This window comes from Streptomyces diastatochromogenes (assembly GCF_002242805.1).
In the GTDB taxonomy this organism is placed as follows: Bacteria; Actinomycetota; Actinomycetes; order Streptomycetales; family Streptomycetaceae; genus Streptomyces; species Streptomyces diastatochromogenes.
This window is the reverse complement of sequence record NZ_MCGQ01000023.1, coordinates 1-115,343: the sequence shown is the minus strand read 5'-3', so window position 1 is coordinate 115,343 and position 115,343 is coordinate 1. Positions and strand designations below refer to the sequence as shown.

Here is a 115,343-nt window from a genome sequence, read left to right as displayed (position 1 = left end):
TGACGTGGGTCTTGACCGTGGTCGGGGCGATGGAGAGTCGTGTGGCTATCTCCGTGTTGCTCCAGCCTGAGGCGAGAGCGGTGAGCACTTCGCGTTCCCGCTCGGTGAGGACCGAAAGTCTGCGGGCGTTCCTGGGGGTGTGGGACGGACCCTGTTGACGAAGGGCTTCGATGAGTCTGCGCGTCAGGCGGGGTGGAAGGACCGCGCCTCCTTGGGCGACGATGTGGATGGCTGCCGTCAGCTGGTCCGGGAGAGCGTTCGTGAGGAGGAATCCACCGGCTCCGGCACTCAGGGCGGCGTAGGCGAAGTCGTCGGTGTCGGCGGGGGTCAGTACCAGTACGCGTGGGTGAGCCGTCTTCGCTCGGTGTGCTGCGGGTGGTGCGGTGTGGCCTTCGCGTCTGGCGATGTGGCGTATGGTCCGGATGCCTTCGTCGTCGGGCAGACCCATGTCCATGAGAATGACGTCAGGGTGAAGACGAGCGGCAGTTTGGGAAGCCTGAACTCCAGTGGCGGCTTCACCGACGACGGTGACGCCGGGTTGAGCTTCGAGGAACAGGCGGAGGCCGTGACGCTGCAATGCCTGGTCGTTGAGGATGAGTACCGTGGTCATGGGGGGTCTCTCAGCGGGGCCTTGTCGAGCGCGTATGGCGGGGGCGAATGGTCCGGTGAGGGAGTGTCCTCACGGGCGGAGGTGCGGAGCGGGCGGGCCACTCAAGCGCCGGCCCGGGGCGGGTGGACATGTGGGGGCTGGGGCAGGCGGCTCTGAGGACGGCGAGCGGCATGTGCTCAGTCTTTGAGGGCGTGCAGGACGGCAGTGGCCATGCCCCGCTCTCCGCGTTCATTGGGGTGGACGGCGGCCGCGGGGCTGCTGGGCCTGAGGGGCTCGACCCAGCGTGTGGCCGACGGCGAGCAGGCGTCGTGACCGGTGGAGGGAGCGAAGGTGTCGACGTACGTGGCTTTGGCCGCCTTCGCCCGCTCGGTGAGCATGGCGTTCAGCTGCTGTGTCTTCTGGCGGAGGAATGTCATGTCGCCGGGAGCGAGGGGCAGGTCGTTGCCGCACTCGCCGCCTTTGGCCGGCAGGATCGCCGGGTAGCCGACGATGTAGACACTGGCTTCCGGGGCCCGGCGCCTGATCTCTCCGAGCGTCTGGGCCAGCCGGTCGCCTGTTGCACGGATCTTCTGGGCCACCTGGTCGGCGTCGCCGCTGTTGCTTGAGGAGTACTTCTCCTTGCACGGCGCCTTGTCGGAGATGTCCCTGAAACAGCACACCGGTGGTGACACACTTGGTGATCATCGAGCTGAAACCGATGTCGTTTCCCCCGATGCCGAGGGTGACGAGCCTTGTCGCGGCGGTAACCGCAGTGAGCTGCGCGCGGTTGGTGCCGTTGCCGGTCTGCTGCGGCGTGGTCAGGTCGGTGATGGTGGCGCCACTGCAGCTGACGTCGCGGAAGTCGGCCGGCTTGATACCGAGTTCCTTGGCCACGAGGGCGGGGTAGTTGCGACCGGAGCGGTCGCAGCCGGTGGGCGTACCGGTCTGCGGAGGAATCTTGGGGCCTGAGGTGTATGAGTCACCGAGGGCGACGTACGGGCCCTTGGGCGGTTCCTTGTTGTCGTCGCTGTCAGAGTTCCGGCCGACGGTGACGGCCGTGGCCAGTACCCCGCATGCCAGAGCCACGCCTATTCCGGTGCGTGCCAACGGTCCCATTGCTGTGTCCTGTTCCTGGTCGCGGATGATCGATTGCGGGGACGTGTCGGTGTACGGAGCGGTATCGGTCCCAGCCTCGGGGCGGTCCGGGCGAGCGGGGACGGAGCTGTTCAGACGGGCCGTACGAGTCCTGTGTCGTAGGCGAAGATCACGGCCTGGACCCGGTCACGGGCGCCGATCTTGGTGAGGATGCGGTTGATGTGGGACTTGACGGTGGATTCGGCGAGGTGGAGGCGTTCCGCGATCTCGCTGTTCGTCCAGCCGCTGGCGACTGCGGTGAGGACCTGGCGTTCGCGGTCGGTGAGGTCGGCGAGGCGGCGTTGCTGCTGAGGGGAGTGGCCGGGCAGACGGTCACTGAAGGCGTCGATGAGCTTGCGGGTGAGGCCCGGTGAGATGACGGCGTCGCCGGCGGCCACCGCACGGATGCCCGCGACGACTTCCTCGGGCATGGCGTCCTTGAGGAGGAATCCGCTGGCTCCGGCGCGCAGGGCTTCGTAGGCGTATTCGTCGAGGTTGAAGGTGGTCAGCACGAGGATGCGGGAGCGGCCGCCGGATTCGACGATGCGGCGGGTGGCCTCGATGCCGTCCATGCCGGGCATACGGACGTCCATCAGGACGACGTCGGGCCGCAGCTCCGCGGTCGCGCGGACCGCCTCGGCGCCGTTGGCGGCCTCGCCGACGACCGTCATGTCGGGATGCTGTTCCATGAGCATGCTGAACCCCATGCGGCTCAGGGCCTGGTCGTCGACGATGAGGACGGTGGTCATACGGGCTCTCTCTCGGGGGAGTTGGTGGCGGGCAGACCGGGGAAGAGGAGAGCGCGGACGGTCCAGCCGCCATGGTCGTTCGGTCCGGCGGTGACGCCGCCCTGGTAAAGGGCGGCGCGTTCACGCATGCCGACCAGACCGCGGCCGCCGCCCGCGTGGGCACGACCGGGGTTGGGCGTGCGGGAGGGGCCGGTGTCCTCGACGACGACGCGTACGGTCTCCGGGGCGATGGTGATGGTGATGTTGATCTTCGTGTCGGAGGCCGCGTACTTCACCGTGTTGGTCAGGGCTTCCTGGACGATGCGGTAGACGGAGAGCTGAAGGCCTGGTGCCAGGATGGTGACGTCACCACGGGTGTCCAGGGTGACGGTGGGGCCGGCGCCGCGGATCCGTTCCAGCAGGGCGCCGATGTCGGCAAGGCCGGGCTGGGGGGCGAAGGGGGCGGCCCGCCCTGGGCCAGTGCCGCTGTCGCTGTCGTCGCCGATGACAGTGAGCAGGCGACGCAGCTCGGCCAGGGCGTCGCGGCCGCTCTCGCTGATGATGCGCAGCGTCTGGGCGCCCCGTTCGGGTTTGCTCTCGGTGAGGCCGGCGGCCCCGTTGGCGAGGCCGACGATGACGGCGAGGGTGTGGCCGAGGATGTCGTGCATCTCGCGGGAGACACGGGCACGTTCCTGCGCGGTGGCCAGGGCGGCCTGTTGGTCGCGTTCCCTCTTCAGCACGGAGGTGTAGGCGTAGGTCAGGCGGGCGAGCATGCCGAGGGCGGCGAACGCGCCCATGGCGAACATCGCCAGCAGAGTGATGACCTCCGGGCGCGTGGCGTAGTCGAGTTGGTGACCCCGCCAGAAGAAGTAGGCCCATGCAGCGAGTTGCACGGTGGTGATGCCGATGGCGGCGGCGACCTGGCGCGGGGTGCAGTAGCGGCCGACGTTGAACAGAGCCACGACACGAGCCGATTCCGCGCTGGTCAGCACCCCGAACGGGATGGCTGCCACAGAGGCCGCGGTCGTGAGGGCGAAAACCAGCATGGGACGGCGTTCGCGCCACAGCAGAGGGACAGTGAACAGGAGGATGAGCGGCAGCTTGGCATCGCCGATGTTGTAGGGGTTGAAGTAGGTGTCGAGGCCGGCCACGGTGCACAGGGCCGGGACTCCCCACCGGCGGATGCGGGGGTGGGCGCGGTCGGCTCGTCGCCAGGAGGCCAGCCGTGCGATGACCGAGGCGATCCCTCCCTGCTCGGGATCTCCGGTCAGGGCGTCCAGGAGGCGGCGCTCATCCGGATGGGGCGTGGACGATGGAGACGCGCCCTGCTCAAGCGGTGCCGGATGTTTGGGGGAGGGCGAGCTTGCTTGCCTTGGGGCTCCTTGCGACGCCCGGGTGCCTCCGTGCTGCTGGCCGGCTCGGGGCCCTGACCGGTTGTGTGCCGCTGCTTGATCGAGGACGGACGGACCCTGCCGTGGTGGTGCCGGGGAATCGGCGACGCGACAGGAGCCGTGCCGGCGACATGGGCACCGCTGGAAACGGGCGGGGAGCTGTGGCTGTCCGGGCTCGTGCGGATGCCCGTGCTCACGCCGGCGAGTACCGGTTCGGGCGCGTGGCTCGCCTGCTCGAGGGCCAGCGACTGGCGCAGCTTCTCGCCCTCGACGTCCACGTTCGGCATCACCCGGTCCAACCACTTCGGCAGGGCCCAGGCGCGTCGGCCGAGGAGGGTCATGACCGCGGGGATGATCGTCATACGGACGACGAAGGCGTCGAAGAGCACCGCGGAGGCGAGTCCGAGGCCGATGGACTTGATCAGCGCCGCGTCGTCGAGGAGGAAGCCGGAGAACACGGAGATCATGATGACCGCGGCCGCCGTGACCACCCGGGCGCTGTGCCGGAAGCCCTCCACGATGGCCTTCGTGGGCGACGCTCCATGGACGTACTCCTCACGCATGCGGGTGACGAGGAAGACCTCGTAGTCCATGGCGAGTCCGAAGACGACGCCGATCAGCAGGATGGGCAGCATGCTGACGATGGGGCCGGTCTGGTCGATCCCGAAGACGTCCTTCAGCCAGCCCCACTGGAACACGGCGACCAGCAGGCCGAGGGTGGCGACCACGCTGAGCAGGAAGCCGAGGGCGGCCTTGAGGGGGACCAGGATCGAGCGGAAGACCAGCAGGAGCAGGACCAGGGCCATGCCGACGACGATGGACAGGTAGGGGATGAGGGCCTGGGAGAGCTTGGCGGAGACGTCGATGTTCACGGCGGTGAAGCCGGTGACCATGAGTTCCGCGCCGGTGTCCTTGTGCAGAGTGGCGCTCTGGTCGCGGATGGTGCCGACCAGGTCCTTGGTGGCCTGGCTGCTGGGTGCGCTCTTGGGGATGGCGCCGATGAGGGCCACGTCGCCGGCCTTGTTGAAGGCGGCGTCGCTCATGCCGGCGACGTCGTCCAGCTTGCCCATCAGCGCGGCGGCTTCCTTCGCGGCGGCCTTGGGATCGTCGCTGCCACGGGCGTCGACGACCACGGTCAGGGGGCCGTTGAAGCCCGGCCCGAAGCCCTTGCTGAGGGTCTCGTAGGCGACGCGCTGGGTGCTGCCCGGAGGCTTCATGCTGTCGTCGGGCAGGGCCAGACGGAGAGAGGTTGCAGGCAGGGCCAGCAGGGCGAGACCGGTCACGGAGACCGCGAGCATCTTGAGGGGGTTGCGGGTGACGAAATTCGCCCAGCGCACGCCCATCGCCTCACGGCCGCCCTCGCCTCGCTCCAACGCCTTCATGCGGGGCGTCAGCAGCTTGTTCTTCATGATCCGCATTCCCGCGAAGCCCAGGACGGCGGGCAGCAGGGTCAGCGCGATGATCACGGCGACGGCGACGGCGAAGGCGGAGGCCAGGCCCATGGAGGTGAGGGAGTGGATGCCGATGACGCTCAGGCCGCTGAGCGCGACGATCACGGTCAGGCCGGCGAAGACCACCGCGGAGCCGGCGGTGCCCAGGGCCCGGCCCACGGCCTCCTCCGGTTCGTGTCCCTCGCGGATCTCGTTGCGGTAGCGGGAGACGATGAACAGCGCGTAGTCGATGGCCACGGCCAGGCCCAGCATCAGTGCCAGGGTGGAAGCCTGGGAGGCCAGGTCCCAGAACTGGGTCGCGATGGTGACCGAGAGGACGGCCACGCCGACACCGAGGACGGCGGTGAGCAGGGGCAGTCCGGCAGCTATCAGAGAACCGAAGGCGATGACGAGCACGACTGCGGCGACGGCGAGACCGAGAAGCTCGGCCAGCTTGCTGGAGGCCTTGTCCTCGACGGCGTTTCCGCCCAGGCTCACTGTCAGTCCGGCCTTCTCGCCCTGCGCGACTACCTCGGCCTGTACGTCGTGCGCGGCGGCGCTGACGTCAGCCTGGGCGACCTTGTAGGAGATCTGGGTGTAGACGATGGTGCCGGTCTTGCTGATCTGGCCGTCCGCGAAGGGGTCGGAGACGCTCGAAACCTGCGGCGACTTCTCCAGCTTGGCGATCAGCGACTGGATTTCGGACTTGTTCGCCGCGGACGTCAGCTTCTGCCCGATGGGAGCCTCGAACACGACCCGTGCGGTGGCGCCGTCCGCGGAGGCCTGCGGGAACTCCTTCTGCAGGAGATCGATCGCCTCCTGCGACTGGGTCCCGGGAAGGTTCAAGCCCTCCGACGTGGTGCCGGTGGAGTTCACGGCGCCGACGCCGACTGCCGCCAGCAGGACGATCCACAACATCAACACTAGGCGTCGTCGCCGGAACGCCAGCCGGCCGAGCCGATAGAGGAAGGTGGCCACGGATTACTCCCACCTGGAGAAGAGATCAAGGGATGCGTGGGCCTGTCTGACCCGTGATCTCAAGCTAGGAGCGGATTTCCTCGCCAACTGCCACCTACGGGTCGCAATTCGGCGAGGGGGACTAGAACCGTGGTACGAACGGGTCCTCCACCCCTGGACTCCCTACACCGGGAGTCTGGCCATGTGAACTGCGGCTCTATGGGCGGCAGGCGTCGGCGGGCGAAGGCACCTCGAGAATTGCTGTGCGTCGAGGGAATCCGAAGACGCTGGCTCGGCTTCTGTCTCCGCGCCCAGATCGCGACTCGGTGGGCCACGAACTAGTGGTGCTTCGTCAGGTCTATGCGTCTTCGCTGATCAAGAGCACGTTGGGGATGTGGACACGCATGAAGTGAACGGATTGCGGGCCGCGTTGGGGCTGTTCGTGGAGGATGTGTCGGCACCGGGCAACTGAGGTCCGTCCCGCGGCCGGGCCGATCCAGGTACGAGAAGATGATTCCGCCGGAGAGTAGTCCGGAGATCGCCCATTGGCTGAGGCATACGCCCTCGGCTGGATCGTTCATTACCGCCGGGTCCGGCCTGAGCACCCTGGCAGTGGCGGGGCAGCGCTCACCGGGCCCGGGGCTGCCGGGCCGCGGCGGCCGCGGCGACGATGTCGCGATTTTCCAGGACGTGACGGGGCCAGCCCCGGCGCGTGAGGTGCAGGGCGGCTTGTCCGATCTGCTCTGTGCTGGTCATGAACGCGGGTGCGAATGGCAGCCGGCGCAGTAGCGGGACGATCGGGGCAATGACGATGGAGGCCCACCGATACATCGGTGTCCTGGACCGTTTGCCGTGGGAGGACTGAACGACTCCTGGACGTAGTGCGTAACCGCCGGGGAAGGCTGCGATGACCATGTTCTCGGTACGTCCTTTGACGCGGGCCCAGCGACTGCGGCCCTGCTCGGTGCCGTCGGTGCCGCCGCCGGATACGTAGACGAATGTCATGGCCGGGTTGGCCGTGGCGAGGACGCGGACAGCGGCGACCGTGTAGTCGTAGGTGATGCGTTCGTAGTCCTGCGGGCTCATGCCGACGGCGGAAACTCCGAGGGCCCAGAAGCAGAGGTCGGCACCGGCCAGATCCTCACTGATCGCGGTGAAGTCGAGGAAGTCGCTGTGTACGACCTGGCGCAGCTTCGGGTGCGTCACACTCTGAGGGGACCGGCCGACAGTGACGACTTCGGTGACGTCGGCGGCGTGCAGGCTCTCCTGGATGACGCCGTCGCCGATGAGGCCGCTGCCTCCGAAGACCACTACCTTCACGTTGGTCGCTCCTTGCCTGTTGGTGCCGCCAGCCGGTGACTGACGGCCTGGCTGCATCGGGGTTCGGGATCCGGCGCAAGGCGCCGTCGGCACACCCCGGTGACGGTGCGCCGGTCGTCACGCGCCATGCAATGCCCTGAGCAGTCCATCTCGGCGATCTCATTCCCCGGTGTTCACCGTCGGGTGGTGTACCCGGCAGATGCGCCTCGGCGGGTTTTGCTCGGGTTCATTCCCCGCTGGGCCTGTGCCGGGACCTCGTTCAGGGGCCTGGTCCCGAGCGGTACATCTTCGGCGCGGGCGAGTAGGCCGGAGATGGTTACCTCTATCGACTTGCGTACCAGGTAGACGAAGTCCACCTGCAGGGCGGCCGCACGCAGTGAGGTGCTCTTGTACTCGATGTCGAAGGGGCTGCGGGGCGGGTTCCCGGTCGCAGGGTCGGAGGCTGTCCGGCCCTGCGATTGGGCCCCGGGGGTCGAAACCAGCGGCCGCACCTCTGAAAAACGGTGCTCAGTCGAGGTCAGAGAGATCCAGGACGAACCGGAAGCGGACATCGTTCGCTTCCAGCCGGTCCAGAGCGGTCTTCACCTGCGAAGACGGCACGACCTCGACGTCAGGCGAGATGCCGTGCTTGGCGGCGAAGGCCAGCATCTCGGCGGTAGCTGGAAGACCACCGGCAGCAGACGAGGACAGACTCTTGCGGCCGATCAGCAGCAGCAGGTTGTTGACCGGAGTGGTTGCCGCGAGACCGACGAGGCTGAGCTCGCCGTCCAGGTCGAGCATGAGGATCTCGGCGTCGAGGTTGTGGGGGAACGGGATCGTGTCGACGATGAGGTCGAAACGGTTGTTGTTCTCGGCGTTCTCCTTGCCGATGGACGCGAAATCCTTCGCCTCCAGCGGTGCTGCGCCCTCAGCGTCCTGCGATGCCGTGGTCAGGATGAAGTCCTTCGCGCCAAGAGCGAGCGCGGCCTGCTCCTTGTCAGCGGTGGTGCTGATGACCGTGACCTCGGCTCCGAGCGCGACAGCGAACTTGACCGCGAGGTGTCCGAGGCCGCCGAGGCCAGCGACTGCGACCCGGCTCCCGGGACCGACGTTCGCCTTACGCAGCGGGGCCCAGACCGTGATACCGGCGCACATCAGCGGAGCAGCACTCTCCGGGGCAAGGCCATGGGGCAGCGGGTGAGCGAACCGCGCATTGAGTACGTACTCGCGGCTGTACCCGCCCTGCATGACTGCACCGTCAACGCGGTCGAGGCCACCGTAGGTGGGGGTCCAGTTGTCGAGGCAGTAGATCTCCTCGCCCTTGAGACAGTTGCGGCACGCGCCGCACGAGTCGACGACCGTACCGATCGCCACTCGGTCCCCGACTGCGTGACGGGTCGCAGCGGGGCCGGCCTCGGTGACCGTACCGACGAACTCGTGCCCGGGCACGAGGCCCGGGATGGCCGGGATGGCGTGCAGGTCGGAGTGGCACACGCCGCAGTAGTCGATCTGGACGGCGATGTCGTCGTCACGGAGGTCGCGACGCTCCAGGGGCAGCAGTTCCAGGTCGGTGGTGCCTCGCGTGTTCGTCCATGCAGTGGTGCTGCGCATGGTTTGCTCCTCTTCTTTTGTGGGTGGGTGCCCGTGAGGGCCGCGAAGGGGGTGAGGGCGGGCGGTGCGGAACCACCCCCGGGCCAGGGGGTGCGTAACTCGCAGGCTCACACCGTGATGCTGTGGTCAATGGGTCCGGGCCCCGGGCGGTCAGATGCCGGCCCGGGAGTCCTGCGCCGACCAGGCGTTCGGCCTCGGCTCTCAGCCGGGCGGCGGCTTTCTCGTAGACCGCCTCAGCGGGTCAGGGGCGGATGAAGGCGCCTCCGTCGACGTCGAGGGAGGCGCCGGTGATGTACTTGCCGCCCTCGGTGGCGAGGTAGACGCACAGGCTGCCGACGTTGAGTTCGGCGTCCCCTATGCGTCCCAGCGCGATGCCCTTCATGATCTCGGCGATGACCTCGGGGTGAGCCTTCTCGTAGCGCTCGGACTCCGCGGAGGCGACGTAGGGGTTGATCACGTTGACGGTGATCTTGTCCCTGCCCCACTCCTTGGCCGCGATCCGCGACAGGCCCCGAATGGCTTCCTTGTTGGGGCCGTAGGCGGCGTGGCCGGGAACGGACTGCACGCCCGCGCCGGAGCCCATGTTGATGACGGTGCCCTCGGTGGTCTTCAGATGGGGGAGGGCGGCGGTCATGTACCGCCAGGTCGCGAAGAATCCGGAGTCGAACGTGGCCTGCATGTCGTCCCAGGTGGTGTCCTCGATCGTCTTGCCGGTGCGGAACTCCTGGGCGTTGTTGATCAGGATGTCCAACCGCCCGAACTGGCTGACGGTGTCCGCAACAACCTGCGCGGGCACGTCGTGGTCCTTGTTGTCGGCGACCAGGGTGAGGACTTGCGCGTCGGGCACGAGCTGCTCCAGCTCGGTCTTCGCCGCGTTAAGGGCGTCGGCGTTGCGGCCGGTCAGGACGACGGCGATGCCTTCCTTGATGTAGGCCTTGGCGATGCCGAGGCCGGTGCCCTTGCTGCCGCCGGTGATGATGGCGACCTTGCCGGTGAGAGTTGACATGGTGGTGTTTACCTTTCGGTGCCGGAGCGAAGTTCGGCAAGTGGGAGAGTGCCGGTCGAGCTGCCGCCCCGCCGGCGAGCCTCACGTGGGGGTTCGGCGCGGTTGCGGCCCGACGCGGGGTCTGCGGGCGTGGAGGACGAAGGCGGGGGCGCGTTACGCCAGATGGTCTGGCTGGGCACGACCTCCTCGAAGCGGTCGGTGAGCTGGTCGCGAAACCGTCGGGCGGGCGGCAGCGGCACCGCGTGCAGGTAGGTGAAGGCCGTGAAGGCACCTGATGGGCCCAGTACCGCGGCCGTCGCGTCCATGAGCCGGTCCTGGGTGTCGCTGGGGAACAGGGACCAGGGCAGGGCGCTGATCACGACGTCGGCGCGGTCGATGTCCCGTTCGGCCAGCAGTTGCCGCAGATCTGCGGCGTCGTGCTGGAGCACCTCGGCCGCGGGGTGGCGCCTGCTCAGGTGGTGGGCGAGTTGCGGGTCGATCTCGATGGCCAGGTGGCGGCCGCGGGCCGGCGAGTTGGCGCTGGATCTCCGCGGTGAACGGGCCGGTGCCGGCGCCGAGTTCGACCACGACGGGATCGCCGTGTTCGGGTATGGGGGCACACACCGCCTGGGCCAGGCGCCGAGAGCTGGGGGCGACGGCCTCCATGCGGGCCGGTGCGCGCAGCCACTGCCGCAGGAACAGGGCCCGGTCATTCGGCTCTTTCCGGGTCCTGTAGGAGCGGCTGTGCCGGTCCGGACAGGGTGCGGTGTTGGTGGTCATGTCTGGGTCCCTTGACGGAAGGTGCGGCGAGCAGGCAAGGGCAGAGGGGGGAACCGGGGAGGGGTGAGGCCCGGCCGCGGATCCTGCGACGGAGGGGTCCGGTCGCGGCCGGGCCTCACCGGCACCGGCGCCTGTCCCCACGGGCTGCTGGTGCGCACCGGGGTGTGCTCCGCTCAAGCACACTCCGGGTTCTTGGGGTGCGATGTCTGGGCGGCCGCCAGCCCTACAGCGCGTCGTACGCGGCGTTCAGGAACGCCGCGACCTGCTCGAATCCGGTCAGACCGCCGCCGCCCATCTTGTTCATCGTGTAGCTGAACGTGAGGCGCCGGTCGAGGTCCATAACGACGATGGAGCCGCCCCATCCGCCCCACCAGGCGACCTTCCCGGCTCGCAGGTAGGGCGCCATGTCCACGGGGGTGAGCCCGAAACCCATGCCCCATCGCATCGGGGCACCGTTGACCAGGTCGGGGCCGTCGGTTTGGACGTCGAAGATGCGCTCGATGGTCGCGTCGGAGAGCAGCCTGACGCCGCCTGCGGCGCCGCCGAGGGTGATCGCACGCATCAGGGTGACCAGGCCCCGTGCATTGGTGTGCCCGTTGCCGGCGCCGATCTCTGCGCGTCGCCACGCGGGGGTATTCGCCGCGAGCGCGTCGGGGGCGGGGCCGGTCATGGTCCGAAACGCTGGCGTGGTCGGGTCGAGGGTCGACATGTCGAACTCGACCGGCGGTGGCGGCACGAGGGGGGCGATTCTGTCCCAGTCCTGCTCTCGGGCGCCGATCTGGACGTCGGCGCCCAGGGGCGCGGCGAGTTCCTCGGTGACGAAGTCGGTGAGTGAACGGCCGTCGACGCGGCGGACCAGCTCACCGAGGAGGTGGCCCTGACTGAGTGCGTGGTAGCCGGCAGCGGTGCCCGGGGTCCACCAGGGCTGCTGCGCGGCGAGGCGAGCGGTGGAGGCCGGTAGGTCGTACAGGTCGGTGAGCTGTACGGGCTGCTCCCAGCCGGACACGCCGGAGGTGTGGCCCATCACATGCCGGACAAGGACCTCCTCCTTCCCGTTCGCGGCGAACTCGGGCCAGTAGGCCGCGACGGGCGCGTCCAGGTCGATCAGGCCGCGGTCGGCGAGCACCAGGATCGCCAGTGCCGTGACTGTCTTGGTGCTCGAGAAGACGTTGACGATCGTGTCGCGCGTCCACGGCGTGGTCCGCTCAGGATCGCGGTGACCTCCCCAGAGATCCACCACCAGCTCGCCGTCGATGTCGAGCGCGACGGAGGCACCGAGCTCGTCGGTTGCCAGCGCCTTTTCGAACTCGGAACGGACGGTGCCGAATGCAGTCGTCGCGGTTCCCTGTGCCGCTGTCATGGTTTCCTCCTCGTTGGTTGCCACCCCTGCGGGGTGATCGGCGTTCCGGGGTCGGCGTCGATGGGTACGAAATGCGGCCGCGCCCATCGGCGCCGGCGCGCCGATCACTTCTGGTTGAGCAGCTCCGTCGACAGCTCCCACAGGCGGGTGGCGGCCTCGGGGTCGGCGGCGTGCGGGGCGAGGCCACCGGGGTTGGTCACCGACTTCTCGATGACGTTGGAGTCGGCGAAGTAGCCCCCGGTGACCCCTTCAAGCAGCGGGGAGGCGGCGAGGAGGGTCTGGGTCGCGGCACCCTGCTCAACGGTCTTCCACGGGGTGTTGTCCACGATCTGCTGGAACTCGGGGGTGATCTCTACATGCCGCAGCAGGCCGGTGTCGTAGATCGCGCCGGGCTCGATCGCGTTGACGGTGATGTTGTCGCCGGCCCACCGCTTGGCGGCTTCGACGGCGAACAGGATGTTCGCGGTCTTGGACTGCCCGTAGGCCTGCCACGGGTCGTAGGGACGGCCCTGGTAGTGGATGTCGTCGAACACCACCCCGGACACCTGGTGGGTGCCGGAGCTGACGACGACGACACGGGCGCCGTGGGCGGCGGCGAGGGCGTTGTGCAGGCCGGTGGTCAGGGCGAAGTGGCCGAGATGATTGGTGGCGAAGTGCTGTTCGAAGCCTTCGGGAGTGCGCTTCAGCTCGGGCAGCGCCATGATTCCGGCGTTGTTGACCAGGATGTGCAGCGGGCCGTTCCAGGCGGCTGTGAACGCGTCGATGGAGTCGCGGTCGTCCAGGTCGAGGCGGGCGGCCTGCACGTTCGGGTTGCCGGTCTGGGCAGCGATGTCCTCGGCCACCTTGATGCCGGCCTCAAGGTTGCGCACCGCGAGGGTGACATCGGCGCCGATGGCGGCCAGGGCGCGCGCGGTTTCCGCGCCGAGCCCGGAGGAAGCGCCGGTGACAATGGCGCGCTTGCCGGTCAGGTCCACACCGGCGATCACGTCGGCGGTGGTGCTCTCGCTGGTGAAGGGGATGTTGAGCTGGTCGGTCATGGGGGTGTGTTGCCTTTCATGGGTGGCGTGCGCTCTGGGATCGCAGGGCGCACGGGGCGGCTTGACCGCGGGAGGGGGTGGTGTCAGAGCTGAGCCGGGGCAAAGACGCCGGTGAGGCGTTCGGACTCGGACCACAGGCGTGCGGCGACGTCCCGGTCCAGGCCCTTCTTGTTCGGGCGAGCCGGTCCGGGTGGGCCGACCAGGGACCAGCGGGGGCCGTAGTAACCCCCTTGTACGGCGTCCGGGCTGGTCGCCGCGTACACCATCGGTGCCGCGCCGGCTGCCGCGTCGTGCTGCGGGGTGATCTTCCAGGCGATCCGGAAGAAGAGGCTGGAGTCGCCGCCGAGGTTGGGGCCGGAGGCGGCGATGTTGGTGGCCGCGTTGCCGGGGTGGGCGCCGAGGGACAGCAGCGGCCAGCCGTTCTCGGTGGCGAGCTTGGCCAGGTGCTGGCTCAGCAGCAGATCGGCGAGCTTGGACTGGGCATAGGCGCCGGTCGGGTTGTAGCTGCGCTGCCACTGCAGGTCGTCGAAGTTGATGGTGCCCCGGGCGGCCATGCCGCTGGACATGGTGACCACCCGCGGCGCGGGTGCGGCCAGCAGCAGTGGCAGCAGGCGGGCGGTGAGGGCGAACGGGCCGAGGTAGTTGCTGCCCATCTGCAGCTCGAACCCGTCGACCGTCTCATGCCTGACCGGCGGGAACATCACGCCGGCGTTGTTCAGGAGAAGGTCCAGCGGGCGGCCGTCGGCGATCAGGCCGTCGGCGAACTCCTTGACCGAGGACTGGTCGGCCAGGTCAATGCGGCGGACCTGGATGTCAGCGCCCGGGTGGGCGGCGAGCATCTCCTCGCGCGCCTGCTCACCCTTCGACGGGGTGCGCACCGCGAGGATGACCGTCGCCCCGGCTCCGGCCAGGGCCTTGGCCGCCTCCTTGCCGGTGCCACTGTTCGCCCCGGTCACGACGGCCAGCTTTCCCCCCTGGTCAGGAACCTGGTACATGACGGCCTCCTTTTAAGTACTGCCGGTATCTTGTCTTGCAATCACCATAAAGTACCGGCGGTCACTTCGCAACGGACCGCCGGTCCGTAGGCAACGGACCGCCGGTTTGTAGGATGGGGACGTGGACTTCCAGCGCGCACGCAACGACGAACAGCGCAGCCAGCGGCGGCAGCACATCCTCAAGGTCACGGCCGAGATGCTGACCGAGATGCCGGTGGCGAAGCTGAGCTTGAACGAGCTCAGCCGACGTGTGGGCCTGGCCAAGGCGAACGTGCAGCGCTACTTCGAATCACGCGAGGCGATCTTGCTGCAGCTCCTGGACGCCGAGCTGAAGGAGTGGCTCGACGAACTGGAAGTGCAGCTCGAGCCCGTCGAGGGGACGGTGCGTGAGCGTGGCGACCGGCTGGCGAAGGTCCTGGCCGAGACTCTCGCCCAGCGCCCCGTGCTCTGCGACCTGATCAGCGCCCAGGCCGCGGTACTCGAGCGCAACGTGTCCCCCGAGGTCTCCCGCCGGCACAAGTACGCCACCTTGAGCACCTTCCAGTCCCTGGCGCAGCTGGCCCGCCGCTGCCTGCCCGAACTCGGCGCAGAGGACGCCCTGCGTCTGACGGGCTTCATCGCACTGGTGGCCACCGCGGCCTGGCCGTACATCGAGCCGTCACAAGCAGTCGTGGCGCAGTACCCCGATGACCCGGTCGTGACCGCCATGCACGTCGACTTCGCCGACGTGGTCCGCCAGTCGCTGGAGGTGAGCATCACCGGGCTGCTCACCCGGCACGAAGACGTGCCCCTGGGAATGGCGCCGCTCGCCGCAATGCCGGCGCACCGCACCCCTCACGAATAGGCGGCACGGCGGCACCTGCAATTGCCACCTGGGACGCACGTCGATCAGCCAGGTCCCCACCCTCGTGACGGCGAAGAAGTCCCGCGTGTCCTTGCGCCACTTCGCCGCCGTACGGAAGCGTCCGGCGCCACCTCGATGCCACTTGGTTGGCGTGGATCAACAAGCACCCCGACAACCCAGAAATGGCGGCGTCCTGAGGCGATGTCAAGCTCGTGGGGCGGGAAGCCAGCCGCGCATCACCAGTCGCCGGCCGCAGTCCTCATGGGCGTTGACATCCAGGCGGCGCGACGCAAGTAGACGCTGAGCGCACGGTCTGCATCGCGAAGTCTGTGAACGAGCGGGGCCATCAGCTCTCGCGCTTCGTAGGGATCCGCGGCTCGGAGCAACCGCGTCGCGATATGCAGAACCGCACCCGCGGCCAGGGAGTCGGTCGGCGGCGCGGTGTAGGGCTTGGAGGCCTTCCTCTTCCCTGCGGTGTTGAGCATGGGCTGGGCCTGCGCGGCGCGGGAAGCATGCTCGGTGTCGAGCGCGGCGGCCAGAAACGATGTACCTGCGTACGGGCGGGCTTCTGGCCAGGTCCGGAAGATCATGGCGACCACCGCGCACAGATCGGCGAAGTAGTGGGCAACGGGGACCGGCGTCCCCGCACTCGTCGTGCTCTCGGGACCTCCCGCGGCAAGCAAGCCCGCCGCGCGGTGGGCCCCACCGATTCGGTGAAGAAGCGGTCCGTTGGCCCGCCCGCGTCGACACTAACCCTTCATAAGCATGTCATTCTCTAGTTTCTCTTGATGCCTCTCTGACCATCCTCTACGTCCCATGCGAGCAGACAATGGAACTTGGCCTGTTCAGAGCGTTGCGTTGCTGAAAATGGGGGCTCGACCGCCGGACGGCCTCCGCACCCAGACCTGTTCAGCCACCGGGTCGTGGGGTGCTTCCGATAGTTGCGGCATGGACCAGGAGTTGGAGCGCGCCGCCCTCGTCGCAGCCGAGGGGGCTAGTTGGATTGGATGCCCAAGTGCGGCGGCACCCCTTGTGACCTGCGCTGTACCAAAGTGCCAACTATCTCTCTGATTCCGGGCCTCCGGTTGCTGAAGCTAGTTGGCATCAGCGCAGGTTGCGAACGTTGCCTAGTGTCAACTACCGATCCTGGTCACAGGCGTGTGACGAAGCTTTTTGGTTGGCACAAAAGCGGGATAGTCGGCACCCTGCGTCAGACCTGTCGTCCGACGGTCCGGCGGCAGCGAGCCGTCGCTCGCCTGGTGGCACTGTAGGTTGCCGCGCATACCGCGCATGACATCGAGCGAGGACGAGGACCGCCGCCGGGCGGAGAAGGCCCGGCAGGTCGGTCTGTTCCGCTATTCCCTGATCCAGGACCTGCTGGACAGCACCCTGACCACCCGCGAACGAGGCCGTCTGGCATGCGAGTTGGCAGCGAAGGAACACACGGATCCGTTCGGCCGGCAGGTGAAGGTGTCCTGGGGCACGATCGACCGGTGGACCCGCGCCTACCGCAGTCGCGGATTCGCCGCGCTGGTCCCCGAGCCGCGCAAGGCGGTCCCCAGGACACCGCCGGAAGTGCTGGAACTGGTACGCGCGCCAAGTGACGCTTGGCTGACTGTCGTCGCTACGCGTCGGCCGGCACGACACCTGTCCCTCGCGCCCGGGTGGCCACGATGGGTTCGGCCAGTACCTCGGCTCGGCCGGTCTCGTCCAAGGATCGGCAGATGATGCGCAGCTCGAAGTCGATGGTCCGGCTCCGGGTCCCCTTCGAAGCAAGGCGCGCTTCGACCTCGATGACGTCGCCGCCGCGGACCGAAGCGAGGAACTCGACCGAGGAGTACCCGGCAAACAGACTTTCGTGGCCGTCGACGGTGATCGCCAAGTGTGTTCCGGCATCACCGAACAACTTCAGGCTGAACGCACCGTCGACGAGGTTGCCGGCGTAGTGGGCGTCGGAGTAGGCGACGTACCGCTGGTGGACGACCTTCACGCGATCTCCTCATCGATGCGGCCGATCCCGGGGGCAACAGCCTGTCCGCCGATCCTGACGCCGGGGTAGTCGCGCTTGGCGATCTCGGCGCACATGCGGCGGTACTTGCCGACGCCGCCGACGTAGCCGAGGAAGGTGCTTGGCTTGCCGGTCACGTTGGAGCCGCGGTACCAGGAGTCGGTGGTCGCGTACAGCGTCTGGTTGACCGTGGCCTCGGTGATGCTCACCCAGTCGTCCTGTGCCTCGGTGGCGGGTTCTATGACATCGCAGCCTTCGGCCTTGGCATGGGTGATCAGATCGGTGATCCAGTCGACCGCCTGCTCGATCGTCACGACGACGTTGCTCGCGAGCGCGGGGCTCTGGGGGCCGCCGATCATGAAGAAGTTGGGGAATCCGGCGGTCATGATGCCCAGGTAGGTGCGCACGCCGTCGCTCCATGCATCCCGGAGCGTGCCCGCCTCCGGCGTCGTGACGTTGAGCGCGAACAGTGGTCCGGTGAAGGCGTCGAAACCGATCGCCAGTACCACGGCATCAACGTCGTAGGAGCCGCGCTCGGTGACGATGCTGTCGGAGGTCAGGGTCGCGATCGGCTCATCACGCAGTGAAACGAGCGAGACGTTCGGACGATTGAACGTCTCGTAGAAGTCGGTTCCGAAGCAGCTCCGCTTGGCACCCAGCGGGTGGAACCGGGGCTCGAGCAGGGACGCGGTCCGCGGATCACGGACGATCTGACGGATCTTCTGACGCGCGAACTCTGCCGCGGTCTCGTTGGCCTCCGGATTGGTGAGGAGGTCGGCGAACTCCGCGCCGACGCCGAGGAACCCGCTGCGCTCGTAGGCCCGCTCGTAGCGCTCCTGACGCTCCTCGTCGGAGACATCGAAGGCGCAGTCGGTCACGGGGCGGTCCGGGATTCCGCCGAGGGACTGGCGGCAAACCTCGCGGATGGCGGGGTAGTTGCTCTTGATCTCAGCGACTGTCTGTGCGGGCAGTCGAGCGTTGCGCGCGGGGAAGACGTAGTTGGGGGTCCGCTGGAATACGGTCAGGTGGTCGGCCACCTCGGCGATGAGCGGGATGCACTGCACGCCCGACGATCCCGTGCCTATGACGGCGACCCGCTTGCCGGCGAGGTCGTCGAGCGAAATCGTCCAGCGGCTCGTCGACACCGTCAACCCGGTGAAGTTCTCCAGGCCGGGCACGTCGAAGTCCTTCGGCGTCGACAGTCCGCCCGAGCCGGCCAGGAGGTAGCGACCACGGCGGGTGTCGCCGGAGTCGAGGGTCAGCTCCCAGAGGTGCTCGTCCGGAAGCCAGTTCGCCGCGATTACTTTGGTGTTGAACCGGAAGTGCCGACGAAGGTCGAAGCGGCCGGCGACGTGGTTGATATAGCTCAGAATCTCTGCCTGCGGAGCGAAGCGCTCGCTCCAGGTCCACTCCTGCTGGAGCTCCTCGCTGAACGAGTACGAGTAGTAGACGCTCTCGACGTCACATCGGGCGCCGGGATACGTGTTCCAGAACCAGGTGCCGCCGACGTCGGGGGCGGTCTCGTACCCAGCGAACGTCCAGCCCTGCGCGGCCGCCTTGTAGGCGGCGTACAAACCGGAGAACCCGGCGCCTACGCACAGAACGTCGACGATCGGGGCCGTGGAGGAGGTGTCAGTCATGGTCTCTGCCTTCTCGTCGTCCAGGGGCTGACGGACAGCACGGAGGTAGTCATTTGTCTAGGTCGAATGACTAAGAATGTAGCTACGGACGGTGACCTCGTCAATGCCCGGCGGCCGTCAAGAAGTCGATGCGGCGCGGGCGGCGGTGATGTCGCGCAGATGCCGGGCCACATCGTCAATCGCTGTGTCGGTCTTGGCGAAGACGCCGACCTCGGTGAAGAAGCCGTGGAACACGCCCGAGTGGCGAATGGCGGTAGTGGGTACGCCGTCGTGTCGCAGTCGTTCGGCGTACGCCTCGGCGTCGTCACGCAACGGGTCGACCTCGGCGGTGAGGACTAGGGTCGGCGGCAGCGCACGCAGAGACGCAGCCTTCATGGGGGCGGCGTACTGATCGACGCCGCCCTGGCGGCCGGGGCCGATGTACTGCTTCCAGAGCCAGCGGGCATCGGCTGTGGTCAGCAGGGGCGCGTCGGCGAACTGGGTCCAGGACGGCGTGGAGAACCGGTCGTCAACTGCCGGATAGACGAGGACCTGCGCCACGGGGAGCGGGTGTTCGCGGTCCCGGAGGTGGAGGCAGAGCGCAGCGGCGAGGTTGCCGCCTGCGGAGTCGCCACCGACGGCGATCATGTCCGGATCGATGCCCCAATCCAGGGCTGACTTGCGCAGCCAGGCCAGCGTGTCGAGCGAGTCCTCGAAGGCCGCCGGGTAGGGGTGCTCCGGGGCGAGCCGGTACTCCAGGGAGAGCACCGCCCACCCGGACCGAGCGGCGATGGCGCGGCACACCTCGTCCACTCCGTCGAGGGTTCCGAGCACGAATCCGCCGCCGTGCAGATACAGCAGCGCCGGCCGCGGGTCCTTGGCCGGCGAGCCGGTTGGGTGGTACAGGCGCGCGCGCAGTGGTCCGGAACGGGTCGGGACGGTCACCGCCTCGACCCGGTCGAGGGGCGTCAGCGGACGGTCGGACGGCGTGCTCGCGAGCAGCTCGCGCGCCGCCTGGGCTCCGAGCTCACGGACGGGTGTGGTCAGCGTCTCGGCGATCGCCTGGGCGACGAGCAGCGCGTCGGCGTCGAGGGGCTCCCAGCTCGGTGGGACTGGCTTGGTCATGCGCGGGGGCCTTTCCGGCGAGGTGGCAAGGAAGGTGTTGACACGTTGTGAACCGTGCCCCAACATCCTAGTCACGCGATTGAGTCACATGACTAAGAAATCGCGGATTGCCAGAGACCATGCGCCGCCCATACAGGTCGCGTGGCTCGTGAAGTCGAAAGGACCGAAGGATGGCCGAAACCATGACGGCCCCCACGTCGACCTCTGCGGATGCCGCGGAAGTCGACGTCAGGATCGAGGACGATGCCAGTCCCCTCGTGCGATTGATCGGCCGCACGCTGCGCGACTCCGCCCGGACCGGGCATGCCCTCGACACCCTGAACAGGTCGACCGGCACCGTTGCGATTCGATCCCACGACACGCCTCAGGCCGCGACGATCACCTTCGGTGACAACGGAATCGACGTCTCCAGCGGCGTGCTGGTCGAGCCGGACGCCGCCGTCACCGTCGACCTCAACGCGCGCTTCGCGCCGACGGCGGACCCCTCCGGTGACACCGACCTGGCCGGGGGCGTCCTGCAGGCGCTCACGCCTCCGCTGCCCGGGTGGCGTGATGCCGCTCAGCGGTTCTGGGACGCGACACGTTCGCTGCCGGGCATTCCCGACGTGCTGATCGCGGTCACCGAAGGGCCCGAGGGTCTGGAGCAGGCCGTGCTCGGCGACGGCCCCACGCAGTACCTGGTCGCCGGAGCTCCCGAGACGCTCGCCGGCGTGTTCTCCGGTGCCGACGACCTCGTCGCTGTCCTGTCCTCGGGTGCCCTGGGGATCCAGGGCACCATGTCCCAGCTGTCCGTGATGGCCGGCGCCTCCTGGAAGGTTCGTTACGATGTCTGAACTCGCCACCACGGCCACGAGCGCGCCGCTCCGCGACTCCGGCGCGCGAGCCGTCCGGCTCGAGGCGACGAACCACGATGGATGTTTCCTCGGCAAGAACGTCTCGCCCAAGAAGTTCGCCGCGGGCAAGGACGCGGGTTTCGCCTTCGCGGATCTTCTGTTCGGCCTTGACCTCGGCAACGCTCCCGTCTTCGGTTCCGCCTTCCCCGCCTGGCGTGGCCACCTCGACGACGTCTACCTCCGTCCCGACATGTCGACCCTGGTCGAGTGGAAGCCGGGCCTGGACTCGGTGATCGGCGACTACTGGCTCAAGGACGGGACGCCGGTCCCGATCTGTCCGCGCAACCTCGTGCGGAAGATGGTCGAGCGTCTGGCTGGGCTCGGATTCACCGCGACCGTCGCGGTCGAGATCGAGGCGACCGTCTTCGAGGAGTCGATCCACGAGGCGCGCGCCCGCGGGTACCGTGACCTGAGCCCCTTGGGCGGCAGCGCGGGTACGGCGTACCACCTCGCCAAGTCGCAGGACTGGATCGACTACATGAACGCCGTGGCCGACCGCCTCGACGAGGTCGGCATCGAATGGGAGGCCTGGAACGACGAGGACGCCGCCGGTCAGATCGAGCTCAACATCGCACCGGGCGACCCGATCAAGGTCGGCGACGCCTGGGCGCGGACCCGCCAGATCATGCGCGAGGTCGCGTTCGAGCGCGGGCACAGCGTGACCTTCATGGCCAAGCCCACCGCCGGTTACGGCCAGGCATCCCACATCAACCTCTCCCTGCAGCGCGACGGCGCCAATGCGTTCTACGCCGAGAACGGACCGTCGGACACGATGCTGCACGCCATCGGTGGGCTGCTGGCGACGATTGAGGGCAACACATCGATCGTGCTGCCGCAGATCACGTCGTACCGGCGGCTGGTCGACCTCAGTGGGCCGCCGGTCACGATCAGCTGGGGGATCAGCAACAAGACCGCCGCGGTGCGCGCCGTCTGCGGACACCCCAAGTACTCCCGCCTCGAGTACCGCCTCCCGGGCGCGGACGCGAACCTCTACCTCGCGCTCGCAGGCGTGCTGGCCGGCGTCATCGCCGGTGTCGAGCGGAAGATCGCCCCGCCCGAGCAGGTCACCGACATGGCGTGGTGCCTGCCGCCGGGCCTGGGCATCGACCGGATCCCGGACACCATCACGAAGGCCGCAGCGGCCCTGGACGCCGACCCGATCCTGCGCGAGCTCCTCGGCGACGAGTTCGTCGACTTCTGGATCGCGTCGCGCAAGTGGGAGTGGATGCAGTTCCACACCGCCGGCGGTGACCCGTTCTCCGAGCTCTCGGAGTGGGAGTCGGCTCGCTACTTCGAACTGCCGTGAGCGCGCGTGAGGAGGCCGTGACGGTCCGTCCGGTGATCGGCATCACCGGACGGCGGTACCGGCTGGAACTGATCAAGGGAGCCGACGAGCGGTGCGGCGACCGTTGCGCCGACAGCTACATGTCGGACTTCGCGAGCCGGATCGCGCAGGCAGGTGCGCTTCCGGTGCACCTGTCGTACGACACCGACGCGAAGGAAATCTGTCAGTGGCTGTCCGGTGTGGTGATCACCGGCGGACAGGACGTCCATCCGTCGTACTGGGGCGGCGACACGGCAGTGGTCCGCGACATCGATCCACGGATGAATCCGATGGTCCACGACGCGGCTCGGGACGAGTACGAGATCGAGCTCGTCCGAGCCGCGCTGGAGCGGGGGATTCCCGTGCTGGGTGTGTGCCGCGGCATGCAGGTGCTCAACGTCGCCCTCGGCGGCACGCTCATCGCCGATCTTCCGCCCAGCTCCGTGAGCCACCTGTCGGCAGAGGCTGCGCCGACCGACGGCACTGTTGATCATCTCGTGACCTTCGAGAAGGGATCGATCGCCGCCGACCTGTTCGGCGAAAACGCGCTGACCAACTCCTGGCACCACCAGGCCGTCGACCGCTGCGGCGCCGGGCTGGTGGTGACCGGGCGGACGAGCGACGGCGTGACCGAGTCGGTCGAGCTCCCCGGTGCTCCAGTGCTTGGAGTCCAGTGGCACCCGGAGTGGATGAAGAGCGCAGACCCGACGATGACGTGGATCGTCCAGGCCGCGGCGGAGCTGCTTGCGGCCCACTGCGGTGAACAGATGCACAGGAGCTTGCGATGACTGAGAACGTGGCAGCCGAGCAGGCCGGTCGCACCAACTCGCATCCGCTGCCGGTCGTGAAGCCCGGACAGATCGGTGAGGACCCCGCCATCCCGACCCTGACCGAGCTGCTGGCGCGGCGCGCACAGGATTCACCGGAAGGGGAGTTCCTGCGCTTCGGCGAACAGCCATGGAGCTTTGCCGCCATCGACGAATGGACCTCCCGGCTGGCACACCGGCTGATCGAGCTCGACGGCATACAGCCGGGCGACCGTGTCGCGATCATGCTCCCGAACGTCGTGCACTGGCCGGTCATTTGGCTCGCTGCACTCAAGGCCGGAGCGGTCGCCGTGCCGATCAACTCCTCCTACCAGCGGGGCGACCTCGCCTTCGTCCTCCGGGACTCGGGTGCACGCGTCGCGTTCACCGACTCCGAACGGGCCGGGCTGATCGCCGACGTCATGGCAACCGAGGACGGGCTCGCCGGCCTTCGTGTCGTCGACGTCGCCGACGACGGGTCAGAGCCCTTTCCGCGGAGGGCGCCGGCGGTGCCGGTCGAGGCCGGGACGCTGGCGAACCTGCAGTACACCTCCGGTACGACCGGTTTCCCCAAGGCGTGCATGCTCACCCACGACTACTGGGTCCGGTTGGGCTGGATCTGTGCGGCGGCGACCGGACTCGGCACCGAGGACGTGCTCCTGACGGCGCAGCCGTTCTCCTACATGGACCCGCAGTGGAACACGGCGCTCGCTCTCACGATCGGGGCCCCGCTGGTCGTGCTGTCCCGGTTCTCCGCGTCGACCTTCATGGCGGACGTCCGCCAACACCGCGCGACGTTCTTCTACGTCCTCGGGTCTATGCCCACGCTGTTGTTCAAGCAGCCGCCCACGCCCGAGGACCGCGACAACGCCGTGCGTCAAGTGCTCTGTTCGGGCATTCCCGTCTCCCTGCACGCGCAGCTGGAGGAGCGATGGGGCGCGCCGTGGCGGGAGATCTACGGGATGACCGAGTCCGGTGTCGACCTGTTCAGCCCGTTCGCCGATGCCGGCGCCGTCGGGAGCGGGAGCCTGGGGCGGCCGGTGCCGACCAAGCAGGTCCGTGTCGTCAACCTCGACGGTACCGAGGTGCCGGCCGGCGATCCCGGTGAGCTGGTCATCTCGGGCAAGCCCATGATGAGCGGGTACTGGAACCGCCCGGAGGACACGGCCCGGGTGTTGCGCGACGGCTGGCTCCACACCGGTGACGTCGTCGTCCGCCGGCCCGACCAGGGCATCCAGCTGGTGGGCAGGATCAAGGACATGGTGCGCCGCGGCGGCGAGAACGTCGCGAGCGTCGAGGTCGAGGCCGCCCTCGAGCGCGACGACGTGGTCGTCGCGGCCGCGGTCGTCGCCGAACCCGACGAGACCCTCGGTGAGGAGGTCAAGGCCTTCGTCCAGCTGGCGGCCGACGTGCCGCGGAATCGTGCGACGGCCGAGGAGATCGTCGAGCGCGTCGGCAAGGAGCTCGCTCGCTTCAAGGTGCCGCGCTACGTGGAGTTCGTCGCCGACTTCCCCCGGACGCCGTCCGAACGCATCTCCAAGGCGGCCCTCAAGGCCCGCGCCGTAGACGATCCCGGCGTGACCTACGACCTCGGTGCACGACGGAACAAGACGGTGGCACGTGCCTCAACCGGCGGAGAATTCCTCGACGTCGACCTCATGCGGCGCGTCGCGGTGCTGACGCTCCGGCGTCCGGAGAAGCTCAACGCCATGGACGTCGCCACCCGGCTGCGGCTGGCAACCGTCATCCGCGAGTTCGGGACCGGCGAGAGCGTGCGCGGGATCGTCCTCACCGGCGAGGGGCGGGCCTTCTCCGCGGGTGAGGACCTGCAGAGCGCGCCGACCACGGACGCTGAGGTCCGTGAGGCGTTCGAGAGCTTCCACGACATCACCCGGGCCATCCTGGAGACACAGGTACCCGTGGTCGCGGCTGTCAACGGACTTGCGGTCGGGGGAGCCTCGGAGATCACCCTGTGTTGCGACGCTCGCATCGGAACCCGGGCGACGGAGTACTACCAGCCGGAGAACGGTCGGGGCATCACGATCTCGAACGCGTCCAGCGTGCTGCTCAGGCGTCTCATCGGGAGCCATGCCATGCGCATGGTGCTCGGATCGCCTCGGATCCGCGCCGAGGAGGCGCTGCGGATCGGACTCCTGGACGAGATCGTCGAGCCCGACGCCCTGATCGGCCGGGCCATCGACACCGTCATCGAGTGGACGCCCGAGGGAAACACGACGGCCCTTCACCTGGCTCTCCTGCGCCCTCAGGCAGAGGAGGTCGAAGCGGCCTTCGTCCGTGAGGACCTCGCTGCGAAGAAGGCGTGGGAGAGCGGAGTCCTCAGTGCGGGGATCAAGGGCTTCTGGTCCGCCAGGGGCACCGGCGCGTAAGCCTCGCCCTGAGCTCGCCATCACCTTCAACAGACCAGTGCCAGAGGAATCGACAGAGGGGACGTCGACATGATCGACACCCAGGCCGCGGTACTCACCGCAGTCAACGAGCCGCTCGAGCTGACCGTCATTCGGGTGGACGACCCGGAGCCGCACGAGGTGCGGGTCGCGGTCACGAACGTGGGGCTGTGCCACAGCGACCTGCACTACATGACGGGGACGGTTCCGAGCGGCCTGCCGGTCGTGGTCGGGCACGAGGTGGCGGGCGTGGTCGAGGCGGTCGGGGCGCAGGTGTCCGGCCTGCGTCCCGGGGATCGCGTGGTCGGCGCGCTGACTCCCTCCTGTGGCCGCTGCACCAACTGTGAGGCAGGACGGTCGACCCAGTGCCGACGTGTCGAGGAGGTACGCCGCCGTCCGCGGCCCGCGTTCCAGACCACGGGCGGTCGGCCGATCGAGCGGCTCGGCGACATCGGGGCGTTCTCCCGGCACGTCCTCATGCGTGAGAACGCTCTGGTGCGGCTCCCTGACGACGTACCGCTGCACGTCGGGTGCCTCTTGTCCTGCTGTGTCGTCACCGGCGTCGGCGCCGTCTTCCGCGGCGCCCAGGTAAGACCGGGCAGCACGGTGGCGGTCATCGGCTGTGGCGGCGTCGGATCGGCGATCATCCAGGGGGCCAGGCTCGCCGGAGCGTCGGCGATCGTCGCGATCGACCTGGACGACGAACGGCTCAAGGCCGCGCGCGGCTACGGGGCGACCCACGTCATCAACGGCGCAGGCGGCGACGTTGTCGCGGAACTGCACCGCCAGTTGGGCGACGGAGTGGACTACTCCTTCGAGGCGGTCGGCTCGGCCCGTACCGCGGCGACGGCCGTGGCCCTCCTGCGCCCGACGGGTACCGCGTGCCTGGTCGGGATCGCGCCCGGAGGTACCGAGCTCAGCATCCCGGCGTCGGACTTCTTCTTCGAGGAGAAGCGACTCATCGGCTCCTACATGGGCTCGGGTCAGGCGCGGCAGGACATCCTCCAGCTCGCGCGCCTGTACCAGCAGGGACGCCTGCTGCTCGACGAGATGGTGACGCGGGTCATCCCGTTCGGCGAGATCAACGAGGGCTTCGAGGCGATGAAGTCGGGTGACGTGACCCGCATCGTCGTCGATCTCCAGTCCTGACCGACGAGTGAATGCAGAGGTGAGCTCCATGGCGAGCAACGAGATCACGATCCCCCAGCCGGTGAACTACATCGCCGACGACTGGAGCGAGTGCCCGACGGTCGATGACGTCTGGAACGTCGACCCCAACACACGCGAGCCCATCCACCGCCTCGTCACGACAGCACCCGACGATCTCGACCGGGCGCTGCAGCACGCGGAACGCGCGTACGACATCGGCCGCTGGGACGAGGACGCCCGGCGTGAGCGCGCCGGCATGCTCGAGCGCGTCGCCGAGACCATCGAGACCCGTGCCGAGGACATCGCACGGACGGACTCGCTGACCAGCGGCACACCCATCAGCATCACGCGCAAGGTCGCGGCCTTCCTGCCCGCGAGGATCCGGGCGTCGGCGTCGGACCTGGTGAACATCCCGCGCGTCACCGCGCTGGCGGCCGGCGGCCGCGACGTCCGCCTCTACAAGGTGCCGTGGGGGCCGGCCGCGATCCTCACGCCGTGGAACGGCCCGAGCTTCATTCCCGCGGCCAAGATCGCCAGCGCGATAGCGGCGGGCTGCCCCGTCATCCTCAAGCCCTCGGAGCACGCGCCCGGCAGCGCGCAGATCATCGTCGAGTGCTTCCTCGAGGCGGGCCTGCCCAGCGGAGCGCTGCAGCTGGTGCACGGCGGCGGCAACGTCGGCGCCAGGCTGACTGCCGACTCGCGCATCAAGATCGTCTCGTTCACCGGCGGACCGGGTGCCGGCCGCGCCATCGCGCGGGCCGGCGCGGAGGACTTCAAGGTCTTGCAGCTGGAGCTCGGCGGCAACAATCCGGTGCTCGTGCTGGACGATGCCGACCTCGACGTCACCGCCGACGGCATCCTCGACGGCATGACCAAGCTCAACGGTCAGTGGTGTGAGGGGCCGGGCAAGATCCTCGCTCACCGCAGCCTGGTCGCCCCTCTTCTCGAGGCATTGACCGAGCGGATCTCCAAGCTCGTCGTCGGTCACTCTCTCGACGAGGACGTCGAGATCGGCCCGATCTCCAATGCGCCGCACTTCCAGACCCTCCAGAGCAGGATCGAGGGGCTGCGTGACCTCGGGGCGAGCATCCGCCGGCCCGCCCAGCTGCCCGGGCTCGACGGCTTCTTCATGTCGCCGACGATCGCCGCCGGCGCCGACCCCGCTCAGGCCACCGCCGAGCTGTTCGGTCCGGTCGTCTCTCTGCACGCCGTGGACTCCGACGAACAGGCGTTGCGCTTCGCCAACGCCAATCCCTCGGGCCTCGATGCCTACGTGTTCGGCGCAGACACGGACCGCGCGATCGACGTCGGCTCCCGCATCGTCTCCGGCGAGGTGCGCGTCAACGGCGCCAAGCTCGCCGACCTCGGTGAGGAGTCGGCTCAGAGCTTCTGGGGCCCGGCCGGCATCGGCGGCCACGGACCGGCAGAGTCGGTGCGCGTCTTCTGCGGCGACCGGGTCGTCGGCGTCGACTCGCCCGACCTGCCGTTGTAACAGCACCACACATGACCGGTGGGCGGCCCGACCCGGGCCGCCCACCGTGCACACTCATGACGAGCGGCTGCACCACGAACACCTGCGGCCCAAGAGGCCGTCGACATCCTTGACTTGAGTTCGCCGGGGCGCGCCGCCCGTACCTGGCAACGCCGACTCGCGCGTAAGAGGCAGTAGTTCGAGCGCAGCGGCGTTCATGGGGCAATCACTGTGCCACGGGCGTGGTTCCGAGCCGAGCCGCGAGCCAGCTCTCGAGTACGGAGACGGCGGTTTCCATCTGCTCCGTTGCGGCGGCCCGATCCCCGTAGGTCAACCAGTTCAGGGCGAAACCGTCGGCCAGGGTGGCGATGACATAGGCGATCTGATCGATCGTTTCCGCTTCGAGCGGGTGCTCTGAGGCGGCGCCGCGAAGCGCGGCGCGCACCGTCTCAAGGGCCTGGTCGTACACCGCGATACCGCGCTCTCCGTGCTGACGCCGTGCCCAGTTGATGAGTTCCAGCGCTGCCGCGGTGAAGCTGGGTGACTCGAGGTACCACTCCATGACACCGCGTAGGAGTTGGCGGGCTGTGTCCACCAGGGTGGAGTGCGGATCACTGCTTTTGACCAGATCGCGGTACCTGCCGGCTACGAACTCGTAGACATCGGCGAAGAGGTCCTCCTTGGAGTCGTAGCAGTAGTGCAGCATCGCCAGGTTCGCCTGAGCCTGCTCGGCAATCCGCCGCGTCGTAGCGCCGTCGATGCCGTGGACCGCGATGACTTCCACGGCGGCGTTGATGAAGTCGCTACGCCGTTGCGCGACGGAGATCCGTGCCACGAATTCCTCCTGGTGCAAGGCGCCCACACAGTTGGACGCTTGATTAAGTCAACCCCCAGCCTAGCTGTTTTACCTGCGGCCGGCGGTCGCTGCGGCCGATCGGGAACTTTCTTAGTCATATGTCTTGAACAGCTGACTAACTTGGCTTTAGCGTACGGGGCGCATCACACGGTCGGCTCGCCGCCGCTCCGGCGCGGCCCAGCCTCAGCGAAAGAACGGACCTGTCATGACGAAAAGCGAACTCGCTCGTCTCACCCCCGACGCCACCGCAGACGCCGCGGTCGAGGTGATCATGCGAGACGGCGGCGTGATCATCGAAGGACTCTTCGACGAGGCCACCATCGAAGGCATCAAGAAGGACCTTGACCCCGTGCTGGACGGGGTCGACACGGGCCACGACGAGGTGTTCGCCGGCGCCAGGACCAAGCGTGCATGCGGCTTGTTCGCGCGGACCGAGCACATGGCGACGATCGCGCTGAACCCGTTGTTCCGAGGCGTCGCCGAGCGCATCCTCAGCAAGCCGATCAACGTCCACATGGGTGAGGAGTCGGTACCCTTTCCGGCCGGTATGCACATCGGCGGGACGATGGCCATCAAGATCGGCCCAGGCCAGGGCGCGCAGCCGCTCCACCGCGACGACTCGGTCTGGCTGTGGCGACACCCCACCTATCAGCGCGAAGCGCGGGTGCAGATCATGGTGGCGGTCAGCGACTTCACCGCCGAGAACGGCGGCACCCTCGTGATTCCGGGCTCGCATCTGTGGGACGACGAGCGCGCGCCGCGACTCGAGGAGGCGGTCCCGACGGTGATGAAGGCCGGCTCGGCGCTCGTCTGGATCGGCTCCACCTACCACGGTGGTGGCCAGAACACCACCTCGGACGAGCACCGCTTCGGCCTGTCGACGGGCTACGACCTCGCCTTCCTGCGCCCCGAGGAGAACCACTTCCTCACCTACACGCTCGAGCAGATCCGGTCGTTCCCGGAGGAGATCCAGCGAGCACTCGACTGGTCCTCGGAGCACTACGTCGGCTGGGTCGAGGTCGGTGGGCAGATGTCCGACCCCAAGGACCTGCTCAGCCGCGACGACTACACCGCCATCGGCGCCGGGCTGCCGGGCCACGTCTGAGAAAGCTGGCCAAGAACATGGACATCCAAGGAACACTCGGCCGGAGCGATGCGGAGGCTCCGGCCCGTGTCGCGGCCAACAAGAGGGCATTGATCGCTGTCGCCGCCCTGCTGGCCACCGTGACGAACGCGGTGGCATTCATGGTGCCGCCGCTCCTGCCCGTGATCACCTCCAGTTACGCGCACAACTCGGTGAGTGCCGCGACCTGGATCTTCAGCGCACTCACGCTGGGCGGCGGCGCAGGATCCGTGCTGATCCCACGGTTGACCGACATGCTGAGTGACCGTGCGATGGCGTTGCTCGCCGGCGGTCTTCTCGTCGGAGGTGCACTGATCCCAGCGATCGCCGACAACTACGGCGCCTTGGTGATCGGATCGGCGCTCCTTGGCTTCGGTAGCGCTGCCCAGTTCGTGCCGCTGAGCTTCCTGCGTCGCTACCTGCCCGGCAACGGCGTGTCGACGGCGGTCATGGTCCTCGTCATGGCCACCGGGAGCGGTGTGGTGCTGGGCATGGTGGGCGGCGGGATCTCCGTGCGGATCTGGCCACTGCCTACCCACCTCAACGCGGACGGCTCGCTGCCGAGCCTGTCGATCGCTCCCTTCTACTACATCCTGGCCGCGCTCTTCGTCATCACCACCGTCGCGCTGCTGGCGGTCGTGCCCAACTCTCCGCCGCAGTCCAAGGGCCGCCTGGGCGTCGTGAACACGATGTTGCTGATCGGCTGGGTGGCGCTCATCCTGTTGGCCCTGAGCGCGCCGCCCGACAGCACCATCGGCAAGAACAGCGCGATGATCCTCCTCGTCGGCGTGGTTGCGGCGGTCGCCTGGGTCTTCGCGGAGCGCCGGTCCGCAAAGCCGGTCTTCGACATCTCGGTACTGCGCACGCCATACGTCACCACGGCCTGCCTGTCGGCCGGGTTTTTCGGCTGCACCGATGCCGCGTTCCTGGTGCTGGCCAACTACTACGTCCAGACCCCGAACGGCCTGCCCGTCTCGACCAACGGTGGGCTGACGGGCTGGTCAACGAAGTTCGCGGAGTACGGCCTGGCCTACGATCCGCTGAAGACGAGCCTGATCCTGCTGCCGTTCGCGCTGACGATGTTCATCAGCGGCAAGTATTCCGAGAAGCTCATCGCTCGCGGTCGCCCCGGCGTCATCCTGATCGGCGGCGCTGCGGTCTGCGCGGTCGGCCTGTTGTTGCTGGCCGTTGCTCATGACCGGCCATGGGAGTACGTCGTCGCGTCGGGCATCATCGGCCTGGGGAGCCGGGCCGGCTACAGCGGCGCCTTCGCCATACCGCAGATCGTCGTCCCGGAGGAGAAGGCCGGTATGGCGGCCGCAATGCCCGGTACGGTCATGGCCATCGGCATCGCGATCGGTGCCGCAGTCGTCACGATCCTGCTGAACGCATCGGGATTCGTGTACCACTCGATGGACGTCGCCAGGATGACGGCAGGCAAGCTGACCCCCTCGATGGTGAACCTCAAGGCTTCGGACTACCTCCTCGAAGGTGCCCACGTGCCGAGCGCTCACGCATACACCACGTCCTACTTTGTCTCGCTCATCTTCCCGGCGCTGGTCATCCTCGCGACGGTGCTGTCACGACTGCGGCACAAGGGTGGCTTCAAGGCCGCGCTTGAGCAGCACATGCTCGGCTGACCGCGGATGCGCGTGGAGGGGCCGCGTCCTGAACCAGCCCCTCGCTGCGACGGCATCCACGTCTGAGGCAACCCAGCGACCGCGGCACGGATTGGCTTCCTGCTCAGCACATCGGGCCCAGACACAAAGGAACAAGAACCATGAAGGAACTGGTCTTCATGCTGGCCGATCTCTGGATGATCTTCGCCGGCTTCTTCTATGGATGGAAGTTCATCCGGCGCTACAACAACTACCTGCTCGGCCTGGAGTGGATGATCGTCGCCACGTCCGGCTCGAACTTCCTCGTCTGGTCCCTCCTCGGAGGCGACCCGGGCAGCTTCCTGTTCGACATCGCGTACTTCTTCGACGCCTTCTCGAGATCGGTGGGCATCACCCTGATTCTGGTCATGGGCCTGATGCACGTCACGCACCGGTACAAGCCGACGTTGGCGGCCGACATCGGCGCGTTTGCACTGGCCATCGCCGCCGGGCTGTATCTCCAGCAGTTCCGCGGCCATGAGCTTCACGTCGGTCCGGCAACGTTCTACGTCATCGTCAACGCGCTCACGACCCTGTTCCTCGCCTACTTCGCGCGGCGGCTCTGGAAGATCCGTGCCAAGGGTCTGGCCATCGGTGCTGCGCTCGCCACCGCTGCGGGGACCGCCATCGCCGTCACATACGACTTCTTCCCGATTTCGGGCGACGACGAGTACCGCACCATCTTCTACACCCTCGCTCTCGCCACTTGGGGAACCCAGCTCTTCGTGTACTTCATGTCGTACCGCGCTCTGCACAACCACAACGTGGCGACGGGTGCGGAGCCGTCTTCGAACGAACAGAGCGTTGCTCGGGCTTGAGCGACGCACCAAGGATCAGAGCACGCTCGGAAGGAACAATCAATGAAGACCGACAACGTGGAGTACACCACCTTCACCGGCTGGGTCGATCCGCCCGCGGACATCCAGCCGGCACTGACCGGCGACCTCACCTGTGACGTCGCGGTTGTCGGCGGCGGCCTCGGAGGCATGTCGACGGCGCTACGACTGGCCGAACGTGGTCAGGACGTGGTGCTCCTGGAGGCCGAGTTCTGCGGACACGGCGCCAGCTCTCGAAACGCAGGGCAACTGGCGGGGGCTCCAGGCGGGGACATCCAGCTTCTCGATCTGCTCTACCGCAAGAAGATGCCCGGCATGATCCGACTCGCCGAGCACGCCGCGCATCACGTGGAAGACCTCATCAAGACGCACGGCATCGACTGCGACTACGAACCGACCGGCAACTGCTTCGCGGCGGTGTCGCGTGGACAGATGGGCCGAGTGCGCCGTGTGACCAAGATTCTTCGGCGCGCCGGCTGCCAAGTGGAGCTGGGCACGAGCGAAGAGCTCGGAATCCCGCGCGGATTCCTCGGCGGGATGCGCGAGGTGGTCGGGGGAATGATGAATCCCGGCAGGTTCACCCTGGGTGTGCGCCGCGCACTGCTCGGCTCGTCCGCGCGAGTCTTCGAGCAGACGAAGGTCACCGACGTCACGCGCGACCGCGACCGCGGTCAGGTAGTCCTCACCACTCCTCAGGGTCAGGTGCGGGCGAACAAAGTGGTCCTGGCGACGAACGCGTACGCGGGAGAGTGGGACATCACCCCTCCACGGCTCTCCGTGCCCATCTACGTCATCGAGGTGGAGACCGAGCCCATCGATCCTGCCCGTTTGGCGGCACTGGGGTGGACCAGCCGGTCAGGACTGGTCACCCAGCACGCCATCATGGAGAACTACCGGCTGACGTCGCGCAACACCATCGTGTTCGGCGTCCGACGGCTCGAGCGCGGCACGACGTATCCACTCCCGCAGAAGAAGCCGGACCCGGCGCTCGTCGAAGAACTCGCAGAAGCCTTCGCGACGCGGTTCCCGGCTCTGTCCGACGTCGCGATCGAGCGTGCGTGGGGAGGATGGATCGCCATCACCTCGTCCTGGCTTCCGCTGGCCGGGCAGATCGAGGACAACGTCTTCTACTCGATCGCCTGCAACGGTCACGGGCTCGCTCAGGCGCCCTACGTCGGGACCCTCATCGCCGATCTCATCGTCGACGGCGAGCGACACGAGGACTTGGAGGGATTGTGGATGAAGAAGCCGAAGTTCCCTCGTCCGATGATGATGGGTCCGCTGGGACTGCGCACCATCTGGGCCGTCGACCGTTTCAACGACCGGGTCAACGGAAGCCGGCGCAATGCCCGGCGAGGCGCGGTGCCTGTGGCCTGACCGTTCTGGCCGGACGGCAGGGGGTGAAGGACACGCTGCGGCCGAGAGGCCGTCAGCGTGTCCGTGCCACGGATCCAACGTTGATCCGACATCCCGTGACAGTCCGGACGCCCCCGACGCCGCCAGGCCTCGCCTGGGTCGCCGCGACCACGTCCTGAACCCCCGCACCCTTACTCACAAGAGAGTTCCGTGCGCTCCTACTCCGCTCCGAAGCCGCCCGATGAGGCGGCGACGGATATCCATCTGCAACGCGGTGAAATCCTCAGCCAAGCCGTGCATCGTGCCCAGCGTGTATTTCTTGCCGTCAACGCGGTGCCCCTCGCCGTCGGCGTCGTGCTGTCCTGCGTCGCCGCCGTCGCCGCGGTCCCTGTCTACGGGCGGCTCACGCTGGGTGTCGTATGGGGAGTCCTGCAACTCGGTGTCTTCGTCGCCACGGCCTGGCGGTACGAGAAGCAGGCGACGCTCCTGTGTGATCCCATCGAGCAGTCCCTGACGTCCGGCATGCCCCAGGCCGGGACGTCGGGTGCTTCTCCGGTCGACGAGTTGTGGCGGTGAAGCGGTGACCCTGCACACCTTGAGCTCGGGCGTACTCGACCCGATCGGTTCGGACGCCAGAGGCCCCGTGCTGGTCGCCTTCTTCGTCTTCATCGGTACGTCTCTGCTGTGGGTCTTCACCCTCGCCACGTACGACGACGACCGCCCGGAAAGCCTCTACATCGCCGACGGGTCCCTCTCGCCGGTCTTCAACGGGTTCGCCATGGCGGGCGAGCAGATCTCGGTGCTCTCACTGTTCGCGACGTCCGGGGGCATCGCCCTGTTCGGCTACGACGGGTTCATCTCCGCCATCGACGCTGCCCTGTCACTCGGTGTACTGCTGCTCCTGGCTCAAAGGATCCGCAACAGCGGCCGTTACACGCTCGGCGACCTCTACGCCCTGCGGGCCCCTGGGCCACAGCCGCGCGTGGCCGCCGCCGTGGTGACGCTGGCCGTCATCATGCCCCTGCTCGTGCTTCAGCTGCGGGCCGGCGGCATCATCGCGGCCCTCCTGATCGGCAATTCGACCGATACGGTCCAGCAGCTATGCACGGTACTCATGGGCGTCCTCGTCGCATGCTTCACCGTGGTGGCGGATCTGCGAGGCACCAGTCGCATGCAGGTCGTCAAGGTGGTCATCACCCTGGTGACGCTTGCGCTGGTCACCGTGCTGGCCCTGAGGATCTTCTCGTGGCACCCCGGACGTCTGATCTCGGCCGCGGTGGACAGGAGCGTGGCGCCGCACGATTACCTGGCCCCGGGGCTCTGGGCACACATCGCCAGCATCGGACCGCTCAACATGCTCAGCGACCACCTTGTCATGATCCTCGGCACGGCCGCGATGCCTCATCTGATCCTGCGCGTCGGCGCGTCCCGCACGGGGCGCTCGGCACGGCGGTCCATGAGCATCGCCGTGGCACTGACCGGTGTCTTCTTCCTCCTCCTGATCACGGCAAGCTTCGCGGCGGCGGCCGTGGTGGGCAGCCGCGAGATCAGTGCGGTCGACGCCAATGGGCAGTCGGCCTCGGTGCTGCTGGCCTCGGGCGTCCTGCAGGGCGGCTCGACAGCGCGCGTCACGCTGATCACCGTCATGGCGTACGTCGCCTTTCTCGTCGTACTCACGACCATGGCGAGCATGACCTTCGCTGCCGCCGTCTCCCTCGCCCACGACGTGTTCGCACGAGCCGAACACCGCCCCCGCACCGCCGGCCAGGAAGTGCGCACCCTGCGGGTGGCTGTCGTCGGGCTGAGCGCCGCGGCCCTCGCACTGTCCGCCACCGCCCATCGCTATTCGGTCGAGTTCCTGGCCACGTTCTCGATCAGCGTCGCCGCGACCTGTGTGGCTCCTGTGCTGGTCTTCTCCTTCTTCTGGCGCGGGTTCAACCGCCGAGGGCTGTTGTGGTCCGTGTACGGGGGGCTGCTGCTCTGCACCGTGCTCACGGTCTTCTCCACCACCGTCTCCGGATCCCCGTACGCGCTGCTGCCAGCGATGGATTTCGTCTGGTATCCGTTCCACACCCCGGGACTAATCTCCGTGCCGGCGGCAATCCTTCTCGGCTGGCTCGGCAGCAAGAACTCGCCCGGAGATTCCGAACTCGCATTCCGGCACATCGAGTACAGACTTCTGACGGGCAAAGACGTCTGACTGACGATCTCGCGCCGGGCGAATCGGTCAGAAGAGAGGTGCCCGCTTCAGCCGGGGGCGGTGCGAGGTGGCGGTGACCTGCGGCTAAGGCGTGCTGGGGTGTCCAGGCGTAGCCTTATTTCAGACATTTCAGTACTGGGCAGGTCGCATGGCCACGATGCGCGCATCACGCGAGACCGGTCATCAGAACCCTTTCGACACGACCACGGCAGCGATGATCGTGGTGGATGCGCAGGGGAGGGTGGCTGGCTGGAGTCCTGGAGCCCACAGCCTCTACGGTGCCGACACCCGGGATGTGCTCGGTCGCCCGGTGAGCGAGGTTCTGCGGGACGTTCGGGCCCGGGCCGAGACGCTGCAAGGGTTCGGGGCAGCGAGGGCACCGGCACCCGGGGGCTCCCGGACCGAGAGCCGTACCGTTCGACGCCCGGACGGGTCGCTGGTGGAGACGGTCTTGCGCATCTTTCCGGTGGAGCGGGTGGAGAAGGACCGGGGAGGGCCCGCCTGGGTCGTGATGGCGGCGGCCGGCGACCGCTATCAGGAGTGGATGACCGACCAGTCGATGCTGTCCGGGCTCTTCACGCAGGCTCCCGTGGGGCTGAGCGTCTACGACCCTGACACCCGCCTCATATGGGTCAACGACGTCGTGCGGGAGGTCATGGGCTGGCAAGCCGGTGAATGGCTGGGCCAGCCCAACAGCGTGCTCTATCCGCACGGCACCATCCTCTCCCCTCCGGGTTACCACGAGATGGAGGAGGTGCTGGAGCAGGTATTGCACACCGGCGAAGCCGTGCTCGACGTCCATTGGCGCGGGCCCACCCCCGCCGCCTCCGAGCCCTACCAGGTCTACTCGTGCTCGTACTTCCGTCTGCAGGACGACGCGGGCCACCCCCTGGGCATCTGCGAGGCGGCCGTCGATATCACCGACCGCTACGAGGCACAGACTCGCCTGGCACTGCTCGGCCGAGCCAGCGGGATCGGTACCACGCTCGACGTCAGGCAAACGGCGGAGGAGCTCGCGGGGCTCGTGGTTCCGGAGTTCGCCGACTCCGTACGCATCGAGGTCGCGGAATCGGTCCTGGCCGGAGAAGAAGCCCCGCCCTCGGCTTCCGCTGCACCGGCGGGGCTACGCCTCATGGCGGAGCGCACCAGGAGTGACAAGTCCATTGCGCAAAGTGACCAGATGCTGGGTGTCATCGGCAGCCGATCGACGACTGCGCACCAACGCCTACTGTCCCTGCCTCTGCTCCTCGGCAGCACTGCTCTCGGCACGGTCACCTTCCTGCGGCAGCCGCCCCGTGCGCCCTTCACCGAGGAGGACCGTGCCCTCGCCGAAGAACTGGCATCGCGCACCGTGGTGTGCGTGGACAACGCTCGCCGCTACATCCGCGAGCACACCACGGCGCTGAAACTCCAGCGCGACCTCCTCCCGCAAGCGCTACCGCAACCGAGCGGAATCGAACTCGCGCACCGCTATATCCCCACCATCGGTCCTCTGGGAGTCGGGGGTGACTGGTACGACGTGATTGCGCTGTCGGGTGCCCGGGTCGGGCTGGTGGTCGGCGACGTGGTGGGGCATGGAGTGGACGCGGCGGCCACCATGGGACGGTTGCGCACCAGCGTGAGGGCACTTGCCGCCCTGGACCTGCCGCCGGACGAACTTCTGACCCGGCTCGACGACTTGGTGGGTCAGGCGCGAGTCGGAATACACCGCGCGCCGGGCGACGAGGGGACGGACAGGGCGCTGGGGGCGACCTGTCTGTACGCCGTGTACGACCCCACCTCCCGCACGTGCGCCATGGCCAGCGCGGGCCACCTCCCGCCGGTTGTCACCGGCCGTGGGAGAGGGGCCCGACAGGCTGAAGCGCTTGACCTGCCGACAGGCCCCCCGCTGGGTATCGGCGGGCTGCCCTTCGAGAGTGTGGAGTTCGAGTTCCCCGAGGGTACTGTGCTCGCCCTGTTCACCGACGGACTCGTCAAGGCGCGGGGCCGGGACGTGGACGAGGGAGTGGCGGACCTGTGCGGCGTGCTGGACGCCTCGACCGGGTCCCTGCAGAAAGCGTGCGACGAGATCGTCTCTCTGCGCGCCCAGGGATCCGCCGACGACGATGCTGCACTGCTGCTGGTGCGCGTCCACGCCTTCCCCGAGGACAGCATGGCGCTCTGGCATGTCGTCTCCGACCCGGCCGAGGTGGCCGGAGCCCGTGCACTCGTCCGAGGCAAGCTGGAGGAGTGGGGGCTGGATGACGCGTCGTTCGTCTCCGAACTGGTCGTGAGCGAGCTCGTCACCAACGCGATCCGATACGGCCGCCCCCCGGTCTCCCTGCGCCTGCTTCGGGATGCCGACCGCACGCTGATCTGCGAGGTTTCGGACGGGGGCCATACCTCTCCGCATCTCCGCCGCGCCGGCAGCGAGGACGAAGGAGGACGGGGCCTCTTCCTCGTGGCGCAGCTCACCGCCATGTGGGGCACTCGCTATGGCCCCCAGGGCAAGACGATCTGGTCCGAGATCGGGCTGGGGCGGGAAGTGCCACTGGACCTGCTTCTGGAGCTGTGAGTCCGACCGTGGCGGTGCTGTCGGCCGCCCTGCGCAGGAATTGACATAACGCCCGTTGCGTCAGTTCTGGCGGTGGGTACGGTTCCCCCACCAACTGGCACTCACGGCGGGAGCTGGTGGCCGACATGTATCGCGTTGCGGTCCCCGCCCGCTGCACGGCGGCACCGGCATAGAGGCCGGACGCCTAGGCCTCCACACGATGGTCCCGCGCTTCGGTGGCGACGACGCGACGTTCCGATCGCCCAGCTCGGTTTCGCCGAGGACACCGTCCGCCTCGCCGCCGCCCTGCGGCCGGCCCTGTCGCCCCGCGGCGTCCCGGAGTCGATCTACGTCGACAACGGGTCCGCGTTCGTGGACACAGCCGTCTCACGGGAGCTCGGCGGGTAGCTCAAGTGGGAGCGGGAGGTGTTGTTGTTCCCTCTGCCATGGACTGACCGACGCATACTGGCGCGAGCGGTACGGCTTGCCGTCCAGCACAGCTTCTCGCCTCGCAGGAACACGGCGATGTGGTTGCCGCGTTCATATCAAGGCTGTCGCCGCCGAAGATCTTTGGCCCAGCTATGGCGACACACGCCTCATGACCTGCGCTGTACCAAAGTGCCAACTATTCAGCTGATTCTGCGGCTCCGGCCGCTGAAGCTACTTGGCATCAGTGCAGGTCGTGAACGTGGCCTGGTGCCAACTAGCGAGCCCGTTCACACCTGAACCAGGGCCACTCGGTAGACGATGGACACGATCTGGCAGGCGGCTGCGGCGAGATCGTGCACAGTCCAGCCCGATGAGGCTGCTACTCCCCACCACTCTTCGGCTCGCTGATCCGCCGAGCCGCCTCGACGACCGCCGCGCGATGCTCCGCCAGCCGTTGCCGTGACCACGACGGGACGCTCTCCGCCGCGTCGGCGCCTTCCGCGGCCCAGAACCATGCCTGGGCCGCGGCGAGCACCATGGTCAGGAGATCGGCGGGCTCCATTTCCCGGGCGAGGCCGCCACGCTGTTGCGCGTCGGCCACTGCGGCGGTCTTGCGCAGGAAGGCGTCCAGTTCGAGCCCGGTGGCGGAAGGGCGTTCCAGGAGCTTCCATAGGCGTAGGCGCATCAGGTCCGGCCGGGCGACGAGGTGGTCGAAGATCGCGCCCGCGTATCCGGGCAGGTCGTCGACGTCGAACGGCACCGCCTCGGCGCCCGCCGCCATGGCCCGTCGCAGCACCTCGTCGAACAACTGCTCCTTGTTGCCGAAGTAGGCGTAGATCAGCCGTTTGTTCGCCCCCGCGGCCTCGGCGATCCGGTCCACCCGGGCACCGGCGATGCCGTAGGCGGCGAATTCGTTGAAGGCGGCGTCGAGCAGCCGGGCTTTGGTGGCGCTGGAGTCCCGTGGCATGTCCACCACCCTAGCAAGTAACTATCTAGTTATTGACATGGGCGGCCCGCCGGTCTACGGTCATGTATCTATCCAGTTAGTTACGGAAAAGGGGAACCACCATGGAACAGCGCGCACTGGGCAGCCAGGGCCTGACCGTCGGAGCACAGGGCCTCGGCTGCATGGGCATGAGCGCCTTCTACGGCACCACCGACGAGGCCGAGTCGCTGGCCACCATCGACCGCGCGCTCGAGCTGGGCGTCACGCTGCTGGACACCGCCGAGAGCTACGGCCCGTTCGTCAACGAGCAGCTCCTCGGCAAGGCGCTGGCCGGGCGCCGGGACGCCGCCGTCCTCGCCACGAAGACCGGCGTCGAGATCACCGACGACGGCCGCGCGCTCGGCCTGAACGGCCGGCCCGAGTACGTACGCCGGGCCCTGGAACGCTCGCTGCGACACCTGGGCACCGACCATGTCGACCTGTACTACCTGCACCGCATCGACCCCAATGTGCCGATCGAGGAGACCGTCGGCGCACTGGCCGAGCTGGTCGCCGAGGGCAAGATCCGCCACATCGGCGTGAGCGAGGCGTCCGCGCGGACGATCCGCCGCGCCCACGCCGTACACCCGCTCACCGCCGTCCAGACCGAGTACTCGCTCTTCGAGCGCGGAATCGAGCACAACGGGGTGCTCGACACCCTGCGGGAACTCGGGATCGGCCTGGTCGCGTACTCCCCGCTGGGGCGCGGCTTCCTGTCCGGCGCCATCACCAGCCCCGACGACTTCGCCGAGGACGACTGGCGCCGTACCGACCCCCGCTTCCAGGGCGAGAACTTCGACCGCAACCTCGACGTCGTCCGCGAGGTCCGCCGGATCGCCGCCGCCAAGGACGTCACGCCTTCCCAGCTGGCGCTCGCCTGGGTCCAGCACCAGGGCGCCATCGCCATCCCGGGCACCAAGCGCCGCCGCTACCTGGAGGAGAACGTCGCCGCGACCGACGTGACCCTCACCGCCGACGACATCGCCGCGATCGAGGCGGTCGCCCCGCACGGCGTGGTCACCGGCGACCGCTACGCACCCGAGTTCATGGGGACGCTCGACGGCTGAGAGCCACCGATGCCTCTCACCCCATCCCCACGCGGGGCCGAAGAGGCCCCGCGCACACCCCCCACCCCCAGCGTCTCGAAAGGACGCCCCCATGCCTCAGCCGGCCGAACGGTCCCGGATCACCATCGGCGCGACGACGATCACCTATCTCCCCGACGGCTTCGGCGCACATACTCCCGACGTCCTGTTCCCCGGCGTGGACTGGACGAGGCGCCCCGGCCATCTCGAGGACGGGCAGCTCCTCCTGTCGTTCGGATCCTTCCTGATACACGCCGGTGACCAGCGGATTCTCGTGGACCTGGCCGTAGGGAAGATCGACGTCGACGTACCCGGCGTCGCTCACCTCAAGGGCGGTGCGCTGCTCCGGAACCTCGCCGAGGAAGGCCTGTCCGCCGACGACATCGACACGGTCGTGTACACCCATCTGCACCTCGATCACGTCGGCTGGACCAGCGACGTCGCGCCGCTCCCGAACGCGCCCGCCGCGCACGCTCCCACCGGCCTCACCTTCGCCCGGGCACGCCATCTCATGGCGGAGGACGAGTGGCAGTACTGGTCTGCGAGGACGGCGGCCATGGGCGGACCCGACGCCGAGGCGGTGCTCAAGCCGCTCGACGGCGTCGTCGAGTTCGTCTTCGGTCGTGTCACCTCGGTGGGAGACGCACACGCGTGGACTCCCGTCGACGGCTCGTCGACCACCCGCTGACCCGGCCGTAAAGGCCGCTCACGTCACTCACGTCAGCCAAGAGTCACTCAAGTCAGTCAAGTCAGGAGACCCCTCTCATGTCCGTGCCTGAGACGCCCTCCCCGTTCGGGGCGAACACCACCGCCGCCGAGGTGATCGACGGCGTGGACCTGCACGGCCGCCGGGCCGTGGTGACCGGAGCCAGTTCCGGAATCGGAGTGGAGACGGCCCGGGCGCTGGCGGCGGCCGGCGCCGACGTCACCCTGGCCGTGCGGAACACCACCGCCGGCGCACGCATGGCAGCCGACATCGAGGCCGAACTGCCGCCAGGCTCAGGCAAGTTGACGGTGACACAGCTCGACCTCGCCGACCGGTCCACCGTCGCGGCGTTCGTGGCCGGCTGGACGGGCCCGTTGCACATCCTGGTCTGCAATGCGGGGGTCATGGCCCTTCCGGAACTCACCCGCACCCCCGACGGCCGGGAAATGCAGTTCGCCGTCAACCACCTCGGGCACTTCGCGCTCGCCGTCGGCCTGCGCCCGGCTCTCGCGGAGGCGAACGGCGCGCGCGTGGTCTCGGTGAGCTCCATCGGCCACCTCTTCTCCCCGGTCGTCTTCGACGACCTGGACTACCGCTTCCGCCCCTACGACCCCTGGACGTCCTACGGGCAGTCGAAAACCGCCAACATCCTGTTCGCCGTCGGCGCCGCCGAGCGATGGGCTGACGACGGCATCACCGCCAACGCCCTCATGCCGGGCAACGTCGGCGACACGTCCCTGGCCCGACACATGGACCCGGACCAACTGGCCGGCTTCATCGAGACGACCGGACTCGCCCTGCCACCCGCGAAGAACGTCGAGCAGGGTGCCGCGACCTCGGTGCTGCTGGCCGCCTCGCCGAGGGTGGAGGGCCTCACCGGCCGCTACTTCGAGGACTGCGCGCAGGCCGAGCCGGTCAGCCAACGGGCTGGTGCCATCGCCGGCGTCGCGCCGTACGCCCTGGACCCGGAGAACGCCGCCCGGCTGTGGGCCGTGTCCGAGGAACTCGTCCGCTGGACCCCGACGCTGCCGGCATGACCTCGCGACACGAGCAGTGGGCCCGGCTGCGTCGCCGGCTGTGGCAGCCCCCGCGCGCCCATGGAGAGCAGCCGCGCGAGCGGGTGGTCGGGCCGCTCGAGCTGTTCTACGACCTGGTGGTGGTCGTTCTGGTCGCCCAGGCCGCCCACCACCTGGCCGCACACCTGACCTGGCACGGGCTCGGCGAGTTCGCCGTGGTGTTCGCACTGGTGTGGATCGCCTGGTTCAACGGCAGCCTCCACCACGAGCTGCACGGGTACGAGGACGCCCGCGGCCGGAGCATGTTCCTGCTGCAGATCCTCGTGCTCGTCCCGCTGGGCGCGTTCATTCCGGAGGCGGGCGGTGCCCGCGGAGTCGCGTTCGCGGTGGACGCCGGGGTGTTGTTCGCGGTGCTGGCGGTGCTGTGGCGGCTCGCCGCGCGCGGTGACAGCCCCGAATTCCGCCGACCCAGCAGGATGTTCGTGACCGGTACGGCCGTCTGCGCGGTCGTCCTGGCCGCGAGCGCCGCCCTGCCCGCGGGTGCGCGCGTCCTGACGTGGGGCCTTCTGGCCGTCGCCTACCTGGCGGGGTTCGCGGTCATGATCGGCACGGCCACCCCGGTGCAGGCGGTCGCGCTCACCGTGACCGACGCGCTCACCGAACGCTTCGGGCTGTTCATCATCATCGTGCTCGGCGAAACCGTGACCGGCGTCGTGGACGGGCTGGCCCACGAACCGACCAACGCGCTCACCCTCGCCGTCGGACTCGTCGCCGTCGTGGTCGGCTTCGGCGCCTGGTGGACGTACTTCGACTTCGCCGGACACCGGCGGCCGAGGCCCACGCGCGCGAGCACCGTTCAGTGGATGCTCACCCACCTGCCCCTCACGGCCGCGGTGGCCGCCATGGGCGCCGCGATGGTCGGTCTCGTCGAGCACGCCCACGCCGGCCGGACCCCCGCCGCCACGGCCTGGGTGCTCTCCGGAGGCGCGGCCGTCGTGCTCTGCACGACGATGGTGCTCGCGGCCTCCCTGTACGTCTGGCGCCTGGAACGCGCCCTCTACCGGCCACTGGCCCGCACCTGCGTGGCCGTGGCCGCCGTGTGCGTGGGCGTCGGCGCCGTACGCCCGGCGCCCCTCGCCCTCGGCATCGCCCTAGTCCTCCTCCTCGGTGTCCCCTGGGGGCTCGCCGTGGCACACCGCCTCTCCCACGAAGAGGAGTCCGCCGCCGAAAACCGACGCTGAGATCGAAGCACCTGGGCCCCTTATAGGGGGCATCGGATTCGCCTATGGCCGATGCGGAATCCGTGGACGAGCCGGGCGCTTGGGAATTCCGTCACCTCACGGACGAGGAGACGGGACGACGGACGCGGCGCGCCCGCATTCCGTCGGCCCACACTTTCCCGATACCAAGGACGGTCCTCATGGGTTCTGTGGATCTGACCGGGCGTGTGGCCCTGCTGACCGGAGCGACCAGCGGAATCGGAGCCGCGACGGCGGCGCTGTTCGCCGAGCGGGGCGCCCATGTGCTGGTCACGGGCCGCGACGTGGATCGCGGCGGGTCGGTGGTCGCCGCCATCCGCTCGCGCGGCGGCAAGGCGGACTTTCTGGCAGCCGACCTGAGGGATGCGGAGTCGGCGCGGCGGCTGGCCCGAGAGGCCGGGGAGCTGGGCGGGGGCCGGGTGGACATCCTCGTCAACAACGCGGGCATCTTTCCCGGCGGCCCGACGGCGCAGACAACGCCCGGCGACGTGGACGCCGTCTACGACCTGAACGTGAAGGCGCCGTTCTACCTGGTGGCCGAACTCGCCCCGGCGATGGCCGAACGCGGGCACGGTGCGATCGTCAACGTGAGCACCATCGCCGCCGAGTACGGCATCGCCGGGTTGGCGCTGTACGGGTCGAGCAAGGCGGCGCTGAACCTGCTGACCAAGGCGTGGGCCGCCGAGTTCGGCCCGCGCGGGGTGCGCGTCAATGCCGTGGAGCCCGGTCCGACCCGTACCGAGGGAACGGCCGGCATGGGCGAGGACCTCGACGCCCTGGCCGCCCAGGCCCCCGCCGGACGACCCGCCGAGGCGCGGGAGATCGCCGAGGCGATCGCCTATCTGGCCAGTGACGCGGCCGGCTTCGTGCAGGGCGCGATCCTGCCCGTGGACGGCGGCCGTACAGCCGTCTGACGCACACCGCCTGCAGGAGGGGGCGCCGGGTCATCTCCCACCCGGCGCCCACGCGGTGCGGGCTCAACCGCCGGCCGACCGGTCGAGAGCGGCGATGAAACGGCCCAGGTCACGGCGGCGCGAGTCGGCCGGCCACACGGCCCAGGTACGCCGCACCAGCGGATGCCCGACCAGCGGCGACCAGGTCACACGGTCCGGCAGCGGCTGCTGCCAACCGGGCGGAGCCAGCGCGAACGCCCGCCCGGACGCCACCGCCGCCAGCTTCACGTCCGCGATCAGCGCCTGCCCCTGCGGAGCCTCCGGACCGAGATCGAGGCCGTGGCCGCGCAGGATCGCGGTCAGCTCGTCGTACCAGGCGGGGCTGCCGGAGCGCGGGAACCCGACCCACTGCAGGGCACCGAGCGCGTCGAGCGCGATACCGTCGGGACCGGTCAACTCGGCCGCCTGGTCCGCGGCCAGCAGTACACCCAGCCTCTCCCGTACGACGAGCAGCGCGTCGAACTCCGGCCCCGACGGACGCTCCCGCAGAAGACCGACGTCCAGCTCACCGGCCCGCAGCGCGTCCAGCTGTTCCGCCGTGGACAGGTGCCGGGCCTGCACCCGCGTGTCCGGGTGCGCCACGGCCAGCTCCGCCAACGCGGGATCGAGCAGCCCGGCGGGCAACTCCAGCGGGATGCCGATCCGCAGCGCCCCGCCACCGGGGCCCGCGTACCCGGCCATCACCCGCAGGGCCTGATCGTGCCGGGCGAGCACCGCGCGCGCCTCGCCCAGCAGCGCCGTCCCCGCCTCGGTGGCGTGCACCCCGGTGCTGCCGCGCACCAGCAGGCTCACCCCCAGCTGCCGCTCAAGGCCGCCGACCGTCTGGGACAGGGCCGGCTGACTCACGTGCAGCCGCCGCGCGGCCGCGGACAGCCCGCCCTCCTCCACCACCGCCACGAACGCCCGCAACTCCCGCAACTCCATGCCCTCATGCCACCACGCCGTCCGGAACGTGTCACGCCGCGACGCCGGTTCGAGTCCGCGCTCGGAGCGGTCGCCGAGGGCGATCTCCGCCGTTGTACGCGGCGTACAGTTGCCCCATGGCCCGGCCTCGACAGTTCGACGAAGAAGAGGCCGTGCGGGCTGCCCGCGACCAGTTCTGGGCCGTGGGGTACCACGGCACCTCCATCGACGACCTGAGCGCCGCGACCGGCCTGGGGCGAGGAAGCCTGTACGCGGCCTTCGGGGGCAAGCGCGCCCTGTTCCTGCGGGCTCTCGACAGCTACGACAGCGACGCACTGGGAGCCTGGCGCACAGCGCTGGGTGGTCCGGGCCCGGCCCTGCCCCTGCTGGAGCGGCATGTACGCGACGTCGCCGAAGACATCACCCGGGACGTGGAGCGGCGCGGCTGCATGATGGCCAGGAGCGCGGCGGAACTGTCGTCCGTCGACGAGGGCGTCGCCGAGCGAACCGCCGCCGTTGTCCGCGGGCTGCACAGCGCGCTGCGGGGCTGCATCGTACGAGCTCAAGCGGAAGGATCGCTGGCCGCCGACGCGGATGCGGACAGCTTGGCCGGCCTCCTGCTCGCCGTGCTGCGGGGGCTGGAGGCCCTGGGCAAGGCGGGAGCCGCTCCGGAGGTCGTCGGCGGCGCCGCGGAGCAGGCCTTGGCGCTCCTTCCGCGCGTTGCGACGGACGACCGCGCTGCGGGAGCCACGTCCTCGACCGGGGCCTGATCATCGGTGTTCCCGGCCGCCCGCTGCTACCAGGGGCGGACGAGGACGGTGCCGACCTTGCCGGGCCGCACCGCGTGCTCGACGGCGGCGCGCAGCTCGTCGAGGCCGTACGTGGCGGCCACGTCGAACTGGTCCTTGAGCGTCAGCGCGATCAGCTTCGCGGCGGCGACGTCGGATGCCCGCCGCTCGGCGGAGGCCTCGGACAGCCACCGGCCGATGTTCTTCCCTCGCAGCGTCAGCGACTTGTGCAGCAGCGTCGACGCGTGCACCGAGATCGGTTCCTCGGCGATCTGCCCGTAACCGACCAGCTTCCCGCCCGGCGCCAACAGGGCGAGAAGGCTCTCCGTCAGCTTCCCACCGATCGGGTCGAGGGCGACGCTCACGGGGCGGCCGTCGGCTGCCGCGCGGACCTCGTCGGTCCAGCCCGGACGCTCTGTCGCCACGACCGGCACGGCCGGGAATCGCCTGCGCAGCTCGGCCGCGCCGGATCCGCTGCGGACGACGTTGACCAGGGCCAGGTTGTGCGCCTGCGACACGCCCGTCAGCAGCCGCCCGACCGATGAGCCCGCGGCGGTCTGCACCAGTACACCGTCGTACCCGAGGGCCAGGTGCTCCTCCGCCTCACGGCGCAGCATCACGGTGGTGAGCGGGTTCACCAGCATCTGCGCGGCGACCTCGTCCGACAGCTCCTCCGGTACGGCCACGACCACGTCGGCGTCCGCCACGATCCACTGGGACCACGCCCCCGGCTGAGGGAAGACTGTTGCCCGGCCGCCGAGCGCGACACCGGGCGCGACGTGTGTTCCCGGGCCGATCGCCTCCACCACGCCGGTGGCCTCCACGCCGACCGGAAGCGGTGTCGCGGCTGTCCCCGGGTAGGCCTCCACAGCCTGGAGATCACCGGGGTGCACCGGGAAGGCCGTGGTGCGGATGAGGACCTGGCCGCGCTCGGGCGGTGCAGGCTCCGGGTCCTGAACGACGGTCAGGGCGTCGGCGGGCGGCCCGCCACGGGTGTGGACGACACGACGGTTCATGATTCTCCTCCGGCGCGCTGGGGTGTGGGGCTCGGCGGCCGGGGCGTCAGCCGACATCCTGCAGCAACAGGTGCTTCGCGCTGAGTGCGCCGTCCAGCTGCATCAGCCGCCCGCCCGCACGAAGACCGCCAAGGTCCAGGGCGGCGAATCCGAACTCGTCCAGCAAGCCGGCCACGGCTGCCTTGGCCTCCGCGTCGTCGCCCGCGTAGAAAGCCACGAGCCGTCCTTCGGCGCGCCGCGGGTCCGCGGCGATGGACGCGGCGAACAGGGTGTTCAGCGCCTTCACGACCCGGGCGCCGGGAAGGTGGCCGGCCACCCACTCGCTGCCCGTGAGGTCACCGACGTCGTACCGGCCCTGGTAGGGGTTGGCCGTCGCGAACTGATTCGTCGTGTCCACGACGATCTTCCCGGACCACGTGGTGAGGCCCGTCAGTCGCGGGACGACGGGAAACGGCACCGAGAGGAAGACGAGTTCCGGCTTCGCCGCCTCCTCGGCCGTCACGGCGCGTGCCTTCGGTCCCAGCCCGCGCACGACGGCTTCGAGCGTCTCGGGGCCACGGCTGTTGCCGATGAGTACCTCATGGCCATGACGGACGGCCTTGTCGGCGATCGCCCGGCCCACCTCTCCGGCGCCGATTACCCCAAGGGTGCGGTGTGTGCTCATGGTGATCTTCCCTGATCGTGTGCAGCCGATTTGTACCGGACGGTAAATAACGCCTACGTTCGGTGAGGGTTGAAGTCCAGGAGGACCTTGCCGTTCTTCCGCAGGTACGCGAGGGCCTCGGCGAAGTCGTCGGCCTTGTAGACGGGGGCCGAGGGCAACGTGAGCCTTCCCTCCGCGACCAGCCGTGCCGACTCCGCACCCAGGGCCGCATGGCGGGGCAGGTACGCGTCCTGGTACATCCAGAACTCCGTCGTGGTGATGTTCTTCGCCTTCAGCACGTTCTGGTCGGGAGTGAAGGGCTCACCGCTCATGTACCCGTAGATCACGAGGAGGGCGCCTTCGGTCAGCACGTCCAGAAGCAGCGAGGTGGCGTGTCCGCTGACGCCGTCCAGCCCCAGCGGCACCGGATCGTCGCCGATGACCGCGCGCACGCGCGTGGCCAGGGTGGGGGACCCGACCAGCACGAGGTCGGCGCCGAGTTCCTCGAGCTCTCCGACGGCCTCCTCGCGGCGGACGATGTTGATCGTGCGAAGCCCGCGCTCTCGGGCGAAGGCGATGACGGACCGGCCGACCCCACTGTTCGCGGCGTTCTGCACCACCCATGAGCCGGCCGGAAGGTCACGCGACTCCACCAGCAGCCCGCCGGTGGTGGGATTGATGCGGAGCATCGCCGCCTGATCGAGGCCGATCGACCGGTCCACGACGGTCAGTTTCGCGGCCTCCGCCAGCACCTGTTCGGCCCAGGCGAAGGTGCCGAAGGGGAGCAGGACCGTGTCGCCGGGACGGACCTGGGTGACGTCCGGTCCGACGGCCAGCACCGTGCCGGCTCCCTCGTTGCCGATGACGCTGGGCAGCTCGGGGCGGACCGGATAGATGCCCTGCGCCAGGAGCAGGTCGTGGTGGTCGAGCGGGGCGTACTCGACCTGGATCAGTGCCTGCCCGGCGGCAGGAGCCGGAGGCTCGGGAACGTCCACGACCTTCAGGCTCTGCTCCGGCTCCCCGAATCGCGTGAGGTGAATGGCGAGCATCGGACTCGGCTCCTTGCGATGAGCTGGACTGCCTTTCCGCCCGTTTTGTACCAATCAGTACATAACTGAACCAGGCGTACCGCAACCCACGGCTACTTGAGCCCGCTGAGCATGACCCCCCGGATGTAGTGCTTCTGCAGCAGCAGGAAGAGGATCAGGACCGGCAGGATGCTCAGGACGAGGCCGGCCATGACGATGGGCATCGTCCGGGTCGGGTCGACGTAGTCCTGCAGGAGCTGGATGCCGACGGGCAGGGTCATCACGTCCGGGTCGGCGGTCGAGACGAGCAGCGCCCAGATGTACTCGTTCCAGGCGTCGACGAAGGTCAGCAGCCCGAGCGTCACCAGGACCGGCTTGGTCTGCGGGACGACGATCCGCCACCACACGGCGAACTCGCCCGCCCCGTCGATGCGCGCGGCCTCCAGGACCTCGTCCGGGATCGCGACCATGAACTGGCGCATCAGGAAGATCCCGAAGCCGTTGACGAGGAACGGCATGGCGAGCGCCACGATGCTGACGGTCAGGCCCGCGCCGCCGCGCCCGAACAGGTCGTTGCCGCCCGCCAGCGGCCAGTGCACCAGGATCAGGAAGTGCGGGATGAAGAAGAGGAACGGCGGGAACATCATCGTCGACAGCACGAGGCGGAAGATGAAGTCCCGGCCGGGGAAGCGGAGTTTGGCGAGCGCGTAGCCGGCGAGGGACGACGTGAGCAGCACCGATCCGGTGATCACGGCGGTGGCGATGACGCTGTTGCGGAACAGGACCGGGAGATCGAGCTGGTGGATCGCCGCCCGGTAGTTGGCCAGGTCGAACGCCTCGGGCAGGAACCGGTACGGCAGCGTGCCCGCCTCGCCGGGCCCCTTGAAGGACGTCATCACCATGTCGAGGAACGGCACCACCGTGAGCACGGCGCCGGTGGCGACCAGCAGATACGAGAACCACGGGAAACGGCGGCGGATCACGCGTCCTCCCCCTTGCGCCGGAAGAACCACAACTGCGCCAGGGTGACCACGAGGACCACCATGAACAGCACGAAGGCGGCGGCGCTCGCGGTGCCCCAGTCGCCGTACGAGAAGGCCTGCCGGTACATCTCCAGCGCGGCCACATTGGTCGCGTCACCCGGCCCGCCCTTGGTCATCACGCTGATCAGCGCGAACGACTGCAGGCCGGTGAGGAACTGGGTGACGCACACGAACAGCAGGGACGGCCGCAGCAGCGGCAGGGTGATCCTGAAGAAGACGGTGACCGGCCCGGCGCCGTCGAGCGCGGCGGCCTCGTAGTACGACTCGGGAACGGACTTCAGCCCGGCGGTGAGGACGAGGATCGCCGAGCCCACCGAGGCCCAGGCCTGTACGACCACGACCGAGGGCAGCGCGGTGTCCGGGTCCGCCAGGAACGCCACCGAGCCGAGACCGAGGGCGTTGAGGACGCCGTTGACCAGGCCGCCCGGCTCGTACATGTACTTCCACACGTTGCCGACGGCGACGACGGTCGTGACGATCGGCAGGAAGTACAGGGTGCGCCACAGCCCCTGGAACCGCAGCTTGTCGATGCAGGTGGCGACGAGCACGGAGCCGGCGAGCGCGAGGGCCACGGTGCCCAGGGCGAACAGCAGCGTGTTGGTGAGGATCGGCGCCAGGAACGTCGATCCGTCCGCGAAGAGGCCGGTGAAGTTGTCCAGGCCGACCGGATCGATGTCGCCGAGGGCGAACCCGGACCAGCGGGACATCGACAGCAGCAGTGCGAAGCCGAGCGGCAGGACCAGGAAGACCGCGAAGAACAGCAGCGTCGGAGCCAGGAAGAGGTAGGCGACGGCCACCTGGCGGCGCCGGTGCCGATCGCGGCCGCGGATGCCGACGGCGGGGTCGTCGTGCGCCGCCCGCTCGGTCGTCTCCGGTGCCAGGGTGGCGTTCACCATGAGTGCGACACCTCCTGGTCGACCTGACGGCGGGTGGTGCGCAGGGCCTCGTCGACCGACTGCTGACCGGTCCACAGCGCCTCGATGTTCTTGCGCAGCAGCGATTTGGCCTGCTGCGCGCCCGGCACGTTCGGTTCCGGTACCGCGTACGCCAGCGCGTCCAGGAACGGGCGCAGGTTCGGATCGCCGCCACGGCCCAGGAGCGTCCGCATGTCGTCGGCGCGGCCGGTCAGGGAGCCGACCGACACCTGCAAGGCGCTCATCCGGGTCGCTGTCGCACCCTTCACGCCCACCCTGTCGGTGTTGAGCCAGCGCAGGAACTCCCAGGCCTCGCGCGGGTGCCGGCACGCTGCGTTGACGCCCAGCATGAAGCCGGTGGAGAGCGTGGCGCGCTTGCCGTGCGCCTCGGGGACGGGCACGGGCGCGACGCCGACATCGCGGTAGGCCTTGCCCATCAGCGTCTTCAGGCTCGTGGTCCACCACCCGGCGCTGACCACCATGGCCACCTGCCCGGACGGGAACGCCTGGTAGACGTTGACGCCGGGGGCGCTCGCACCCTTGGCGACGAGGTGGTGCTCCAGATCGAACACGGCCCGGCCGGCCGGCGAGTCGATGGCGGTGGTCCTGCCGTCCGTGGAGACGAAGGTTCCGCCGGCGGCGTTGAGCAGGGCGAGGGTCTGGCCGACGGTGGTGGAGTCGTCGTACGTCGAAAGACCGAACCCCTGGACCAGCGTGTTGCCGTACTGGTCCCGCCTGGTGGTGCGGTAGGCCGTCTCCTCCAGCTCCCGCCAGGTGCGCGGAGGGCCGTCGACGCCGGCCTCGCGCAGCAGCCGCTTGTTGTAGTAGAGGGCGTACGTCTGTACCTCGGTGGGGTAGCCGTAGACCTTGCCCCCGACCGACGCGGAGCCGACCGCGGCCTTGCCGTAGCCGCGCGTGATCTCCTCGGCGTGCTCGGGCGGAGCGGGCCGCAGGACGCCGGCCCGGACGAGCTGGCCGTTCCACAGGCAGTACGGGTGGACGATGTCGGCGCCCTGGCCCGCGGCCTGTCGGACCATCAACGTGGTCAGCAGGTCCGTGAACTCGACCGCTTTCGTCCGCACCTTTACCAGGTCGTGCGTGGCGTTCCATTCATTGACCGGGCCCTGCAGGGCCTCCTTGAGCTCCCCGCTCGCGTAGTGGGAGAGCAGGGTGAGGACGATCGGATCCCCGGGCCGCCCGATGCCCTGGTGCGGCGCGGCGCATCCGGAGGCGAGCAGCGCCGAGGGGAGCGCGAGCGCGAAGTGACGGCGGCTCAGGCCGGCGGTGCGGCGGGCCGGTGTCATCGGGCGGCCTCACGGCGCATCACACGGAACACCCGGGTCGTGGCGAAACCGTTCTTGCGGTACAGATGGCCCGCCGGGGACTGCTCGCCGGTCCACAGGAACCACGCGGAGTGCGCACGGCGTGCCCGCATCCGCTCCAGGACCAGGTGGAGCAGGACCTTGCCGAGTCCGGTGCCGCGCATCTCCTCCAGCACGCCGAACGGCCCGAACCGCTCGTCCACCGCGTCGAAGGTGCCGTGCATCGCCCAGCCGACCAGACGGCCCGACGGGTCCCGGGCGACGACGATCCGGTCGAGCGGCGTCCCCGCGGCCAGACACTGCCGGATCGTGCACGCCCAGTCCGGGCCGAAGTGGCTCCCGGCGAGCGCGAACAGGTCCACCAGGTCGTCGTCGTACGGGGTGGCGAACCGGTAGCCCTGCGCCGTCAGTTCGTCCAGGCGGCGCGCGACCTCCTCCGGCATGCGATAGCCGACCAGGCCCCGGTCCATCGCCGCCGCCTCGTACAGCGTGCGAAAGCCCAGGGACTCGAGGAGCCCGGCCGCTTCGGGGTACGCCTCGGCGTCCAGGCCGGGGAGGACGTAGTTCGGGGTGTACGAGGAGAAGTCCACCCGGGTGCGGCCGTGGCCGTGCAGCCAGTCGAGGGCGTCGGTCAGCAGCCGGCGGCCGAGGCCGCGCCCGCGGGCGGCCGGGTCGACGAAGAAGAACGGGATCCAGCCCTGCTCCGGCTCCAGATCGGTGCCGGTCATCGGCGTCAGACGGCGCACCGCGTAGGCGGCGCCGACGACACGGTCGCCGTCGACGGCGACCCTGAGCCCCTCCGGATCGAAGTTGGCGTCGAGCAGCACCAGGGAGCGGAAGCGGTCCGGGCTGATGGCGTCGGTCGGCGCACTCCGGCGCCACGTCTCCAGCAACCGCGGGCCGTCGCCCGCGCGAAATCCACGCATCCCGGCCCTCTCGGCCTGGGATTTCATCGTGCGATCGGTCATCGACGGGGTTGTCCTTCCATACGCGGGCCGCGGACGGTGTCGTACGTCGCCCGTGGCGCGGAGCTGCCCGACGGTCTCGGCCCGGTCGGGCAGGAGGTCTCAGGGGTCTCAGGGGTCTCAGGGGTAGAGCAGCACGTCGTCACCGGCCCACCGGGCGGGCGGTGCCGGTGGGTCGCAGAGCGGCAGCGGGTCGTCGCCCGCGTCGACGGCCCGCCGCAGGCGGTCGGACCCCCACAGCAGGTCGATGAAGTGACGGTGGCCGGTCCCCTCCGCCCCGCCGTCCGTGGTGCGCCAGGCGAAGTCGTCCGGGTACAGCCGCCGTAGCGTGGCGAGCATCGCGACGGCGGTCCGTACCGGAGCGAACGCCTCGCGGTCGGTGAGGTGGAGCTGGACCCCGCGCAGCGGTCGTCCGGCATGTTTGTGGAAGGTCGGTACGTACCGCAGATCACGGAAGTGCACTCCGGGCAGGGCGAGTTCGGCGAGCGCGGGCGCGAACCGCGCGTCGATGTAGGGGGCCCCGACGATCTCGAAGGGCTGTGTGGTCCCACGGCCCTCGGAGAGGTTCGTCCCCTCGAACAGGCAGGTGCCGGGGTAGACGGTGGCCGTGGTCGGCGTCGGGACGTTCGGCGAGGGCGCGACCCACGGCAGGCCGGTGGCCTCCGCGTCCATGGCGCGCCGCCAGCCGACCGCTTCGATCACCGTCAAGTCGGCTTTGCTGCCCGCCACTTGGGGAACGACCGAGGCGTTGAGATGCCGGGCGAGTTCGCCGCAGGTGAGGCCGTGCCGGACGGGTATCGGGGCGCGCCCGACGAAGCTGGCCCACGCCGGGTCGAGCAGCGGGCCCTCGCTGACCAGTCCACCGAGGGGGTTCGGCCGGTCGGCGACCACGAACCGTACGCCCGTACGGGCCGCCGAGACCATCAGGTCGAACATGGTCCACACATAGGTGTAGAACCTGGCCCCGATGTCCTGCAGGTCGTAGACCAGGGCGTCGACGCCGCTGTCGAGCAGCAGCTCGTCGAGGCGCTCGCCGCCGCACCGGTAAGTGTCGTGGACCGGCAGGCCGGTGGCGGGGTCCGCCTGAGCCCCCTCGCTCTCTCCGGCCTGGGCGGTCCCGTGCAGCCCGTGCTCGGGACCGAACAGGGCGACCAGCCGCGCGCCTGCGTCGAGCAGTGCGGAAGGGGCCGGGCGCAGGTCGGGGAGGACGCCGGTGTGGTTGGTCACCAGCCCGAGCCGGCCGGGCCCGGCAAGTCCGGGCGACGCGTGCAGCCGTGCGATCCCGGTCGTCACCGCGACGCGGCCGTCCGTGCTCATCCTTTGCCCCCGTCTGCCGGTGACATCTCGAAGCGGTGGACGGAAATTTACTTGTATGTCCTGGAAATTTGCTGGATTTACCAGCAGTCGCGATGCGCTCGGTGTTTCCGCCGCGTCGAACGTCTGCCGAAGCCGCACCGGACGCCGATCGGCGATGGGCCGAGAGCCTGTGACCGGCGGTATCGCTCGCCCCGCGGCCGTGGCATCGTGGTCGCAGGGCGGAGGTGACCCCATGACCGATGCCGACCCGGGGCTGTTCGGCCCCTCCTCGGTGACCTGGCAGATGCACGGCGACCCGATGATGTGGGTCGCGGGCGTCCGCGCGCTGTACCTCCAGGCGCTGCACCCGCGCGCCGTGCGCGGAGTCATGCAGAACTCCGACTTCCGGCGGGACGCCTGGGGCCGGCTGATGCGCACCGCCAACTTCGTCGGCACCACGACCTACGGCACCGGCGAGGCGGCCGAGCGGGCCGGTGCCCGGGTACGGAAGATCCACAGCATGCTCCGGGCGAGCGATCCGGACACCGGGGAGCGGTACGGCGTGGACGAACCCGAACTGCTGCTGTGGGTGCACTGTGCGGAGATCGACTCGTACGTGCACGTTCTGCGCCGCTCCGGTTACCCGCTCACCGACGCCCAGGCCGACCGGTACATCGCCGAACACCGCGTCAGCGCCCGCCTGGTGGGCCTCGACCCGGACGCCGTACCGGCCGACCGGGCCGAGATGGCCGCGTACTTCGAGAAGGTGCGGCCGGAACTGGCCGCGGGACCCGAGGCACGCGAGGTGGACGACTTCCTCCTCCGCCCGCCGACGCATCCCCTCCTCGTCCCGGCGCGCGAGGTGCTGTGGCGGCGCGTGGCGCACCTGGCTTACGCCTCCCTGCCCCCGTACGCCCACGAGTTGTACGGCAGACCGGCTCCCCGACCCGCCGTCATCACCCGCCGGCTGCGGCTCACGGGCGCCCTGCTGCGGTGCGTTCCCGCACGTCTGCGCTGGCAGCTGCCGCCCAAACACATCCTGCGGGCCATGGCGAGGCTCGGCCCGCAGGCCCGACCGGCACCGTACAAACTGGGGCGATAGGCCGCCATACTGGACGAGCAGGGGGTGTGTCATGGTTCGGGCCGCGTTCCACGCGGTCGCGGCGCCGTGGCGATGTCCCCCAGGGGGCGGGCGGACAGCGACGGGGGCGACGGCGCGCAATGGGGGAGAACAGGCTGATCCAGGGCCGTTACCGGCTGCTCGACCTGATCGGGCGGGGCGGGATGGGCGAAGTGTGGCGGGCCCGCGACGAGTCCCTGGGGCGGCAGGTCGCGGTGAAGTGTCTGAAGCCGCTCGGCCCGCAGCACGACCCGCCGCTCACCCGCGTCCTGCGGGAGCGGTTCCGCCGGGAGGCCAGAGTGGCCGCCGCGCTCTCGCACCGCGGCGTGACCGTCGTCCACGACTTCGGCGAGTACGACGGCGTCCTCTACCTCGTCATGGAGCTGCTGGAGGGACGCGACCTGAGCCGGCTCCTGGAGGACAACAAGGGGCATCCGCTGCCCGTGGACGACGTGATCGACATCGCGGAACAGGTCGCCGCCGCCCTCGCCTACACCCACCGGCAGGGCATCGTGCACCGCGACCTGAAGCCCGCCAACATCGTGCGCCTGACCGACGGCACCGTGAAGATCTGCGACTTCGGCATAGCCCGCCTCGGCCATGACATCGGCTTCACCGCCCGGCTCACCGGCACCGGCATCGCGATGGGCACCCCGCACTACATGTCCCCGGAACAGATCGGCGGCACCGAGGTCGACCAGCGCAGCGACCTGTACTCACTGGGCTGCGTCCTGTACGAGATCGCCACCGGGGCACCGCCGTTCGACCTGGACGACGCCTGGGCGATCCTCATCGGCCACCGCGACACCCCGCCCCGCCCGCCCCGCGTCCACCGCCCCGAACTGCCCGCCCCCTTCGAGCGGATCGTCCTCGACCTGCTGGCCAAGCAGCCCGGGGAACGGCCCCACGACGCCCGCGAGTTGGGGCGCCGCCTGGCCGCCGGGCGTACGACACCCTCGTACGTGCCGACGGCCGTGACGGCACGGCCCCGCGCCGGCGAGACGGCCCCGCCCGAGACACGTCTGCCGTCGTGGACCCGGGGCATGACCACCGGCCACAAGGCGGTCGGGGCCGGGCTGCGCAGCGTCCCGCCGGACCCCGGCGCGGCCCTGAGCGGCGCCTGGACCGCCGGGGCCCGGGCAGCCCTCCTCGCCCGGCCGGCGCCGGACGCCGTCGCCGACCTCACCGCACGCCACCACGAAGGCCTCGGCCTGGCCCGGCGCGGCCGCTGGGCCGAGGCACGCGACGTGCACCTGGCCGTCGCCGCCGAACGGGCGGCACTCCTCGGCCCCGACCACCCCGACGCCCTTTCCAGCCGCTACGAGGCCGCCTTCACCCTCAGCCGCACCGGCCGGGCCGCCGACGCGCTGCGCGCCTACACCGACGTCGCCGCGGCCCGGGCGCGCGTCCTCGGCCCCGAGCACCCCGACACGCTCGCCGCCCGCCAGGAAACGGCCTACGTACTGGGCCAGTTGGGCCGCCACTTCGAGGCCCACCAGGGCTACACCTCGGTGCTGGCCGCCCGGATGAGCGTCATGAGCCCCGACCATCCCGACACCCTGCGCTGCCGCCACAACCTCGCCTTCAACCTCAGCCGGCTCGGCCGTCTCGAGGACTCGTACCGCATGGCCCTCGACGTGGCCGCCGCCCGCGCCCGGGTGCTCGGGCCCGAGCACCCCGACACCCTGGTCACCCGGTATGAAGTCGCCTACGCACTCGGCCAGTTGGGCCGCTGGGAGGAGGCGCTGCACACCTACCGCGAGGTCGCCGAGGCCCGCTCCCGCACCCTCGGCCCCGACCACCCGGACACCCTCGCCGCCCGCTACGAGGCCGGCATCAGCCTCGGCCGGCTCGGCCGCAGCGCGGACGCCCTGCGCCTCTACCGCGACCTGATCGAGGACCGCACCCGCGTCCAGGGCGCCACCCACCCCGAGACCCTGCGCGCCCGCCACGGCCTGGGCGTCAACCTCGGCCGCCTCGACCGCTGGGAGGAGGCCCTCGCCGAGGCCCGCGACGTGTGCGCGCTGCGCGAACGCGTCCTCGGCGCCGACCACCCCGACACCCTGGTCAGCCGCCGCGAGGTCGCCGTCGCCCTGGGCTGGCTCGGCCGCTGGACCGACGCGCTCACCGAGTACCGGCGGGTTGCCGCGGCCCGCGAGCACGTCCTCGGCCCCGATCACCCCGACACCCTCGCCAGCCGCAACGACGAGGCCCACTGCCTGGAACAGCTCGGCCGCGGCGCCGAGGCCGTGGAGTTGTACCGGCGGGTCGCCGTACTGAGCCGGCAGCGAGCGTCCGGCGGACACTGACGTCCAGCGGACACCGACCCCCGGCACCGACCCCAGGCACCGACCCGTCCGGCATGCCTCTGGCCGCCGTAGATCATCACGTGTTACGAAGAACCATGCCTGCCAACGAGGGAACCCGGACCTACGACACCGTCATCGTCGGCGGCGGCCACAACGGCCTGGTCGCCGCCGCCTACCTGGCCCGGGCCGGCCGCTCCGTGCTGCTGCTGGAACGGCTCGGCCACACCGGCGGCGCCGCCGTCTCCACCCGCCCGTTCGCCGGGGTGGACGCCCGCCTGTCCCGTTACTCCTACCTGGTCAGCCTGCTGCCGGAGAAGATCGTGCGCGACCTCGGCCTCGACTTCCACGTCCGAGGGCGCACCATCTCCTCGTACACCCCCGTGGACCGCGGCGGCCGGCCCACCGGACTCCTCGTCGGCGGCGGGGAACAGCGCACCCGGGAGGCCTTCGCCCGGCTGACCGGCGGCGAGCGCGAGTACGACGCCTGGCAGCGCTTCTACGGCATGACCGCCCAGGTCGCCCAGCGCGTCTTCCCGACTCTCACCGAGCCCCTGCCCACCCGCGACGAACTCCGGCGCCGCATCGACGACGACACCGCCTGGCGCGCCCTGTTCGAGGAGCCGATCGGTGTCGCCGTCGAGGAGAACTTCAGCGACGACCTGGTCCGGGGCGTCGTCCTCACCGACGCGCTGATCGGCACCTTCGCCGACGCCCACGACACCTCCCTGGCCCAGAACCGCTGCTTCCTCTACCACGTCATCGGCGGCGGCACCGGCGCCTGGGACGTGCCCGTCGGCGGCATGGGCGCCCTCACCGACGCCCTGGCCACCGCCGCGCGGGAGGCCGGCGCGGTCCTCGTGACCGGACACGAGGCGGTCCGCATCGACACCGACGGACACACCGCCGAGGTCACCTACCGCACGGCCGAAGGCGAGGGCGTCGCCGCCGCCCGGCACGTGCTGGTCAACGCCTCCCCGCAGGAACTGGCCGCCCTGACCGGGGACCCAGCGCCCGAGCCCGCCGAGGGAGCCCAGCTCAAGGTCAACATGCTGCTCACGCGGCTCCCCAGGCTCCGCGACTCCTCAGTGGACCCCCGCGAGGCCTTCGCCGGCACCTTCCACATCGCCGAGGGCTACGAGCAACTGGCCACCGCCCACGCCCAGGCCGCCGCCGGTGAACTCCCCGCCACTCCGCCCTCGGAGATCTACTGCCACTCCCTGACCGACCCCACCATCCTCGGCCCCGACCTCGCCGAGCGCGGCTACCAGACCCTGACCCTCTTCGGCCTGCACACCCCCGCCCGGCTCTTCGCCGGGGACAACGACGCCGTACGCGAGGAACTGCTGAAGTCCACCCTCGCCCAGCTCGACGCCCACCTCGCCGAACCCCTCACCGACTGCCTGGCCACGGACGCCGACGGCCGCCCCTGCATCGAGGCGAAGACCCCGCTGGACCTCGAACGCGACCTGCGCCTGCCCGGCGGCAACATCTTCCACCGCGCCCTGTCCTGGCCGTACGCCCAGGAGGACACCGGCCGCTGGGGCGTGGAGACCCGGCACCCCAACGTCCTGCTGTGCGGCGCGGGCGCGGTACGCGGGGGAGGGGTGAGCGGGGTGCCGGGGCACAACGCGGCGATGGCGGTGCTGGAGCGGGGCTGACACGTCGAGTGCCAGCGGTCAGGGGGCCGTGGCGTCGCCGCTCAGCGGAGCGGCGGCTGCGGCCGCCCCGTCCGGCGACCCGGGGCGGTGCCAGGTGAGCGTGACCTTGAAATTGGCCTGACCGGTCGCGCGGGAGATGACCACGTCGGCTTCCGCGGACAAGGAGAGCCCGCCGGCCAGCATCTCGTTCAGGACCGGGACGCCCGCGCCACGACCCTGGCCGGGCCGGGCGACCTGTACCAGTCCCTCGGCCATCTCCTCGATCTCCACCTTGACCGTGTCCAGCGCGTCCGCCTTTCACGACATACGTCACGTGAGCCACGTACCCTACGCGTTCCTCCCTGTGGTCGCCTCTAGTCGGCCGAGGCCGCCCACCCCACCGCCTGGATGCGTGCCGCGTCGGCCGGCCGCGCCTCGTCGAAGACGACCTCGCCGTCGGCCTCGACACGCGACGCGTCCACGTAGGCGCCGCGGCCGACGTACAGCCGGTCCGTGCCGTACCGCCAGCGCACGGTGAGCTGCCGGGCGGCCGGCAGCTCGGCGGTCAGCCGGTGCCAGACGCGGCCGGACCAGCCGGTCACCGAGCCCGCCGGGTGCTCCTGCGGTTCCTCGCCGTGGCGCGTGGTGGTGAACGGCACCGGCTGCCAGGTGGTGCCCCCGTCCGTGGTGGCCTCCAGGACGAGGACGTCCGAGGTGGGCTCGGTGTCCCACCACAGGGCGCAGCGCAGCCGTGCGTCACCGGGCGAGGTGTCGATCGCGGGCAGGGTGAGCGTCGCCGTCGTGGCGCTCGCCGTGCCGGAGAACCAGGCGGTACGGCCGCGCGCCGGGCGGACCGGTACCGCACGGGCCAGATGGGTGCCCGCGGCGACCCGGGGCGCGGACCCCGACCGCCAAGTGCGAACCGGATGAACGGAGTTGCCCAGCACCACGAGGAAGGAGTCGGTCGTCGGATCCAGCACGAGCGAGGTACCGGTGAAGCCGGTGTGGCCCGCGGTGTGCGGGGTGGCCGTCGCGCCCATGTACCAGTGCTGGTACAGCTCGAAGCCGAGACCGTGGTCGTGGCCGGGGAAGGCGGTGTTGAGGTTCGTGAACATCAGGTCCACCGACTCCGGCTCCAGGATGCGCGTACGGCCGTAGGCGCCGCGGTTGAGCAGCGTGCGGCCGAGTACGGCGAGGTCCCAGGCGCAGGAGAACACCCCGCGTGGCCCGCGACCCCGCCGAGGCTGTACGCGTTCTCGTCGTGCACCTCGCCCCACACCAGCCCGCGGTTCAGCCCCGACCAGGGCGGGCGGGCGACCTCGGTGGCGGCGATCCTGGGCTTCCAGGACGCGGGCGGGTTGTAGCGGGTGCGGGCGAGGCCCAGCGGGGCGGTGATCTCCTTGTGCAGCAGGACGTCGAGGGTGCGGCCGGTGACCTTCTCCAGGACGAGCTGGAGGGAGATCAGGTTGAGGTCCGAGTAGAGGTAGGCCGTGCCGGGCGGGTTGAGCGGTGCCTCGTTCCAGATGAGGCGGAGCTTCTCCTCGTACGTCGGCGCGTTGTAGAGGGGGATCCAGGCGCGGAAACCCGAGGTGTGGGTAAGAAGTTGACGGATCGTGATGTCCTGCTTGCCGGCCTGACCGAAGTCCGGGAGGTACGAGGCGACGGTCGCCTCCAGGTCCAGGGCCCCGCGCTCCAGCTGCTGTACGGCCAGCAGTGAGGTGAAGAGCTTGGAGACCGAGGCGAGGTCGAACACGGTGTCCTCGGACATCGGGATCTGCTGGTCGGCCGGGAACTCGATCCCGGTGTCGGTCCTGTCGTCGTATCCCGCATAGCGCACCGCCATGCCGATCGGCTGGTGCAGCGCCACGGTTGCCCCGCGTCCGGCGAGCAGGACGGCGCCCGCGTACCAGGGGTGTTGGGGGGAGGGGCCGAGAAACGTCTCCGCGTCGGTGACGAGTCGGCGCAGATGCGGGGCCAGGAGTCCGGCCTGTTCCGGGGAGCCGTACCGCAGGGTGCGGTGGCCGGAGGCGGGCGTGGCCTCGGCCGGGCCCGCCGGGAAGGGGGCGAGGGCGAGGGCGCCGGCGAAGGTCAGGGCGCCCAGTTGACGGCGGGTGAGTCTGGTGGCCACCTCATCGGTCATCGTGAAACTGTCCTGTCGGGCGCGAGGCGTGTCAATGAGGCGTGCGCGTCCCCCGGGGTGAACAAGAGTGCGGCGGGGCAAAATCTGCCTCGCTATCTGACGGAGCATCAGAAAAGCTCTTCCGTCGTCCGGGCTACTGCGGCATCCTGCGCCCATGCAGACGGAGCTGAGCAGGAAACTCGGAGTCGAGCACGCCGTCTTCGGCTTCACGCCGTTCCCCGCCGTCGCCGCGGCCATCAGTCGGGCCGGCGGTTTCGGCGTGCTCGGCGCGGTCCGCTACACCGCCCCCGGCGACCTCAAACGGGACCTCGACTGGATCGAGGCGCATGTCGAGGGCAGGCCCTACGGGCTGGACGTGGTGATGCCCGCGAAGAAGGTGGAGGGCGTCAGTGAGGCGGACGTCGAGGCGATGATCCCCGAGGGGCACCGGCAGTTCGTGCGGGACACCCTCGCCAAGCACGGGGTGCCGGAGCTGGCCGAGGGCGAGGCGTCCGGGTGGCGCATCACCGGGTGGATGGAGCAGGTCGCCCGCACCCAGCTCGACGTCGCCTTCGACTACCCGATCAGACTGCTCGCCAACGCCCTCGGCTCCCCACCCGCCGACGTCGTCGCCCGCGCCCACGACCGCAGCGTCCTGGTCGCCGCACTCGCGGGCAGCGCCCGGCACGCCCGCAAGCACCAGGAGGCCGGCATCGACATCGTCGTGGCCCAGGGCTACGAGGCCGGCGGCCACACCGGAGAGATCGCCTCCATGGTGCTGACCCCCGAGGTGGTCGAGGCGGTCGATCCGCTGCCCGTGCTGGCCGCAGGGGGCATCGGCAGCGGACAGCAGGTGGCGGCCGCCCTTACCCTCGGCGCCCAGGGTGTGTGGCTGGGCTCCATATGGCTGACCACCACAGAAGCGGACCTCCACTCGACCGCCCTGACCCGCAAGCTTCTCGCCGCCGGATCCGGCGACACCGTCCGCTCCCGCGCCCTGACCGGGAAGCCCGCCCGTCAGCTGCGCACCGAGTGGACCGACGCCTGGGACGACCAGGCCGGGCCCGGCACCCTGCCCATGCCCCTGCAGGGCCTGCTGGTCGCCGAGGCGGTCTCCCGGATCCAGAAGTACGAGGTCGAGCCGCTGCTCGGCACCCCGGTCGGTCAGATCGTCGGCCGGATGACCAGCGAGCGCAGCGTCCAGGCCGTCTTCGACGACCTCACCCGCGGCTTCGAGCAGGCCGTCGACCGCATCAACCGCATCGCCGGAAGGAGCGGCCAGTCGTGAGCACACCCCCCGCCGGTTTCTGGGCCCAGGCGGCCCAGGACCCCGACCGCACGGTCCTGATCGCCCCCGACGGCGAGCAGTGGACCGCCGGACGCCTGCACGCCGCGGCCAACCGGCTCGTCCACGGCCTGCGTGCCGCAGGGCTTCGGCGCGGCGACGCCTTCGCCGTCGTCCTGCCCAACGGTGTCGAGTTCTTCACCGCCCACCTGGCCGCGACCCAGGCCGGGTTCTACCTGGTCCCGGTCAACCACCACCTGGTCGGCCCCGAGATCGCCTGGATCGTCGCCGACTCCGGGGCCAAGGTGCTCATCGCCCACCAGCGCTTCGCCGCACCGGCCCGCCACGCCGCCGACGAGGCCGGCCTGCCGGCCACCCACCGCTACGCGGTCGGCGAGGTCGAGGGCTTCCGGCCCTACGCCGAACTCCTCGCCGGACAGCCCGAGTCGGCGCCCGCCGACCGCACGCTCGGCTGGGTCATGAACTACACCTCCGGTACGACCGGACGCCCCCGAGGCATCCGTCGCCCGCTGCCCGGCAAGCCCCCCGAGGAGGCCTACCTCGGCGGCTTCCTCGGCATCTTCGGCATCAGGCCCTTCGACGACAACGTCCACCTCGTCTGCTCGCCGCTCTACCACACGGCCGTCCTGCAGTTCGCGGGCGCGTCCCTGCACATCGGCCACCGCCTGGTGCTGATGGACAAGTGGACCCCGGAGGAGATGCTTCGCCTCATCGACACCCACCGGTGCACCCACACCCATATGGTCCCCACCCAGTTCCACCGCCTCCTGGCGCTCCCGGACGAGGTGAAGGACCGGTACGACGTCTCGTCCATGCGGCACGCCATCCACGGCGCCGCCCCCTGCCCGGACCATGTGAAGCGAGCCATGATCGACTGGTGGGGCACCTGTGTGGAGGAGTACTACGCGGCCAGCGAGGGCGGCGGAGCCTTCGCCACCGCCGAGGACTGGCTGAAGAAGCCCGGCACGGTCGGCAGGGCCTGGCCCATCAGCGAACTCGCCGTCTTCGACGACGACGGCAACCGGCTCCCACCCGGCCAACTGGGCACCGTCTACATGAAGATGAGCACCGGCGGGTTCTCGTACCACAAGGACGAGGACAAGACCCGCAAGAACCGCATCGGCGACTACTTCACCGTCGGCGACCTCGGCTACCTGGACGAGGACGGCTACCTCTTCCTCCGCGACCGCAAGATCGACATGATCATCTCCGGCGGGGTCAACATCTATCCGGCCGAGATCGAGTCCGCGCTGCTCGCCCATCCGGCCGTCGCCGACGCCGCCGCCTTCGGCATCCCGCACGACGACTGGGGCGAGGAGGTCAAGGCCGTCGTGGAACCCGCCCCCGGCCATGAGCCGGGCCCGGCCCTCGCCGCAGCGCTCCTCGACCACTGCGCGGAGCGGCTCGCCGGCTACAAGCGGCCCAAGAGCGTCGACTTCATCGCCGAGATGCCCCGCGACCCCAACGGCAAGCTCTACAAGCGGCGGCTCAGGGACCCGTACTGGGAAGGCCGCACGCGGTTGGTGTGAGGTTCTTGACCTGCACGTGCGCCGGGCCGAGGATCGGCTGTCATGACGCAGGGACACGGCAGCACGGTCGACGGGGTGCTGCGACGCAGTGCCCGACGCACCCCGGCGCGGGTGGCGTTGGAGTACGGCGAACGCAGCTGGACATACGAGGAACTCGACGCCGCCGTCTCCCGTGCGGCGGGCCTCCTCCGCGCCGAGGGGCTCGCCCCCGGCGACCGGGTGGGCGCCTACGGCCACAACTCCGACGCCTACCTGATCGCCTTCCTCGCCTGCGCCCGCGCGGGCCTGGTCCATGTGCCGGTCAACCAGAACCTGACCGGTGCCGACCTGGAGTACATCGTCGGCCAGTCGGGCAGCACACTGGTGCTCGCCGACCCGGGCCTCGCCGGTCAACTGCCGGAGAACGTACGGGTGTTGCCCCTGCGGAACGCGGACGACTCCTTCCTCGCCCGGCTGGCCGAGGCACCCCCGTACGACGGGCCCGAACCACGCACCGAAGACCTGGTGCAGTTGCTCTACACCTCCGGCACCACCGCGCTGCCCAAGGGCGCGATGATGACCCACCGGGCGCTGGTCCACGAGTACCTGAGCGCGATCACCGCCCTCGACCTGAGCGCCGGCGACCGGCCCGTGCACGCGCTGCCGCTCTACCACTCGGCGCAGATGCACGTGTTCCTGCTGCCGTACCTGGCGGTCGGCGCGACCAGCATCATCCTGGACGCACCCGACGGTGACCGCCTCTTCGACCTGATCGAGGCGGGCCGCGTGGACAGCCTGTTCGCACCTCCCACGGTGTGGATCGGCCTCGCCAACCGGCCCGACTTCGCCACCCGCGACCTCGGCGGCCTGCGCAAGGCCTACTACGGCGCGTCGATCATGCCCGTACCGGTGCTCCAGCGGCTGCGCGAACACCTGCCCGGGCTGGCCTTCTTCAACTGCTTCGGACAGAGCGAGATCGGCCCCCTGGCCACGGTGCTGGGGCCCGACGAGCACGAGGGCCGACTGGACTCCTGCGGCCGGACCGTCCTGTTCGTGGACGCGCGTGTCGTGGACGACAAGGGCGAGGACGTGCCCGACGGCACGCCCGGCGAAATCGTCTACCGCTCGCCGCAGTTGTGCGAGGGCTACTGGGACAAGCCCGAGGAGACCGCCGAGGCCTTCCGGGACGGCTGGTTCCACTCCGGCGACCTCGCGGTACGCGACCCGGACGGCTACTTCACCATCGTCGACCGGGTGAAGGACGTCATCAACTCCGGTGGCGTGCTGGTGGCTTCACGCCAGGTCGAGGACGCCCTCTACACCCACGAGTCCGTCGCCGAGGCCGCCGTGATCGGCCTGCCCGACGAGCGGTGGATCGAAGCCGTCACGGCGATCGTCGTCCCGCGCGCCGAGGTGACGGAGGAGCAACTCATCACCCACGTACGGGAGAAGCTCGCCCCCTTCAAGGCGCCCAAGCGGGTGCTGTTCGTGGACGAACTGCCGCGCAACGCCAGCGGGAAGATCCTCAAGCGGGAGTTGCGGGACCGGTTCAGCGGCTAGGGGCCGTCGGGCACAAGGTTGTTGGCGCTGAGCAGGTTGCCGCCGACCGGAACGCCGATCGACTTCCGCAGTTCTCCGATGCCCGGATCGCGGACGGACACGGTCAGGGTGTAGGCCGGCTGCCCGGTCATGGTGTTCGAGGAGTCGATCGGCGGCTGGAGCCCCTTCCACACCGCGTTGGCGTCGTAGCCGGGGCACAGGGCCCGCGCCGGCAGCGTGATCTCGCCGCCGCCACCGCCGGTCAGGTCGATGTGAGTCTTGTCCTCGCGGCCGGTCTTCCTGGGGGAGTCCCAGGTGACAGGGAGGCCGTGTGCGCCGGCGACCAGTCCGTCCGGGCCCTCGATCTCCACGGCGACTCCCTCCCCGCCCAGAGTCCGGGACACCTTCAGGGATCCCTTCGGGCCTTGAGCGAAGAGCAGCCCGATGTGGAAGGTGCCGCCGTCGCGGCCGGACTGTGAATAGCCGTAGGAGCCGAGGTCGAGCTGCGGGCCGGGGCGTGGGGTGGCCTGGGGTGCGGGTGAGGAGGCGGCTGCGGGGAGCGGGAAGTGGTGGTAGCCCTTGGTTCCGCACCGGTCGCCGTCGGAGGTCCCGCCTCCCGGCAGTGCGACGGCCTTGGCCGGCCCCGACGCAGGCGGCTTGTCCCACGACAACAGGCCCTGCTGGTAGGCGCCTACGAGCACGATGGCCGCCACGGCCGTCCACGGGATCACCGCACCCGCCCTGTCGCGGAACGCACGCCCCTTCGAGCTCCGGCCCTTCCGCTCTGCCTTGAGTACGTTCCGGAACCGCCGGTCCACCATCCTGGCCCGCGCCGACGGCTCCTTCGGCGCGGCGGCGCCATCGCCCTCGGCGGCGTCCCGCAGGAACGCCGCCCACTGCTCGTCGGATATGGAGGACTGCTCCTCCGATCCCCCGTCGGATCCTTCGGGGGGCTGGATGTTGCTCACGGGGCGAACCCTTCACTGGCGTGGGGCCGGGCCCCGGGCGTTTCCGTCATGATGCCGTACGCGTCCGACCGGACCCGGGTGTGGGGCCGGGCAGCAGGGCCTCGGCGAGCAGCCGCCACTGCGGCAGTGCCGAACCGCCCGGCTCGACGCCGATCACCTGCACGGTCACATGGTCGGCGCCCGCCTCGGTGTGGCCCCGCAGCTTCCGTACCACGGTGTCCGGATCGCCCCAGAACACCAGGTCGTCCACGAGGCGGTCGCTGCCGCCGGCGGAGAAGTCGTCGTCCGTGTAGCCGAGCCTGCGGAACTTCGCCAGGTTGTACGGGGTGTTGAGGTAGACGTGCAGGTGTTTACGGGCGAGTGCCCGGGCCCGGCCGGGGTCGCTCTCGAAGAGCACCGCGTGTTCGACGGCCAGGAAGGCGTCCGGGCCGAGGATCTCCCTCGCCTGCGCGGTGTGGGCCGTGTTCACGTGGTAGGTCTGGGCCCCGTCGGCACGCTCGCGGGCCAGCTCCAGCATCCGGGGGCCGTACGCGGCCAGCAGGCGCCGGATCGGGGCCTTGGGAAGGGGGTTGGGTGTCGCCGTCTCCAGGGTGTCCAGCTCGTCCAGGTACGCGGACATGGCGGCGAGCGGCTTGATCCCCGGCCGCGGCTGACCGCCGAAGCCGAGGCCGAGGACGTACCGGTCCGGGTAGGCGTCCGCGAGCAGCACAGCGGCGCCGTACGTCCATTGCGCCTCGCGTGACCAGATCCGGGCGATGCCGTTGACGACACTCAGCCGCTCGGTGCAGGAGAGCAGATAGCCGGCGTGGCTGAACGCGTCCCGCCCGAGTGCCTCGGGGATCCACAGCGCTCGCCAGCCCAGTTCCTCCAGCTCCTGGACCGAGTCCCGGATCAGTGCGGCCGGTTGGTGCTCGAAGTCGAAGGTGTAGATCCCGAACGTGCCGAGCCCCAGACGCGTGTCGCCGGTCATCGTGCGCTCCCTCATGGATCGGATCACATCGGATCACTCGCTGAATCGAAATATCGCAGAATCTCGATATGAAGTGCAAGGGGAGATCGCGGGTGGGGGGGAGGGGTGGCCGGCTAGAGCGTCTGGCCCAGTTCCGCCACGAGGTGGGCGATGCGCTGCTCGTCCCGCTTGTAGTGGGTCCACTTGCCCACACGGGTCGCCCGCACCAGCCCGGCGCGCTGGAGTTCGGCCATGTAGGCCGACACGGTGGACTGGGCCAGTCCCGCCTTCGCCTGGATGTGGCTCACGCACACACCCACCTCGGCCGGATCGGCGATAGCCGCCTCCATGGGGAAGTGCCGCTCGGGCTCGCGCAGCCACTGCAGCATCTGCAGCCGCATCGGATTGGACAGCGCCCGCAACGCGCTGACCAGCTCCGGATCCGGGGAGGGGGCGGTGTCGGTCATGCATCCGGAGTATAGGTTCGCCGCCGACATTTCGAGGTACGTCGATGTGCAGGTGGATGTCGACGGGGTCTAGGCCGTGGCCTTGCGGCGGAGCGCCTGCTTCTTCGCGCGGTTTCCGCAGGTGTCCATGGAGCACCAGCGGCGGGTGCCGGGGCGTGAGGTGTCCAGGAAGAGGGCGCCGCAGGTGGGGCCGGCGCAGTCGCGTACCCGGTCGAGGGCCGGGGAGGTGATCAGGTCCAGGGCGTCGCGGGCCACGAGGGCGAGGGTGGCGCGGACGGGATCGTCGGCCTGCCACTCCAGCCGGCCCGAAGGGGCGAGGCTGGGCACGGGAACGGCGCGCGCGGCGGCCCGGTTGACCCGCTCGCGGTCCCGGGCGCCGGGGGACCGGTCCGCTCGGGCGGCGCCGATCAGATGGTGGATCGCCTCGCGCAGCTCCTGCGCCGTGCGCACCAGGGCGGCATCGGCGTCACCGGCCTCGGCGGGGCAGGGGCCGCACTGCCGTACCCAGGCGACCAGCGTCCCGGCGTCGGGCAGTTCCTCCACGGCGTCGGCCGTGCCCCGGTGGCGCAGGGTCCGTACGAAGTCCAGGCAGGGGCGGCCGGAGCCCTGACGGAAGCGGAGGGTCGTAGGCACGCCAACCACCCTACGGGAGAACCGGTTTGACTGGTACCTTCGATGAACCACTTAAACCGGTTCCTCTGTGAGGTGTCTGCGTGTCCGCGTCCCCCGCACCGCCGAACCCGCCCCGCTGGGTGATCCTCGTCCTGGCCCTCGCCTGCGGAGTGGGCGTCTCCACCATCTACTTCCCGCAGGCCATCAGCTCCCTGGTGGCCGCCGACCTCGGGGTCCCGGCCGGCTCGGCGGCCCTGGTGGTCACCGCGGCCCAATTCGGTTACGCGGGCGGCATCTTCCTGCTCGTCCCGCTGGGCGACCGGCTGCCCCACCGCCGCCTGCTCGTCACCCTGCTCACCCTGACCGCCCTCGGACTGCTCGCCGCCGGGACCGCCCCCACGCTCCCGGTTCTCGTCGCCGCCAGCGCGGTCACCGGCGTCACCACCGTCGTGCCGCAGATCATCCTGCCCATGGCCGCCGGACTGGTCCCCGCCGAGCGGCGCGGGGCCGTCACCGGCACGGTGGGCAGCGGCCTCATCGGCGGCATCCTGCTGGCCCGCACCTTCGGCGGCACCCTCGGCACCTGGCTGGGCTGGCGGGCCCCCTACCTGGTCGCGGCCGTGGTCGTCCTCGCCCTGGCGGCGGTGCTCTCCCGCGTGGTCCCGGCCGCCACGCCGCCCTCCCGCCGACGCTACCCCGAACTGATAGCCGCCCCGGTGCGCCTGCTGCGCGAGGAGCCCGATCTGCGCCGCTCCTGCCTCTACCAGACCGCCGTCTTCGCCGGCTTCAGCGCCGCCTGGACCGCGCTCACCCTGCTGGTCACGGGACCGGTGTACGGCATGGGCGCCCAGGCGGTGGGCGTGCTGGGGCTGGTCGGCGCCGCGAGCATGTTCAGCACACCGCTCGCCGGCCGGGCGGTGGACCGCAGGGGGCCGGACGCGGTGAGCCTGTGGTGCCTGCTCGGGGTCGCCGGCTCGGCGGGCGTGCTGGCGCTGGGCGGGTGGGGCGGTGCGGCGGGGCTGGTGGCGCTGGCGGGCGGCATGCTGCTGCTCGACGTGGCGGTGCAGTGCGGCCAGGTCGCCAACCAGTCACGCAACTTCGCGCTACGGCCCGAGGCACGGGCGCGGATCAACACCGCGTACATGACCTGCACGTTCATCGGCGGCAGCGTGGGGTCATGGCTCGGGGTGCGGGCCTACGGCCGGCTCGGCTGGCCCGGGGTGACGGGGCTGGTGGCGCTGACGGCGGCCATCGCCCTCGCCCGGCACCTGACCCGGGGCCGTACGACACCCGAGAACACGACCGCCCCCACGGACGCCGTACCGTCCAGGACCGCGCCCTGACCGCCGACGCCGCACCGGTCAGACCGTGCCGTCAGTGCCGACGCCACACCGGTCAGGATCGTGCCGTTGTGGGCGCCGACGCCGTGCCGGCCGCCCCGTGCCGTGACCGCCAGGGCCTGTCCGGCGGATCATGCCGGAGTCGCGGGGCCTGATCCGCCGGACCGGCCCTAGCGCGGCCGCAGGTCCACGATCCGGCGGATCTTGCCCACGGACCGCTCCAGTGACTCCGGCTCCACGATCTCCACGGCCACGGACACGCCGATGCCGTCCTTCACGCCCGCGGCGATGGACAGGGCCGCTGCCTCCCGCGCTTCGGGCGTGGCGCCCGGGCGGGCCTCGGCGCGTACGGTGAGCGCGTCGAGGCGGCCCTCGCGGGTGAGGCGCAGCTGGAAGTGCGGGGCAACGCCGGGGGTGCGCAGCACGATCTCCTCGATCTGGGTCGGGAACAGGTTGACCCCGCGCAGGATCACCATGTCGTCGCTGCGCCCGGTGACCTTCTCCATCCGCCGGAACACCCGGGCGGTGCCGGGCAGCAGCCGGGTCAGGTCCCGGGTCCGGTACCGGACGATCGGCATGGCCTCCTTGGTGAGCGAGGTGAACACCAGCTCGCCCCGCTCGCCCTCCGGCAGCACCTCACCCGTGATCGGGTCGACGATCTCCGGATAGAAGTGGTCCTCCCACACATGGAGACCGTCCTTGGTCTCGACGCACTCCTGGGCGACCCCCGGACCGATCACCTCGGACAGCCCGTAGATGTCGACGGCGTCGATCGCGAACCGCTCCTCGATCTCGCGCCGCATCTGCTCGGTCCAGGGCTCGGCGCCGAAGATGCCCACCCGCAGCGAGGTGCCGCGCGGATCCACGCCCTGCCGCTCGAACTCGTCCAGCAGGGTGAGCATGTACGACGGGGTGACCATGATGATGCCGGGTTCGAGGTCCCGGATCAGCTGGATCTGGCGGGACGTCATGCCGCCGGACGCCGGGACGACCGTACAGCCCAGGCGTTCGGCACCATAGTGGGCGCCCAGGCCACCGGTGAACAGCCCATAGCCGTAGGCCACATGCACGGTGTCACCGGGACGCCCGCCCGCCGCCCGGATCGACCGCGCCACCATGTCGGCCCACATGGAAAGGTCGTTCTCGGTGTAGCCGACCACTGTGGGCAGTCCGGTGGTGCCGCTGGAGGCATGGAGGCGGCGGATCCGTTCGCGGGGCACGGCGAACATGCCGTACGGGTACTGCTCCCGGAGGTCGGCCTTGGTGGTGAAGGGAAAGTGCGCCAGGTCGGCGAGTGAACGGCAGTCCTCCGGACGGACACCGGCCTTGTCGAAGGACTCCCGGTAGAAGGGCACATGCTCGTAGGCGTGCCGCAGCGAGGCCCGCAGCCGCTCCAACTGCAGCGCCCGCAACTCCTCGGGCCCGAGCTTCTCGCCCGCGTCCAGCAGGTCCGTCGCATCCGCCATCGGGACTTCTCCCTCGCCCACCACACATTCCGGACGACCGATCATTCGGTCGATCTTCTCGGGGTCAGTAATTCAGCCCATCCGGCTCCAGGCAAGGGGTCTGCGCGGATTTTCCCGACGGGACCTCGCACAGAATGGGCCAGTGGACCTACGACGCGAACTGCTGCCCCCACCCGTGCCGGCCGAGCGGCTGGTGGAGCTGGGCGAGGAGATCCAGCGGATCGAGAGGCTGCTCCACGAGGACGGGGAGGCCGGGCGCCATGCGGTCGACGCCTTCAACGCGGCGACCGGGCACGCGTACCTGCCGTCGGATTTCCTCGGCTGGTACGAGGCGCGCGATCTGGCGGAGTTCGCCCTCCAGGCGGCCCGGCCCGCATGGCCGCGCGTCCCGGACGTCACCCGCGAGGAACTGACCGAGGTCGTCCGTCGGATCGTGGCGGGATGCGCGTCGGGAGATCCCGACGCCGACTACTACCTGCTGGTGCTGGAAACCAACGTCGCCCACCCCCGGGCCGCAGACCTGCTCTTCCACCCGCCCGCCCACCTGGCGGACGCTTCGCCCGAGCGGATCGTCGACGAGCTGTCGGCCTACCGGCCCATCGCCCTCTGAACGCGCCGCCGCACGGCACCGCGTCTTCGCCCTGCACGCAAAGTCGTTGCGGCCCAGCCGCACCGACCTGGATGATCACTCGCATGCCGACCTTCACCGCAGCCGACGGAACCCGGCTCTCCTACCACCTCAGGGGTGAGGGCGAGCCCCTCGTCGTCCTGCCCGGCGGGGCCATGCGGGCCTCCGTCTACCTCGGTGACCTGGGAGGGCTCACCGCGCACCGCCGCCTGGCCCTGCTCGATCTGCGGGGGACCGGGGAGTCCGCGGAGCCGGCCGACCCGGCGACGTACCGCTGTGACCGGTTGGTGGACGACGTGGAGGTGTGGCGGGAGCACATGGGTCTGGAGCATATGGATCTGCTCGCTCACTCGGCGGCCGGCAGCCTCGCGATGCTCTACGCGGCCCGCTACCCGCACCGGATACGGCGGCTCGTGCTGATCACCCCGAATCCCTCGGCCCTCGGGATGCGGGCGACGCCCGAGCACCGGCTGGCCGCGGCCCGGTTGCGGGCCGACGAGCCGTGGTTCGCGGAGGCGTTTCCCGCGTACGAGGCGTGGCTGGCGGGGGAGGGAGATTTCGACGAGGTCTTCATGCCGTTCTTCTACGGCCGTTGGGACGAGGCCGCCCGCGCCCATGACGCGGCCGCGGACGAGCAGACCAACGACGAGGCGGCCGACCGGTACTTCGGCGAGGGAGCCTTCACCCCGGACGCCACCCGGGCCGCGCTCGCCGCCCTCACCGCCCCGGTCCAGGTCTACGCGGGCCAACTCGACGGCGGTCCCCGCCCCGACCTCGCCCGCCGCACCGCCGAGGCCTTTCCGAACGCCGAGTTCACCGTCCAGCCCGGCGCCGGACACTACCCGTGGCTGGACGACCCGGAGCACTTCGTCCGCCGCACCCTCGCCTTCCTCGACGGGGACACGGTCAGCCCTTCCGTGGGCCGTACGCCCGCATGAACCGGTCGCGGAACTTGTTCATCGGCCAGATGGGCGCGTCCGCCGCCGGCTTCAGGCCCTGAGTCCAGCCCCAGCCGGAGACCCGGTCCAGCACCTTGGGGTCGTGGGCGACGAGGGTGACGGGCACGTCCTTGCGGGGGCTGCCCGCGGTGACGGTCGGCACCGGCTGGTGGTCGCCGAGGAAGACCAGGACCGTGTTCCTGTCGCCGTAGCGCCGCACGAACTCGATCAAGCTGTGCAGTGAGTACTCGATGGCGTTCCGGTACTCGGTGCGCACACTCTCCGGGTTCTTCCAGACCTCCTTCGGGTCCTTGCCCTCCTTCTTGACGCGGTGGAAGACCGAGCCGTCGCCGAGGTCCTTCCAGTCGAGCATGTGGGCGACGGGCGCCCAGGGGTTGTGGCTGGAGGCGAGGATGATCTCCGCCATCAGCGGTCCCCGGTCCTTCCTGCCGAACTCCAGCCGTTCGAAGGCCTCCAGGCTGAACTGGTCCGGCACGGGCGTCCAGCTGAAGTAGGGGCCGTGGTAGCCGAGGTGCGTGGAGTCGTAGATGTGGTCCAGGCCGAAGAACCTGCCCTCCGGCCAGGCGTACCGCACACCCGGCACGACCCCGACCGTGCGCCAGGCGCCGGTCTCGCGGAAGTACCGGGTGAGGGTCGTCCGGTCGCTGGAGGTGACGGTCCGGTACCGCTGCTGGTTCTTGACCCACAGGCCGGACAGGAAGGTCGTGTGGCACAGCCAGCTGCCCGCGCCCGTCACCGGTGACCGGAGCCAGCCGCTGCGGGCCTCGAATCCCGCCGCCTTCAGGGAGGCCGTGCCCTCCTTCAGGACCGTGCCGATCCGGGGCGCCATCGCCGGGTCCTCGATCGCCGTACGGCCGTAGCTCTCGATGAAGGTGAACAGGACGTCCTTGCCGCGCAGGCCGGTCAGCACCTGGTCGCGCGGTGTGTCGGCGAAGGCGTCGACCGCGGTCTCCTCGCGGAAGACCCGGGCATCCTCGAGGCCCGCGCGCACCTGCTCGATCCGGTTGTTCACGATGACGGTGTTGACCCTGGAGGCGATCGGCGCGTCACCGATCTGCAGGTTGAGGGTGACGCAGGTGATCCACGCGGTGCCCAGCACCAGCGTGCTCCGGGTGGCCGCTCGGCGGTACCGGACCATCAGACCGGTCAGCCGGACCAGGGCGAGCGTGGTGAGGAGGGGGACCGCGGCGGCGAGGAGCACGGCGGCGGTGAGGGCGAGCAGCTCGCCGGTCCGGCCGAACGACTCCCGCAGGAAGTCCGCCGCGCCGCCCAGCAGACCCCAGTCCATCACCAGGTTGAACGGCCGGACCAGCACCGAGTAGAAGCCCATGTCGACGCACTTGAGGACGGTCAGCAGTCCGAGCAGCAGGCCCGCGGCCACCGCCGTGATCCGCCGGCCCCGGGGCGGCACCGCCAGGAGCAGACCGGCCAGCAGGATCCCCTCCGCGGGGATGCGCAGGAACGTGGTGAAGGTGAGCCCGTCGAGCCGGTTCGGCAACAGCAGCGCGCCGACCACCAGGACGGCCGCGAGGACGGACGACCCCACGCTCACGCCCCGCGCGACCCGTGGGTGGCGCGGTCGCCGGCCGAACCAGCCGGGGCGGGGGACCGCCGAGGAGTCCCGCCCGGTGTCCTCCCCGCTCCCCGCGTCGTCGGTGTCCGACTCCGTTTCGGGGTCCGGCAGCTGACGGGGCATGAGGTGCGACACCCCTAGGTCCTTCCGTGTGTGGCCCGGTCCCGGCTGCGACGGGCCGGACGCGGGAGGCAGACACCGTCATCACCCGTACGGCCGACCGTCACCGTCCTCACCGTCTGTTCCACCGTGGCGCACACAGTACGCGGCCCGGGCCGCACGGCAGCGGTGGGACACCCCGCCCGCTACCGCTCCGCAGCCACCGCCACCTCCCGCGCCCACCGGTAGTCCGCCTTGCCGCTCGGCGACCGCTGGATGGAGTCCGTGATCACCAGCTGGCGCGGGACCTTGTAGCCGGCCAGCCGGGTGCGGCAGTGGTCCTGGATGTCGGTCAGCGAGGGGCGCCGGGCCCCCTCGCGCAGTTGCACCACGGCCGCCACATGGTTGCCCCAGGTGGCGTCCGGCACCCCGGCGACCAGCGCGTCGTACACGTCCGGGTGGGCCTTGAGGGCCTGCTCGACCTCTTCCGGGTACACCTTCTCGCCCCCGGTGTTGATGCACTGCGAGCCCCGGCCGAGGACGGTGACCACGCCCTCCTCGTCCACCGTCGCCATGTCCCCGAGCAGCACCCAGCGCCGCCCGTCCTTCTCGAAGAACGTCTCGGCGGTTTTGCGTGGGTCGTTGTAGTAGCCGAGCGGCACATGGCCGCACTGCGCGACCCGGCCGATCTCGCCCACGGCGACCGGCTCGTGTGTCGCCGGATCGACCACCTGCGTACGGGAGTTGACCCGGATGCGGAAGCCCCGCTCGGGCCCCGAGTCCTCGGTCGCCGTACCGTTGAAGCCGGACTCGGAGGAGCCGAAGTTGTTCAGCAGCAGGGCGTTCGGCACCAGTTCCCGGAACTGCCGGCGTACGGTCTCCGACATGATCGCGCCCGACGAGGAGACGCTGAACAGCGCCGAGCAGTCCGTACCCTTCATCGGCCCGCCCAGCGCGTCGATCAGCGGCCGGAGCATCGCGTCACCGACCAGCGACATGCTGGTGACCTTCTCCTTCTCGACGGTCCGCAGCACCTCCTCCGGCACGAACTTGCGGTGCAGGACGACCCGTTGGCCGAAGTTGAAGCCGATGAACGCGGTCAGGGTGGAGGTGCCGTGCATCAGCGGGGGAGTGGGGAAGAAGGTGATTCCCGAACCGCCCGCCGCGACCCGCTCGGCCAGCTCCTCCGGGCTCTTCACCGGCTCACCCGTCGGCGCCCCGCCGCCCAGACCCGCGAAGAACAGGTCCTCCTGGCGCCACATCACCCCCTTGGGCATGCCGGTCGTGCCGCCGGTGTAGATGATGAACTGGTCGTCTCCCGACCGGGCGGGAAAGCCCCGCCCGGGCGAACCGGACACCTCGGCGAACGGCACGGCCCCGGGCACCTCCGCGGGAGCGCCCACCCGCACCAGGTGCCGCAGCTTCGGCGCGCGCGGCAGTGCCGCCGCCACCCGGTCACCGAACTCCCCGTCGAAGACCAGCGCGACCAGATCCGCGTCGCGGTAGAGGTAGACCAACTCGTCTTCGACATAGCGGTAGTTGACGTTGACCGGGACGATACGAGCCTTCAGGCAGGCCAGGACCGTCTGCAGGTACTCGACCCCGTTGTACAGGTGGAGACCCAGATGTTCCCCCGGTCGTATCCCGCTGTCGATCAGGTGGTGGGCGACGCGGTTCGCGGCCGCGTCCAGCTCCGCGTATGTCAGGCGGCGTTCCGCGCCGGTGCCGGGATGGTCGAGGTACACGAGAGCCTCGCGGTCCGGGACCACGTCGACGACCGACTCGAACAGATCGGCAAGGTTGTACTCCACCGCTCCTCCTGACCTCGCACGGCCTGGCGATCCACCGGTTCGCCGGTCATCAGAGCAAACGGCGCGGCAACTGTGAAGGGTCCGCGCGAAGAAATCTGACTGTCTGTCAGAAAACCCGCGAAGTTCCCTTGAAGTGCCTCCCCTCCTACTGCAACCTGTTCTCGTTCTTACCGAGGGGAGATGGGCAATGGGTGGGACGGAACACCTCACCGTGCACCGCGAAGGCGCCACACTGGTGCTCACGCTCAACAGGCCCGACGCCAAGAACGCGCTCTCGCTCCCGATGCTCGTCGGCCTGTACGACGGCTGGGTCGAGGCCGACGAGGACGACGCGATCCGCTCGATCGTGCTCACCGGGGCCGGGGGCGCCTTCTGTGCCGGCATGGACCTCAAGGCGCTGGCCGGGGGCAGCATGGCAGGGCAGCACTACCGCGACCGGCTCAAGGCCGATCCCGACCTGCACTGGAAGGCCATGCTGCGCCACCACCGCCCCCGCAAACCGGTGATCGCCGCCGTCGAGGGGTACTGCGTGGCCGGCGGCACCGAGATCCTCCAGGGCACCGACATCCGGGTCGCGGGCGAGTCCGCGACCTTCGGCCTGTTCGAGGTCCGGCGTGGCCTGTTCCCGATCGGCGGCTCGACCGTCCGGCTGCAGCGCCAGATCCCGCGCACCCACGCCCTGGAGATGCTGCTCACCGGGCGGCCGTACAGCGCGACGGAGGCCGCCGCCATCGGGCTGATCGGGCATGTGGTGCCCGACGGCACCGCGCTCGCCAAGGCGCTGGAGATCGCCGATCAGATCAATGCCTGCGGACCGCTCGCCGTAGAGGCCGTCAAGGCGTCGGTGTACGAGACCGCCGAGCTGACCGAGACCGACGGACTCGCCGCCGAACTCGCCCGTGGCTGGCCGGTCTTCGACACCGCCGACGCCAAGGAGGGCGCCCGCGCCTTCGCGGAGAAGCGACCCCCCGTCTACAAGCGAGCCTGACCCGAGGAGCCCCCGATGCCCGAAGTCCTCAAAGCCCCTCTCGTGGTCGAGTTCCCCTTCACCCGGTCCCTCGGCCCGGTCCAGAGCGCCTTCCTCACCGGACTGCGCGAAGGCGTCGTCCTCGGCGTGAAGACCGCCGACGGCCGCACCCTGGTCCCGCCCGTGGAGTACGACCCCGTCACCGCCGAGGAGATCCGCGACCTGGTGGAGGTCGCCCCCACGGGCACGGTCACCACCTGGGCCTGGAACCACGAGCCCCGCCGGGGCCAGCCCCTCGCCACTCCCTTCGCCTGGGCCCTGGTCAGGCTCGACGGCGCCGACACCGCCCTGCTGCACGCCCTGGACGCCCCCGGACCCGACGCCGTGCACACCGGCATGCGGGTACGGATCCGCTGGGCCGGGGAACGCACCGGTGCCATCACCGACATCGCCTGCTTCGAGCCGTACGATGGCGCACCGGACCGAGCGGGCGGCCACACCGGCGAGTTCGAGGACCCGATCACCGGGATCGTGGCCCACGCCCGCCTCGACTACACCTACTCGCCGGGCCGCGCCCAGACCGCCTACATCCACGCCCTTTCCGGACAGCGGACCGTCGGCGAGCGCTGCCCCTCCTGCCGCAAGGTGTACATCCCGCCGAGGGGTGCGTGCCCCACATGTGGCGTGGCCACATTGGAACAGGTCGAGGTGGGTCCCCGCGGCACGGTCACCACCTTCTGCATCGTCAACATCAAGGCCAAGAACCTCGACATCGAAGTGCCGTACGTCTACGCCCACATCGCCCTCGACGGCGCCGACCTCGCCCTGCACGCCCGGATCGGCGGCATTCCCTACGACGAGGTGCGCATGGGCCTGAGGGTCGAGCCAGTGTGGACGCCGGGAGCGCGCTACCCCGACCACTACCGCCCGACCGGCGAACCCGACGCCGACTACGACGCCTACAAGGAGCTGCTGTGACACGGGAGATCGCGGTCGTCGCCTTCGCCCAGACCGACCACCGGCGCTCCACCGAGGAGTCCTCCGAGGTCGAGATGCTCATGCCGGTGCTGCACCAGGTCCTGGCCCGGACCGGGCTGAAGACCGCCGACATCGGCTTCACCTGCTCCGGCTCCAGCGACTACCTCGCCGGCCGCGCCTTCTCCTTCACCCTCGCCCTCGACGGCGTCGGCGCCTGGCCGCCGATCTCCGAGTCGCACGTCGAGATGGACGGCGCCTGGGCGCTGTACGAGGCGTGGACCAAGCTGCTGACAGGCGACGCCGACACCGCCTTGGTGTACTCCTACGGCAAGTCCTCTCCCGGCTCGGTACGAGACGTCCTCACCCGCCAGTTGGACCCGTACTACGTGGCTCCCCTCTGGCCGGACTCGGTCGCGCTCGCCGCCCTCCAGGCTCAGGCGCTCATCGACGCGGGGGACACGGACGAGCCCGCCCTCGCCGCGATCGGGGCCAGGAGCCGAGCATCCGCCACCACCAACTCCCATGCACAGTTGAGGGGTTCGGTCCCGCCCGGCGACTACGTCGTACGCCCCCTGCGCACCGGCGACTGCCCGCCCGTCGGCGACGGCGCCGCGGCCGTGATCCTCGCGGCGGGGGAACGGGCCCGCGAGCTGTGCGAACGGCCCGCCTGGATCCGGGGCATCGACCACCGCATCGAGGCGCACTCCCTGGGCGTGCGCGACCTCACCGACTCGCCCTCCACACGACTGGCCGCCGAGCGGGCGGGTGCCTTCGAACGCCCCGTCGACACCGCCGAGTTGCACGCCCCGTTCACGGCGCAGGAGGTCGTGCTGCGCAAGGCGCTCCGGCTGGACGACGGCGTACGCGTGAACCCCTCCGGGGGCGCCCTCGCCGCCAACCCGGTCATGGCCGCCGGACTCATCCGCATCGGTGAGGCCGCCGCCCGCATCCACCGCGGCGAGTCCGACCGGGCCCTCGCCCACGCCACCTCCGGCCCCTGCCTGCAGCAGAACCTGGTCGCCGTACTCGAAGGGGATCCACGATGAGCAAGGAGCCCGTGGCCGTCGTAGGAATCGGCCAGACCAAGCACGTGGCCGCCCGCCGGGACGTGTCGATCGCCGGGCTCGTCCGGGAGGCCGCCCAACGGGCCCTCATGGATGCCGAGCTGACCTGGGCCGACATCGACGCCGTCGTCATCGGCAAGGCGCCCGACTTCTTCGAGGGCGTCATGATGCCCGAGCTGTACCTCGCCGACGCGCTGGGTGCCGTGGGCAAGCCGATGCTCCGGGTGCACACTGCCGGCTCGGTCGGCGGATCGACCGCCCTCGTCGCCGCCAACCTGGTCGCGGCCCGCGTCCACGGCACCGTGCTCACCCTCGCCTTCGAAAAACAGTCCGAGTCCAACGCCATGTGGGGCCTGTCCCTGCCCATCCCCTTCCAGCAGCCCCTGCTCGCCGGGGCGGGCGGCTTCTTCGCCCCGCACGTGCGCGCCTACATGCGGCGCAGCGGCGCCCCCGACACCGTCGGCTCCCTCGTCGCCTACAAGGACCGGCGCAACGCCCTGAAGAACCCCTACGCCCACCTCCACGAGCACGACATCACCCTGGACAAGGTCCAGGCCTCGCCCATGCTGTGGGACCCGATCCGCTACTCGGAGACCTGCCCGTCCTCCGACGGCGCCTGCGCCATGGTCCTCACCGACCGCGCCGGGGCCGCCCGCGCCCCCCGGCCGCCCGCCTGGATGCTCGGCGGTGCCATGCGCAGCGAGCCGACGCTGTTCGCGGGCAAGGACTTCGTCTCCCCGCAGGCCGGCAAGGACTGCGCCGCCGACGTCTACCGGCAGGCCGGCATCGCCGACCCGCGCCGGGACATCGACGCCGTCGAGATGTACGTGCCGTTCTCCTGGTACGAGCCCATGTGGCTGGAGAACCTGGGCTTCGCCGAGGAGGGCGGCGGCTGGAAGCTCACCGAGTCCGGGGTGACCGAGCTGGACGGGGACCTGCCCGTCAACATGTCGGGCGGTGTGCTCTCCACCAACCCCATCGGCGCCTCCGGCATGATCCGCTTCGCGGAGGCCGCCCTCCAGGTGCGCGGCCGGGCCGGAGAACACCAGGTGGACGGCGCCCGGAAGGTGCTCGGGCACGCCTACGGCGGCGGTTCGCAGTTCTTCTCCATGTGGCTCGTGGGATCCGAGCCCCCCGACTCCTGAAAGGTCCTGCTGACACGGCCTGTCCGCCGTAGGAACCGGTCGCTAGGCTGACCGCGGACGACGAACCGGGAGGAGCACGGACGTGGCCGAGACCACCACCCAGCAGCAGCCGCTCAAGGGTTGGGACAAGCCGGAGCTGGACCTCAGCAGGGCCGAGTGGCAGTCCAGCAGCCGAGGGCTGGGCGATGTCCAGATCGCCTTTGTCGAGGGATTCATCGCGATGCGCAACAGCGGCAGCCCGGAAAGCCCTTCCCTGATCTTCACCCCCGCCGAGTGGGGCGCCTTCGTCTCCGGGGCACGGGAAGGCGAGTTCGACCTGACCTGAGTGACCCCGCGCCGCGAGCCGAACCGGGGAGTGTGCGGCGCGGATTTCCGGACACGCGATCCACAGCGCCCTGCCGGGGGCGACCCCTGAGCGAGGCTGGCCCCGGCAAGGGGAAGGTCGCGTTCCGGAGGTGAGGGAAGATGAGCGGTGCGCCGGTCATCGCCGCGGTGGACGGTTCCGAGGACAGTCTGCGGGCACTGGACTGGGCGGTGGACGCCGCCCGCCGTCGCACGGTACCGCTGCGGGTGCTGCACGTACGGCAGTACGCCGCCTGGGGCCAGGCCGACGTCCTGGTCGCCGGGCCGCCCGACGCACAGGGCGACCCGGTGCTCGACGAGGTCCGCGCACTGCTGCGGGACCGCGCCGACGCGCCGGCCGTCGAGTACGTCGCCCTGGAGGGCGTACCGGGCGCGGTGCTGCCCGAACTCGGCGCGGATGCCGAGCTGGTGGTCCTCGGCTCCCGGGGCCGCGGCGGCTTCGCCAGCCTGCTGCTCGGCTCCAACAGCCTGGCCGCCGCGCGCGACTCCGAGTGCCCGGTGGTCGTCGTACCCCGGCCCGACCGCGAGGTACACGGGGACGGCCCGGCCGAGCCCGGGCCCCGGGTGGTCGTCGGCCTGCACGTCGACAGCCCCGACGACGCCACCCTCGGCCTCGCCTTCACCGAGGCCGCCCTGCGCGGGGCCCGCGTCGAGGTGATCGCCGCGTACCCGTGGCCGGTGCAGACCTGGACCGCGCCGGGCCAGATGCTGCCGCCCCCGCTCGACCAGACCGCCGTCGAGACCGAGACCCGGCTCCTCGCCGAGGGCTTCCTCGCCCCGCACCACGAGCGGCACCCCGAGGTCCGCGCCGACGTCGCGGCCCTGCCCGGCGACGCGGCCGGCCAGCTCGTCGCCGCCTCCCGGGAGGCCGACCTGGTCGTCGTCGCCCGCCACCGGCGACGCCTGCTCGCCCCCGCCCGCATGATGGGCTCGGTCACCCAGGCGGTCCTGCTGCACGCGGCGAGCCCGGTGGCGGTGGTGCCGCCGGCGCCGTCGGCAGAGGACCAGGAATCCGCCCGCTGACCCCCTGTCAAAGCGGCGGGCAGGGGTGTGGTCAGGACCGCAACATCCCCCCGAAGACAGGCAGATTGCGGACGACGGTCCAGACGATGAGCGTGATGATGGCCGCGCGAGCCCGCCAAGCGGGGAGAACCCGTCCACGGGTCCTCCCTGTGACGATGCGCAACCATACGAGGGCGGCACAGGGCAGGAAAGCGACGAGGAGCAGGTTGTGGTCGATCGCGGCCATCAGATGGCCGTGCGTGAGCTGGTGCAGCGCCCGCAGGCTGCCGCAACCCGGACAGTCGAAACCCGTGATGGCCCGGAACGGACAGCGAGGGTATCGACCGGGGCGGGCAGGATCCACGAGCGCCGTGACGATGGCGCCGACGCCGAGGAGCCCGGCTGCGAGCCAGGCGTCGCGGCGAACTCTGCTGTCGGGGCGCGCATGCGTCATCGGGTCAGGGGCGATCGTTTGCATTCACGGCGCCGGCATCTGAGTGGTTGTGGAAGGGGTGGACATGCCGATGGCGATCAGGATCGCCCAGAAGACCAGACCGGCGGCCAGACTCACGACCACGAGGATCCCGGCTTTCCGTGATGCCTGGGCTGCTCCCTCGAAGTCACCCACACTGCTCTTCGACGAGACCTGCGAAGAGAAGACGATGGCGGCGATTCCGGTTGGCAGGAAGCAGAAGAGCGTGACGAGAATGGCAGGCACCAGGTATGTCTGGGGGGTGGGCGTTGGCCTTGGATATGGGTTCTGCCACCCGTGCTGGTTGACCTGCGACTGCCACTGCGGTCGTGGTGGGGGCGGCTGAATCGGAGGGACGGGAGGCGGCTGCCAAGGAGTGGCCGGTCCCCAGTCCTCCTCATCGGGTGGTGGCGGTTGGTGTTTTTCTGACATGACGCCTTCCTCCGGTTCTGGATTTCAGGCGGGGGTCCAGATGGCGCGCCGGGAATCCCAGGTCCACCGTGCGTCGCGGGCGTCCAGACCAACGGCCTGTTCGTACGCCTCCTCCGGCAGACTGTGGGTGAACGTGACCCGACCGCCTGTCGGCAGTTCGAACACGACGCTCTTCGGTGCGGGGGCGTCTTCCGCGGGCTGTCTGATCAGCCGGTCCACGAAGCTCCTCAGCCCCTGGTGGGTCTCCTCGGCGACTCTCCGGAACAATGTGCCGAGAAACGGCTCCAGGACCGCGGACGAGACCAGCACCAGCACGACGTCCACCGCGGCTCTCCGGGGCGGCACAAGCATGCAGCTGCTGTCGATTCCGGCCTGACGCAGTAAATCCTGCGCCTCCGTGGCCGATGTGGTCGGGAGCGACGAGGGCCAGAAGATCTCGATCTCGGGATCCGTCATGACGCGCTTCCTTCCGCGGCCGTCCACTCGGGCAGTGACCAACGTTCGACAACTCCCGCGCGGGTACCGGTCACCAGTCCTCCACGGCAGTCGAGGAAGGCCAGCCCTGCGGGTCGGCCTGCCAGACTTGTGGCTGTGGTCGCGTTCCAGCCGACCAGATCGCGGACGACGACATTCCCGTCGTCGTCAGCGATGGCGAGCAGCGGGAGATCGGCCGAGAAAGCCAGGTGGCTGGCGTGTCGCGCAGGGTCGGTGTGCTGCAGGGGACGGCCTTCCCAGGACCACAGGCGCACTCGGCCGTCCAAGCAGCCCGTGGCAAGGCGATCGGCGGTGAAGGCGAGGGAGCTGACGGGCAGGGGGTGCGGCCATCTTGTGACGACCCTGCCCTGCACGTTCAACTGCCGTACCAGTCCATCGCCGCACGCGACGACGACATGCCGGTCGCCCGGCGCGAATGCGATGGGGCCGAGGGTTCTGGGCTGACCTGGTCGACAGGCCTCCTCCCGGGACCAGACGGGCAGATCCCGCACTCGGGCACCCCGTACGTCATAGACCTGGACGCGGTCCCCGACGGTCAGAGCGAGCCAGCGACCGTCCGAGCTGAACGCGAGACTGTCGTCCTCCCCTCCGGGTCCGAGGACGAGCACAGGCAGCCGGGTCTGGAGGTCCCAGACGATGACCGTGCCGTCCCGATGCCGACTGGCCACATTCCGTCGCCAGGGGCTCCAGGCGACCCGCACGGGTTCCTCTCGCTGGATAGGCATGCACTGGCAGACAAGTCTGCCGTCGGTCCCGTCGAAAACCCGGACGACACCGTCGGCGCACGCCGTGGCCAGCCAGTTGGAGGGGCCGAGCGCCACATGACTGCACGGCCCCACCTCGGCGAGCAGGCGGAGCCTCTTGGCCGGCTGCCGCCCAGGCGACGGGTCGGACTCGCGTGGTCCCGGAACCGGATGACTCGCATCCGAATCCTGCAACGAAAAGATCCGGGTTTGATCGGATGCGAGAATCAATACGGGCGTTGCCCACTCCAGACTGCCGAGAGTCATCTTGACTTCTTCGCGGGCGAGCGTCACTGCTTTGTCGACAGGTGAACCTTCGGCGATCCGCTCGTAGAACGCGGACGAAAAGGTGAAGGCGGCCGTGTCGGTGATCTCGTACTGCATGGCGACAACAGCCGGAACGCCGGCCCGTACGAGGTTGGCGGCCGTACTCGTGAAGATGTCGTCGGACCTGCTCGCCGCTGATTCGCAGGCGTTCAGTACGATGAGACGCAGGCTTGGGCTGTCCGTGGTCAGTCTGTCGAAATCGCTGGCGTAGAGGCGTCGTGCCGCCCCGTCGTCACCGGAGAGCTGAATATATCCAGAATTTCGTTCCTCGTCGAACCCGCCGTGGCAGACGCAGTGAAGTACATGCCAGGACCCGGATCGTAGTTCCTTCGCCAGATCGTGCCAGCGGTCCCCGGACAGCCAATGGACGGACACGTTGTCGGAGTTGTTCTGCCGGAAGGCTCTTTCTATTCTTTCCCTTTCTCGCTCTTCTTCCAGTGGGGGCAGGTCGCTCGGGCGCGCCGAGACGCCGAGGACGCGGAGCGGCAGGGTGAGCGCCAGCGGGGGTGGCGGGTTCATGACGCGCAGGTATCGCACGACCGGAACGCGAAGAGCGAGATAATCGTCTCGGGAGGGATCGACCAGGTATTCCCAGGGGATTCGGTCGACGTGTGGGCCGTTCGTCCGCAGCAGGATGCGCAGTGACTTTCCCTGCGACTTGGCGAGATTCCTGCACCTGTCGAACTGGATGGATATCTCGTCGCGGAGCAGTGTGTGAGCGAGACGTTTCCCGAATTCCCGTACAGGCCTCTCCGTCGAAGCGTCTCCGCGTGTGATGCTCGTGCTGTACGACTTGGTCAGGGAAATCGCCACGTCGGCCAGTGCTGTCTGGAGTTCGCTTTCTGAATAGGGTGCCGGTACCCGGATTATTGCTTCACCGCACTCGGACGAGCACGTAACGATCCACTTGGTGTCGGCTTCAATGATTTCAAGGCGGAATGGTACACCTTTCATCTTCCACCTCCGTCCCCCACATGTAGTTCACACCCAATACTTCGTGGCGTCCAGTTGTTGCCCGGGGGTTATCGGCTCGCCGAAAGCGGGAAATGCGGGGCCTGCGCGACGGCCCGTGTGCCGGGAGGTGGGGACGGACCCGGTCGGGGCCGGCGGCGGCACTGGGCGAGGCGACGCGGGAACAGCGACCCTGGAACGGCTACCCGGGGGCGCCCGCACGTCACCGATCGCGTCCGGGCACGTACCATGGCCGCATGTCGTTCCTCCGCCGCCGCAGCGCCACTCCCGCCGGACCCGACTTCGACGTGCTGGCCATGGACCCGGGCGACTGGCCGGGCAACCTCGGCGCGGGCCTGCTGCCCGCCCCCGACGGCTCCTGCCAGGGCGTCTTCCTGCGTTACGACCTCTTCGGCGGGCGCGGCCCCGCCATGATCATCGGCAATCTCCCCGAGGGCTCCCCGGCCCGGGACGTCACCGAGGGCGAGATCCCCTTCGAGGTGGGACAACTGCTGCTGGCGCTGGAGAACGACGAGGAGGTCACCGTCGTCGGCATCGAGGACACCCCGGTCCTCCAGGGCGACAACCTGCTGATCGTGCGGCGCCTGAAGCTCTCCGAGAGCCGGATCTCCTGCGTCCAGTTCGACCGCAGCGACGGCATCCTCGTGACCATCGCCGCCTGGGACCGTCCCATCACCGACGACCTGTACGCCCTGCTGAAGCCGCTCCCGGCGGAGCTGTTCCAGCAGGGCTGACGCGGCCGGCCCCGGCTAGCCCACGGAGCCCTCCAGACGGACGTCCGCGGCGCGTACGAACGCCACCCGGTGGCCGTACTGGATCTCGTAGTACAGGTCCTTGCCGACCACGACCTGGTGCGAGTCGGTGGTGAAGGTGACCGCGTAGTAGTACTCGCCCGGCACCGCGTCACCGACCACGTACTTCTGCCCGGCCGGCAGCGTGTACGGCAGCGCCACCACCGACTGCGCGGGCACCCCCGCCGGGTAGGCCTCCTTCTCCGGATACGCGCGCCCGTACACCGGGACGCTCGTCAGACCGTCCTTCGGGGTGACGACGAGACCGGACGCCGGCACCGCCGTGGGCCGCTTGCCCGGGTTCTCGAACCAGGCCTTCTGCCCGAGGTACCAGATGGCCGTCCAGTCGCCCCAGCGGTCGGCGACCGCGTACTGCTGGCCGGTGGAGACCCGCGAGGACAGGTCGTTCACCCCGATGGTCGGATCCGTCTTCAGACCGATGTCCTTGATCAGCGGGGCGTTCACGTCGTGGTCGGAGTACAGCCGGACCTCGCCGGAGCCGTGGGCCGCGCAGGGCTCGCCCTTGGTGGTGCAGCCCGTGTACACCGGCTGGTTGGCGGCGTAGTCCGGCCGGATCGTCACCAGACCGGAGTGCTTGCCGCCCGTGGTCCTGAAGGGATGGCCCAGCAGCTGGAAGTAGTGCCGCCAGTCCCAGTACGGGCCCGGGTCCGTGTGCATACCCGGGATGGTGGAGGTGGTCGGGCCGGGCACGTTGTCGTGGCCCAGGATGTGCTGCCGGTCCAGCGGGATGCCGTACTTCCGGGCCAGGTACTTCACCAGGCGTGCCGAGGACCGGTACATCGCCTCCGTGTACCAGGCGTCCGGCGCGGCGAGGAAGCCCTCGTGCTCGATGCCGACCGACTTCGCGTTGATGTACCAGTTGCCGGCGTGCCAGGCCACGTCCTTCGCCTTGACGTGCTGGGCGATCAGACCGTCGGTCGACCGGATGGTGTAGTTCCAGGACACATACGTGGGGTCCTGGACCAGGTTCAGCACCCCGTCCCAGGTGCCCTCCGTGTCATGGATGACGATGTACCTGATGCTCTGCGCGTCCGGACGGTCGCCGAGATCGTGGTTGCCGTAGTCGTCGTTCCCGAACTGGGAGTAGGGCGCCGGAATCCACTCGCAGGACACCGACTTCGGGCACTCGGCGTCGTCCGCCGCGATCGTGCGCAGCCCCGCCCGCCTCAACTGGGTGGTGTCGGCGGCGAGGTGCGGCCGGGCGGCGAGGGCGACCCGCTGGCCGTCGTCCGTGGTGCGCTTCTCGCCCGTCCGGAGTACGTCGTACACGTCGTTCGCGTACGCCGCCGCGGTCGCCGTGTCGTCCGCTCCGGAGAAGCGGGCCACCGCGCCGTACCAGTCGGCCGGGTCGGCGCTCGCCCGCTCGCCCAGCTCCTTCTGCGCGGCGGCGAGCAGGGCGGCGCCCCCCGCGATGTTGGCGGCCGGGTCGGTGCGCAGCTCGGCAGTCGGCAGCCCCGTCAGTTCGGCCGCCTTCGGCAGCGTCTTGAGGCGGGCCGGGAGGGCCGAGTTCTCGGGCACCTTGATGTCGGGGTGCAGGGCGGCGCGGGCGCTGTCGCCGCGGGCGTCCTCGGTGCCCTCGGTGAGGTGCTCGGTGGTGGCGAGTGCGGTGCGGGCGTCGGTGAGGTGCATCGGCCCGTAGCCGCCGGTGACACTGGGCGCCCCGGCGTGCGAGTCCCAGCGGGACTGGAGATAGGAGACGGCCAGCAGGACGCTCTGCGGCACGTGGTACTCGGCGGCTGCGTCGGCGAAGGCGCGCTGGAGCCGGCCGGCCGAGGAGTCCGTCGCGCTCTGGGCCGGGGCCGCGCCGAGCAGGGGCAGCAGTAAGGCGGCCGAGGCGAGCGTACCGACGCTGCGCCTCAGGTGTCTGTGGCCGGGTGTGGGTGTGGGGTCGGTGGCGGATCCTCGCAAGTGCGGCCTCCTGTGACGGGCGGGCGGCGGGGCGTGCGGCTCCGAGCTGGACCAGTGGTACCGGCTTGCCGACGATCCGTCAATGATGCCCTCAGGCACCTGATTTCCCACGTCACAAAGGGGTTCGGCGAGTTTCGCAGCGATGGCGCGCCGGGCCTGCGGGGCGTCAGTGGCGTACACCAGTGGTCACCCACCGCGTGGGGGGCCAGGCCCGTACACACGAAGGTCCGCGGTGCGCCGCCGCTCTGGGCGCACCGCGGAACCGTCGTCCCCGTCAGCGAGTGCCGACCGCCGCGCGCACGGCCCGGCGGGCCAGCTGGCAGTCGTCGTGCAGCCGCCTGAGCAGCAGGCGCTGTTCCTCGCCGGACGGCGCAGCACCCGGGTGGGCCGTGCCCGGTGCCGCCGGGGCCGTATCGTGCATCGAACGCTGCACGGCCGTCTCGTACGTACGGATCTCCCTGGTCAGCAGGAGCATCAGGTTGACCAGGAAGGCGTCCCGGGAAGCCGGACCCGCCGACTGGGCGATCTGGCTGATCTGACGCCTCGCCACCGGCGCGTCCCCGAGCACCAGCCAGAGCGTCGCCAGGTCGTACCCCGGCAGGTACCAGCCCGCGTGCTCCCAGTCCACCAGCACTGGACCGGCCGGTGAGAGCAGGATGTTCGAGAGCAGGGCGTCGCCGTGGCAGAACTGGCCCATCCCCTGGCGGCCCGCCGCGTGCGCGATGCCGTGCAGCAGCTTCTGCAGGTCGCCCAGGTCCCGGTCGGTCAGCAGCCCCAGTTCGTGGTACCGGGAGATGCGGGCCGCGTAGTCCAGGGGGGCGTCGAACGTGCCCGCCGGGGGCCGCCAGGCGTTCAGCCGGCAGATCGCGCCGAGCGCCGCCCGGATGTCCGGCCGGGGCGGGGCCTCCATCGGATGCCGCTGGAGCGCTGCCACCCGGCCTGGCATGCGCTCGATCACCAGCGTGCAGTTGTCCGGATCCGCTGCGATCAGTCTCGGCACGCGCACAGGAGGGCGGTGCCGGACGAACGAGCGGTATGCGGCTATTTCGTGGCGGATCCGCTCCGCCCAGGCGGGCGATTGGTCGAGGAGACACTTGGCCACGGCCGTGCTGCGTCCGGTCGTCCCGACCAGAAGGACCGAGCGTCCGCTGCGGCGCAGTACCTGCACCGGAGCGAACTCCGGACAGATCCGGTGCACCGAGGCGATCGCGGTGCGCAGCTGCGCGCCCTGGGGACCGGACAGGTCCAGTCTCCCGCTGAGCGGTTGGGAGCCGGGCTGTCCCGGGACGCGCCGCGGTCGGCCCGCGCCCAGCACGGGTGCTGCCGGCCGCGCCGCCGGGTCGAGGAACGGCCCGCCGCCCGCCGGGCGGGGACGCAGCGGCCGGGGCGGAGCGGACACGGAGGACGATGCTGCGTACATGGGAGATACAGATCCCTTCGTGTGCCTGCGGTGCCTGCCTGTACATCCATGCTCAAAACCCCTGTGCGAAGTGGATACGCAATGTGGGTGCTTTGAGTTCATACGCCCACCCGGCCCGGTCGCCCGGGTGCACCCTGGGGAATGCACCCGTCACTGAGAGGGCGACCGGGTCGGGGTGGCGCGTTCCTACCTGACACCCGATGACCAGTGGCACACCATCTGGCGCACCCTGGCGAACCGTGGCGAATAGTCGCCCGGCAACCTCCACGGGGCTACTGTCAACTCAGCCGAGAACCTGGGGGCTTACGTGAGCGGACAACCCAACACCCGCCTTTCGGACCTGTTCGGCCTGGCCGGCTGGTCCAAGGGCGAACTCGCGAGGCTGGTCAACAAGCAGGCGGCGGCCATGGGCCACCCCCAACTGTCGACCGACACCTCCCGGGTGCGGCGGTGGATCGACATGGGAGAGATCCCGCGCGATCCCGTGCCGCGGGTGCTGGCGGCCCTGTTCACCGAGCGTCTCGGCCGTGTCGTGACCATCGAGGACCTCGGTCTGGTACGGCACGGGCGTACGGGGAGACGGCAGGGCGACGGGAATGCGGAACATCCCGACGGAGTGCCGTGGGCGCCCGAACGGACCGCCGCGGTCCTCACCGAATTCACGGGAATGGACCTCATGCTCAACCGACGCGGCTTGGTGGGCGCGGGTGCCGCGCTCGCCGCGGGATCCACACTCAGCAGCGCCATGTACGACTGGCTCCACTCCGACCCCACCCTGAAGGCCGACGCCCCTGTCCTCGACGATCCCCTGCATGCCGACCCCGCTGGGTTCGACCGCTATGAGGCCGCCCCCATCGGGTCGCAGGAGATCGAGGAACTGGAGCGTTCGGTGGAGGTGTTCCGGGCCTGGGACGCCGCCCGTGGCGGCGGGCTCCAGCGCAAGGCGGTCGTGGGCCAGCTCAACGAGGTGGGCGGCATGCTCGCCTACCACCACCCACCCCATCTCCAGCGGCGCCTGTGGGGCGTCGCCGCCAACCTCGCCGTTCTCGCGGGCTGGATGTCGCACGACGTCGGCCTGGAGCCCACGGCCCAGAAGTACTTCGTCATCGCCGCCCACGCCGCACGCGAAGGCGGTGACCGGCCGCGCGCCGGGGAGGCCCTGTCCCGGGCGGCCCGGCAGATGGTGCACCTCGGCCGGCCCGACGACGCGCTGGACCTGATGAAGCTCGCCCAGACCGGCTCGGGGGAGCGTCTGCAGCCGCGTACGAAGGCGATGTTCCACACCATCGAGGCCTGGGCACAGGCGTCCATGGGCAAGAGCCAGGCGATGCGCCGCACGCTCGGACGGGCGGAGGACCTCTTCGTCTCCGACCGGGAGGACCTGGAACCGCCGGACTGGATGCAGACCTTCAAGGACGAGGATCTGTACGGCATGCAGGCCCTCGCCTACCGCACCCTCGCGGAGTTCGACCCCGGTGCGGCCGCGCACGCCCAGTACTACGCGGAGAAGGCCCTGGCCCTGCGCGTCGACGGGCGGGAGCGGTCGAAGATCTTCGACCATCTGTCCATGGCCTCGGCCTGCTTCATCGCCGACGACCCGGAACAGGCCGACCGCTACGCACGGCTGGCCCTGATGTCGATGGGCTCGAACTCCTCCCGCCGCACCTGGGACCGGCTGCGGCAGATGTACCGGCTCACCGCCGAGTACTCCGGCTACCCGAGGATCCACGAACTGCGGGAGGAGATCAGGCTCGCCCTGCCGAAGCTGAAGGGCAGGGCCGACAACAGCGCACAGGCGTAAGGGCTGTGCGCTGCTTCTTCCCTCAGAAGGTCAGCTCGGCCGGCTCATGAGGTGACCTTGGCGACGAGCACACAGGCGTCGTCCTCGCGCTCGGCTCCGCCGAACTCCTCCACGACCGTCCGCACACAGTCCTGCGCGCTGCGCGCCGCGCCGAAGCGCGGGGCGAGGTCGAGCAGGCGGTCCACGGCGCCGGTACCGCCGTGCCCGGACACCAGTCCGTCGGTGTGCAGCAGGAGGAGGTCGCCGGGCTCCAGGGCCACTTCGGCCTGCCCGTAGGTGGCGCCCGTGGTGGCACCGAGCAGGACGCCGTCCGGTGCGTTCAGCATGCGCCCCGTCCCGTCGCGGTACAGCAGCGGGGCGGGGTGTCCTGCCTGCGCCCAGACCAGGGTGCGGGTCTCCGGCCGGTACTGGCAGCAGACCGCGCTGCCCAGGGCGGGCTGCACCGTGGCGTCGAGTAACTGGTTGAGCATGGCCAGGAGAGGGCCGGGCTGAGTGCCGGCCATCGCCATGCCGCGCACGGCGCCCAGCAGCATCGCCATGCCGGAGGTGACGGCGACACCGTGCCCGGTGAGATCACCGACGCTGAGCAGGGTCGCGCCGTCGGACAGCTCCAGCGCGTCGTACCAGTCGCCGCCGATCAAAGCGCTCGTGGCGGCCGGCAGATAGTGGGCGGCGAGGTCGAGGCTCCGCGGTCCCTGGTGCGGGAGCCGCAGGGAGCCGCGCCAGGGCGGCAGCACGGCTTCCTGCAGCTCGACCGCGAGCCGCTGCTCGGTCTGCGCCTGCCGTTGGTGGTGCTGGAGCGAGTCACGGGTCTCGCGCACCGTCCGCTGGCTGCGGCGCAGTTCACTGACGTCGCGCAGCACGGCCCACATCGAGGTGGTGCTGCCGTCGCCGCCGAGCACGGGCTCGCCCATCATGTGCACGGTCCGCACGGAGGCGTCGGGCCGTACGACACGGAACTCGCCGTCGATCGGCTTGGCGTCGACCAGGCAGTCCGTCACCATCCGGGTCAGCTTCGGCCGGTCCTCCTCCACGACCAGGGACGGCAGTTCGTCCAGGGTGAGGGCGGGGCCGTCCGGGTCGAGGCCGAGGATCTGGTACAGCTCCCCGGACCAGCTCGCCTCGTCCGTGAGCAGGTTCCACTCCGCGCTGCCGACACGGCTGAGCAGCGAGGCGCGCGGTGCGCCGACGGCCACCGCCGGCCGGACGACCAGGGTCTCGGCGGGCTCGTCGGCGGGGGCGGGCTCCGGGCCGTCCCGCAGCTGTGCCAAATGGGCGTCCAGATCCTTGAGTTGGTGCAGTGCGAGGTCGTACAGCGCCCGCTGCCAGCGTTCCTCCGGGTCCGAACCCTCGTTCTGCGCGTCCCGCCGTACGGCGTCCACGTCGCCCCTGAGCCGCCGCGCCTGCGTGATCAACGCCTCGACCGAGCCGCGCCCGGGCGGCTGGGCGGCTGAGCGGTCCGCGGAAACTGGGGACGGCATGACGCACTCCGAAGGGGGATGGTACGGCCAAGGGGGACGGAGGGACCGTTACGACTGTTGCACAGCCCGCGACGCCCTGTAAGGGATTTGGCAACACACGATACGGTGGTGCTTCTGGCATATGCCAGAGTCTTCCCTGGCTGATCCGAGGGTACGAATGGCGTACGTGCGGGTGGGCTCAAGTCGTAGGCCTCCTACGGGACTTGACTCATACCGTAGGGCTTCGCCGCAGTGCTCAGCCGCCTGTTCGACGCTCAGATGTTCCATGATGCCGCCGACTGCTCGATCCGCACCAACTCTGTCCGGATTTGGCGTCCTGGGAAGGGCTTCCGAAGACTCCTTAATGGCATGGACATCATCGTCGAGCAGCCCGCCCATGCCCGTCTCATCACCGCCGAGGACCGGGAGGTCCCGGTGTCGGCCCTGCTGCGCTACGCGGCGGACGACCCACTGGCCGTCTTCGTGGATTTTCCACCCGAGGCCACCCTGGCGGGCGACGAGGTCACCTGGACCTTCGCGCGCTCCCTGCTGGACCAGGGCCTGCGCGCCCCGGCCGGACACGGGGACGTACAGATATGGCCGTACGGACGCACCCGGACGGTCCTCGAACTCCATTCGCCGTGCGGTCTCGCCCTGCTCCAGTTCCCCACCTCGGCACTGCGTCGCTTCCTGCTGCACACCTACGCGGTGGTACCGGCCGGGCAGGAGGACGTGGAGGCGGTGGTGGAACGGGGTCTGAGCAGCCTGTTCGGCGGGGTGTGAGCCGCCGGCGGGGGCGGTTTCCGGACTTTGACTTTTATTCACTCGAGCCTCACCGCACGGCTGTGGACCTCGACGATCACCGCGGGCACCCTGGCGCGCGGTGTGCCGCAAGGGCACGCCGGTGACGAGGACGAGGCGAATGACACCGATCAGCCGAAGAGGCTTCGTGGGGCTCGGCGCATCCGTGGCGGCGGGGGTGGCGCTGGGCGCCGTCACCCGCAGCGCGGCCGCCGCCACGGCGACCGGCACGATCAAGGACGTGAAGCACGTGGTGATCCTGATGCAGGAGAACCGCAGCTTCGACCACTACTTCGGGCGCCTCAAGGGCGTGCGAGGCTTCGACGACCGCAGCGGCATCACCCTGAGCGGCGGCTACCCGGTCTTCAACCAGCCGAACGGAACGGGCCGCCAGTACCCGTGGAAGCTCAGCGCGACCCCGGCCGCGGGCGGCAAGGACGGCGAGACCCTCGCCCAGTGCAGCGGCGACCTGCCGCACTCCTGGTCCTCGCAGCACTCCGCGTGGAACAAGGGCCGCCTGGACAGCTGGGTCTCGGGTGTCGGCAACGTCCGCTCGCTCGGCTACCTGGACCGCTCCGACATCCCGTTCCACTACGCGCTCGCCGACAACTACACGATCTGCGACGCCTACTTCTGCTCCGCCCTCAGCGCGACCGGACCCAACCGCACCTTCCTGTGGAGCGGCAAGGTCGACTCCACCAGCTACGACGGCGGCGACGAGTCGGGCCTGACCTGGCAGAACTACGCCGAGGCGCTGCAGGCCGCCGGGGTGACCTGGAAGGTCTACCAGAACGCGGCCGACAACTACGGCGACAACGGCTGCGCCTACTTCAAGAACTTCGCGAACGCCAAGGCGGGCGACCCGCTCTACGACCGCGGCATGTCCTCCGTCCCGAAGGCCACCGGCTCCACCCCGGACGACATAGCCGCCGCCATCAAGGCCGACGTCCTCGCGGGCACCCTTCCGCAGGTCTCCTGGATCGTCCCCAACCAGGCCTTCTCCGAGCACCCGTACGCCCCGCCCGGCGACGGCGCCCACTTCGTCAGCCTCGTCTACCAGGCCCTCGCGGCCGACCAGGACGTGTTCGACTCCACCGTCCTGTTCCTCAACTACGACGAGAACGACGGCTACTTCGACCACGTCCCGCCCCCGGTCCCGCCCGCCGGAACCGCGGGTGAGTTCCTCAACGGGGTGCCGTACGGCTTCGGCTTCCGCGTCCCGATGATCGTCATCTCACCCTGGACGCGTGGCGGCTGGGTCTCCTCCGAGGTCTTCGAGCACACCTCGGTGCTGCGGTTCCTGGAGACCTGGACATCGGCCATCGGCAAGCCTGCCAACTGCCCCAACATCAGCGACTGGCGGCGCAAGGTGAGCGGCGACCTGACCGGTGTCTTCGACTTCGCCAACCCGGTCTACGGCTCCGTCTCGCTGCCCGCGACGAGCGTCATCGGCCTGGGCACCTGTGGCCCGCTGCCCAACCCCGTGCCGACGAACAACGCCCTGCCCGCCCAGGAGTCCGGCACCCGCGCGGCCCGGGCGCTGCCGTACCAGCCGGGCGGATACCTGGACCACCTGGAGTTCGGGGCAGCCGGCAAGATCCTCGCCTGGTTCACCATGACCAACCAGGGCGGCCCGGCGGCCAGGGCGGCGCACTTCTCCCTCCACCCCAACGCCTACCGCGACACCACGCCGTACCAGTACACGGTCGACGCGGGCGGCACCGCCTCCGACTACTTCAACATCGGCACGGGCTTCGGGGCCGGCAAGTACGACCTCACCATGGTCGGCCCCAACCGCTTCCTGCGCCGCTTCCAGGGCGATGCCACCAAGGCGGGCAAGTCGGCGGAGGTGAGCACCCGTTACGCGGTGGAACCCGGCACGGGCAAGCTCGCGATCTACTTCAAGATGGCCAACTCGGGTACGTCGTCGGTGAAGTTCACCATCACCTCCAACCACTACCGCACCGACGGTCCCTGGACCTACACCGTCGCCGCGGGAACCTCGACGGAGGACTACTTCAACGCCGTCGCGTACCAGAACGGCTGGTACGACTTCACGGTGACCGTCGACTCCGACGCGACCTGGTCGCGCCGGTTCACCGGGCACCTGGAGACCGGCGCCCCGAGCGTCAGCGGCTGACCCCGGCGTAGAGGTCCGGGCGCGGGGCGAGGTCGACGGCCACCCGGCCGCCGGTCTCCAGCGCCCGGACCCCGGCCTCCGCGACGACGGAGGCCGCGTAGCCGTCCCAGACGCTCGGGCCGGTGACCTCGCCGCGCCGGGTGGCGTCGACCCAGGCCTGCACCTCGCGGTCGTAGGCGTCGGCGAAGCGGACGAGGTAGTCCTGCGCCACCTCCTCGGCGGCACTGCCCCGGCGGGTGACCAGCATGGTGTGCTCGTCGCCGATCCGGGCGCTGCCCGCCTCGCACACGGCCTCGCAGCGCACCTGGTAGCCGAAGCCGCAGTTGACGAAGACCTCCACGTCGACCAGGGCACCGCGCTCGGTCTCGAAGAGCACGAACTGCGGATCGATCAGGCCCTCGGGCGCACCCGCCGAGGACGCCGGGCGCAGCACGGTGACCGCCGTCAGCTCCTGTCCGAGCAGCCAGCGGGCCGCGTCGATCTCGTGCGCGACGGAGCTGTTGATCAGCATGGCGCTGGTGAAGTCGGGCGGCGAGGAGACGTTGCGGTGGGTGCAGTGCAGCATCAGCGGACGGCCCAGGCTTCCCCCGTCCAGCAGGGCCTTCAGCCGCCGGTACTCGGCGTCGTAGCGCCGCATGAAGCCGATCTGGGCCAGCCGGCGGCCGAGCCGCGCCTCGGCCTCCACCACCCGCAGCGCACCTGTGGAGTCCGGCACCATGGGCTTCTCGCACAGCACGGGCAGGCCGCGCTCGAAGGCCGCGAGCAGCGCCTCCTCGTGCGCGGGGCCGGGGGAGGCGATCAGCACGGCCGACACGCCGGGCGCCTCCAGCGCGGCCACCGGGTCCGTGTGCACGGCGACGCCGTCCAGGCCGGCCACCGCCTCCTTCGCGCGCTCGCCCTGGGGGTCGGCCACGGCGGCCACCCTTGCGCCGCTCACTACCTGATCGAGGCGTCGTATGTGGTCGGCTCCCATGTGTCCGGCACCCAGTACGGCCACACCCAGCAGGTCACCCATGTGCGCGCTCCCTCTCGCCGACGATCACGCCGTAGCGTACGCCGCGGGGGGAGCGCTGCCCGGGGTGTGCCTGAGTAGGGCCGCCCGGGGTGTGCCTGAGTAGGGCCGCCCGGGGTGTGCCTGAGGAGGGCCGCCCGGGGTGTTCCTCAGTACCGCAGCACCCCCGCGATGCCGTTCTCGTCGCCCAGCGTCCCGTCGGGGACGAAGCGCACAGCGGCGCCGGTCTCCAGACACTTCTCGACGATCTCGTCCACGATGTCGTCGCGGGAGTCCAGGTCACCGGGCTCGGCCGGGATGAGATGGTCACCTTGATCACGGACGGTCACGCGGTAGTTCTCCTCGACCGCGAGGAGCCGGACGCGGCCGTCCCGGGCGTTCTGCCACAGCTCGTCCACCCCGGCGGCGAAGGCCTTGTGCCCGCGTGCGGAGGTCAGTTCCCTCATGACGGACGTGGTGTCCTTGCGGGCCTCCTCCTCCAGGACCGGCCGCAGCGCCTGCCACACGGCCTCCGGACCGGCGTGGGCGAGGCCGCCGCGCGGGACCTGCACGGCGGACTTCGCGGCGCTGCCGACGTCGACCAGCAGGGACAGGGCCGCCTGCTCGCCGGTGATGTACAGGGGGCGGGGCTCGTCGCGCAGCACCGTGCTCAGGGCGGTGTCCGCCTCGCGCAGGAACTGGCGCGTGCCCTCGTCGACGTAGATGCTCGGGATGTCACCGATCTGCTCCTGGCGCTCCGCGTCGAAGTTCTCGCGGCCGCGGACGAGCGGGAAGCTGCCGGAGTGGTCCTTGACGACCCGGTCGGGGCCGCCGCTCCACAGGGTGACACGGTCCGCGGCGACCGACAGCACCCAGAAGGGCCGCTCGGCGGCCTGCGCGGAGACCAGATTGCGGGTGAGGAAGGTGTCCGAGAACACCACCCGCTCGGGGACGGTGCGGGCCAGCGACCAGACCTGGTGCTCACCCGGGGCGGCGAAGATCACCAGACCGTCCTCGGCGTGCGCCAGATCCACTTCCGCCAGTGCGCGGTCGAGCTGTGCCACGATGTCGGCGCGCCGCTCCCGGGTGACCGCGGGGTCGGATTCCAGCCGCTTCCTGGCCTCGGCCACCACATTGCGCAGCCGGACCGGGTCCTGGCCGTTCTCGGGCTCCCGGCGGTGCGTCGGCGTCAGCACGGACACCGCGGGGTAGGGACGCGGACGCCGCAGTTCGGCGAGGGTTGCGGGACTCAGTGCGTGCTCCATGACAGAACGATAGGGCGGATTCACGTGTCCGGCATTCGGGGCACAAAGGACTCCTGAACGCACTGTGTCGTAGATCGCATGCGCTGCGTGAGCGCTGGTCCAACTCCCTTGGATACGGCCTGTTTACATTTGTTCGGCCGCTCGGCCGAACGGACTTGCTAAGGTGCTACTCGTCGGTAGCCAGTCGCTGCGGGGGGAACACGCGCAGCCGTCCGACCCGTGGCTCCCTGGCCGGGGGGCCGACTCCAACGACCCGGCAAGGACGCCGGGTTGACTCGACCGGCGACCGTCCGTGCGGTCCGGCCGTCGAACACCTTTCCCGCGCCCACCTCTTCAGACAGGTGAGACTCGTCCCATGGCACGTTCCCTGGTCGACTTACTGACCACGCACGCCTCGAACCATCCGGAGCGCACCGCGTACCGCCACCTCGTCACCGGTGACTGCGACGGAGAGACCCAGGAACTCACCTACGGCCGGCTGGCCACCCGCTCCCGGGCCATCGCCGCCCACCTGCAGGAGCGCGGACTGGCCGGATCGCGCGCCATGCTGCTCTACCCGCCCGGCCTGGAGTTCATCTGCGCCTACCTGGGCTGTCTGTCGGCCGGCGTGGTCGCCGTACCGGGCGTGCCCGCGCAGGGCCGCTCCCAGAACCACCGTGCGCTCACCCGGATGAAGCGCCTGGTGGCCGATGCGGACGCCAAGGTCATCCTGGGCGGCCGGGACGTGATCGCCGCGCTCGACGGCATGGCCGCACATCTGCCCGAACTCGACGGGATCGCCCGCCTGACCACCGAGGACATCCCCGACGACGCGGCGGCCGCCTGGCGTGAACCCGACCTCACCGCGGATTCCGTCGCGTTCCTCCAGTACACCTCCGGCTCCACCTCCGCCCCGCGCGGTGTCGTGGTCACCCACGGCAACCTGCTGGACAACGAGCGGGTCATCACCGAGCGCATGGGCCACACGCCCGAGGCGATCGAGGCACACGACCACGAGATGTTCGTCAGCTGGCTGCCGGTCTACCACGACATGGGGCTCATAGGTCCCGTCCTGAACACGGTGTACCTCGGCACCACCGCCACCCTGTTCTCGCCCCTGCACTTCCTCCAGCAGCCGGCCCGCTGGCTCACCGCCGTCAGCCGCTACCGCCCGCACACCAGCGGCGCCCCCAACTTCGGCTACGAGCTGTGCCTGAAGCACGTCGGCCCGGAGCTGCTGGACGGCCTCGACCTCAGCTCGTGGAAGGTCGCCTTCAACGGGGCCGAGCCGGTGCGCCCGGCCACCCTGCGCCGCTTCGCCGACACCTTCGGCCCCGCCGGATTCCGCCGCGAGGCCCTCTACCCCTGCTACGGCCTGGCCGAGGCCACCCTGATGGTCACCGGCGGCACCGTGGACACCCCGCCGACGCTGCTCGCCGCCGCCGACGGCGCCCCGAACGCCGGCGAGGCCGACGCGGCCGCCGTCGGCTGCGGCCGGCCCGGCCCCGGCGTGACCGTGGCGATCGTCGATCCCGAGCGGCAGGAGGAGCTGCCCGAGGGCGGGACCGGCGAGATCTGGGTGGGCGGAGCGAGTGTCGCCAAGGGCTACTGGCGCAACGCCCTTGCCACCCGCGAGACCTTCCGGGCCGGGCTCCAGGGCCACGAAGGGCGGTTCCTGCGCACCGGCGACCTCGGCTTCCTGCGGGACGGTGAACTCTTCGTCACCGGCCGGCTGAAGGACCTCATCGTCATCGACGGCCGCAACCACTACCCGCAGGACCTGGAGCTGACCGCCGAACTGTCCCACCCGGCCCTGCGCCCCGGCTGCACCGCCGCGTTCTCCGTGGACACCGCGGCCGAGGGTGAACAGCCCGTCCTCGTGGCCGAGATCGCCCCGGACGATGCCGGCGAGTCCGAGAAGATCACCGACCTGATCCGCAGCGGGGTCGGCGAGGCCCACGGCCTGTCCCTGCGCGACGTCGTCCTGGTCCAGCCGGGCACCATCCCCAAGACCTCCAGCGGGAAGATCCAGCGCCGCGCCACCCTGACGGCGTATCTCGACGGCACCCTCTCCGTGGTGACCGCACCCGCTGTGGGGTGACAGCCCCGCCTCCCGCGCCCCGTCGGCGCGGGAGGCCCCTGCGGCCGTACGCCGCCTGTTTCGCCGTACCGCACACCCGTCGCCCGGTACGGAATCCAGCCTGAGCCCGAGTTCACGAGGACACCTGCCCAGATGCCTGCGAACGAGTCCCCGAAGCACACTCCCGAGCCGTCCCTGACGACCTCCGAGGGCGTCCGGGCCTGGCTGGCATCGGCCGTCGCCGAGGCCGCCGGGACCGACCCGGCGGACGTCGACCCGAACCGGCCGCTCGCCGAATTCGGCCTCGGATCACGCCAGTTGGTCACCCTGGCCGCCGAACTCGGCACGCTGACCGGCCGCCCCCTGGAACCGTCCCTCGTCTTCAACCACCCCACCATCGACGCCGTCGCGCAGGCCGTCTTCGCCCCGCAGCGGGCCCGAACGCCGGTGCCGAGCACGGTCGTTGAGCGGACCGGCCCCGGCGACGACGTGGCGATCATCTCCCTGGCCTGCCGCTTCCCCGGCGGCGCCGACGACCCCGAGGCCCTGTGGCGGCTGCTGACCACGGGCGAGGACGCCATCTCCGAGGTCCCGGCGGGACGTTGGGACACGAACGGCCTGTACGACCCCGACCCCGAGGCCACCGGCAAGGCCTACACCCTGCGCGGCGGCTTCCTCGACGGCGGCATCGACCGCTTCGACGCGGCCTTCTTCGGCATCTCCCCGCGCGAGGCCGCCGCCATGGACCCCCAGCAGCGGCTGCTCCTGCAGACCGCCTGGGAGGCGATCGAACGCGCCGGTGTCGTCCCGGAGTCCCTGAGCGGCAGCTCCACCGGCGTCTATCTCGGCCTGTACGACAGCGGCTACCTCGCCGCCGCCCCGCTCACCCAGCTCGACGGACATGTCGGCACCGGCTCGGCGGCCAGCGTGGCATCCGGACGCATCGCCTACACCCTCGGCCTGCAGGGGCCGGCGGTGACCGTCGACACCGCCTGCTCGTCCTCGCTGGTCGCCCTGCACCTGGCGGCGCGGGCCCTGGCGAGCGGGGAGTGCGATCTCGCCCTGGCCGGCGGGGCCACGCTGCTCGTCACCCCGCGCGGGCACGTCGAGTTCAGCAGGCTGCGCGGGCTGTCCCCGTCCGGGCGGTGCAGCCCGTTCTCCGCCGACGCGGACGGCGTCGTATGGGCCGAGGGCTGCGGTCTCGTCGTACTCAAGCGGCTCGCGGACGCGCGCCGCGACGGCGACCGGATCCTGGCCGTCGTCAAGGGCTCGGCGATCAACCAGGACGGCCGCAGCCAGGGCCTCAGCGCCCCCAACGGCCCGGCCCAGGAAAGGGTGCTGCGCGCCGCCCTGGACGCGGCCGGGCTCGGCCCGCACGACCTCGACCACGTCGAGGCCCACGGCACCGGCACCCGGCTCGGCGACCCCATCGAACTCCGGGCCCTGGCCGACGTGTTCGGCCCCGACCGCCCGGCCGACCGCCCCCTCGGCATCGGCTCCCTGAAGTCCAACATCGGCCACACCCAGGCGGCTGCGGGCATCGGCGGCGTCATCAAGACCGTCCTCGCGCTCGGCCACGAGCACATGCCGGCCTCCCTGCACGCCGAACGCCTCACCGACCAGATCGACTGGACCGGCAGCGGGCTGCACGTGCAGAGCGCCGGACAGGCCTGGCCGCGCACCGCGGACAGGGTGCGCCGGGCCGGGGTCAGCGCCTTCGGGATCAGCGGGACCAACGCCCACGTGGTCCTGGAGGAAGCGCCCGAGCCCGCTGGGGTAGCGCCTGAAGTCGCCGGGGAAGCGCCGGAATCCGCCGCCGATGCCCCCGCACAGCAGCCGACCCCCACCCTCTTCCCCCTCTCCGCCCGCAGCCTCCCCGCCCTGCACGGCCAGGCCGCCCGGCTGCTCGGCGCCCTCGAATCCCACCCGGAGCTGCCGCTCCCCGCGGTCGCCGCGACCCTCGCCCGTCACCGGACCCACTTCGACCACCGGGCCGTCGTTCGGGCCTCAGACCGAACCCAGCTCCTCGACGTCCTGCGCGCCCTGGCCGACGGAGACCCCACCCCCGAGCACACCACCGGCCCCCAGCGGACCGCCCCCGCCGGAAAGCTGGCCTTCGTCTTCCCCGGACAGGGCAGCCAGTGGGCCGGGATGGCCCGCGACCTGCTGGACCGGGACCGCGTGTTCGCCGACGAGCTGGACCGCTGCGACGCGGCGCTGCGCCCGTTCACCGAGTGGTCCGTGGCGGCCGTGCTGCGCGGCGACGCCGGCGCCCCGTCCCTGGACCGCGTGGACGTCGTCCAGCCCGCCCTGTTCGCCGTGATGGTGTCGCTGGCCGCCGTCTGGCGCGCCCGGGGCATCCGACCGGACGCCGTCATCGGGCACAGCCAGGGCGAGGTCGCCGCGGCCTGCGTCGCGGGCGCGCTCAGCCTCAACGACGCGGCCGCCGTCGTCGCCCTGCGCAGCCAGGCCCTGACCGGCGTGTCCGGCACCGGCACCATGGCCGTGATCGCGCTGCCCCACGGCGAGGTCCGGGCCGAACTCGACGGTTCCGTCTCGGTCGCCGCCGTCAACAGCGGCCGGGCGACCGTGGTCGCGGGCGCCGTCGAAGAGGTCGAAGCGCTGCTCGCCCGCCTCGAAGCACGCCAGGTGTTCGTCCGCCGTCTCGACGTCGACTACGCCTCCCACAGCGACCGGGTCGAACCGGTCCGCGAGCGGATCCTCGACGAACTCGACGGCGTGACCACGTACCCGACGGACATCGCCTGGTACTCCACGGTCACCGCCGAACCGGTCACCGAGGAGCTGGAGGCCGGCTACTGGTACACCAACCTCCGCGAAACCGTCCGCTTCGCGCCCACCGTCGAGCGCATGCTCGCCGACGGCTACCGCCACTTCGTCGAGCTGAGCCCCCACCCGGCCCTGCTCACCGCGCTGCACACCATCGGCGAGGACACCGGCCACGACCTGACCACCGTCGGCTCGCTGGGCCGCGACGAGGACGGCCCCGCCTGCCTGGACCGGGCCGCCGCCGAACTCCACGTCCACGGACGGCGGATCGACTGGCGCCGTCTGGTCCCCGACAGCGACCCGGCCGACCTGCCGACCTACGCCTGGGACGCACAGCGCCACTGGATCGAACCCGAGACCGCCACCGGCGGCCCGGCCCTGTTCGACCACGCCGCGCATCCGCTGCTCGGCATCCAGCTCCAGTCCGCCGACGAGACCCGCTGGACCTTCCGCAACGAGTGGTCCCCGGCCACCGCCGACTGGCTGCCCGACCACACCGTGTTCGGCCGCACCGTGGTCTCCGGCACCACCCTGATGGAGCTGTGCCGCGCCGCGCTCGCCGTGGCCCGCCCGGACGACGCGGCCGACGTCACCGACCTGCTCCTGCTCAGCCCCCTCGTGCTGCCCGGCTCCGGCACGGTCGAGGTCTCCGTCGAGGTCGTCACCGCCGGTCCCGTACCCGAGATCACCGTGCACAGCCGCCCGCGCGGCCAGGACGCCCCCGGCTGGACCCTTCACGCCACCGCCTCCGCCGCCGAATCCTCCCCGCTCAGCGCGGGCCGCCCCCCGCAGTGGCCCGACACCGCCGAACAGGCCTGGACCGCGCAGACGTACGACCGCCTCGCCGACCTCGGCCTCGGCTACGGGCCCGCCTTCCAGGGCGTACGGTCGGCCGTCACGACCGGCGACGGAGAACTCCTCGCCCGTCTCTCCCTACCCTCCACCGCGCGCGACACGGCCGACCCCTACCCGGTGCACCCGGCCCTGCTCGACGCCGCTTTGCACGTCACGGCCGCCTTCGGAGCGGCCGACGGACGCGCCCTGCTCCCCGTCGCCGTGGGACGCTGCGTCCTGCCGTACGGCGGCGCGGGCGATCTGACCGCGCAGGTGCGGCGCACGAGCCAGGCCGGCTCGGACCTCACCCTGGACGTCACGCTGTGGGACGCCGACGGCCTGCCCGCCGGGCGCCTGGAGGCCGTACGTCTGCGCGCCGCCGAGCCGGCCGACCTCGACGCCGGTTCGGAGAACGCCCGGCACCTCTACGAGGTGGCCTGGACGGCCGTCACCGAGGAGCCGCCCGCCGCGCCGGACCTCACGTGGACCGTGGCCGGCGATCCGGCCGACCCGCAGGCCGAGGCCGCGCTGCACGGCCTGGAGCGTCGCGAGACCGGCGCCGACGTCGCCGTACGATTCTGGCCGCGCCCCGACGAACCGCTGTCCGGAGCCCATGAGTTGGCGGCCACCGCCCTCGCCGAACTGCAGCGGATCATCGCGCTCCCCGAGGACCAGGCGCCCGCCCGGACGGTGTGGGTGACCCGTGGCGCGATCGCCGCCGCCGACGGCGACCCGGTGGCCGGGCTCGCCCAGTCGGTCCTGTGGGGGCTGGTCCGCAGCGCCCGTGCCGAGCATCCGGACCTCGGGCTGACGTTGCTGGACCTCGACGACGGCGATCCCGCGTCCGCGCTCAGGGCAGCCGCAGGCCTTGCCGACGAGCCCGAACTGGCCCTCCGTGAAGGGACGTTGTTCGTCCCCCGGCTGGTGCGTGCACGACCCGACCGGGACGAGCGGCGCGGGGCCGGTCATCTCCCCACGGACGGGACCGTCCTGATCACGGGTGGTCTGGGTGCCGTCGGCCGGCACATCGCCCGGCTGTTCGCCCAACGAGGCGTTCCCCGGCTCGTGTTGACGGCTCGCAGGGGCGCCGAGGATCCCCGCGCGGCCGAGACGGTCGCCGAGCTGTCCGCGCTGGGCGCCGCGGCGGAGGTCGTCGCGTGCGAGGTCACCGACCCGGCCGCCGTCGCCGACGTACTCTCCCGTGCCGGCGACGAGTTGCCCCTGCGCGGTGTCGTGCACTGCGCCGGGATCCTCGACGACGGGGTGGTCGCCGAGCTGACGCCCGAGCGGCTGGCGCGGGTGCTGCGCCCCAAGGTCGACGGGGCCCTCCAGCTGCACCGGCTCACCGCCGACACCCCGCTGGACCTGTTCCTGCTGGTGTCCTCGGCCGCCGGTGTCGTGGGCAACGCGGGCCAGGGCAACTACGCGGCCGCCAACGTCTTCCTCGACCAACTCGCCCACCACCGGCGGGCCCTGGGCCTGCCCGGCAGCTCGATCTCCTTCGGCGCCTGGGCCGGTGAGGGCCTCGCCGCGGTCCACGCCGACCTGGACCGCATGGCCCGGCTCGGCCACCGGGCGCTCACCCCGGACCAGGGCCGCGACCTCGTGGCGCTGGCCCTGCGGCGCCCCGCCCCGCACCTGGTGGCCTGGGCCCTCGACCTGCCCCGCCTGCGCTCGTCGGACGCGGCCGGCACCGCCCTGTGGCGCTCGCTGCTGCCCGCGCCGCGCGGCACCGGGGCAGACGCCCTCGCCGACCGGCTGGCCCGGCTGCCCGAGCCCGAGCGGGCCGAGCGCGTCCTGGCCCTGGTCCGCGACGAGGCCTCCCGCACCCTCGGCCTGCGCTCGGCCGAGTCCGTACGCCCCGACCAGCCGCTGCGCGACCTCGGCATGGACTCGGTCACCGCCGTCGAACTGCGCAACAGCATCGGCGCCCGGCTCGGCACCCGCCTGCCCGCCACCCTCCTCTTCGACCACCCCACCGCCGACCGGCTGGCCGAGTACCTGCTGGCCACCGTGCTGGGGCGCCCGTCACGCAAGGACCAGCGGGCTCGTACGACCGTGCCCGTCGGCGACGAACCGATCGCCATCGTCGCCATGGCCTGCCGGCTGCCCGGCGGGGTGAGCGACCCGGACGGACTGTGGCGACTGGTCGCCGAAGGCCGGGACGCGGTCGGCCCCTTCCCGGCCGGACGCTGGGACGTGGACGCGCTGTACGACCCCGACCCGGACGCCCTCGGCAAGTCCTACGCCCGCGAGGGCGGCTTCCTGGACGACATCGAGTCCTTCGACGCGGGCTTCTTCGGCATCACCCCGAAGGAGGCCGCCGCCATGGACCCCCAGCAGCGGCTGCTGCTGGAGACGGCCTGGGAGGCACTGGAACGCGCCGGAATCGTGCCCGCCCGGCTCGCGGGCAGCACCACCGGCGTGTACGTCGGCATGTTCGGCAGCGACTACCTGGCGGGTTCCCGCCTCGACCAGCTCGACGGCTACGTGGGCACCGGCTCGGCGCTCAGCGTCGCCTCCGGCCGGCTGGCGTACGCGCTCGGCCTGCACGGCCCGGCCCTGACCGTGGACACGGCCTGTTCGTCCTCCCTGGTGGCAACGCATCTGGCCGCCCAGGCCCTGCGCGCCGGGGAGTGCGACCTGGCCCTGGCCGGCGGGGTGACGCTGATGGTGACCCCGCAGACCTTCGTGGAGTTCAGCCGCCTGCGGGGACTGTCCCCGACCGGCCGCTGCCGCTCGTTCTCCGACGAAGCCGATGGCGCGATCTGGGCCGAGGGCGCCGGCATGCTCGTCCTCAAGCGGCTGAGCGACGCCGAGCGGGACGGCGACGAGGTGCTGGCGGTGCTGCGCGGTACGGCGGTCAACCAGGACGGCCGCAGCCAGGGTCTGTCGGCGCCCAACGGCCCCGCCCAGGAACAGGTGATCCGCCGTGCGCTGGAGCTGTCCGGGCTGGCGCCCGCCGACATCGACCACATCGAGGCGCACGGCACCGGCACCACCCTCGGCGACCCGATCGAGGCCAACGCCCTGGCCGAGGTCTTCGGCGGCTCCCGCCCGCAGGACCGCCCCCTGCACCTGGGTTCGCTCAAGTCCAACATCGGCCATGCGCAGGCCGCTTCGGGCATCGCCGGGCTGATCAAGGTCGTGCAGTCGCTGCGCCACCAGACCCTGCCCCGCACCCTGCACGCCGGCTCGCCGAGCCGGCACGTCGAGTGGCACGGCAGCGGGCTCCGGTTGCTCCAGGAACCGGTCGCCTGGCCGGCGACGGGGGAGCGGGTGCGGCGGGCCGGGGTCAGCGCCTTCGGCATCAGCGGGACCAACGCCCACGTCATCGTGGAGGAAGCCCCCGCCCGGCCGCGGCAGGAAGAGGAAGCCTCCGCCCGGCCGCGGCAGGACACGGAACTCCCCGACGGAAAACTGCTGTTCCCGCTCTCCGGGCGCGGCGAGGCCGGGCTGCGCGGGCAGGCGACCCGGCTGGCCCGGTACGTCACCGCCGAAACCGCCCTCGCGGACGTCGCCCACACTCTGGCCCGGCACCGCAGCCACCTCGAGTGGCGTACCGCGGTCGTCGCCGGCGACCGGGACGAACTGCTCTCCTCCCTCAAGGCGTTGGGCAGCGGACGCAAGCCCGTGTCCGCGCCCCGCGAGTACCAGACCGGCAAGGTCGCCTTCGTGTTCGCCGGACACGGGGGCCAATGGTCCGGCATGGGCCTGGAGTTGCTGTCCCAGTCCGACGCCTTCCGGGCGGAGCTGACCCGGATCGACGCCGCCGTGGAGCGACAGGCCGGCTGGTCGGTGCTCAACGTGCTGCGGGCGCCGGAGGAGTTCTCCCCGCTCGACCGCACCGAATACCTCCAGCCGGTGCTGTTCGCCGTCAACGCGGCCCTGGCCGCCGCCTGGCGGGAACTCGGCGTCACCCCGGACGCCGTCGTCGGCCACAGCCTGGGCGAGATCGCCGCCGCGTACAGCGCGGGAGCCCTCACCCTGGACGAGGCCGTCACCGCCGTCACCGGGCGGGCCGCCGCGGTGGTCCCGCTCGTCGGGCAGGGCGGCATGCTCGCCGTGGAGCTGCCGCTCGCCGAGGTCGAGGAGCTGCTGGAGCCCTACGCCGGCCGGCTCTTCGTCGGAGCCGTCAACAGCCCCGGCGCCACAGCCGTCTCCGGCGAGGCGGACGCGCTCACCGCACTGCGCCGTCAACTGGAGGAGCGGGGCGTCCCCACGCGCGTCCTGTCGACGCCGTTCGCCTCGCACACCCCGCTCATGGAACCGCTGCGCGCCGAACTCCTCGACCGCTTCGCCGGCATCCGGGGCACCCGCACACCGACCCCGCTCTACTCGTCGGTGCTCGCCGAACCCGTCCCCGGGGACGGCCTGGACGCCGCGTACTGGTTCGACAACCTGCGCCGGCCGGTCCGCTTCACCGAGACCATCCGCCGGATGCTGGACGACGGATACCGCTACTTCGTGGAACTCAGCCCGCACCCCTCGCTCACCTCGGCGATCGAAGCCGTGGCCGCCGAGGCCGGGATCGACGCGACCGGCATCGGCTCGCTGCGGCGCGGCCGGGACGGACACGACGTACTGCTCGGCAGGCTGGGGGAGTTGTACGAGGCCGGACACACGCCCGACTGGACGGCCCTCTTCCCGCGCGGCCGCCGCGCCGACCTGCCCACCTACGCCTTCGCCCGCGAACGCCACTGGCTCGCCCCCGTCCAGGCCACCTCCACCGGCGGCTCACCGCTGCTCGGCACCCACGTCCAGGCCAGCGACGAACCCGGCCGGGACCTCTTCCAGAGCGAGATCGACCTGCGCGACAGCCGCTTCGCCTATCTGACCGACCACCGGGTCACGGGCGAGGTGTGGCTGCCCGGCGCGGCCTTCCTGGACCTGGCGCTGGAGGCCGCGACCACGCTCGCCGACGGCGGCGAGGTGCAGTTGGCCGACGTCCGGTTCGTGCAGCCGCTGCGCCTGGACGCCGACCGGCCCGTACGGCTGCAGATGGTGCTGCGGCCCGCCGAGGACGGCTTCCGGGACTTCTCCATCGCGTCGGCGCCTGCCGGTGAGCGTCGGTGGGAACGGCACGTGACCGGGCGGATCGCCCTCACCGAGGATCCGTCGGTGGACGCGGGGGAACTCGCCGCCCTGCGCGAGCGCTGCGCCGAGCGGGTCGACCTTCCCGCCCTCTACGCGGGCCTCGCCGCGCTCGGCATCGACTACGGCCCCGCCTTCCGGGGCCTGACGGAGGGCCACCGGGACGGCGGCACGACAGCGGTGGCCCGCCTGGCCGCCCGGCCCGCCGCCGGTCACCTCCTGCACCCCGCCACGCTCGACGCCGCCTTCCACACGGCCGCGCTGCCCGCCGCCGCCCCGCAGGGCAGGGCGTTCGTGCCCGCCGGCGCCGGACGCGTACGGTTCACCGGCCTGCGCACCGCACCCGCCTGGGTGAGCTGCGACCTGCGCGCGGTGGACGGCGACACCGCCGTCCTCGACCTGCGCCTGTGGGACGAGAGCGACCAACTCGTCCTGGCGGCCGATGAGTTCCGGCTCGCCGCGCTCTCCCCGCTGGACGGCGCCCTCTTCGAGACCCGCTGGCAGCCCCGCCCCGCGGCACAGGAGCCGCCCGCCGAGGGCAGCTGGCTCATCGTCGCCGACGAGAGCGGCGTCGCCGACGAACTCATCGACCGAATCGGCGACTTGGCGCCGCACGTCGTCGCCCGCCCGGGCACCGCGTACGGCGCCGAGGGCCCCGGCCGCTACGTCCTCGACCCGGCCGACCCGGACCAGTGGGCCCGGCTCCTGGACGAGGCCTTCGCGGACGCGCCGCCCGAGCGGGTGGTCCAGCTGTCCGCGCTCGACGCCCCGCCGGTCTGCGACGACCGCAGCGCCGAGGAGGCCGCCCGGCTCTGCTGCCTGAGCACCCTGCACCTGGTGCGGGCCCTCACCGAGCGCGAGCGGTCCGCGGGCCGGACACCGCGCCTGTTCGTCGTCGTACGCGGCAGCCAGGCCGCCGGTGACAGCACCGCGGTGACGCACCCGCAGCAGGCCCTCGCCTGGGGCTTCGGACTCGCCGTGGCCCAGGAACACCCGGAACTCGCCACCACGCTGGTCGACCTGCCCGCCGACGGCGGCGCCGAGGAGCTGTGGACCCAGCTGTGGCACGCCGACGACGAGCGCCTGGTCGCGCTGCGCGGCACCGGCCGCCTCGTCCCGCGCCTGGCCCGTACCCGCCCCGACGACGGCGGCCACCCCGAACTGCCGGACGGTGTGCACCTGATCACCGGTGGCCTGGGCGGCCTGGGCCGGGTCGTCGCCGAGCGGCTGGTGCGCCGGGGCGCCCGGCGGCTCGCCCTAGTGAGCCGTGGCACGCCCGACCCGGCCGCCACCGCCTGGATCCAGGGCCTCGAACAGCGGGGCGTCACCGTGCACCTCGCCCGCGCCGACGTCGCCGACCGTGCCGGACTCACCGCGGCCCTGGACGCCGTACGCCGCGAGGCCGGCCCGGTCTCCACCGTGGTCCACGCCGCCGGTGTCCTGGACGACGCCACCCTGGCGAACCTCACCGAGGAGCGCGTCCGGCGCGTCCTCGCGCCCAAGGTGCTCGGCACCGCCCTGCTCACCGAACTGGTCCCGGAGGCGGAGAACCTGGTCCTGTTCGCCTCGGCGGCCGGTCTGCTGGGCTCGGCGGGGCAGAGCCCGTACGCGGCGGCGAACGCCTTCCTCGACGCCTGGGCGCACCACCTCTCCCGGACCGGCCGACGGGCGCTGAGCCTGGACTGGGGGGCCTGGGCGGGCGTCGGCATGGTCGCCGAGTCCGGCACCCGGGCCGCCGAGACCAGCCGCTCCGGCCTGGTCGCCTTCTCCCCGCAGGACGGCGGCGAGCTGTTCGAACGGGTGCTGACCACCGCCCGCCGCCAGCTCGCCCCGATCGCCCTCGACTGGGACCTGCTCGCCCTCGACCCGGACGCGGCCCGCAGCCGCCCCCTGCTCGCCGACCTGGTGACCGTCCCGGCCGGCGGCGGCGACACCGACGACCTGGTGAAGAAGGTGTTCGCGGCCGCCACCGGGCCGGAGCGCACCGAGTGGCTCGAGACCTATGTGCGGGCCCGGGTCGGCGAGGTCTCCGGCGGCGCGGTGGACGTGTTCGCCACCACGGCCCTGAAGGAGCTGGGCCTGGACTCGCTGATGCTGGTCCGGCTGCGCAACGCGTTCGCCCGCGACCTGGGCGTCGAACTCCCGGCCGCCGACGTGTTCTCCGCCGCCGACATCCGCGGCCTCGCCCGCGCCCTCGGCGAGGCCCTGCCCGAGCGGGCCGCCCCGGCCCAGCGGGCCGAGACGTCACCCGCGCAGGAGGTGCCCGAGACCGAACTGCGGCCCGCGACCCGGGATGTCGTACGACTCCTGCGCAGCGCGCAGCCGGACATGCCCGACGCGGCCCACGGTGTCGGCCTGGCCGTACGGCTCACCACACCGACCACCCGCGAAGCCCTCACCGGCATCCTGGACCGGCTCGCCGCCCGGCACGCGGCCCTGCGCACGGCCGTCGTGACCGGAGCCGAGGGCGGCCGCCAGCTGCGGGTGGACCGTGAGCCGCCCACGCCGCTGCTGCGGTGGACCGAGGCCACGGAGGTCGACGCTGCCGAGCGGCTGCGGCTGCTCCTGGAGCCGCCGTTCGACCTGGCCGTCCCGCCGCTGTGGCGGTTCGAACTCGCCGACGGCGGCCCGCAGGGCCAGATCCTGGTGTTCGGCGCCCATCACGCGGTCAGCGACCTGCAGTCCCTGCTGCTCGTGGCCGCGGAGATCGACGCAGAACTCTCCGGCACCCCGCTGGACGGCACCGTCACCAACCGGGACATCGACCTCCTGATCGAGGCCCAGCAAGGCGGCGGCGAGGGCCCCGGCGACGACTGGCGCGCGGCTTTCCAGGGCAGCGAACGGCTCGACCTGACCCTCGCCCGGCCGCGCCCGGAAACCCGCTCCTACCGGTCCGGCAGCGTCACCGTGACCGTCCCCGACGGCCTCACGGAACGGATCTCGGCCGCCGCGAGCGCGCTGGCCGTCACCCCCGCCGCGTTCTGCCTCGGCACCCTCACCGTGCTGCTGGCCAGGAAGCGGGAGCGGGAGCGGTTCGCGCTCGCCGTGCCCGTGGACACCCGCGTCCACGCCGACGCGTACGGCGCGGTGGGCTTCTTCGGCGTCCCCGTGCCCTTCCCCGCCCAGGCGGCGGCGGGGGAGCGGGTCGCGGACGTACTGGTCCGCACCGACCAGCGTCTACAGCGGATCCTGGCGAAGGGCGCCATGTTCTCCGACGTCCTCGCCACGCTCGCCCGGCAGGGCCTGCACCGCGCCAACGCACCGCTCGTCGAGGTGTACTTCAACTACGTCCGCTTCTCGGGCCGGTTGACCCACCTCGAGGTGCTGCCCGCCGGGGTCGGCCACACCGACCTCGACCTGATGATCACCATGACCCCGGACACGGGCACCGTCCGCCTCGACCACAACCTCGACATCCTGGACGCCGACACCGCGACCGGACTCGGCGAGGAGTTCCTGCGGTTGCTCGGCGAGACCGCCGAGGACGCGACCGCGGTCGTACGGGTCGCGGCGGTGCATGCCGGGGAGAGCGCAACGGCCGTTCAGCAGGAGCCGGTTCAGCAGGCACCGGTCGAGGGACCGCGTCTCGCTCTCGCCGCCACCTTCGCCCTCGGAAACCTGCCCCTGATGTGCGAGGCCGCGCTGGAGGACGAGCGGACGACCGTCGCCGAGGCGCCGTACCACCAGGTGCTCGCCGCCCTCCAGGACCCCTCCGGCGTCCTCGCCGACCCGGCCACCGCGGTGGGCGTCGTCCTGCTGCGGGCCGCCGACCTGGAGCGGTTCGGGCCGGTGGACGACACGGTCCTCGCCGAACTGCGCGGCGCCTACCCGGCCGCGCTGAAGTCCCTCGCCGAACGCACCCGCAGGCCGCTGGTCGTCGGCATCCTGCCGACCGCCCGGCCCACGGACCGCCTCCTCGCATGGGAGCGGGGGATCGCCGCCGACCTGGCCGGACTGCCCGGCATCGCGGTGCTCGGGCCGGACGAGTGGACCCGGCAGCACACCGTCGAGGACCCCTTCGACGAGCGCACCGAGCGCCTCGCCCACCTGCCCTTCAGCCCGGCCTTCCAGGCAGCCGTGGCGCTGTGCCTGGCCGAGGTGGTTCGGGCCGTACGGCGTCCCGCGCCCAAGGTGATCGCCGTCGACGGCGACGAGACCCTGTGGGGCGGAGTGGCGGGCGAGGCCGGCCCCGAGGCGGTCGACCTCACCGGCCCGCGCGCCCGACTGGCCCGCAGGCTGCTCCAGTGGCGGGAAGCGGGTGCGCTGCTGGCGCTGGTCAGCAACAACGACGAGGCCACGGTCCGGGCCGTCCTCGACCGGCCCGACAGCCTGCTCAAGGCCGAGCACTTCAGCGTGGTCTCCGCCGCCTGGAACCCCAAGCCGGACCGCCTCGCCGAAGCGGCCCGCACCCTCAACCTCGGCCTGGACAGCTTCCTGTTCCTGGACGACAACCCGGCCGAGATCGCCAGGATGCGCTCGGCGCTCCCGCAGGTGCTGTCCGTGACCTGCCCGCCGGCCGCCGAACTCGACGCGTTCCTGGACCGGTTGTGGCCCCTCGTCCCGGCCGCGGCGACCGCCGAGGACGCCCTGCGGGCCCGGTTCTACGCACAGGAACGCGAGCGGGACGCCGTCCGCGACGGTGCCGGGTTCGAGGAGTTCCTCGCCCAGCTGAACCTGGAGGTCGACATCCGCGAGCTGGCGGACGTGGACGTCGAGCGCGGCGAGCAACTGGTGCGCCGCACCAACCAGTTCACCCTGCGGGCCCGGTCCGCCGACGGCGGCGACCTCGCCCGGTGGCGCGAACAGGGCGAGGTGTGGACGGCGGCGGCACGGGACCGGTTCGGCGACTACGGCCAGATCGCCCTGCTCGCGGTCGGTGCCGACGGCAACCAACTCGACGTCCTCGCCTGGCTGATGAGCTGCCGTGCCCTCGGCCGGGGCGTCGAGGAACGGCTGCTCTCCTGGCTCGCCGACCGGGCCGAGCAGCTGGGCTGCGCCAAGGTCCGGCTCAGCGCGGAGCGCACCCCGCGCAACGCCCCCGCCCGCCGGCTGCTCGCCGCGCTCGGCGGCGGCGAGCCGGACGACGAACGGCTGGACGTCGTGACCACCCCCGAACACCTGCGGGCCTTCCGCTCCTGGGAGCAGCAGTGAGGAACAAGACCGTGCACAACGCGAAGGGCTCTCATGCGTGACATGAACGAGGAGCCGGCCCACGCCGGCCGGCGGGCGATCGCCGAGTCGATCGAACGGGGCGGCGGCGGACTCGGCGTGGCCGACCTGCTGGCCAAGGTACGGGCGACGGCCACCGAGCCCGCCCCGGCCCCGNNGGAGGGCGAGCTGGGCATCGAGGTCGACCTCGACGGGGTCTTCGCGGACGCCCGACCGGTGAGCCTGGCCCGGAGGTGGCTACTGCTGCTCGAAGCGACGAGGCCACCGATGCCCTCCGCCGCGCCGGCAGCTCTCGCCGCGGCACCGGGTGTCTCCGCGCCCGTGGCGCCTTCGGCCGACCCGGTGGCTCACGGTGCCTCGGGGGTCTTCGGGGACGCGGGCTCCCCGGCCTCGCCGCCGCCCGTGGCCGCCGCACCGGGGGTCTCTCGGAACACGGCCTCCTCGGCCGGACCAACACCTCTCGCCACGCCGTCGGGCATCTCCGCGCCCGCCACCCCCTCGGCCGCTTTCGCCGCACCCGCGGTCTCCCAGGACGCACCCTTCTCGGCCACTCCCACCCCCCTCGCCTCCCCGGCG

The 115,343-nt window shown here is 70.7% G+C and carries 86 protein-coding genes and 2 pseudogenes (1 of these 88 running past the window's edge); 42 read left to right on the top strand and 46 right to left on the bottom strand.

The annotated features are described in order from the left end of the window. The 13 genes and pseudogenes from BEK98_RS26790 to BEK98_RS26735 form a co-directional block, all read right to left on the bottom strand. On the bottom strand, positions 1-610 hold the 5' portion of the coding sequence (locus BEK98_RS26790; RefSeq protein WP_094219231.1) for a LuxR C-terminal-related transcriptional regulator. The gene continues 86 nt to the left of window position 1, outside the view; 610 of the gene's 696 nt are visible here — the first part of the coding sequence; its start codon is at positions 608-610; the stop codon falls past the left edge of the window. A 176-nt stretch (positions 611-786) separates the two neighbouring features. Next, entirely contained in the window at positions 787-1,281 is a 495-nt protein-coding gene (locus tag BEK98_RS50955; RefSeq protein ID WP_279635485.1) for an SGNH/GDSL hydrolase family protein, read from the bottom strand. A 52-nt stretch (positions 1,282-1,333) separates the two neighbouring features. Further along, positions 1,334-1,705: pseudogene (locus BEK98_RS50950) on the bottom strand (SGNH/GDSL hydrolase family protein); the annotation flags it as partial. 110 nt (positions 1,706-1,815) lie between these two features. Further along, positions 1,816-2,472: a response regulator gene (locus BEK98_RS26780; RefSeq protein WP_094219230.1), complete on the bottom strand. Its 657-nt coding sequence runs from the start codon at positions 2,470-2,472 to the stop codon at positions 1,816-1,818. After that, entirely contained in the window at positions 2,469-3,602 is a 1,134-nt protein-coding gene (locus tag BEK98_RS26775) for a sensor histidine kinase (protein WP_244201997.1), read from the bottom strand. The genes BEK98_RS26780 and BEK98_RS26775 overlap by 4 nt, the downstream gene beginning before the upstream one ends. A 116-nt stretch (positions 3,603-3,718) precedes the next feature. After that, positions 3,719-6,250: an MMPL family transporter gene (locus BEK98_RS26770; RefSeq protein WP_094219229.1), complete on the bottom strand. Its 2,532-nt coding sequence runs from the start codon at positions 6,248-6,250 to the stop codon at positions 3,719-3,721. 606 nt (positions 6,251-6,856) lie between these two features. After that, the gene (locus BEK98_RS26765; protein ID WP_094219228.1) at positions 6,857-7,549 is read right to left on the bottom strand and encodes an NAD(P)H-binding protein; all 693 of its coding nucleotides are present in this window, start codon (positions 7,547-7,549) and stop codon (positions 6,857-6,859) included. Between the two features lie 507 nt (positions 7,550-8,056). Next, positions 8,057-9,139 (bottom strand): NAD(P)-dependent alcohol dehydrogenase, encoded by a 1,083-nt coding sequence (locus tag BEK98_RS26760; RefSeq protein ID WP_094219227.1) that lies wholly within the window; start codon positions 9,137-9,139, stop codon positions 8,057-8,059. Positions 9,140-9,380: 241 nt separating this feature from the next. Then, the gene (locus BEK98_RS26755) at positions 9,381-10,145 is read right to left on the bottom strand and encodes an SDR family NAD(P)-dependent oxidoreductase (RefSeq protein WP_094219226.1); all 765 of its coding nucleotides are present in this window, start codon (positions 10,143-10,145) and stop codon (positions 9,381-9,383) included. An 8-nt stretch (positions 10,146-10,153) separates the two neighbouring features. Next, positions 10,154-10,744 (bottom strand): class I SAM-dependent methyltransferase, encoded by a 591-nt coding sequence (locus BEK98_RS26750; RefSeq protein WP_208643237.1) that lies wholly within the window; start codon positions 10,742-10,744, stop codon positions 10,154-10,156. A 383-nt stretch (positions 10,745-11,127) separates the two neighbouring features. Then, complete coding sequence (locus tag BEK98_RS26745; RefSeq protein WP_094219225.1) at positions 11,128-12,264, bottom strand: serine hydrolase domain-containing protein; 1,137 nt, start codon at positions 12,262-12,264, stop codon at positions 11,128-11,130. A gap of 104 nt (positions 12,265-12,368) precedes the next feature. Continuing rightward, positions 12,369-13,301, bottom strand: a complete 933-nt coding sequence (locus tag BEK98_RS26740) for an SDR family NAD(P)-dependent oxidoreductase (protein WP_094219224.1) — start codon at positions 13,299-13,301, stop codon at positions 12,369-12,371. Positions 13,302-13,384: 83 nt separating this feature from the next. After that, positions 13,385-14,296 (bottom strand): SDR family oxidoreductase, encoded by a 912-nt coding sequence (locus BEK98_RS26735; protein ID WP_094219223.1) that lies wholly within the window; start codon positions 14,294-14,296, stop codon positions 13,385-13,387. A 121-nt stretch (positions 14,297-14,417) separates the two neighbouring features. Between BEK98_RS26735 and BEK98_RS26730 the strand changes: the two genes are divergently transcribed. Continuing rightward, entirely contained in the window at positions 14,418-15,140 is a 723-nt protein-coding gene (locus tag BEK98_RS26730) for a TetR/AcrR family transcriptional regulator (protein ID WP_094219222.1), read from the top strand. A gap of 236 nt (positions 15,141-15,376) precedes the next feature. On the opposite strand, the gene BEK98_RS26725 is transcribed toward BEK98_RS26730, so the two are convergent. Next, positions 15,377-15,730 carry a hypothetical protein gene (locus tag BEK98_RS26725; protein WP_244201996.1) on the bottom strand — a complete coding sequence of 118 codons (354 nt, stop codon included), beginning with the start codon at positions 15,728-15,730 and terminating at the stop codon, positions 15,377-15,379. A gap of 700 nt (positions 15,731-16,430) precedes the next feature. Here BEK98_RS26725 and BEK98_RS51325 point away from each other — a divergent pair. Then, complete coding sequence (locus BEK98_RS51325) at positions 16,431-16,868, top strand: helix-turn-helix domain-containing protein (RefSeq protein ID WP_107428295.1); 438 nt, start codon at positions 16,431-16,433, stop codon at positions 16,866-16,868. Here the strand turns inward: BEK98_RS51325 and BEK98_RS26720 are convergent. The 3 genes from BEK98_RS26720 to BEK98_RS26710 all read right to left on the bottom strand — a co-directional run bounded on the left by BEK98_RS26720 (position 16,765) and on the right by BEK98_RS26710 (position 19,892). Beyond that, on the bottom strand, positions 16,765-17,130 hold the full coding sequence (locus tag BEK98_RS26720) for a hotdog domain-containing protein (RefSeq protein ID WP_094219221.1): 366 nt from the start codon (positions 17,128-17,130) through the stop codon (positions 16,765-16,767). The genes BEK98_RS51325 and BEK98_RS26720 overlap by 104 nt on opposite strands. Beyond that, positions 17,127-18,788: a flavin-containing monooxygenase gene (locus BEK98_RS26715; RefSeq protein ID WP_094219220.1), complete on the bottom strand. Its 1,662-nt coding sequence runs from the start codon at positions 18,786-18,788 to the stop codon at positions 17,127-17,129. Before BEK98_RS26715 ends, BEK98_RS26720 begins: the two co-directional genes overlap by 4 nt. Before the next feature lie 117 nt (positions 18,789-18,905). Continuing rightward, a complete protein-coding gene (locus tag BEK98_RS26710; RefSeq protein ID WP_094219219.1) occupies positions 18,906-19,892 on the bottom strand; it encodes an alpha/beta hydrolase in 987 nt (328 codons plus the stop codon). Positions 19,893-20,074: 182 nt separating this feature from the next. On the opposite strand from BEK98_RS26710, the gene BEK98_RS26705 reads away from it, so the two are divergent. The 6 genes from BEK98_RS26705 (at position 20,075) to BEK98_RS26680 (ending at position 27,961) form a co-directional block, all read left to right on the top strand. Continuing rightward, positions 20,075-20,725: a hypothetical protein gene (locus BEK98_RS26705; protein ID WP_208643236.1), complete on the top strand. Its 651-nt coding sequence runs from the start codon at positions 20,075-20,077 to the stop codon at positions 20,723-20,725. Then, a complete protein-coding gene (locus BEK98_RS26700; RefSeq protein ID WP_094219217.1) occupies positions 20,718-22,091 on the top strand; it encodes a glutamine synthetase family protein in 1,374 nt (457 codons plus the stop codon). Before BEK98_RS26705 ends, BEK98_RS26700 begins: the two co-directional genes overlap by 8 nt. A 32-nt stretch (positions 22,092-22,123) precedes the next feature. Then, positions 22,124-22,897, top strand: coding sequence for a gamma-glutamyl-gamma-aminobutyrate hydrolase family protein (locus BEK98_RS26695; protein ID WP_244201995.1), 774 nt, complete (start codon positions 22,124-22,126; stop codon positions 22,895-22,897). Next, positions 22,894-25,302: an AMP-binding protein gene (locus BEK98_RS26690; protein ID WP_094219215.1), complete on the top strand. Its 2,409-nt coding sequence runs from the start codon at positions 22,894-22,896 to the stop codon at positions 25,300-25,302. Before BEK98_RS26695 ends, BEK98_RS26690 begins: the two co-directional genes overlap by 4 nt. 69 nt (positions 25,303-25,371) lie before the next feature. Then, a complete protein-coding gene (locus BEK98_RS26685) occupies positions 25,372-26,469 on the top strand; it encodes a Zn-dependent alcohol dehydrogenase (protein ID WP_094219214.1) in 1,098 nt (365 codons plus the stop codon). Positions 26,470-26,497: 28 nt separating this feature from the next. Further along, the gene (locus BEK98_RS26680; protein ID WP_094219213.1) at positions 26,498-27,961 is read left to right on the top strand and encodes an aldehyde dehydrogenase family protein; all 1,464 of its coding nucleotides are present in this window, start codon (positions 26,498-26,500) and stop codon (positions 27,959-27,961) included. Between the two features lie 205 nt (positions 27,962-28,166). Here the strand turns inward: BEK98_RS26680 and BEK98_RS26675 are convergent, their stop codons facing one another. Further along, entirely contained in the window at positions 28,167-28,775 is a 609-nt protein-coding gene (locus BEK98_RS26675) for a TetR/AcrR family transcriptional regulator (RefSeq protein ID WP_244201994.1), read from the bottom strand. Positions 28,776-29,001: 226 nt separating this feature from the next. On the opposite strand from BEK98_RS26675, the gene BEK98_RS26670 reads away from it, so the two are divergent. From BEK98_RS26670 to BEK98_RS26640, 7 genes are all read left to right on the top strand, one after another. Then, entirely contained in the window at positions 29,002-29,901 is a 900-nt protein-coding gene (locus BEK98_RS26670) for a phytanoyl-CoA dioxygenase family protein (protein ID WP_094219212.1), read from the top strand. Positions 29,902-29,918: 17 nt separating this feature from the next. Next, positions 29,919-31,559 (top strand): MFS transporter, encoded by a 1,641-nt coding sequence (locus BEK98_RS26665; RefSeq protein ID WP_094219211.1) that lies wholly within the window; start codon positions 29,919-29,921, stop codon positions 31,557-31,559. A gap of 140 nt (positions 31,560-31,699) precedes the next feature. Then, complete coding sequence (locus BEK98_RS26660) at positions 31,700-32,395, top strand: transporter (protein ID WP_094219210.1); 696 nt, start codon at positions 31,700-31,702, stop codon at positions 32,393-32,395. A gap of 42 nt (positions 32,396-32,437) precedes the next feature. After that, complete coding sequence (locus tag BEK98_RS26655; protein WP_094219209.1) at positions 32,438-33,790, top strand: NAD(P)/FAD-dependent oxidoreductase; 1,353 nt, start codon at positions 32,438-32,440, stop codon at positions 33,788-33,790. A 189-nt stretch (positions 33,791-33,979) separates the two neighbouring features. Continuing rightward, on the top strand, positions 33,980-34,345 hold the full coding sequence (locus BEK98_RS26650; RefSeq protein ID WP_094219208.1) for a hypothetical protein: 366 nt from the start codon (positions 33,980-33,982) through the stop codon (positions 34,343-34,345). A 19-nt stretch (positions 34,346-34,364) separates the two neighbouring features. Further along, complete coding sequence (locus tag BEK98_RS26645; RefSeq protein ID WP_244201993.1) at positions 34,365-35,969, top strand: sodium:solute symporter family transporter; 1,605 nt, start codon at positions 34,365-34,367, stop codon at positions 35,967-35,969. A 148-nt stretch (positions 35,970-36,117) separates the two neighbouring features. After that, positions 36,118-38,523, top strand: a complete 2,406-nt coding sequence (locus tag BEK98_RS26640) for a SpoIIE family protein phosphatase (RefSeq protein ID WP_094219207.1) — start codon at positions 36,118-36,120, stop codon at positions 38,521-38,523. Positions 38,524-39,310: 787 nt separating this feature from the next. On the opposite strand, the gene BEK98_RS26630 is transcribed toward BEK98_RS26640, so the two are convergent. Further along, positions 39,311-39,898 carry a TetR/AcrR family transcriptional regulator gene (locus BEK98_RS26630; protein WP_094219205.1) on the bottom strand — a complete coding sequence of 196 codons (588 nt, stop codon included), beginning with the start codon at positions 39,896-39,898 and terminating at the stop codon, positions 39,311-39,313. 101 nt (positions 39,899-39,999) lie between these two features. Here BEK98_RS26630 and BEK98_RS26625 point away from each other — a divergent pair, with 101 nt between their 5' ends. The 5 genes from BEK98_RS26625 (at position 40,000) to BEK98_RS26605 (ending at position 44,896) form a co-directional block, all read left to right on the top strand. Beyond that, a complete protein-coding gene (locus BEK98_RS26625; RefSeq protein ID WP_094219204.1) occupies positions 40,000-40,983 on the top strand; it encodes an aldo/keto reductase in 984 nt (327 codons plus the stop codon). Between the two features lie 91 nt (positions 40,984-41,074). Next, positions 41,075-41,689 (top strand): MBL fold metallo-hydrolase, encoded by a 615-nt coding sequence (locus tag BEK98_RS26620; RefSeq protein WP_094219203.1) that lies wholly within the window; start codon positions 41,075-41,077, stop codon positions 41,687-41,689. A gap of 77 nt (positions 41,690-41,766) precedes the next feature. Beyond that, positions 41,767-42,744 carry an SDR family NAD(P)-dependent oxidoreductase gene (locus tag BEK98_RS26615; protein WP_094219202.1) on the top strand — a complete coding sequence of 326 codons (978 nt, stop codon included), beginning with the start codon at positions 41,767-41,769 and terminating at the stop codon, positions 42,742-42,744. Then, positions 42,741-43,964: a low temperature requirement protein A gene (locus tag BEK98_RS26610; protein WP_094219201.1), complete on the top strand. Its 1,224-nt coding sequence runs from the start codon at positions 42,741-42,743 to the stop codon at positions 43,962-43,964. Before BEK98_RS26615 ends, BEK98_RS26610 begins: the two co-directional genes overlap by 4 nt. A gap of 179 nt (positions 43,965-44,143) precedes the next feature. Continuing rightward, positions 44,144-44,896, top strand: a complete 753-nt coding sequence (locus BEK98_RS26605) for an SDR family NAD(P)-dependent oxidoreductase (RefSeq protein ID WP_094219200.1) — start codon at positions 44,144-44,146, stop codon at positions 44,894-44,896. 63 nt (positions 44,897-44,959) lie between these two features. On the opposite strand, the gene BEK98_RS26600 is transcribed toward BEK98_RS26605, so the two are convergent. Beyond that, a complete protein-coding gene (locus tag BEK98_RS26600; RefSeq protein ID WP_094219199.1) occupies positions 44,960-45,859 on the bottom strand; it encodes a LysR family transcriptional regulator in 900 nt (299 codons plus the stop codon). A 116-nt stretch (positions 45,860-45,975) separates the two neighbouring features. Between BEK98_RS26600 and BEK98_RS26595 the strand changes: the two genes are divergently transcribed. Beyond that, complete coding sequence (locus tag BEK98_RS26595; protein ID WP_094219198.1) at positions 45,976-46,608, top strand: TetR/AcrR family transcriptional regulator; 633 nt, start codon at positions 45,976-45,978, stop codon at positions 46,606-46,608. Between the two features lie 26 nt (positions 46,609-46,634). Here the strand turns inward: BEK98_RS26595 and BEK98_RS26590 are convergent, their stop codons facing one another. From BEK98_RS26590 to BEK98_RS26555, 8 genes are all read right to left on the bottom strand, one after another. Continuing rightward, on the bottom strand, positions 46,635-47,642 hold the full coding sequence (locus BEK98_RS26590; RefSeq protein WP_094219197.1) for a zinc-binding dehydrogenase: 1,008 nt from the start codon (positions 47,640-47,642) through the stop codon (positions 46,635-46,637). A gap of 46 nt (positions 47,643-47,688) precedes the next feature. Continuing rightward, on the bottom strand, positions 47,689-48,306 hold the full coding sequence (locus BEK98_RS26585; RefSeq protein ID WP_094219196.1) for an NADPH-dependent F420 reductase: 618 nt from the start codon (positions 48,304-48,306) through the stop codon (positions 47,689-47,691). 53 nt (positions 48,307-48,359) lie between these two features. Next, positions 48,360-49,334, bottom strand: a complete 975-nt coding sequence (locus BEK98_RS26580; RefSeq protein ID WP_094219195.1) for a zinc-dependent alcohol dehydrogenase family protein — start codon at positions 49,332-49,334, stop codon at positions 48,360-48,362. Between the two features lie 92 nt (positions 49,335-49,426). Beyond that, complete coding sequence (locus BEK98_RS26575; RefSeq protein WP_094219194.1) at positions 49,427-50,296, bottom strand: carbohydrate ABC transporter permease; 870 nt, start codon at positions 50,294-50,296, stop codon at positions 49,427-49,429. Further along, on the bottom strand, positions 50,293-51,252 hold the full coding sequence (locus tag BEK98_RS26570; protein ID WP_094219193.1) for a carbohydrate ABC transporter permease: 960 nt from the start codon (positions 51,250-51,252) through the stop codon (positions 50,293-50,295). Before BEK98_RS26570 ends, BEK98_RS26575 begins: the two co-directional genes overlap by 4 nt. Then, positions 51,246-52,574 carry an ABC transporter substrate-binding protein gene (locus BEK98_RS26565; RefSeq protein WP_208643234.1) on the bottom strand — a complete coding sequence of 443 codons (1,329 nt, stop codon included), beginning with the start codon at positions 52,572-52,574 and terminating at the stop codon, positions 51,246-51,248. Before BEK98_RS26565 ends, BEK98_RS26570 begins: the two co-directional genes overlap by 7 nt. Next, positions 52,571-53,560 (bottom strand): GNAT family N-acetyltransferase, encoded by a 990-nt coding sequence (locus BEK98_RS26560; protein WP_208643233.1) that lies wholly within the window; start codon positions 53,558-53,560, stop codon positions 52,571-52,573. Before BEK98_RS26560 ends, BEK98_RS26565 begins: the two co-directional genes overlap by 4 nt. Positions 53,561-53,677: 117 nt before the next feature. Beyond that, positions 53,678-54,874, bottom strand: a complete 1,197-nt coding sequence (locus tag BEK98_RS26555; RefSeq protein ID WP_094219192.1) for an exo-beta-N-acetylmuramidase NamZ family protein — start codon at positions 54,872-54,874, stop codon at positions 53,678-53,680. Positions 54,875-55,106: 232 nt separating this feature from the next. On the opposite strand from BEK98_RS26555, the gene BEK98_RS26550 reads away from it, so the two are divergent. From BEK98_RS26550 to BEK98_RS26540, 3 genes are all read left to right on the top strand, one after another. Further along, entirely contained in the window at positions 55,107-55,955 is an 849-nt protein-coding gene (locus BEK98_RS26550) for an oxygenase MpaB family protein (RefSeq protein WP_094219191.1), read from the top strand. A gap of 119 nt (positions 55,956-56,074) precedes the next feature. Next, entirely contained in the window at positions 56,075-58,282 is a 2,208-nt protein-coding gene (locus tag BEK98_RS26545) for a serine/threonine-protein kinase (RefSeq protein ID WP_094219190.1), read from the top strand. A 95-nt stretch (positions 58,283-58,377) separates the two neighbouring features. Next, positions 58,378-59,940, top strand: coding sequence for a phytoene desaturase family protein (locus BEK98_RS26540; RefSeq protein ID WP_094219189.1), 1,563 nt, complete (start codon positions 58,378-58,380; stop codon positions 59,938-59,940). Between the two features lie 18 nt (positions 59,941-59,958). Here the strand turns inward: BEK98_RS26540 and BEK98_RS26535 are convergent, their stop codons facing one another. Further along, on the bottom strand, positions 59,959-60,195 hold the full coding sequence (locus BEK98_RS26535; protein ID WP_244201992.1) for a CU044_2847 family protein: 237 nt from the start codon (positions 60,193-60,195) through the stop codon (positions 59,959-59,961). Positions 60,196-60,293: 98 nt separating this feature from the next. Further along, positions 60,294-62,059, bottom strand: a pseudogene (locus BEK98_RS51145) (serine hydrolase domain-containing protein). Between the two features lie 154 nt (positions 62,060-62,213). Here BEK98_RS51145 and BEK98_RS26525 point away from each other — a divergent pair. Genes BEK98_RS26525 through BEK98_RS26515 form a run of 3 tightly spaced genes read left to right on the top strand, consistent with a single transcriptional unit; the run spans position 62,214 to position 66,412 of the window. Further along, on the top strand, positions 62,214-63,326 hold the full coding sequence (locus tag BEK98_RS26525) for an NAD(P)H-dependent flavin oxidoreductase (RefSeq protein WP_094219187.1): 1,113 nt from the start codon (positions 62,214-62,216) through the stop codon (positions 63,324-63,326). Then, the gene (locus tag BEK98_RS26520; RefSeq protein WP_094219186.1) at positions 63,323-64,873 is read left to right on the top strand and encodes an acyl-CoA synthetase; all 1,551 of its coding nucleotides are present in this window, start codon (positions 63,323-63,325) and stop codon (positions 64,871-64,873) included. The genes BEK98_RS26525 and BEK98_RS26520 overlap by 4 nt, the downstream gene beginning before the upstream one ends. A 42-nt stretch (positions 64,874-64,915) precedes the next feature. Further along, entirely contained in the window at positions 64,916-66,412 is a 1,497-nt protein-coding gene (locus tag BEK98_RS26515; RefSeq protein WP_094219185.1) for an acyl-CoA synthetase, read from the top strand. Here the strand turns inward: BEK98_RS26515 and BEK98_RS26510 are convergent. The 4 genes from BEK98_RS26510 to BEK98_RS26495 form a co-directional block, all read right to left on the bottom strand. After that, entirely contained in the window at positions 66,409-67,359 is a 951-nt protein-coding gene (locus BEK98_RS26510; RefSeq protein WP_244201991.1) for a hypothetical protein, read from the bottom strand. The genes BEK98_RS26515 and BEK98_RS26510 overlap by 4 nt on opposite strands. Positions 67,360-67,405: 46 nt before the next feature. Continuing rightward, entirely contained in the window at positions 67,406-68,329 is a 924-nt protein-coding gene (locus BEK98_RS26505; RefSeq protein WP_094219184.1) for a TIGR03620 family F420-dependent LLM class oxidoreductase, read from the bottom strand. Between the two features lie 113 nt (positions 68,330-68,442). Further along, entirely contained in the window at positions 68,443-68,775 is a 333-nt protein-coding gene (locus tag BEK98_RS26500) for an ArsR/SmtB family transcription factor (RefSeq protein ID WP_094219183.1), read from the bottom strand. Positions 68,776-68,844: 69 nt separating this feature from the next. Next, the gene (locus tag BEK98_RS26495) at positions 68,845-69,408 is read right to left on the bottom strand and encodes a CGNR zinc finger domain-containing protein (protein WP_094219182.1); all 564 of its coding nucleotides are present in this window, start codon (positions 69,406-69,408) and stop codon (positions 68,845-68,847) included. Between the two features lie 80 nt (positions 69,409-69,488). On the opposite strand from BEK98_RS26495, the gene BEK98_RS26490 reads away from it, so the two are divergent. Then, positions 69,489-70,730, top strand: coding sequence for an MFS transporter (locus BEK98_RS26490; RefSeq protein WP_244201990.1), 1,242 nt, complete (start codon positions 69,489-69,491; stop codon positions 70,728-70,730). Positions 70,731-70,897: 167 nt separating this feature from the next. Here the strand turns inward: BEK98_RS26490 and paaK are convergent, their stop codons facing one another. Next, entirely contained in the window at positions 70,898-72,193 is a 1,296-nt protein-coding gene (gene paaK / locus BEK98_RS26485; protein ID WP_094219181.1) for a phenylacetate--CoA ligase PaaK, read from the bottom strand. A gap of 142 nt (positions 72,194-72,335) precedes the next feature. On the opposite strand from paaK, the gene BEK98_RS26480 reads away from it, so the two are divergent. After that, positions 72,336-72,803 carry a bacteriocin immunity protein gene (locus BEK98_RS26480; RefSeq protein ID WP_094219180.1) on the top strand — a complete coding sequence of 156 codons (468 nt, stop codon included), beginning with the start codon at positions 72,336-72,338 and terminating at the stop codon, positions 72,801-72,803. A gap of 83 nt (positions 72,804-72,886) precedes the next feature. Then, entirely contained in the window at positions 72,887-73,759 is an 873-nt protein-coding gene (locus tag BEK98_RS26475) for an alpha/beta fold hydrolase (RefSeq protein ID WP_208643232.1), read from the top strand. Here BEK98_RS26475 and BEK98_RS26470 read toward each other — a convergent pair. Next, positions 73,728-75,476 carry an alkaline phosphatase family protein gene (locus BEK98_RS26470; protein WP_094219432.1) on the bottom strand — a complete coding sequence of 583 codons (1,749 nt, stop codon included), beginning with the start codon at positions 75,474-75,476 and terminating at the stop codon, positions 73,728-73,730. The two genes, BEK98_RS26475 and BEK98_RS26470, sit on opposite strands and share 32 nt — an antisense overlap. Before the next feature lie 182 nt (positions 75,477-75,658). Continuing rightward, the gene (locus tag BEK98_RS26465; protein ID WP_094219178.1) at positions 75,659-77,263 is read right to left on the bottom strand and encodes an acyl-CoA synthetase; all 1,605 of its coding nucleotides are present in this window, start codon (positions 77,261-77,263) and stop codon (positions 75,659-75,661) included. Between the two features lie 187 nt (positions 77,264-77,450). Between BEK98_RS26465 and BEK98_RS26460 the strand changes: the two genes are divergently transcribed. The 6 genes from BEK98_RS26460 to BEK98_RS26435 all read left to right on the top strand — a co-directional run bounded on the left by BEK98_RS26460 (position 77,451) and on the right by BEK98_RS26435 (position 82,803). Beyond that, entirely contained in the window at positions 77,451-78,251 is an 801-nt protein-coding gene (locus BEK98_RS26460; RefSeq protein ID WP_094219177.1) for a crotonase/enoyl-CoA hydratase family protein, read from the top strand. Between the two features lie 15 nt (positions 78,252-78,266). Next, positions 78,267-79,208: a Zn-ribbon domain-containing OB-fold protein gene (locus tag BEK98_RS26455; protein WP_094219176.1), complete on the top strand. Its 942-nt coding sequence runs from the start codon at positions 78,267-78,269 to the stop codon at positions 79,206-79,208. Then, entirely contained in the window at positions 79,205-80,254 is a 1,050-nt protein-coding gene (locus BEK98_RS26450) for a thiolase domain-containing protein (RefSeq protein WP_094219175.1), read from the top strand. Before BEK98_RS26455 ends, BEK98_RS26450 begins: the two co-directional genes overlap by 4 nt. Beyond that, positions 80,251-81,417, top strand: coding sequence for a thiolase domain-containing protein (locus BEK98_RS26445; RefSeq protein WP_094219174.1), 1,167 nt, complete (start codon positions 80,251-80,253; stop codon positions 81,415-81,417). Before BEK98_RS26450 ends, BEK98_RS26445 begins: the two co-directional genes overlap by 4 nt. Positions 81,418-81,499: 82 nt before the next feature. Next, positions 81,500-81,742: a DUF397 domain-containing protein gene (locus BEK98_RS26440; protein ID WP_094219173.1), complete on the top strand. Its 243-nt coding sequence runs from the start codon at positions 81,500-81,502 to the stop codon at positions 81,740-81,742. Positions 81,743-81,882: 140 nt separating this feature from the next. Next, the gene (locus BEK98_RS26435; protein ID WP_094219172.1) at positions 81,883-82,803 is read left to right on the top strand and encodes a universal stress protein; all 921 of its coding nucleotides are present in this window, start codon (positions 81,883-81,885) and stop codon (positions 82,801-82,803) included. Positions 82,804-82,834: 31 nt separating this feature from the next. Here BEK98_RS26435 and BEK98_RS26430 read toward each other — a convergent pair whose 3' ends face one another. Genes BEK98_RS26430 through BEK98_RS26415 form a run of 4 tightly spaced genes read right to left on the bottom strand, consistent with a single transcriptional unit; the run spans position 82,835 to position 86,205 of the window. Further along, positions 82,835-83,260 carry a DUF2752 domain-containing protein gene (locus BEK98_RS26430; protein WP_208643231.1) on the bottom strand — a complete coding sequence of 142 codons (426 nt, stop codon included), beginning with the start codon at positions 83,258-83,260 and terminating at the stop codon, positions 82,835-82,837. Beyond that, positions 83,261-83,686 carry a CD225/dispanin family protein gene (locus tag BEK98_RS50935; RefSeq protein WP_094219170.1) on the bottom strand — a complete coding sequence of 142 codons (426 nt, stop codon included), beginning with the start codon at positions 83,684-83,686 and terminating at the stop codon, positions 83,261-83,263. A gap of 24 nt (positions 83,687-83,710) precedes the next feature. After that, positions 83,711-84,142, bottom strand: a complete 432-nt coding sequence (locus tag BEK98_RS26420) for a hypothetical protein (RefSeq protein ID WP_094219169.1) — start codon at positions 84,140-84,142, stop codon at positions 83,711-83,713. After that, positions 84,139-86,205, bottom strand: a complete 2,067-nt coding sequence (locus tag BEK98_RS26415) for a CHAT domain-containing protein (RefSeq protein ID WP_094219168.1) — start codon at positions 86,203-86,205, stop codon at positions 84,139-84,141. The genes BEK98_RS26420 and BEK98_RS26415 overlap by 4 nt, the downstream gene beginning before the upstream one ends. Positions 86,206-86,459: 254 nt before the next feature. On the opposite strand from BEK98_RS26415, the gene BEK98_RS26410 reads away from it, so the two are divergent. Then, entirely contained in the window at positions 86,460-86,957 is a 498-nt protein-coding gene (locus tag BEK98_RS26410) for a glycosyltransferase family protein (protein WP_094219167.1), read from the top strand. 15 nt (positions 86,958-86,972) lie between these two features. Here BEK98_RS26410 and BEK98_RS26405 read toward each other — a convergent pair whose 3' ends face one another. Beyond that, positions 86,973-88,943, bottom strand: coding sequence for an N-acetylmuramoyl-L-alanine amidase (locus tag BEK98_RS26405; RefSeq protein WP_094219166.1), 1,971 nt, complete (start codon positions 88,941-88,943; stop codon positions 86,973-86,975). A gap of 274 nt (positions 88,944-89,217) precedes the next feature. Further along, a complete protein-coding gene (locus BEK98_RS26400; protein ID WP_094219165.1) occupies positions 89,218-90,363 on the bottom strand; it encodes an aminoglycoside phosphotransferase family protein in 1,146 nt (381 codons plus the stop codon). A gap of 307 nt (positions 90,364-90,670) precedes the next feature. On the opposite strand from BEK98_RS26400, the gene BEK98_RS26395 reads away from it, so the two are divergent. Continuing rightward, entirely contained in the window at positions 90,671-92,164 is a 1,494-nt protein-coding gene (locus BEK98_RS26395; protein ID WP_094219164.1) for a DNA-binding protein NsdB, read from the top strand. 44 nt (positions 92,165-92,208) lie between these two features. Here BEK98_RS26395 and BEK98_RS26390 read toward each other — a convergent pair whose 3' ends face one another. Further along, positions 92,209-93,645, bottom strand: a complete 1,437-nt coding sequence (locus tag BEK98_RS26390; RefSeq protein WP_094219163.1) for a PP2C family protein-serine/threonine phosphatase — start codon at positions 93,643-93,645, stop codon at positions 92,209-92,211. A 348-nt stretch (positions 93,646-93,993) separates the two neighbouring features. Between BEK98_RS26390 and BEK98_RS26385 the strand changes: the two genes are divergently transcribed. Next, positions 93,994-94,407: an SsgA family sporulation/cell division regulator gene (locus tag BEK98_RS26385; RefSeq protein ID WP_094219162.1), complete on the top strand. Its 414-nt coding sequence runs from the start codon at positions 93,994-93,996 to the stop codon at positions 94,405-94,407. A 139-nt stretch (positions 94,408-94,546) separates the two neighbouring features. Continuing rightward, positions 94,547-96,565, top strand: a complete 2,019-nt coding sequence (locus BEK98_RS26380; protein WP_094219161.1) for a phosphocholine-specific phospholipase C — start codon at positions 94,547-94,549, stop codon at positions 96,563-96,565. On the opposite strand, the gene BEK98_RS26375 is transcribed toward BEK98_RS26380, so the two are convergent. Together BEK98_RS26375 and BEK98_RS26370 are read right to left on the bottom strand one after the other, a co-directional pair. Further along, positions 96,555-97,580 carry a Gfo/Idh/MocA family protein gene (locus BEK98_RS26375; protein WP_094219160.1) on the bottom strand — a complete coding sequence of 342 codons (1,026 nt, stop codon included), beginning with the start codon at positions 97,578-97,580 and terminating at the stop codon, positions 96,555-96,557. The genes BEK98_RS26380 and BEK98_RS26375 overlap by 11 nt on opposite strands. A 146-nt stretch (positions 97,581-97,726) precedes the next feature. Further along, the gene (locus BEK98_RS26370; protein ID WP_094219159.1) at positions 97,727-98,821 is read right to left on the bottom strand and encodes a baeRF3 domain-containing protein; all 1,095 of its coding nucleotides are present in this window, start codon (positions 98,819-98,821) and stop codon (positions 97,727-97,729) included. Between the two features lie 355 nt (positions 98,822-99,176). On the opposite strand from BEK98_RS26370, the gene BEK98_RS26365 reads away from it, so the two are divergent. Beyond that, complete coding sequence (locus BEK98_RS26365) at positions 99,177-100,901, top strand: fatty acyl-AMP ligase (RefSeq protein ID WP_094219158.1); 1,725 nt, start codon at positions 99,177-99,179, stop codon at positions 100,899-100,901. A gap of 132 nt (positions 100,902-101,033) precedes the next feature. Continuing rightward, positions 101,034-114,749, top strand: a complete 13,716-nt coding sequence (locus BEK98_RS26360) for a type I polyketide synthase (RefSeq protein ID WP_094219157.1) — start codon at positions 101,034-101,036, stop codon at positions 114,747-114,749. Positions 114,750-115,343: the final 594 nt, after the last annotated feature.

What these genes read in the sequence shown, in the direction of transcription:
- BEK98_RS26540 (WP_094219189.1), top strand. Translation starts at nt 58,378, where the DNA reads ATGCCTGCCAACGAGGGAACCCGGACCTACGACACCGTCATCGTCGGC.
- BEK98_RS26385 (WP_094219162.1), top strand. Translation starts at nt 93,994, where the DNA reads ATGGACATCATCGTCGAGCAGCCCGCCCATGCCCGTCTCATCACCGCC.
- BEK98_RS26420 (WP_094219169.1), bottom strand. Translation starts at nt 84,142, where the DNA reads ATGACGGATCCCGAGATCGAGATCTTCTGGCCCTCGTCGCTCCCGACC.
- BEK98_RS26365 (WP_094219158.1), top strand. Translation starts at nt 99,177, where the DNA reads ATGGCACGTTCCCTGGTCGACTTACTGACCACGCACGCCTCGAACCAT.
- BEK98_RS26435 (WP_094219172.1), top strand. Translation starts at nt 81,883, where the DNA reads ATGAGCGGTGCGCCGGTCATCGCCGCGGTGGACGGTTCCGAGGACAGT.
- BEK98_RS26685 (WP_094219214.1), top strand. Translation starts at nt 25,372, where the DNA reads ATGATCGACACCCAGGCCGCGGTACTCACCGCAGTCAACGAGCCGCTC.
- BEK98_RS26665 (WP_094219211.1), top strand. Translation starts at nt 29,919, where the DNA reads ATGGACATCCAAGGAACACTCGGCCGGAGCGATGCGGAGGCTCCGGCC.
- BEK98_RS26585 (WP_094219196.1), bottom strand. Translation starts at nt 48,306, where the DNA reads ATGAGCACACACCGCACCCTTGGGGTAATCGGCGCCGGAGAGGTGGGC.
- BEK98_RS26430 (WP_208643231.1), bottom strand. Translation starts at nt 83,260, where the DNA reads ATGCAAACGATCGCCCCTGACCCGATGACGCATGCGCGCCCCGACAGC.
- BEK98_RS26595 (WP_094219198.1), top strand. Translation starts at nt 45,976, where the DNA reads ATGGCCCGGCCTCGACAGTTCGACGAAGAAGAGGCCGTGCGGGCTGCC.
- BEK98_RS26625 (WP_094219204.1), top strand. Translation starts at nt 40,000, where the DNA reads ATGGAACAGCGCGCACTGGGCAGCCAGGGCCTGACCGTCGGAGCACAG.
- BEK98_RS26570 (WP_094219193.1), bottom strand. Translation starts at nt 51,252, where the DNA reads ATGGTGAACGCCACCCTGGCACCGGAGACGACCGAGCGGGCGGCGCAC.
- BEK98_RS26555 (WP_094219192.1), bottom strand. Translation starts at nt 54,874, where the DNA reads ATGAGCACGGACGGCCGCGTCGCGGTGACGACCGGGATCGCACGGCTG.
- BEK98_RS26690 (WP_094219215.1), top strand. Translation starts at nt 22,894, where the DNA reads ATGACTGAGAACGTGGCAGCCGAGCAGGCCGGTCGCACCAACTCGCAT.
- BEK98_RS26760 (WP_094219227.1), bottom strand. Translation starts at nt 9,139, where the DNA reads ATGCGCAGCACCACTGCATGGACGAACACGCGAGGCACCACCGACCTG.
- BEK98_RS26670 (WP_094219212.1), top strand. Translation starts at nt 29,002, where the DNA reads ATGACGAAAAGCGAACTCGCTCGTCTCACCCCCGACGCCACCGCAGAC.
- BEK98_RS26745 (WP_094219225.1), bottom strand. Translation starts at nt 12,264, where the DNA reads ATGACAGCGGCACAGGGAACCGCGACGACTGCATTCGGCACCGTCCGT.
- BEK98_RS26655 (WP_094219209.1), top strand. Translation starts at nt 32,438, where the DNA reads ATGAAGACCGACAACGTGGAGTACACCACCTTCACCGGCTGGGTCGAT.
- BEK98_RS26515 (WP_094219185.1), top strand. Translation starts at nt 64,916, where the DNA reads ATGACGCAGGGACACGGCAGCACGGTCGACGGGGTGCTGCGACGCAGT.
- BEK98_RS26545 (WP_094219190.1), top strand. Translation starts at nt 56,075, where the DNA reads ATGGGGGAGAACAGGCTGATCCAGGGCCGTTACCGGCTGCTCGACCTG.
- BEK98_RS26550 (WP_094219191.1), top strand. Translation starts at nt 55,107, where the DNA reads ATGACCGATGCCGACCCGGGGCTGTTCGGCCCCTCCTCGGTGACCTGG.
- BEK98_RS26455 (WP_094219176.1), top strand. Translation starts at nt 78,267, where the DNA reads ATGCCCGAAGTCCTCAAAGCCCCTCTCGTGGTCGAGTTCCCCTTCACC.
- BEK98_RS26610 (WP_094219201.1), top strand. Translation starts at nt 42,741, where the DNA reads ATGACCTCGCGACACGAGCAGTGGGCCCGGCTGCGTCGCCGGCTGTGG.
- BEK98_RS26735 (WP_094219223.1), bottom strand. Translation starts at nt 14,296, where the DNA reads ATGTACCAGGTTCCTGACCAGGGGGGAAAGCTGGCCGTCGTGACCGGG.
- BEK98_RS26600 (WP_094219199.1), bottom strand. Translation starts at nt 45,859, where the DNA reads ATGGAGTTGCGGGAGTTGCGGGCGTTCGTGGCGGTGGTGGAGGAGGGC.
- BEK98_RS26370 (WP_094219159.1), bottom strand. Translation starts at nt 98,821, where the DNA reads ATGGAGCACGCACTGAGTCCCGCAACCCTCGCCGAACTGCGGCGTCCG.
- BEK98_RS26535 (WP_244201992.1), bottom strand. Translation starts at nt 60,195, where the DNA reads ATGGCCGAGGGACTGGTACAGGTCGCCCGGCCCGGCCAGGGTCGTGGC.
- BEK98_RS26630 (WP_094219205.1), bottom strand. Translation starts at nt 39,898, where the DNA reads ATGCCACGGGACTCCAGCGCCACCAAAGCCCGGCTGCTCGACGCCGCC.
- BEK98_RS26410 (WP_094219167.1), top strand. Translation starts at nt 86,460, where the DNA reads ATGTCGTTCCTCCGCCGCCGCAGCGCCACTCCCGCCGGACCCGACTTC.
- BEK98_RS26700 (WP_094219217.1), top strand. Translation starts at nt 20,718, where the DNA reads ATGTCTGAACTCGCCACCACGGCCACGAGCGCGCCGCTCCGCGACTCC.
- BEK98_RS26715 (WP_094219220.1), bottom strand. Translation starts at nt 18,788, where the DNA reads ATGACTGACACCTCCTCCACGGCCCCGATCGTCGACGTTCTGTGCGTA.
- BEK98_RS26505 (WP_094219184.1), bottom strand. Translation starts at nt 68,329, where the DNA reads ATGACCGGCGACACGCGTCTGGGGCTCGGCACGTTCGGGATCTACACC.
- BEK98_RS26755 (WP_094219226.1), bottom strand. Translation starts at nt 10,145, where the DNA reads ATGTCAACTCTCACCGGCAAGGTCGCCATCATCACCGGCGGCAGCAAG.
- BEK98_RS26500 (WP_094219183.1), bottom strand. Translation starts at nt 68,775, where the DNA reads ATGACCGACACCGCCCCCTCCCCGGATCCGGAGCTGGTCAGCGCGTTG.
- BEK98_RS26615 (WP_094219202.1), top strand. Translation starts at nt 41,767, where the DNA reads ATGTCCGTGCCTGAGACGCCCTCCCCGTTCGGGGCGAACACCACCGCC.
- BEK98_RS26565 (WP_208643234.1), bottom strand. Translation starts at nt 52,574, where the DNA reads ATGACACCGGCCCGCCGCACCGCCGGCCTGAGCCGCCGTCACTTCGCG.
- BEK98_RS26725 (WP_244201996.1), bottom strand. Translation starts at nt 15,730, where the DNA reads ATGATCTTCCGGACCTGGCCAGAAGCCCGCCCGTACGCAGGTACATCG.
- BEK98_RS26640 (WP_094219207.1), top strand. Translation starts at nt 36,118, where the DNA reads ATGGCCACGATGCGCGCATCACGCGAGACCGGTCATCAGAACCCTTTC.
- BEK98_RS26380 (WP_094219161.1), top strand. Translation starts at nt 94,547, where the DNA reads ATGACACCGATCAGCCGAAGAGGCTTCGTGGGGCTCGGCGCATCCGTG.
- BEK98_RS26400 (WP_094219165.1), bottom strand. Translation starts at nt 90,363, where the DNA reads ATGTACGCAGCATCGTCCTCCGTGTCCGCTCCGCCCCGGCCGCTGCGT.
- BEK98_RS26560 (WP_208643233.1), bottom strand. Translation starts at nt 53,560, where the DNA reads ATGACCGATCGCACGATGAAATCCCAGGCCGAGAGGGCCGGGATGCGT.
- BEK98_RS26660 (WP_094219210.1), top strand. Translation starts at nt 31,700, where the DNA reads ATGAAGGAACTGGTCTTCATGCTGGCCGATCTCTGGATGATCTTCGCC.
- BEK98_RS26605 (WP_094219200.1), top strand. Translation starts at nt 44,144, where the DNA reads ATGGGTTCTGTGGATCTGACCGGGCGTGTGGCCCTGCTGACCGGAGCG.
- BEK98_RS26680 (WP_094219213.1), top strand. Translation starts at nt 26,498, where the DNA reads ATGGCGAGCAACGAGATCACGATCCCCCAGCCGGTGAACTACATCGCC.
- BEK98_RS50935 (WP_094219170.1), bottom strand. Translation starts at nt 83,686, where the DNA reads ATGTCAGAAAAACACCAACCGCCACCACCCGATGAGGAGGACTGGGGA.
- BEK98_RS26460 (WP_094219177.1), top strand. Translation starts at nt 77,451, where the DNA reads ATGGGTGGGACGGAACACCTCACCGTGCACCGCGAAGGCGCCACACTG.
- BEK98_RS26390 (WP_094219163.1), bottom strand. Translation starts at nt 93,645, where the DNA reads ATGCCGTCCCCAGTTTCCGCGGACCGCTCAGCCGCCCAGCCGCCCGGG.
- paaK (WP_094219181.1), bottom strand. Translation starts at nt 72,193, where the DNA reads ATGGCGGATGCGACGGACCTGCTGGACGCGGGCGAGAAGCTCGGGCCC.
- BEK98_RS26525 (WP_094219187.1), top strand. Translation starts at nt 62,214, where the DNA reads ATGCAGACGGAGCTGAGCAGGAAACTCGGAGTCGAGCACGCCGTCTTC.
- BEK98_RS26360 (WP_094219157.1), top strand. Translation starts at nt 101,034, where the DNA reads ATGCCTGCGAACGAGTCCCCGAAGCACACTCCCGAGCCGTCCCTGACG.
- BEK98_RS26620 (WP_094219203.1), top strand. Translation starts at nt 41,075, where the DNA reads ATGCCTCAGCCGGCCGAACGGTCCCGGATCACCATCGGCGCGACGACG.
- BEK98_RS26740 (WP_094219224.1), bottom strand. Translation starts at nt 13,301, where the DNA reads ATGACCGACCAGCTCAACATCCCCTTCACCAGCGAGAGCACCACCGCC.
- BEK98_RS26470 (WP_094219432.1), bottom strand. Translation starts at nt 75,476, where the DNA reads ATGCCCCGTCAGCTGCCGGACCCCGAAACGGAGTCGGACACCGACGAC.
- BEK98_RS26780 (WP_094219230.1), bottom strand. Translation starts at nt 2,472, where the DNA reads ATGACCACCGTCCTCATCGTCGACGACCAGGCCCTGAGCCGCATGGGG.
- BEK98_RS26710 (WP_094219219.1), bottom strand. Translation starts at nt 19,892, where the DNA reads ATGACCAAGCCAGTCCCACCGAGCTGGGAGCCCCTCGACGCCGACGCG.
- BEK98_RS26445 (WP_094219174.1), top strand. Translation starts at nt 80,251, where the DNA reads ATGAGCAAGGAGCCCGTGGCCGTCGTAGGAATCGGCCAGACCAAGCAC.
- BEK98_RS26590 (WP_094219197.1), bottom strand. Translation starts at nt 47,642, where the DNA reads ATGAACCGTCGTGTCGTCCACACCCGTGGCGGGCCGCCCGCCGACGCC.
- BEK98_RS26375 (WP_094219160.1), bottom strand. Translation starts at nt 97,580, where the DNA reads ATGGGTGACCTGCTGGGTGTGGCCGTACTGGGTGCCGGACACATGGGA.
- BEK98_RS51325 (WP_107428295.1), top strand. Translation starts at nt 16,431, where the DNA reads ATGACATCGAGCGAGGACGAGGACCGCCGCCGGGCGGAGAAGGCCCGG.
- BEK98_RS26415 (WP_094219168.1), bottom strand. Translation starts at nt 86,205, where the DNA reads ATGAAAGGTGTACCATTCCGCCTTGAAATCATTGAAGCCGACACCAAG.
- BEK98_RS26580 (WP_094219195.1), bottom strand. Translation starts at nt 49,334, where the DNA reads ATGCTCGCCATTCACCTCACGCGATTCGGGGAGCCGGAGCAGAGCCTG.
- BEK98_RS26705 (WP_208643236.1), top strand. Translation starts at nt 20,075, where the DNA reads ATGACGGCCCCCACGTCGACCTCTGCGGATGCCGCGGAAGTCGACGTC.
- BEK98_RS26475 (WP_208643232.1), top strand. Translation starts at nt 72,887, where the DNA reads ATGCCGACCTTCACCGCAGCCGACGGAACCCGGCTCTCCTACCACCTC.